106 protein-coding genes and 4 pseudogenes (2 of these 110 cut by a window edge) are annotated in these 115,343 nt (G+C 44.1%); 66 read left to right on the top strand and 44 right to left on the bottom strand.

The annotated features are described in order from the left end of the window. A protein-coding gene (locus M4S28_RS24780) for a PepSY-associated TM helix domain-containing protein (RefSeq protein WP_249633150.1) crosses the window boundary here: on the top strand, positions 1–935 show its 3' portion. The gene continues 601 nt to the left of window position 1, outside the view; the window shows 935 of its 1,536 coding nt (coding positions 602–1,536); its start codon lies off the left edge, out of view; it ends in the stop codon at positions 933–935. 113 nt (positions 936–1,048) lie between these two features. Here the strand turns inward: M4S28_RS24780 and gloA2 are convergent, their stop codons facing one another. Both gloA2 and M4S28_RS24770 read right to left on the bottom strand, forming a co-directional pair. Then, on the bottom strand, positions 1,049–1,432 hold the full coding sequence (gene gloA2, locus M4S28_RS24775; protein WP_012600386.1) for an SMU1112c/YaeR family gloxylase I-like metalloprotein: 384 nt from the start codon (positions 1,430–1,432) through the stop codon (positions 1,049–1,051). Further along, a complete protein-coding gene (locus tag M4S28_RS24770; RefSeq protein WP_249633149.1) occupies positions 1,432–2,364 on the bottom strand; it encodes a LysR family transcriptional regulator in 933 nt (310 codons plus the stop codon). The genes gloA2 and M4S28_RS24770 overlap by 1 nt, the downstream gene beginning before the upstream one ends. A gap of 372 nt (positions 2,365–2,736) precedes the next feature. Between M4S28_RS24770 and M4S28_RS24765 the strand changes: the two genes are divergently transcribed. The 7 genes from M4S28_RS24765 to M4S28_RS24735 all read left to right on the top strand — a co-directional run bounded on the left by M4S28_RS24765 (position 2,737) and on the right by M4S28_RS24735 (position 10,155). Beyond that, the gene (locus M4S28_RS24765; RefSeq protein ID WP_151407806.1) at positions 2,737–3,330 is read left to right on the top strand and encodes a cysteine dioxygenase; all 594 of its coding nucleotides are present in this window, start codon (positions 2,737–2,739) and stop codon (positions 3,328–3,330) included. A gap of 186 nt (positions 3,331–3,516) precedes the next feature. Beyond that, complete coding sequence (locus M4S28_RS24760) at positions 3,517–4,650, top strand: efflux RND transporter periplasmic adaptor subunit (RefSeq protein WP_249633148.1); 1,134 nt, start codon at positions 3,517–3,519, stop codon at positions 4,648–4,650. Beyond that, complete coding sequence (locus tag M4S28_RS24755) at positions 4,643–5,971, top strand: TolC family protein (protein ID WP_249633147.1); 1,329 nt, start codon at positions 4,643–4,645, stop codon at positions 5,969–5,971. The genes M4S28_RS24760 and M4S28_RS24755 overlap by 8 nt, the downstream gene beginning before the upstream one ends. Next, positions 5,964–7,178 (top strand): ABC transporter permease, encoded by a 1,215-nt coding sequence (locus M4S28_RS24750; protein ID WP_249633146.1) that lies wholly within the window; start codon positions 5,964–5,966, stop codon positions 7,176–7,178. Before M4S28_RS24755 ends, M4S28_RS24750 begins: the two co-directional genes overlap by 8 nt. Positions 7,179–7,180: 2 nt before the next feature. Beyond that, a complete protein-coding gene (locus tag M4S28_RS24745) occupies positions 7,181–8,464 on the top strand; it encodes an ABC transporter permease (RefSeq protein WP_249633145.1) in 1,284 nt (427 codons plus the stop codon). A 25-nt stretch (positions 8,465–8,489) separates the two neighbouring features. Further along, entirely contained in the window at positions 8,490–9,194 is a 705-nt protein-coding gene (locus M4S28_RS24740) for an ABC transporter ATP-binding protein (RefSeq protein WP_102312109.1), read from the top strand. Positions 9,195–9,333: 139 nt separating this feature from the next. Then, complete coding sequence (locus M4S28_RS24735; protein ID WP_249633144.1) at positions 9,334–10,155, top strand: helix-turn-helix transcriptional regulator; 822 nt, start codon at positions 9,334–9,336, stop codon at positions 10,153–10,155. Positions 10,156–10,162: 7 nt separating this feature from the next. On the opposite strand, the gene M4S28_RS24730 is transcribed toward M4S28_RS24735, so the two are convergent. After that, complete coding sequence (locus tag M4S28_RS24730; RefSeq protein ID WP_249633143.1) at positions 10,163–10,915, bottom strand: EAL domain-containing protein; 753 nt, start codon at positions 10,913–10,915, stop codon at positions 10,163–10,165. 369 nt (positions 10,916–11,284) lie between these two features. On the opposite strand from M4S28_RS24730, the gene M4S28_RS24725 reads away from it, so the two are divergent. The 6 genes and pseudogenes from M4S28_RS24725 to M4S28_RS24700 all read left to right on the top strand — a co-directional run bounded on the left by M4S28_RS24725 (position 11,285) and on the right by M4S28_RS24700 (position 17,207). Next, positions 11,285–12,478 carry a glycine C-acetyltransferase gene (locus M4S28_RS24725; RefSeq protein ID WP_017094962.1) on the top strand — a complete coding sequence of 398 codons (1,194 nt, stop codon included), beginning with the start codon at positions 11,285–11,287 and terminating at the stop codon, positions 12,476–12,478. Between the two features lie 109 nt (positions 12,479–12,587). Further along, positions 12,588–13,619, top strand: coding sequence for an L-threonine 3-dehydrogenase (gene tdh / locus M4S28_RS24720; RefSeq protein WP_065105419.1), 1,032 nt, complete (start codon positions 12,588–12,590; stop codon positions 13,617–13,619). Between the two features lie 364 nt (positions 13,620–13,983). Beyond that, positions 13,984–14,421, top strand: coding sequence for a BspA family leucine-rich repeat surface protein (locus tag M4S28_RS24715; protein WP_102560557.1), 438 nt, complete (start codon positions 13,984–13,986; stop codon positions 14,419–14,421). Positions 14,422–14,447: 26 nt separating this feature from the next. After that, positions 14,448–15,863: a BspA family leucine-rich repeat surface protein gene (locus M4S28_RS24710; RefSeq protein WP_249633141.1), complete on the top strand. Its 1,416-nt coding sequence runs from the start codon at positions 14,448–14,450 to the stop codon at positions 15,861–15,863. A 190-nt stretch (positions 15,864–16,053) separates the two neighbouring features. Then, a pseudogene (tdh, locus tag M4S28_RS24705) lies at positions 16,054–16,188 on the top strand (L-threonine 3-dehydrogenase); the annotation flags it as partial. Between the two features lie 173 nt (positions 16,189–16,361). Next, positions 16,362–17,207 carry a transporter gene (locus M4S28_RS24700; protein WP_249633140.1) on the top strand — a complete coding sequence of 282 codons (846 nt, stop codon included), beginning with the start codon at positions 16,362–16,364 and terminating at the stop codon, positions 17,205–17,207. 73 nt (positions 17,208–17,280) lie between these two features. On the opposite strand, the gene M4S28_RS24695 is transcribed toward M4S28_RS24700, so the two are convergent. The 3 genes from M4S28_RS24695 to M4S28_RS24685 form a co-directional block, all read right to left on the bottom strand. Next, complete coding sequence (locus tag M4S28_RS24695) at positions 17,281–18,504, bottom strand: DUF819 family protein (RefSeq protein WP_249633139.1); 1,224 nt, start codon at positions 18,502–18,504, stop codon at positions 17,281–17,283. Between the two features lie 542 nt (positions 18,505–19,046). Next, a complete protein-coding gene (locus M4S28_RS24690; RefSeq protein WP_017092770.1) occupies positions 19,047–20,972 on the bottom strand; it encodes a monovalent cation:proton antiporter-2 (CPA2) family protein in 1,926 nt (641 codons plus the stop codon). A 3-nt stretch (positions 20,973–20,975) separates the two neighbouring features. After that, positions 20,976–21,590, bottom strand: coding sequence for an NAD(P)H-dependent oxidoreductase (locus M4S28_RS24685; protein ID WP_017060908.1), 615 nt, complete (start codon positions 21,588–21,590; stop codon positions 20,976–20,978). Positions 21,591–21,893: 303 nt separating this feature from the next. Here M4S28_RS24685 and M4S28_RS24680 point away from each other — a divergent pair, with 303 nt between their 5' ends. Next, positions 21,894–22,970: a threonine aldolase family protein gene (locus tag M4S28_RS24680; protein WP_249633138.1), complete on the top strand. Its 1,077-nt coding sequence runs from the start codon at positions 21,894–21,896 to the stop codon at positions 22,968–22,970. Positions 22,971–23,092: 122 nt separating this feature from the next. On the opposite strand, the gene M4S28_RS26485 is transcribed toward M4S28_RS24680, so the two are convergent. Next, positions 23,093–23,218, bottom strand: coding sequence for a hypothetical protein (locus M4S28_RS26485; RefSeq protein ID WP_017060906.1), 126 nt, complete (start codon positions 23,216–23,218; stop codon positions 23,093–23,095). A 247-nt stretch (positions 23,219–23,465) separates the two neighbouring features. On the opposite strand from M4S28_RS26485, the gene M4S28_RS24675 reads away from it, so the two are divergent. Further along, the gene (locus M4S28_RS24675) at positions 23,466–23,900 is read left to right on the top strand and encodes a YccF domain-containing protein (protein ID WP_004730224.1); all 435 of its coding nucleotides are present in this window, start codon (positions 23,466–23,468) and stop codon (positions 23,898–23,900) included. A gap of 157 nt (positions 23,901–24,057) precedes the next feature. On the opposite strand, the gene M4S28_RS24670 is transcribed toward M4S28_RS24675, so the two are convergent. From M4S28_RS24670 to M4S28_RS24660, 3 genes are all read right to left on the bottom strand, one after another. Continuing rightward, entirely contained in the window at positions 24,058–24,981 is a 924-nt protein-coding gene (locus M4S28_RS24670; protein WP_249633137.1) for a hypothetical protein, read from the bottom strand. A gap of 234 nt (positions 24,982–25,215) precedes the next feature. Next, positions 25,216–26,364 (bottom strand): L-threonine dehydrogenase, encoded by a 1,149-nt coding sequence (gene yiaY, locus M4S28_RS24665; protein ID WP_004730228.1) that lies wholly within the window; start codon positions 26,362–26,364, stop codon positions 25,216–25,218. Between the two features lie 260 nt (positions 26,365–26,624). Then, complete coding sequence (locus M4S28_RS24660; protein WP_249633136.1) at positions 26,625–26,777, bottom strand: hypothetical protein; 153 nt, start codon at positions 26,775–26,777, stop codon at positions 26,625–26,627. A gap of 225 nt (positions 26,778–27,002) precedes the next feature. Between M4S28_RS24660 and yjjG the strand changes: the two genes are divergently transcribed. Together yjjG and yddG are read left to right on the top strand one after the other, a co-directional pair. Beyond that, complete coding sequence (yjjG, locus tag M4S28_RS24655) at positions 27,003–27,677, top strand: pyrimidine 5'-nucleotidase (RefSeq protein WP_017085476.1); 675 nt, start codon at positions 27,003–27,005, stop codon at positions 27,675–27,677. Between the two features lie 121 nt (positions 27,678–27,798). Next, positions 27,799–28,728, top strand: coding sequence for an aromatic amino acid DMT transporter YddG (gene yddG / locus M4S28_RS24650; RefSeq protein ID WP_017079752.1), 930 nt, complete (start codon positions 27,799–27,801; stop codon positions 28,726–28,728). Between the two features lie 50 nt (positions 28,729–28,778). Here yddG and M4S28_RS24645 read toward each other — a convergent pair whose 3' ends face one another. Further along, positions 28,779–29,675 carry a cation diffusion facilitator family transporter gene (locus tag M4S28_RS24645; protein WP_249633135.1) on the bottom strand — a complete coding sequence of 299 codons (897 nt, stop codon included), beginning with the start codon at positions 29,673–29,675 and terminating at the stop codon, positions 28,779–28,781. A gap of 321 nt (positions 29,676–29,996) precedes the next feature. Here M4S28_RS24645 and M4S28_RS24640 point away from each other — a divergent pair, with 321 nt between their 5' ends. Then, positions 29,997–30,347 (top strand): hypothetical protein, encoded by a 351-nt coding sequence (locus M4S28_RS24640; RefSeq protein ID WP_004730237.1) that lies wholly within the window; start codon positions 29,997–29,999, stop codon positions 30,345–30,347. A gap of 61 nt (positions 30,348–30,408) precedes the next feature. Here the strand turns inward: M4S28_RS24640 and M4S28_RS24635 are convergent, their stop codons facing one another. After that, complete coding sequence (locus M4S28_RS24635; protein ID WP_004730238.1) at positions 30,409–31,287, bottom strand: LysR family transcriptional regulator; 879 nt, start codon at positions 31,285–31,287, stop codon at positions 30,409–30,411. 161 nt (positions 31,288–31,448) lie between these two features. Here M4S28_RS24635 and M4S28_RS24630 point away from each other — a divergent pair, with 161 nt between their 5' ends. The 3 genes from M4S28_RS24630 (at position 31,449) to M4S28_RS24620 (ending at position 34,909) form a co-directional block, all read left to right on the top strand. After that, complete coding sequence (locus M4S28_RS24630; protein ID WP_004730240.1) at positions 31,449–32,048, top strand: class I SAM-dependent DNA methyltransferase; 600 nt, start codon at positions 31,449–31,451, stop codon at positions 32,046–32,048. A 337-nt stretch (positions 32,049–32,385) separates the two neighbouring features. Further along, positions 32,386–33,942, top strand: coding sequence for a YjjI family glycine radical enzyme (locus M4S28_RS24625; RefSeq protein ID WP_017085477.1), 1,557 nt, complete (start codon positions 32,386–32,388; stop codon positions 33,940–33,942). Positions 33,943–33,994: 52 nt separating this feature from the next. Next, complete coding sequence (locus M4S28_RS24620) at positions 33,995–34,909, top strand: YjjW family glycine radical enzyme activase (RefSeq protein ID WP_249633134.1); 915 nt, start codon at positions 33,995–33,997, stop codon at positions 34,907–34,909. A gap of 75 nt (positions 34,910–34,984) precedes the next feature. Here the strand turns inward: M4S28_RS24620 and M4S28_RS24615 are convergent, their stop codons facing one another. The 5 genes from M4S28_RS24615 to yccS all read right to left on the bottom strand — a co-directional run bounded on the left by M4S28_RS24615 (position 34,985) and on the right by yccS (position 40,549). After that, positions 34,985–35,896 carry a LysR family transcriptional regulator gene (locus tag M4S28_RS24615; RefSeq protein WP_249633133.1) on the bottom strand — a complete coding sequence of 304 codons (912 nt, stop codon included), beginning with the start codon at positions 35,894–35,896 and terminating at the stop codon, positions 34,985–34,987. A gap of 78 nt (positions 35,897–35,974) precedes the next feature. After that, positions 35,975–37,234 carry a hydroxymethylglutaryl-CoA reductase gene (locus tag M4S28_RS24610; protein WP_102456754.1) on the bottom strand — a complete coding sequence of 420 codons (1,260 nt, stop codon included), beginning with the start codon at positions 37,232–37,234 and terminating at the stop codon, positions 35,975–35,977. A gap of 170 nt (positions 37,235–37,404) precedes the next feature. Further along, positions 37,405–37,725 carry a hypothetical protein gene (locus M4S28_RS24605; protein ID WP_004730251.1) on the bottom strand — a complete coding sequence of 107 codons (321 nt, stop codon included), beginning with the start codon at positions 37,723–37,725 and terminating at the stop codon, positions 37,405–37,407. A gap of 121 nt (positions 37,726–37,846) precedes the next feature. Continuing rightward, on the bottom strand, positions 37,847–38,032 hold the full coding sequence (locus M4S28_RS24600; protein WP_249633132.1) for a hypothetical protein: 186 nt from the start codon (positions 38,030–38,032) through the stop codon (positions 37,847–37,849). A 333-nt stretch (positions 38,033–38,365) separates the two neighbouring features. Next, positions 38,366–40,549: a YccS family putative transporter gene (yccS, locus tag M4S28_RS24595; RefSeq protein WP_004730255.1), complete on the bottom strand. Its 2,184-nt coding sequence runs from the start codon at positions 40,547–40,549 to the stop codon at positions 38,366–38,368. A 177-nt stretch (positions 40,550–40,726) separates the two neighbouring features. Between yccS and helD the strand changes: the two genes are divergently transcribed. Both helD and M4S28_RS24585 read left to right on the top strand, forming a co-directional pair. Next, positions 40,727–42,802, top strand: a complete 2,076-nt coding sequence (helD, locus tag M4S28_RS24590) for a DNA helicase IV (protein WP_249633131.1) — start codon at positions 40,727–40,729, stop codon at positions 42,800–42,802. Between the two features lie 110 nt (positions 42,803–42,912). Beyond that, complete coding sequence (locus M4S28_RS24585; protein WP_061023392.1) at positions 42,913–43,263, top strand: VOC family protein; 351 nt, start codon at positions 42,913–42,915, stop codon at positions 43,261–43,263. Positions 43,264–43,348: 85 nt separating this feature from the next. On the opposite strand, the gene M4S28_RS24580 is transcribed toward M4S28_RS24585, so the two are convergent. Both M4S28_RS24580 and torT read right to left on the bottom strand, forming a co-directional pair. After that, positions 43,349–43,804, bottom strand: coding sequence for a methylglyoxal synthase (locus tag M4S28_RS24580; RefSeq protein ID WP_004730260.1), 456 nt, complete (start codon positions 43,802–43,804; stop codon positions 43,349–43,351). Positions 43,805–43,864: 60 nt separating this feature from the next. Beyond that, positions 43,865–44,812 carry a TMAO reductase system periplasmic protein TorT gene (gene torT / locus M4S28_RS24575; protein WP_240513410.1) on the bottom strand — a complete coding sequence of 316 codons (948 nt, stop codon included), beginning with the start codon at positions 44,810–44,812 and terminating at the stop codon, positions 43,865–43,867. Between torT and M4S28_RS24570 the strand changes: the two genes are divergently transcribed. Continuing rightward, positions 44,757–44,921: a hypothetical protein gene (locus M4S28_RS24570; protein WP_249633130.1), complete on the top strand. Its 165-nt coding sequence runs from the start codon at positions 44,757–44,759 to the stop codon at positions 44,919–44,921. The two genes, torT and M4S28_RS24570, sit on opposite strands and share 56 nt — an antisense overlap. Before the next feature lie 64 nt (positions 44,922–44,985). Beyond that, positions 44,986–48,003, top strand: a complete 3,018-nt coding sequence (torS, locus tag M4S28_RS24565) for a TMAO reductase system sensor histidine kinase/response regulator TorS (RefSeq protein WP_249633129.1) — start codon at positions 44,986–44,988, stop codon at positions 48,001–48,003. Between the two features lie 185 nt (positions 48,004–48,188). On the opposite strand, the gene M4S28_RS24560 is transcribed toward torS, so the two are convergent. The 3 genes from M4S28_RS24560 to M4S28_RS24550 form a co-directional block, all read right to left on the bottom strand. Next, on the bottom strand, positions 48,189–50,543 hold the full coding sequence (locus M4S28_RS24560) for a fatty acid cis/trans isomerase (protein ID WP_249633128.1): 2,355 nt from the start codon (positions 50,541–50,543) through the stop codon (positions 48,189–48,191). Between the two features lie 157 nt (positions 50,544–50,700). Further along, positions 50,701–52,383, bottom strand: a complete 1,683-nt coding sequence (locus M4S28_RS24555) for a VRR-NUC domain-containing protein (RefSeq protein WP_249633127.1) — start codon at positions 52,381–52,383, stop codon at positions 50,701–50,703. A gap of 57 nt (positions 52,384–52,440) precedes the next feature. Beyond that, positions 52,441–53,679, bottom strand: a complete 1,239-nt coding sequence (locus M4S28_RS24550; RefSeq protein ID WP_017079765.1) for an L-lactate MFS transporter — start codon at positions 53,677–53,679, stop codon at positions 52,441–52,443. Between the two features lie 594 nt (positions 53,680–54,273). Between M4S28_RS24550 and M4S28_RS24545 the strand changes: the two genes are divergently transcribed. Next, the gene (locus M4S28_RS24545; RefSeq protein ID WP_017079766.1) at positions 54,274–54,654 is read left to right on the top strand and encodes a hypothetical protein; all 381 of its coding nucleotides are present in this window, start codon (positions 54,274–54,276) and stop codon (positions 54,652–54,654) included. A 189-nt stretch (positions 54,655–54,843) separates the two neighbouring features. On the opposite strand, the gene M4S28_RS24540 is transcribed toward M4S28_RS24545, so the two are convergent. Continuing rightward, on the bottom strand, positions 54,844–55,188 hold the full coding sequence (locus tag M4S28_RS24540) for a YajD family HNH nuclease (RefSeq protein ID WP_004730279.1): 345 nt from the start codon (positions 55,186–55,188) through the stop codon (positions 54,844–54,846). 275 nt (positions 55,189–55,463) lie between these two features. Between M4S28_RS24540 and yghU the strand changes: the two genes are divergently transcribed. After that, positions 55,464–56,321, top strand: a complete 858-nt coding sequence (gene yghU, locus M4S28_RS24535; RefSeq protein ID WP_249633126.1) for a glutathione-dependent disulfide-bond oxidoreductase — start codon at positions 55,464–55,466, stop codon at positions 56,319–56,321. Between the two features lie 182 nt (positions 56,322–56,503). Beyond that, positions 56,504–56,827 (top strand): DOPA 4,5-dioxygenase family protein, encoded by a 324-nt coding sequence (locus M4S28_RS24530; RefSeq protein WP_012600903.1) that lies wholly within the window; start codon positions 56,504–56,506, stop codon positions 56,825–56,827. Between the two features lie 110 nt (positions 56,828–56,937). On the opposite strand, the gene M4S28_RS24525 is transcribed toward M4S28_RS24530, so the two are convergent. From M4S28_RS24525 to M4S28_RS24505, 5 genes are all read right to left on the bottom strand, one after another. Next, on the bottom strand, positions 56,938–57,090 hold the full coding sequence (locus M4S28_RS24525) for a hypothetical protein (RefSeq protein ID WP_017089600.1): 153 nt from the start codon (positions 57,088–57,090) through the stop codon (positions 56,938–56,940). Between the two features lie 88 nt (positions 57,091–57,178). After that, positions 57,179–58,471, bottom strand: a complete 1,293-nt coding sequence (locus M4S28_RS24520; protein ID WP_249633125.1) for a sensor histidine kinase — start codon at positions 58,469–58,471, stop codon at positions 57,179–57,181. Then, a complete protein-coding gene (locus tag M4S28_RS24515) occupies positions 58,471–59,142 on the bottom strand; it encodes a response regulator transcription factor (RefSeq protein ID WP_249633124.1) in 672 nt (223 codons plus the stop codon). Before M4S28_RS24515 ends, M4S28_RS24520 begins: the two co-directional genes overlap by 1 nt. Before the next feature lie 8 nt (positions 59,143–59,150). Further along, positions 59,151–60,062, bottom strand: a complete 912-nt coding sequence (locus M4S28_RS24510) for a sterol desaturase family protein (RefSeq protein ID WP_249633123.1) — start codon at positions 60,060–60,062, stop codon at positions 59,151–59,153. Positions 60,063–60,073: 11 nt separating this feature from the next. Next, positions 60,074–60,736, bottom strand: a complete 663-nt coding sequence (locus M4S28_RS24505) for a hypothetical protein (RefSeq protein WP_249633122.1) — start codon at positions 60,734–60,736, stop codon at positions 60,074–60,076. Between the two features lie 194 nt (positions 60,737–60,930). Here M4S28_RS24505 and M4S28_RS24500 point away from each other — a divergent pair, with 194 nt between their 5' ends. From M4S28_RS24500 to M4S28_RS24485, 4 genes and pseudogenes are all read left to right on the top strand, one after another. Further along, positions 60,931–61,818, top strand: a complete 888-nt coding sequence (locus tag M4S28_RS24500; RefSeq protein WP_249633121.1) for an ABC transporter six-transmembrane domain-containing protein — start codon at positions 60,931–60,933, stop codon at positions 61,816–61,818. Further along, positions 61,808–62,986, top strand: coding sequence for an efflux RND transporter periplasmic adaptor subunit (locus tag M4S28_RS24495; protein WP_249633120.1), 1,179 nt, complete (start codon positions 61,808–61,810; stop codon positions 62,984–62,986). Before M4S28_RS24500 ends, M4S28_RS24495 begins: the two co-directional genes overlap by 11 nt. Beyond that, positions 62,983–66,186, top strand: a complete 3,204-nt coding sequence (locus M4S28_RS24490; RefSeq protein WP_249633119.1) for an efflux RND transporter permease subunit — start codon at positions 62,983–62,985, stop codon at positions 66,184–66,186. The genes M4S28_RS24495 and M4S28_RS24490 overlap by 4 nt, the downstream gene beginning before the upstream one ends. Beyond that, positions 66,183–67,219: pseudogene (locus M4S28_RS24485) on the top strand (helix-turn-helix domain-containing protein). Before M4S28_RS24490 ends, M4S28_RS24485 begins: the two are co-directional and overlap by 4 nt. A gap of 153 nt (positions 67,220–67,372) precedes the next feature. On the opposite strand, the gene fruA reads toward M4S28_RS24485, so the two are convergent. Genes fruA through fruB form a run of 3 tightly spaced genes read right to left on the bottom strand, consistent with a single transcriptional unit; the run spans position 67,373 to position 71,251 of the window. After that, positions 67,373–69,115, bottom strand: coding sequence for a PTS fructose transporter subunit IIBC (fruA, locus tag M4S28_RS24480; protein ID WP_249633117.1), 1,743 nt, complete (start codon positions 69,113–69,115; stop codon positions 67,373–67,375). 15 nt (positions 69,116–69,130) lie between these two features. After that, on the bottom strand, positions 69,131–70,108 hold the full coding sequence (pfkB, locus tag M4S28_RS24475; RefSeq protein ID WP_017090852.1) for a 1-phosphofructokinase: 978 nt from the start codon (positions 70,106–70,108) through the stop codon (positions 69,131–69,133). A gap of 9 nt (positions 70,109–70,117) precedes the next feature. Beyond that, complete coding sequence (gene fruB / locus M4S28_RS24470) at positions 70,118–71,251, bottom strand: fused PTS fructose transporter subunit IIA/HPr protein (RefSeq protein ID WP_249633116.1); 1,134 nt, start codon at positions 71,249–71,251, stop codon at positions 70,118–70,120. A gap of 385 nt (positions 71,252–71,636) precedes the next feature. Here fruB and cra point away from each other — a divergent pair, with 385 nt between their 5' ends. Continuing rightward, the gene (gene cra, locus M4S28_RS24465) at positions 71,637–72,641 is read left to right on the top strand and encodes a catabolite repressor/activator (protein ID WP_249633115.1); all 1,005 of its coding nucleotides are present in this window, start codon (positions 71,637–71,639) and stop codon (positions 72,639–72,641) included. Between the two features lie 33 nt (positions 72,642–72,674). Here the strand turns inward: cra and M4S28_RS24460 are convergent, their stop codons facing one another. The 4 genes from M4S28_RS24460 to nirB all read right to left on the bottom strand — a co-directional run bounded on the left by M4S28_RS24460 (position 72,675) and on the right by nirB (position 79,311). Then, entirely contained in the window at positions 72,675–74,465 is a 1,791-nt protein-coding gene (locus M4S28_RS24460) for a bifunctional protein-serine/threonine kinase/phosphatase (protein WP_249633114.1), read from the bottom strand. A 167-nt stretch (positions 74,466–74,632) separates the two neighbouring features. After that, complete coding sequence (locus M4S28_RS24455) at positions 74,633–76,102, bottom strand: NarK family nitrate/nitrite MFS transporter (RefSeq protein WP_017094925.1); 1,470 nt, start codon at positions 76,100–76,102, stop codon at positions 74,633–74,635. A gap of 142 nt (positions 76,103–76,244) precedes the next feature. Further along, positions 76,245–76,589 (bottom strand): nitrite reductase small subunit NirD, encoded by a 345-nt coding sequence (nirD, locus tag M4S28_RS24450; protein ID WP_004730303.1) that lies wholly within the window; start codon positions 76,587–76,589, stop codon positions 76,245–76,247. Positions 76,590–76,728: 139 nt separating this feature from the next. After that, on the bottom strand, positions 76,729–79,311 hold the full coding sequence (gene nirB / locus M4S28_RS24445) for a nitrite reductase large subunit NirB (RefSeq protein WP_249633113.1): 2,583 nt from the start codon (positions 79,309–79,311) through the stop codon (positions 76,729–76,731). Positions 79,312–79,783: 472 nt separating this feature from the next. Between nirB and M4S28_RS24440 the strand changes: the two genes are divergently transcribed. From M4S28_RS24440 to M4S28_RS24385, 11 genes are all read left to right on the top strand, one after another. Further along, positions 79,784–82,381 carry a molybdopterin oxidoreductase family protein gene (locus M4S28_RS24440; RefSeq protein WP_249633112.1) on the top strand — a complete coding sequence of 866 codons (2,598 nt, stop codon included), beginning with the start codon at positions 79,784–79,786 and terminating at the stop codon, positions 82,379–82,381. A 112-nt stretch (positions 82,382–82,493) separates the two neighbouring features. Continuing rightward, a protein-coding gene (locus M4S28_RS24435; RefSeq protein WP_445329536.1) for an IS3 family transposase occupies positions 82,494–83,734 on the top strand; the annotation gives its coding sequence in 2 pieces (ribosomal slippage) (positions 82,494–82,866 and positions 82,866–83,734; 1,242 coding nt in all). Positions 83,735–84,329: 595 nt separating this feature from the next. Further along, positions 84,330–85,187, top strand: a complete 858-nt coding sequence (locus M4S28_RS24430; protein ID WP_249631671.1) for a tyrosine-type recombinase/integrase — start codon at positions 84,330–84,332, stop codon at positions 85,185–85,187. After that, the gene (locus tag M4S28_RS24425) at positions 85,184–86,275 is read left to right on the top strand and encodes an IS91 family transposase (protein WP_249631672.1); all 1,092 of its coding nucleotides are present in this window, start codon (positions 85,184–85,186) and stop codon (positions 86,273–86,275) included. The genes M4S28_RS24430 and M4S28_RS24425 overlap by 4 nt, the downstream gene beginning before the upstream one ends. Positions 86,276–86,626: 351 nt before the next feature. After that, positions 86,627–87,484: a tyrosine-type recombinase/integrase gene (locus tag M4S28_RS24420; RefSeq protein ID WP_249633111.1), complete on the top strand. Its 858-nt coding sequence runs from the start codon at positions 86,627–86,629 to the stop codon at positions 87,482–87,484. Continuing rightward, positions 87,481–88,572 carry an IS91 family transposase gene (locus M4S28_RS24415; RefSeq protein WP_249633110.1) on the top strand — a complete coding sequence of 364 codons (1,092 nt, stop codon included), beginning with the start codon at positions 87,481–87,483 and terminating at the stop codon, positions 88,570–88,572. Before M4S28_RS24420 ends, M4S28_RS24415 begins: the two co-directional genes overlap by 4 nt. A gap of 285 nt (positions 88,573–88,857) precedes the next feature. Continuing rightward, entirely contained in the window at positions 88,858–89,217 is a 360-nt protein-coding gene (locus M4S28_RS24410) for a Ypar14, super integron cassette (protein ID WP_249633109.1), read from the top strand. 144 nt (positions 89,218–89,361) lie between these two features. After that, entirely contained in the window at positions 89,362–89,637 is a 276-nt protein-coding gene (locus M4S28_RS24405; protein WP_249633108.1) for an ECs_2282 family putative zinc-binding protein, read from the top strand. A 14-nt stretch (positions 89,638–89,651) separates the two neighbouring features. Continuing rightward, complete coding sequence (locus M4S28_RS24400) at positions 89,652–90,113, top strand: hypothetical protein (RefSeq protein WP_249633107.1); 462 nt, start codon at positions 89,652–89,654, stop codon at positions 90,111–90,113. Positions 90,114–90,195: 82 nt separating this feature from the next. Then, positions 90,196–91,376, top strand: a protein-coding gene (locus M4S28_RS24395) for an IS3 family transposase (RefSeq protein WP_249633106.1) whose coding sequence is annotated in 2 segments (ribosomal slippage) — positions 90,196–90,481 and positions 90,481–91,376 — 1,182 coding nt in all. Because the reading frame shifts where the segments join, the coding sequence is not laid out codon by codon here. A 598-nt stretch (positions 91,377–91,974) separates the two neighbouring features. Beyond that, positions 91,975–92,376 (top strand): YunG family protein, encoded by a 402-nt coding sequence (locus M4S28_RS24385; RefSeq protein ID WP_061025733.1) that lies wholly within the window; start codon positions 91,975–91,977, stop codon positions 92,374–92,376. An 18-nt stretch (positions 92,377–92,394) separates the two neighbouring features. Here M4S28_RS24385 and M4S28_RS24380 read toward each other — a convergent pair whose 3' ends face one another. Further along, positions 92,395–92,685: a type II toxin-antitoxin system RelE family toxin gene (locus M4S28_RS24380; RefSeq protein ID WP_005377002.1), complete on the bottom strand. Its 291-nt coding sequence runs from the start codon at positions 92,683–92,685 to the stop codon at positions 92,395–92,397. Next, positions 92,675–92,923 (bottom strand): type II toxin-antitoxin system Phd/YefM family antitoxin, encoded by a 249-nt coding sequence (locus tag M4S28_RS24375; RefSeq protein ID WP_004730320.1) that lies wholly within the window; start codon positions 92,921–92,923, stop codon positions 92,675–92,677. Before M4S28_RS24375 ends, M4S28_RS24380 begins: the two co-directional genes overlap by 11 nt. 194 nt (positions 92,924–93,117) lie before the next feature. On the opposite strand from M4S28_RS24375, the gene M4S28_RS24365 reads away from it, so the two are divergent. Next, on the top strand, positions 93,118–93,888 hold the full coding sequence (locus M4S28_RS24365) for a chromosome partitioning protein ParA (RefSeq protein WP_249633105.1): 771 nt from the start codon (positions 93,118–93,120) through the stop codon (positions 93,886–93,888). Between the two features lie 57 nt (positions 93,889–93,945). Here M4S28_RS24365 and M4S28_RS24360 read toward each other — a convergent pair whose 3' ends face one another. Continuing rightward, positions 93,946–94,344 (bottom strand): hypothetical protein, encoded by a 399-nt coding sequence (locus M4S28_RS24360; protein WP_249633104.1) that lies wholly within the window; start codon positions 94,342–94,344, stop codon positions 93,946–93,948. Between the two features lie 196 nt (positions 94,345–94,540). Here M4S28_RS24360 and M4S28_RS24355 point away from each other — a divergent pair, with 196 nt between their 5' ends. Further along, positions 94,541–95,005: an Sbal_3080 family lipoprotein gene (locus tag M4S28_RS24355; RefSeq protein WP_249633103.1), complete on the top strand. Its 465-nt coding sequence runs from the start codon at positions 94,541–94,543 to the stop codon at positions 95,003–95,005. 240 nt (positions 95,006–95,245) lie between these two features. On the opposite strand, the gene M4S28_RS24350 is transcribed toward M4S28_RS24355, so the two are convergent. Then, complete coding sequence (locus tag M4S28_RS24350; protein ID WP_249633102.1) at positions 95,246–96,094, bottom strand: DMT family transporter; 849 nt, start codon at positions 96,092–96,094, stop codon at positions 95,246–95,248. Positions 96,095–96,233: 139 nt separating this feature from the next. Between M4S28_RS24350 and M4S28_RS24345 the strand changes: the two genes are divergently transcribed. Continuing rightward, entirely contained in the window at positions 96,234–97,133 is a 900-nt protein-coding gene (locus M4S28_RS24345) for a LysR family transcriptional regulator (protein WP_249633101.1), read from the top strand. A 175-nt stretch (positions 97,134–97,308) separates the two neighbouring features. On the opposite strand, the pseudogene M4S28_RS24340 reads toward M4S28_RS24345, so the two are convergent. Further along, a pseudogene (locus M4S28_RS24340) lies at positions 97,309–98,226 on the bottom strand (EAL domain-containing protein); the annotation flags it as partial. Positions 98,227–98,457: 231 nt separating this feature from the next. After that, the gene (locus M4S28_RS24335) at positions 98,458–98,979 is read right to left on the bottom strand and encodes a helix-turn-helix transcriptional regulator (RefSeq protein ID WP_249633100.1); all 522 of its coding nucleotides are present in this window, start codon (positions 98,977–98,979) and stop codon (positions 98,458–98,460) included. 123 nt (positions 98,980–99,102) lie between these two features. Between M4S28_RS24335 and M4S28_RS24330 the strand changes: the two genes are divergently transcribed. From M4S28_RS24330 to M4S28_RS24260, 15 genes are all read left to right on the top strand, one after another. After that, complete coding sequence (locus M4S28_RS24330; protein ID WP_249633099.1) at positions 99,103–99,330, top strand: hypothetical protein; 228 nt, start codon at positions 99,103–99,105, stop codon at positions 99,328–99,330. A gap of 18 nt (positions 99,331–99,348) precedes the next feature. Continuing rightward, positions 99,349–99,693: a primosomal protein gene (locus M4S28_RS24325; protein WP_249633098.1), complete on the top strand. Its 345-nt coding sequence runs from the start codon at positions 99,349–99,351 to the stop codon at positions 99,691–99,693. After that, positions 99,683–100,018 (top strand): helix-turn-helix domain-containing protein, encoded by a 336-nt coding sequence (locus M4S28_RS24320; protein ID WP_249633097.1) that lies wholly within the window; start codon positions 99,683–99,685, stop codon positions 100,016–100,018. The genes M4S28_RS24325 and M4S28_RS24320 overlap by 11 nt, the downstream gene beginning before the upstream one ends. After that, positions 100,019–100,990 carry a hypothetical protein gene (locus M4S28_RS24315; protein WP_017096339.1) on the top strand — a complete coding sequence of 324 codons (972 nt, stop codon included), beginning with the start codon at positions 100,019–100,021 and terminating at the stop codon, positions 100,988–100,990. A 6-nt stretch (positions 100,991–100,996) separates the two neighbouring features. Further along, complete coding sequence (locus tag M4S28_RS24310; RefSeq protein WP_249633096.1) at positions 100,997–102,754, top strand: transposase; 1,758 nt, start codon at positions 100,997–100,999, stop codon at positions 102,752–102,754. Further along, on the top strand, positions 102,726–103,838 hold the full coding sequence (locus tag M4S28_RS24305) for an ExeA family protein (protein WP_249633095.1): 1,113 nt from the start codon (positions 102,726–102,728) through the stop codon (positions 103,836–103,838). The genes M4S28_RS24310 and M4S28_RS24305 overlap by 29 nt, the downstream gene beginning before the upstream one ends. 2 nt (positions 103,839–103,840) lie before the next feature. Beyond that, positions 103,841–104,056 carry a hypothetical protein gene (locus M4S28_RS24300; protein WP_249633094.1) on the top strand — a complete coding sequence of 72 codons (216 nt, stop codon included), beginning with the start codon at positions 103,841–103,843 and terminating at the stop codon, positions 104,054–104,056. A 2-nt stretch (positions 104,057–104,058) separates the two neighbouring features. Continuing rightward, positions 104,059–104,340 carry a hypothetical protein gene (locus M4S28_RS24295; RefSeq protein WP_249633093.1) on the top strand — a complete coding sequence of 94 codons (282 nt, stop codon included), beginning with the start codon at positions 104,059–104,061 and terminating at the stop codon, positions 104,338–104,340. 1 nt (position 104,341) lies between these two features. Continuing rightward, positions 104,342–104,494 carry a hypothetical protein gene (locus M4S28_RS24290; protein WP_249633092.1) on the top strand — a complete coding sequence of 51 codons (153 nt, stop codon included), beginning with the start codon at positions 104,342–104,344 and terminating at the stop codon, positions 104,492–104,494. A gap of 19 nt (positions 104,495–104,513) precedes the next feature. Next, entirely contained in the window at positions 104,514–104,945 is a 432-nt protein-coding gene (locus tag M4S28_RS24285; protein ID WP_249633091.1) for a hypothetical protein, read from the top strand. Between the two features lie 418 nt (positions 104,946–105,363). Next, positions 105,364–105,741 (top strand): Mor transcription activator family protein, encoded by a 378-nt coding sequence (locus tag M4S28_RS24280; protein ID WP_249633090.1) that lies wholly within the window; start codon positions 105,364–105,366, stop codon positions 105,739–105,741. Continuing rightward, on the top strand, positions 105,725–106,051 hold the full coding sequence (locus tag M4S28_RS24275) for a Mor transcription activator family protein (RefSeq protein ID WP_249633089.1): 327 nt from the start codon (positions 105,725–105,727) through the stop codon (positions 106,049–106,051). The genes M4S28_RS24280 and M4S28_RS24275 overlap by 17 nt, the downstream gene beginning before the upstream one ends. A 6-nt stretch (positions 106,052–106,057) precedes the next feature. Then, positions 106,058–106,621, top strand: a complete 564-nt coding sequence (locus tag M4S28_RS24270) for a coiled-coil domain-containing protein (RefSeq protein ID WP_249633768.1) — start codon at positions 106,058–106,060, stop codon at positions 106,619–106,621. A gap of 126 nt (positions 106,622–106,747) precedes the next feature. Further along, positions 106,748–107,125 carry a 6-phospho-beta-glucosidase gene (locus M4S28_RS24265; protein WP_249633088.1) on the top strand — a complete coding sequence of 126 codons (378 nt, stop codon included), beginning with the start codon at positions 106,748–106,750 and terminating at the stop codon, positions 107,123–107,125. A 77-nt stretch (positions 107,126–107,202) separates the two neighbouring features. Further along, complete coding sequence (locus M4S28_RS24260; RefSeq protein WP_249633087.1) at positions 107,203–108,885, top strand: tape measure protein; 1,683 nt, start codon at positions 107,203–107,205, stop codon at positions 108,883–108,885. Positions 108,886–108,987: 102 nt separating this feature from the next. Here the strand turns inward: M4S28_RS24260 and M4S28_RS24255 are convergent. After that, positions 108,988–109,656, bottom strand: a pseudogene (locus tag M4S28_RS24255) (CSS-motif domain-containing protein); the annotation flags it as partial. Between the two features lie 309 nt (positions 109,657–109,965). Here M4S28_RS24255 and M4S28_RS24250 point away from each other — a divergent pair. The 3 genes from M4S28_RS24250 (at position 109,966) to M4S28_RS24240 (ending at position 112,017) form a co-directional block, all read left to right on the top strand. Further along, complete coding sequence (locus tag M4S28_RS24250; RefSeq protein WP_249633767.1) at positions 109,966–110,616, top strand: hypothetical protein; 651 nt, start codon at positions 109,966–109,968, stop codon at positions 110,614–110,616. Between the two features lie 35 nt (positions 110,617–110,651). Continuing rightward, positions 110,652–111,092: a lysozyme inhibitor LprI family protein gene (locus M4S28_RS24245; protein WP_249633085.1), complete on the top strand. Its 441-nt coding sequence runs from the start codon at positions 110,652–110,654 to the stop codon at positions 111,090–111,092. A gap of 133 nt (positions 111,093–111,225) precedes the next feature. Then, positions 111,226–112,017 carry a carbon-nitrogen hydrolase family protein gene (locus tag M4S28_RS24240; RefSeq protein WP_249633084.1) on the top strand — a complete coding sequence of 264 codons (792 nt, stop codon included), beginning with the start codon at positions 111,226–111,228 and terminating at the stop codon, positions 112,015–112,017. Positions 112,018–112,126: 109 nt separating this feature from the next. On the opposite strand, the gene M4S28_RS24235 is transcribed toward M4S28_RS24240, so the two are convergent. Next, on the bottom strand, positions 112,127–114,586 hold the full coding sequence (locus M4S28_RS24235) for a CHASE3 domain-containing protein (protein ID WP_249633083.1): 2,460 nt from the start codon (positions 114,584–114,586) through the stop codon (positions 112,127–112,129). A 224-nt stretch (positions 114,587–114,810) separates the two neighbouring features. Next, a protein-coding gene (locus tag M4S28_RS24230; RefSeq protein WP_048663431.1) for a substrate-binding domain-containing protein crosses the window boundary here: on the bottom strand, positions 114,811–115,343 show its 3' portion. It continues 469 nt past the right edge of the window; 533 of the gene's 1,002 nt are visible here — the last part of the coding sequence; the start codon falls outside the window, past its right edge; it ends in the stop codon at positions 114,811–114,813.

Raw genomic sequence — 115,343 nt, 5'->3', positions numbered from 1 at the left:
CGAGCCGCGCTGGTTTTCTTAAGCTTCGATTTGGTTCAGGAACGCGTATTTTAATGCGTGATCTGCATGCGAATATCGGTGGAACACTGTCATTCATTCTTCTGTTATTTATTCTATCGGGATTATCATGGACAGGTTTTTGGGGCGGTAAGCTAGTGCAAGCATGGAGTACTTTTCCTGCTCAAATGTGGGACGACATTCCTCTGTCTAACGAAACGCATGCTTCTTTAAATCACGGGTCTGAAGAAGAAATGCCTTGGAACCTAGAGCAAACTCCACTGCCTTTGTCTCAAGATAAGCCAGCCGAACACGTCCACCAAGTAGAAGAAGCGTCTGAAGCTCATGATCATTCTAAGATGGGTGAGGATCATTCTCAGCATGTATTATCTACGAGTGATTTCTCGATTGATGATGTGATAGCAAAAGCTCAATCTCTTGGTTTTACGCAATATAAAGTCAATTTCCCGCGTTCAGAAACGGGTGTTTATACCGTGGCCGCCAATACTATGGGAGGCGATATCATCGACCCAACCCAAGATCGCACAACTCACCTCGACCAATATTCAGGGCGCATTCTAGGAGAGGTGACGTGGCAAGATTACAATTTATTCGCCAAAACCTTAGCCGTCGGTATTTCTCTGCACCAAGGTGACATCAGCATCATCAACAAGCTTCTAAACGCGTTGTTCTGCATTGCGTTTGTCGTTGTGTCGGTGACTGGTGGAGTCATGTGGTGGATGCGCAGACCTTCAGGCCAAAGGAAGTTGGGAACGCCACCGAAGTTTGGTGATGCAGGCTTATGGAAAGAAGGCTTGGTGACTGTGGTTGTTATTTCGGTACTGTTTCCACTCGCGGGTGCAACGATTGTGACTGCAATGCTAATGGATTGGTTACTGTTTTCACGCGTTGAGAAATTCAAGACGGCCTTGAGTTAATTGACACGTAAACGGGCTTTCTCGACTTGAGAAAGTCCGTTTTATTAATCAGATGAGCACTTCTTCTATGAGGAAGACTTTAGACTAGATACTGCTCTAGATTTGATAAAGCTTTAGATCTGATAAAGTTCTAGCGGTAGGCCGTCTGGGTCTGCGAAAAACGTAAATGATTTCCCCGTAAACTCATCAACTCGAATCGGTTCGACTTCAATACCTTGTTCTTCCAAGTAGCTTTTGGCATGTTGAACGTCATCAACACAAAAAGCCAAATGTCTCAGCCCTTGAGCTTCCGGAAAGCTTGGTCTTTCAGGTGCGTCAGGGAAGCTGAATAATTCTATTTGAGCGCCATTAGGCAGTGCTAAGTCAAGTTTGTACGACTGGCGCGCTTCACGATAATTCTCAGCAATCACTTCAAGCTTTAAAACTTCCGTATAAAAGCGTTTAGAAACTTCGTAGTCTGAGCAAATAATGGCGGCGTGGTGTATTCCTTTCAGCATCAGTTTATTTCTCCTGCCAGTTTGTCACCCAAGTGTTCCATCGCATAATCAATGAACACACGCAATCGGGCAGGCATGTACTTGGTTTGAGCAAACTGCATCGCGATAGCGCCATGGTAATTACTCTTGATGGTCCAATCTTCCAGTACTTGCACTACAGAACCTTCAGCCAATGCATCTTGAATTACGAAGTCATGGAAAATACCCACACCAAGCCCTTCTTTAACACCTTTCAATCGCATCTGAGAGTGGTTCACAGCGTAACGTCCGCTGACGGGGACTGTGTAAAACTCATCATCTTTAAGGAAGTCCCAAACGTGGTCTTTATCTGTTTCTGCAAGGTATAAGCAGTCGTGCTCAGACAGCTCGGTAGGGTGGTGAGGAGTTCCTTTGGCATCTAAATAGTCGGGGCTCGCACATAACACGAGGTTTGTTTTTCCGAGCTCTTTCAATACCAAACTCTCGTCAGGTTTGTCGGTAAGGCGAAAGGCAATGTCGATGCCTTGGCGCAATATGTCGATGTCGCCATCAGCTGCCCTTAGCTTGAGTTGAATCTCAGGGTACTGATTTAAAAATGGCACAACGAAAGGCTGCAATACCGAGTTCAAGAAGGCTTCAGGCGCCGCTACCGTTATCGAGCCTGCAGGCTCAGTATGGTCAGAGGTAGACAGTTCAACGGCTTGTTGAGCCGCGTTGATCATCACCACGCTTTGGTCGTATACCAACTGGCCTGCTTGAGTGATGATCAATGTACGAGTGGTTCGCTCGAACAGCTTTACTGAAAGTGCTTTTTCTAGACGTGTGATCAATTTACTCAACGCTGATGGTGTCACACCTAACTGTTTTGCTGCAGCCGTAAAACTACCTTCGTTAACCACTAAAATGAACGAAGCGAGATCCGGAAGCAGGGCGATGAGTTTTGGGTTAATCATAAGTATCCAGTTAGACTAATTTCAACAGTGACCATAACCTTGATTGTGATTGATCTCTTCTGATTTGTGAATCAATTTCATTAATTGATACGCGCAATAGTAGTCGTGATGGAAGCCGTTCTTTTGTTGTTCCTATTTCATATTACTCAGTTATTCAGATCTCAAGTCAATATGGCGATTCCGTTGCTTCAAATTGGTTGTTAGATGCTTTTGTTATATTAATGTAAATACTTGTGATTGCTTGTTAAATTTAATTTAAACAGTGTTAGTATCCTCCCAACTTGTGCTGAATCGAATCAGCCATATTTCATCGTTCGAGAGAGCTTTTAACTTCGAGTTCGGAAGAGCAAAACATAGTCAGAGGTAAGTATTTTGCAACGTACTGATACCACCCCAACGCAATCTCCCGCGTTAGCCGCGTTAATTAATAACGATTATGAGCTTAATTTCCAAGAGTTTATGGACCAAATACAACTGGCGAATAAACCTATGTCTCTGGCGTCCATTCGGTTCATATTGGATAACATCGAGCTGAGTAAAGAAGAGATCAAGTCGTTGGCGAGTTTTGATAAAGAAACATACTGTCGACAAAGGCTTTTCAAAAATGACCACTGTGAAGTTTTAATTTTGAGCTGGCTTAACGGGCAAAGAAGTAAAATACACGATCATTTGAATACGTCTTGTGGCGTAAAGGTTCTACATGGGCAAGCAACGGAAACCCTGTTTGAAACGGCGGCTAATGGTCATATTTTTGCTTCTCAGTCGACTCATTTCCAAGAGGGCAGTGTGACCGTTAGTAAAGATAATGATATCCATCAGATATCGAATCTACAGGCTGGAGATGAACCGCTCATTACGTTACATGTGTATTCGCCCCCTTTAAGCCAGTTCCACCTCTATCAGCTAGAGAGCGGTAAGTCGGAGCTGCTCGACATACAACAAGAGTGCTGGGCCTACGAGATTTAAAGTGCGTTAAACGGAGATAACTTTCTACTTAAATGGTCATGATAAGGCTAAAAGGAGGCGTAGAAAGTCTGTCGTCTAATTTTTGCTTTAACGCTATGCATTATAAAATTTTATACTATTTATGAACTTCGCATATCCACGGTAGTCATAGGGCTCACAAATATAAAATAATGAGCTGGATAAATTATGACTAAACGTGGGTTAGTGTCTGTGGCATGTGCCACGCTGCTAGGTGGAGGTGCGTATTTCTATTTTCAAACTTCAACGCCTCCCGAAGCCTTTCCAACCCTTACTGTTGATACGGGGACGATCGAAAAGCAGGCGGTTGCGGTGGGGTATATCGTTCCCGCTCACTCTGTGTCTATCAAATCTCAAATCGACGGGATCGTAGGTGAAATCTATGCCGGTGTTGGTGAGTACGTAACGCAAGGTCAGCCGCTTATTAAGGTTCGTCCTAACCCTACCCCGAAAGCGTTGACCGATGCCTCGACCGAATTGATGCGAAGTGAGGCGAACATTGAGTCAGCAAAACAACAACTCGCTAATCTGCAGAGTTTGGTCGAACAAGAAATCATTCCTAAGAACTACGACGAATATGTGACTGCACGTTCCAATGTGAAATCAGCACAGGCTGACGTTATGCAAAAACGTCAGAACCTCGAATTGATTCAAAGCGGGGAGTCGACAATTGGTAACTCTCGCCTAACCTCAACCATTTACGCTCCGATAGACGGTACGGTGTTGAATCGAAAAGTCGAGGTAGGAGAACCGATTATTTCTACTGAATCGAGCCAAGCGGCAACAGAAATGATGTCATTGGCCGATATGAACAGCCTGATTTTTAAGGGCAGTGTTAGTGAGCATGATGCAGCCCAACTTACTCCGGGGATGCCAGTAACACTGACCGTTGCACCTTACCCAAGTATCGAAATAGAAGGGGTACTGACTAAGATTGCGATTCAGTCTGAAAGTCTTAACGCAACAGCTGATAGTAGTTCGGGCAAAAGTTTTGATAACGGTTTTGAAGTCGAAGTTGGCGAGCTCAAAATACCTCAAGACGTCCGATTACGTTCAGGGTTCTCATCATCTGCTCAGATAATTCTAGTTAAATCAGAAAATGTACTCACTCTACCAGAGCGCGCACTTCAATTTGAAGGCGATAGCCCTAACGTATTAATCCCTGACAGCTCAGAACAAGGCTTCCACAAACAAGCGGTAAAACTGGGCCTATCCGATGGCATCAATGTCGAAGTCATCGAAGGTGTGGAGTTAGACGAAACCGTCATCGATAACAGTATGATGGGGGCAGCTCATGGTTAAGCCTGCGCTGTTTAGTTGTTCACAGCGATTAGACAAACCTCTGTTACCTCGTAAATCGCCCCTGTTGAGTGTAGGCAGCTTGCTATTAGCAACTGTGCTTAGTTGCCCTTCATATGCCATTTCCATTGAACAAGCATGGCAGCAAGCCAAACAGACTGATCCTGATTACGAGAAAGCCCGAATTGGTGTTCAACTCGGTGAGAGTTCGGTGGATTTAAGTCGCAGCTCTTTATTACCCGCTTTAAGCGCGAGCGCTTCAGCAGACTGGAGCGAAGACCGCAGTAGTTCAAATCGGTATAGTGCAGAGCTGTCTCAGGTTATTTGGGACAGTAGCCTTTGGTCTGAATTAGATAAAGCACAATCAGATTATCTGAAATCCCAGCTGGAACTGGCTCAAGCACATAATGATTTGGCGGCTAAGTTACTTCTGGTTTATCTCGATATAGGCAGCGCTCAAGGTAACTTACAGCTCACCAACAGTAAGTTAGAGGAAGGCAGCAAACTGCTAAAAATCTTCGAAAAACGCTATCTAGCAGGCAAAGTGAAATCGATTGATGTGGAAGAGATGCGTGCTAATCAGTTGTCTGACAAAGCCAATATTCTGCGAGCAAAGGCAGAGTTAGAAAGTAAAAAGTCAGAGCTGGAAGCGCTGATAAACCAAGCTCCTGATTCGGTAGATCAAATTCGTACCGAGAACTTGGTTGAGCCTCCAATGCTGGTGGCTTCTCAGCAGCAGTGGCTTGAGCTAGCGAGAAATAATAGCCCTGGATTACTGGTTGCCATAAAAGGCGTTGAAGCGCGCGAGCTAGACAAAAAGTCTGCCCAAGGAGGTTATTATCCAACAGTTAAAGGGCAAGTGGGCTATAACGACAATGATCGGTTGGACAACGGTGAGTTTAACGCGGGTTTAACTCTTAGTGTTCCTATTGATTTAAATGGTTCAACACGCGCCAAAGTGGATCAAACTTCGCTTAACTTGTTGACGGCTAAGCAGGATTTACGAAAGGTTGAAATAGACATCAAGAAGCGAATTGATCAGAACTTTACTCAAGTGAAACTCAACTGGGAACGAGTGTTAATGGCGCATGATGTTGTAGCGTCTCGCGCAGAGGTGCTGAGTAGCAAAGAAAAGTTATACGACGCGGGTTTCCTGGAAGCCTCAGATGTTATCAATGCACATAACAGCTTATTTGATTCAAGGTTCCTTCTACAGACCAACTTATATGATTATTGGCGTCAGAGAATAGGCCTGCTTCAGACAACCGGTAAATTAGATGATGAAGCGATGGCGCTGATCTCTCAGGCGCTGCACCATGGTTAATCTTTTCCTTCAGACTTGGCAAACGTTATTGGCGCATCGGATGAAAAGTGCCTTGGCTATTATCGCAATTTCATGGGGCGTGCTGTCTGTTGTTGTTTTAATGGCGTTAGGAGAAGGCTTCTATCGTTATCAAACGAAGTCTTTCTCATTTTTGGTCAATGACACTCAGGTTGTGTTTCCCTCTAGTACGAGTAAACCTTGGCAGGGCATGCCTTCAAGGCGCGAAATAAACCTTGAACAAGATAAAATTGAGCTGATCCAGCAGGCTGGTTTTGTTAAAGAGGCGTCTGCTGTTTACCTTAAAAGGGATACCAGCGTGACGAACACTCAAGGGCATAATATTGGCAGTATGGTGAGTGGTGTTGCTCCCTCTTATTTTCCTATCTCACAAAATAAGTTGCAGCCTGGTTCACGAAGTATTTCGGTGACGGATATGGAAAACCACACACGGGTGGTTGTATTGGGTGATCGAATTGCTCAAATGGGCGGAGTCGACATTGGCGATCATATTAAGATCAACGGTATTCCATTCTACGTAATAGGCGTGATGGTTGATAATGAAGGAGGAATCTCTTTTGGTGAGAGTCGACGAGTTTTTGTGCCCCAAGCTACTTATCTTGACCTCTGGAAAGATAAGCCATGGCAACTGCTATTAAAGCCTGTAGAAGCCATGGATTCCGCATCGTTTAGACGTAACATTGTCAATTTTTTTGCTAAACAGATGCACTTTGATCCTACTGATAAAGATGCGGTCTATTTGCCCGACTTTAGTGAGGGTGGAGACGTGATTACCGGTATCTTTCGTGGTATTCAAATATTCCTGACGGCCAGTGGCGCAATGACTATGGCGGTTGGCGCTTTGGGTGTGGCTAATATCATGTTTCTCTCTGTTACGGAAAGAACTCGAGAAATTGGCGTTCGGCTGGCGATTGGTGCAACACAGGGTTCCATCATGTCTCAGTTTATTATTGAGGGGCTTATCTTAGTTACCTTAGGATCCATCGTGGGATTAATGGCGTCCTTTGGTACGGTTTATTTGCTTGGCTCGATGGCGTTACCTGAATGGATTGGATCACCTGTTATCACGTTAAGCTCGATTGGAATGGCGTTAACGGTGACACTGATTCTGGCGTTCTTAGCCTCTTACTTTCCTGCAAAACGGGCGTCTCGCCTAACTCCTGTTGACGCACTCAGTGCGAGGGCTTAATCATGCTATTACCGATGAGACAAATCTTTCAGGAAATGTCTGCAGAAAAGCTACGACTTGGGCTCACGATTCTGGCTGTTGCGTGGGCAACCTTGTGTATTTCAGCGATGCTATCGGTGGGAGAAGGCATTAGGCAAGGCGTGCTTAAAACGGCACAAAATGGCAATGGTAATTTGATTTATCTATCAGGGGGGATGGCTACGGTTGATTATGGATCTTTTCATCAGGGCAAGCCGCTGACTCTAACAGTAGAAGATACGAAAGTTGTAGAGGCTCTGCCTAACATCAAAGCTGCGGTGCCGACAGCTGTGTGGGATGAATCACTTACTGTTGGGGAGCGAGGGTCTTGGAAAAAAGCGTTAGCGGTAACGACTGAATTTCAGTCGGTGACGAATCTCAAGACACGTCCAGGAGGGCGTTGGTTTAATCCTCTAGACCAAAAACAACAACGCAAAGTCATCGTGTTGGGTTACCTTTTAGCGGCAGATTTGTTTAACCCTAATGAAAGCTTTAGCTGGTTTGCTACTGTCAAATTAGAGGTCAATCCCGTGGGGAAAACAGTCAAAATTGGCAGCCAAGAGTTTACGGTGATTGGTGTACTAGAGAAAAACAGTGCCAAGGTTGAACAGGGAGATAGCATCAATTATTCAAGCTTTGTTCCTTTCTCTACATGGCAGCGTTTTAATATTAACGGTGACATTAGTGGTATCAACGTTCAACCTCATGATGGTGTCGACAGAGTCAAACTTGCCGATACGATTCGTCAGGTTATTGCGCGCAAACATGGTGCCAGTGTCAGTGATGAGCAGGTCGTTCAGGTTGAGGATATGTTTCTCAAACAAAAAACGATGCAACAATTCTTAGTTGGTCTGCAGGGGTTCCTTGGTGTGATTGGTTTTATCACTTTGGCAGTGGCGGGTATAGGTATTGCTAACGTGATGTATGCAACGGTGAAACGCTCCACAAGAGATATTGGCGTGAGAATGGCGGTCGGTGCTACTTCAGGGATGATTCGCATGCATTATCTGGTTCAGTCATTGATGACCATGATGATGGGTGGTTTATTGGGCTTAGTGATTACTTATACACTGATTGCTGTGATTCGCTCGTTAGAGCTTGAAGGCAATATGTTTTATGAGCGTCTTGGTAAACCTGTTCCTGAACTTTCATGGTTGGTTGTCACCATTGTTGTTTTGACGCTGGTGGTTATTGGTGTCGCTGCGGCTTGGCTCCCGGCTAATCGTGCGGCGAAAGTGACTCCGATGGAGGCACTACAAAGTGAATGATGAGATCAAAGACAGCGGAGAAACCATGTCTAATAAATTCTTAGTGGAACTCTCAAATATCGGTAAACACTACTCAAACGGTGATACTGAAATACGTGCATTAGACGGTGTCGATCTCTCGATTGAGAAGGGAGAGTTTTTGTCTATTTTAGGCCCGTCAGGATCCGGTAAATCAACGCTGATGAATATGCTTGGTTGCCTTGATAAGCCGACGGAAGGGGAGTATCAGCTAGATGGAAAAAATGTTGCTGCGTTGAGTGCTAATGATCTTGCAGGTATTCGGAATCAAAAAATTGGTTTTGTATTCCAGAGTTTTAATTTACTTGAGTATGCATCTGCATTGGACAATGTTGCTCTGCCTCTCGTGTACTCAGGGATCAAAGCCAAAGAGCGTCGTAAGCGTGCGGCGGCATTACTTGAACAAGTAGGGTTGGGCGATCGACTTGACCATAAGCCGAATCAACTGTCTGGTGGTCAGAAACAGCGTGTCGCTATTGCTAGAGCTTTGGTTAATGACCCTCAGATTATATTAGCTGATGAGCCAACAGGGGCTCTGGATTCCAAGTCTGGCGCTGAGATAGAGGCTTTGTTTAATCAGCTTCATGCTGAGGGCCGAACATTGATTATCGTTACGCACGATAACTCGCTTGCTGAACGAACTAAGCGCATAGTGACGATCAAAGACGGTAAAGTATTGTCTGATCGCCAAGGGTTACATTGCTCAACCTAGAACCTAGAACCTAGAACCTAGAATCTTTCGCTTAGAGCCACTTCCTCACGAAGTGGCTTTTTTCTTAAGTGTTTAACACTGATCTTGTACGGACGATATTGAGTGAACTACACTGATAAAAAAGCTAGGTAAGTAACAGATGGATAAAGAAAATTTCCCTATAGAGTTAAAACGACTTCGTGAATCACTCTCTATTTCACAGGAAGAATTTGCAGAGTTGCTTTCCAATTCTCATAGAGCGTTTTTTGGTGTCAATCAGGTGATGGTCAGCCAGTGGGAAAGGGCAAAGACGTTGCCTAGTTTTGTTCGTCGTCTTGGTATCGCGAGTTTCTTTCAGGTCGATTACGATTTTTCCGTTGAAGAAATGGTACAGGTGAAAGCGGCAACCAAGAACGTGGAACGCCCATTCAGTATTGATATTGGTTATGACTATGAGGTGACGAGTGTTGAGTCATATAACATGGGAGCACTTCCAGCGAAAAGGCTTAAGTCGATTCAAGGAATGCATCTAAAAACCTATGGCAGAGATTTTATCGAGGTTTCTCAGCATCTGGGTGTGAAAAAAGAAGATATGCAGGTGCTTTGTTTTCTTTTCGAGGGGGTCATTATTGGTCATGTGGTGTATGACGGCTTAAGTAAGATGCTTTGCAGTGTTGGCGCGGTTAGTATTGTGATTCGTCGTAAGATCTTCGATTACATGGCGGATAATTTGTCTGATACTGAGTTTCGCTTTCCGACCCTTGACCCTGCTATGTGCCAGTTCTTGTATGACCTGTATTTAGAACCTTATATGAGCAAGCTCGGCATGCCGTTTTTCAAGGCAGACATCAAGAAAGTGGTGAAAAATCCTTTTTCTCAGAACATCCAAAATAAACACGATATCTACTTTAAGTACATCCGTTACCACGACCTTAAGCAGAAGAAGAAAAGTGTCGAGTTTGTTTTAAGCTCTAGTCTGTAAAAGTGCTCTACATGACTAATCTTAGGTCGGTTAAAGGCAGAGGTTTTGAGTACAAGAAGCCTTGATAGCGATCAAACCCTAGCTGGTGGATCATTTGACGTGTATCTGCGTCTTCAACGCCTTCCGCCACGGTTTCAATGCCAGACTCTTTGCAGTATGCCAAAGTACGCTTAACTAAATCGGAGCTTGCTGGCTCAATACTATTCACAATCGATTTATCGAACTTCACTTCATCGACATTAAGGCTAATCACCTTATTCATGTCTGAATAACCGATACCAAAATCGTCGATAGAGATTCTGACGCCCAGAGACTTAAAGCGCTTTATCTGCTCACAAAGCTGCTCATCTAACTGATCATTTTCACTTAGCTCAAAGGTAAGCTGTTCTGCTTTGAAAGATGCATTCCAAAGCAATTCACGAACCTTTTCGACATTATCAGGGTTTGCTAGCACTTTCTTGTTGATGTTTACCGCCAAGCTTAGATGAACGGAAAGCGATTTGACCTCCGTTAGAGATTGCTCAAGCACACTAAAGAAGATTTCTTCTTCATAACCCAATGCAAACGCACGTTCGATAAACACGCCCGGAGAGAAAATCCCTTCTTCTGGAATATCTAAACGAAACAGCGCTTCAACCCCAGTCACCTTCTCGACACTAGGCTGAACCCTTGGCTGATAAAAGCAGGTGTGCCAGTCGTTTTCGAAGGCTTCTTGTATGGTGTTGTCAGATAGGGTCATGTGCTTGGTTTCTCTTCTCATCGTGTTTCATTTGTATAGCGGCGTTGCTGGTGCGCATTTTGAGAGAATTGGAGAATCATCACTATATCGTTCTGAGATGAAAAATTGAGATTTGATATGAAAGCGAAATTAGACGGAAATTAAAGGTGATTTGGCGTTTAAAATAGCAGGTGAAGGGCGTTAATGTGCCCTGTGTCACTGGGATGAACTATTATTCATGCCTGTGATTCATTAATGTTTTTCCAAGTAGAGGGATAATCGAAAGGGGGATGTTCAACTAGAATAGAGATATAAGTTTTACAGTGTAAATGATCGAATTAAAATCGTTTACATCCCCTACATAATGCGGCGCGCGATGCTGCTGAATAATAACTATGAAGGAATGAGACAATGTCTTCTGCATTTTACCAACAGATTCAAACTCAAATCGAAGAAGTTAAAGAAGAAGGTCTTTACAAGTCTGAGCGCATTATCACTTCTGCTCAAAAAGCAGCGGTTTCTATCTCGACTGGTGAAGAAGTACTAAACTTCTGTGCAAACAACTACTTAGGCCTTGCTAACCACCCTGACCTTATCGAAGCTGCTAAAGACGGTATGGATCAACACGGTTTTGGTATGGCTTCTGTTCGTTTCATCTGTGGTACTCAAGACTCTCACAAAGAACTAGAGCAAAAGCTATCTACGTTCCTTGGTAAAGAAGACACTATCCTTTACACATCTTGTTTTGATGCAAACGCTGGCCTATTCGAAACGATCCTAGGCAAAGAAGACGCAATCATTTCTGATGCTCTAAACCACGCATCTATCATTGATGGTGTTCGTCTATGTAAAGCAATGCGCTTCCGTTACTCGAACAACAACATGGAAGAGCTAGAGCAACAACTTATCGCAGCTAAAGAAGCGGGCGCTCGTCACACGCTTATCGTAACTGACGGTGTGTTCTCAATGGACGGCGTAGTCGCTAACCTTCCTGCTATCTGTGACCTTGCTGACAAGTATGGCGCACTAGTGATGGTTGATGACTCTCACGCAGTTGGCTTCATGGGCGAAAACGGCGCAGGTACTCACGAGTTCCACAATGTTGTAGACCGTATCGACATCATCACAGGTACGCTTGGTAAAGCAATGGGTGGCGCTTCAGGCGGTTACACTTCTGGTAAGAAAGAAGTGATCGACTGGTTACGTCAGCGTTCTCGTCCATACCTATTCTCTAACTCTGTTGCACCAGCAATCGTATCTGCGTCTATTCGCGTTCTAGATCTTCTAGCGGAATCTGGCGACCTACGTACTCAACTATGGGAAAACTCTGCTCACTTCCGTACTCGCATGGAAGCAGCTGGTTTCACTATGGGCGGTGCTGATCACGCAATCATCCCAATCATGCTAGGTGATGCAAAAGTAGCGGCTGAATTCGCAGAGCGAGCACTAGAGAAAGGCATCTACGTGGTAGGTTTCTCATTCCCTGTTGTACCAAAAGGCCAAGCTCGTATCCGTACGCAAATGTCTGCTGCACACTCTCGTGAGCAACTAGACCGTGCAATTGATGCGTTCATCCAAGTTGGTAAAGACATGGCTATTATCTAATTTTAAAGGGGTGCCTTATGCATCCTTTAATTAGATAGAACAACACCCAATAGAACAATAGATTTTTGATTCTCGCCTTACAGTTAGGCGAGATGAACTGGATAACATTATGAAAATTAAAGCACTTTCTAAGCTTAAGCCTGAAGAAGGCATCTGGATGACCGAGGTTGAAAAACCTGAAATGGGTCATAATGATCTTCTTATTCGTATTAAGAAAACCGCAATTTGTGGTACTGACGTACATATCTACAACTGGGATGAATGGTCACAAAACACAATTCCAGTACCTATGGTAGTAGGTCACGAATACGTAGGTGAAGTTGTTGGCATCGGCCAAGAAGTTCGTGGTTTTGAAATCGGCGACCGTGTATCTGGCGAAGGTCACATCACATGTGGTCACTGTCGTAACTGTCGTGGCGGCCGTACTCACCTTTGTCGTAACACAACAGGTGTTGGTGTTAACCGCACTGGTGCGTTCTCTGAGTTCCTTGTGATCCCTGCGTTCAACGCATTTAAGATCCCTGCAGAAATCTCTGACGATCTAGCATCAATCTTTGACCCGTTTGGTAATGCAGTACACACAGCGCTTTCTTTCGACCTAGTAGGCGAAGACGTGCTAATTACTGGTGCTGGTCCAATCGGTATCATGGCTGCTGCTGTTGCTAAGCACGTTGGTGCTCGTCACGTTGTAATCACTGACGTAAATGAATACCGCCTAGACCTTGCTCGTCAAATGGGTGTAACTCGCGCAGTAAACGTAATGGAAGAGAAGCTTGAAGACGTAATGGCTGATCTTGGCATGACTGAGGGCTTCGATGTAGGTCTAGAAATGTCTGGTAACCCATCTGCGTTCAACAGCATGCTGACTAACATGAACCACGGCGGTAAGATCTCTCTGCTAGGTATTCCACCATCAGACATGGCAGTAGACTGGAACCAAGTAATCTTCAAAGGCTTAGTTATCAAAGGTATCTACGGTCGTGAGATGTTTGAAACTTGGTACAAGATGGCTTCACTAATCCAGTCTGGCCTAGATCTAACACCAATCATTACTCACCACTACAAAGTGGACGACTTCCAGCAAGGCTTCGACATGATGCGTTCTGGTATGTCAGGTAAAGTAATCCTAGATTGGGAATAATTTTGAGTTAGGAAGCTAACTTAGAAAAGCTTAATAGAAAGGCGACAGTTATTACTGTCGCCTTTTTTGTTTTTAAATGAGTAGATAAAACGTTATTTAAGGCTAAAAAAAAAAGAGCTGAATGCTTAAGGCAGAGTGCGAAGTGGTGAACGAGGGTAAACATGTGCTAGATGATTAACTAATTATTGTGGCACTCCGACACAAAGGATTATTTATAACGCGTTCTGTCATTAATAATGTTATTTATTGGGATGGTGAATGCAATTCCACTTTTTTAGTGAAATTGCAGACCCAAATAGTGAAATAGATAGGTGTGCTTTCTGTATGATTCCTAACTAATTTTAATTAAATCATGGTTTTAACTATGAAGTTACGTTCAATTATTTCCACCTGCGCGCTATTAAGTTGTAGTCAAGCTTTAGCTAATGAGCCTAAAACAGTCACCTGCGAGTCAAACAAACCGGGAACAGTAATGGTTCAAGAAGATGAGTTGTTTGTGGTCGTCAATGACGCACTCATCCGCAATTCAGACTACTGGCAAAACTTTCTGGATGGCAACATTCAACTCTGTACCACTCACGTAACAGACATGAGTGACCTGTTTTCTAAAAACAAATACTTCAATCAGGACATCAGCCGTTGGGACACCTCTCGTGTGACTAATATGGACCGCATGTTTTCTGGTGCCAAGCGCTTTAACCAAGATTTAACTTATTGGGACGTCAAGCGCGTCTCTCGTCATACCGACTTCGCTAAAGCCAGTGGCCTGTCTGAAGATAGCCTTCCAACTTTTACGCAATAACGTCTATTCAACCCTAGGACAATATAATGAAAAGAACCATAACCTCACTTCTTGTGGGCGCCGCCGCGCTTGCTAGCCAAACTGCTTTTGCTGCTGATATCTCAGTAAAGTGCCCTGACCAAGCCGTTAACTCAGTGATGTTTGAGAATGGCAAAGTTTATGTCGTGGTGGATAACGCTCTAATTAAAAATAAGACTTTGTTAGATAATTTAGAGCAAGGTCATATCCGCTTGTGCACCACACAGGTGACGAGAATGAGCAATTTATTTTCTAATCGCGAATCATTTAATGCAGACATCAGCGATTGGGATACTTCGAATGTAACTGATATGAGTAAGATGTTTTGGGCTGCACGTGCATTTAACCAAGACATCGGTTCTTGGAATACTTCGAATGTGACCAATATGAGAATCACTTTTGCTAGTGCAATAGCATTTAACCAAGACATCGGTTCTTGGGATACTTCGAACGTGACCAATATGGGTAACATGTTTTCTTCTGCAAAAGCATTTAACCAAGACATAGGTTTTTGGGATACTTCGAATGTAAAGTTTATGCAATCTATGTTTAACGGAGCAGAAGTATTTAACCAAGATATAAGTCATTGGGACACATCAAAAGTGGTGACTATGTTAAGAATGTTTGGTGAAGCATATGCATTTGACCAAGATATAGGTTATTGGGATACATCAAATGTGGTGGAGATGTTTGAAATGTTCTGGCGCGCATATGCATTTAACCAAGATATAGGTCATTGGGATACATCGAATGTGCAGCTTATGGATGGTATGTTCAAGAAAGCTAGTGCCTTCAACCAGGAAATAGGGCGCTGGAATACATCAAATGTTACTTCTATGGACTCAATGTTCGAGGAGGCTAATGCCTTCAACCAAGACATCGGTCTCTGGGATACATCGAGTGTAATGAATATGAAGAGGATGTTCTGGGGAGCAGAAGTATTTAACCAAGATATAGGTCATTGGGATACGTCCAATGTAACCAATATGGATTTTATGTTCTATTATGCAAAAGAATTTAATCAAGATATAGGTCATTGGAATACAGTTAATGTAACGAGTATGGAAAGCCTGTTTGAGGGAGCTCGAGTATTCAATCAAGATATAGGAAACTGGGATACATCTAATGTGACGGATATGGGGACCATGTTCGATCGCGCAGAGGCATTTAACCAAGATATAGAAAATTGGGACACAGTTAACGTAACTGACATGAATGGTATGTTTAGTTCAGCAAGCGCATTTAACTCACCGTTAGGGCTGTGGAACACAGCGAACGTCACTGATATGGGCTACATGTTTACTAATGCAAGTTCATTTAACCAAGACTTAACCAACTGGAACGTGAGTAAGGTGATTAAGCATAGCTATTTTGCGTTACGCAGTGATCTGACTGAAGAGCAACTGCCGTATTTTGTAGATTAGTTCTCTAATCGGTTTAACTAAGAAAAAGCTAGCCTTGGTTAATGCAACGCTAGCTTTTTGTTAAATTCAGTCTTTAAATAGTACCAATAATATCAACCCAGAACGCGAGAAACCTAATGAAAAGTGTCGCCATCATTGGTTTTCTATATAAGTAATTATTTTTAAATGACGTTATCTCTATTTTCATATAATTGCTTCGCGAAACCAGTCAGGGCTAGATCTAACACCAATCATCACTCACCACTACAAAGTGGACGACTTCCAGAAAGGCTTCGACATGATGCGATCTGGTATGTCTGGTAAAGTAATCCTAGATTGGGAATAAGCGAATAGGGGAGACCCTTAGCTAGTTCTACAGTGAAAATGCCCCAAAGAAATTTGGGGCATTTTTGTTTTTGGAGGGCGAACAGATCCCCATGTCGCCTAATGGCTATTTTGAATATCGGCAATCTTTAAAATACGCGTAAATACATAGCGTTTATATTTAGAGAGGGCTTAATGGCTTGTAAATCAATTGCTGTAATAATGAGTGGATTATTATTAACGTCTACTGTCGCGATTGCTAATGAAGAAAGTAATCAAACAGCAGAGCAGGCAGCAAAGGAACTTGCAAACCCCAACACGGCTTACGCGAGCCTTAACTTAAAGCTCCAATACTCCGGTGGTTATGACGGAGGAGGAGACAGCTTCGCTACAGTGTTACAACCGACTCTTCCTTTCCCTATGGATAATGGCGACAAAGTCATCTTCCGCCCGGCTATCTCTTATGTTCAGAATGATTTCAATATGGATACGCCAACAAGTTCCCAACATATGGATCAATCAGGCGTTACTGACATCTCATTTGATTTAGCTTATGCACCTAAAATGGAGGGCGGTACTATTGTCGCTTTCGGTCTCTTTGCTTCTTTGCCTACAGGTAGTAATGACTTAACGGCTGATCAATTTGCTGTCGGGCCAGAGTTTATGGTCGGAAAGGCGAGTGGTGAACGAGTTATAGGTATGTTCCCAAACCACTTATATGGTGTTTCTGGAGACGGAGCCGACCATTCTGATACTCGAATCAACAAGACATCGACACAAGTTTTTTGGGTAGAGATCTTAGGTGGAGGTTGGACGGTAGGTTCTGCGCCGACATTCTCGTATGACTGGAATAAGGATCAGGCAGAAGTTCCACTAAATATAAGTGTCACTAAAACAACGGTGTTGAATGGACGTCCTTGGAAGTTCGGCATTGAAGCGAACTATTATATTGAGAAAGATGAAAAGACACGTCCGGATTTTATGTTGAGCTTTAATATCAGTCCTGTAGTGGAAAATAAGCTGGCGTCTTTGTTTGATTAATCTAAGAGTAGAAATGAAAAAGGCTGAACGATCATCGTTCAGCCTTTTGTGTTACTGCATTGAAGCGCTTCTATCAACCCGCAGCAGCCTGCATGATGAGGCCACAGATGTAGGCACCGTATGTACCTAGAGCGTAGCCCAATACAGCCATTAGGATACCAACTGGCGCTAATGCTGGGTGGAACGCTGCAGCTACGATAGGAGCCGATGCTGCGCCGCCGACGTTAGCTTGGCTACCGACAGCCATGAAGAACAGTGGTGCACGGATAAGCTTCGCCATCACAATCATTAGAATGGCATGGATAGTTAGCCATGTGATACCAATGAAGAAGTAACCTGGGTTGTCTAAGATAGCTGTCACGTCCATTTGCATACCGATGGTTGCAACTAGGATGTAGATGAATGCCGAGCCAACTTTAGACGCGCCACTGTGCTCAAGGCTGCGTGTTGATTTGAAGCATGAAGCGATGAGCGCGAACGTCGTTACCATTACGATTAACCAGAAGAAACCTGATGTAAGGCTGTATTTCGCGAGTTCTGGAGCGTTGGTCGAGATCCAAGGTGCGATTAGGTCACTGAATAAGTGAGCTAGGCCGGTAAGACCAAATGCAATTCCCGTGATCTTCATGAGATCAGTCGTCGTCGTCGGGCGAGCGTTTTCTTCTTGGTACTTAGAAACGGTTTCTTTTAGGTCTTCGATAGATGAAGTATCGGCTTTTAACCACGCATCAATCTTCTTCTGACGGCCAGCCATAATAAGTAATATTGCCATCCAAATGTTGGCACAGATTACGTCTACAGTAATCATCGCAGAGAACAGTTGGTCGTCTACTTCAAACACTTCTTTCATTGCGGCTTGGTTTGCACCACCGCCAATCCAAGAACCTGCAACCGTTGTTAGGCCACGCCATACATCACCAGATACAAGGTCAGGGTTAATTTGGTCGATGATCAAGATAGCCAATGGGCCACCAATGATAATACCGACAGTACCTGTCAGGAACATGATGACGGCTTTTGAACCTAGCCCAAAGATTTTACGTAGGTCTGCTGAGATGATCAGTAGAACGAGTGCGCTCGGTAAGAGGTAGCGACTTGCAACGAAGTATAACTTAGAGTTTGATGCGTCGATGATGCCTAAACTGTTCAGTAGAGAAGGAACAAAGTAACAGAGCAATAGACCCGGAACGAACGAGTAGAATTTTTTCAGTGCGCTATTTTGGCTACTTTCCGTGATAAAAACACCGCCAAGAATAACAGCTAACATGCCCATAATTACAGCATCATTAGTAATCATTATTATATCTCCTTTAAGGTGAGCGCAAAGGTCTCACTTTTTGAATTGCAGGACTATACCGATAACCGCTATTCGTTACAAATTGTAACGATAGACATATTTTGAAATGTTTATGTTAATTTTAACGGGGTGAATTTGTGAATGTAGCGCGCTACTTATTTGCGTGGTGAATGGTTTGATTGGGGCTTGTGCAGCGTATTTAGATATATGCAATGTAACTCAAGCCTTGGAGGGTGGTCGCTATGAATTGGGGCGATGATTGAATGACCTAAATGAGTGCATATATAGCCATGTTTATGGTGTGGTTTATGCGAGGTTGGAATGTTTCAATAATGTAAAAAGTGAATTCACTTTTGCCATGTGGTCAGAAATTAAAAATTTTAGCTAGATCACATAAATCTTTTGGATTACGAGTTTTAGCACCCGCTACTCATGCTCATTTGACGTTTTGTAGGGGGGTCAATGAAAGAAAAAGCGGCTTAAATAGCCGCTTTTGATGGTTGCCTAGTATGGTTATCTAGCGCCGTTATTTAGAGTTCTGCTCAGGACTCTTCTTCCTCAAAACCATCTGCATAGCCTTTCGGTGGCGGTGTCCAACCTCGTTCAGATCGAGAGTGCTTGTCTGAACGGTCTTTTTTCATATCTTCTTTCATTGCTTCTTCAAGGTGAATGAAGATTTGTCGGTAGTTGTTGTCGTAGCGCGGGTTCTCTTCCGCTTCAGACCAAGCTTGGTAGAGCTTTTCAGACTTACGGCTTTCAACACGTTGATACGTCGATTTCTGTTGTTCAACGAAGAATGGGTGATGGCCCAAAGAGCGCAAGGCTTCTGCACCCATTTCAAGAGCTGAATGGTAGGTCTCTGATTCCACAAAGTCTGCACCCGCTTCTCTTAAGCGGTAGCTATGACCACGGTCGAATGCACGCGCTAAGACTTTCACTTTAGGGTAGTTGTGTTTAACGTATTTGACCAATTCAACACTTGAGTCTTGGTTGTCGATAGCCACAACCAACATCGCGGCTTCTTCGATACCAGCGGTATGCAATAAGTCATGACGAGTCGCATCACCAAAGTAAGATTTGATGTTGATTGAACGTAGCAAGTCGACTTGATTAGCTTGATGATCCAAAACCACAGTATTGACGTCATTTGATACCAATAAGCGGTTAACAATCTGACCGAATCGGCCAATACCAGCAATGATCACCGTACCTTTCTCTTCGATGGTATCTTCTTCGCGATCGTTAGACTTTTGCTCGTAACGAGGAAGTATCACTTTATCAAATAGAATGAATAACCCTGGCGTTAGGAACATTGAAAGTGCAACAACCAGCGACAGTGTTTGAACAATATCGGCTGGCAGTACATGGTTTTGGGATGAGAAGCTCAGTAGGACAAAACCGAATTCACCGGCTTGCGCCAAGCTCAATGTAAACAGCCAACGGTCACTGTTTTTGATTTTGAAGATTAACGCCAACGTAAATAACACCAAGGCTTTGAGTAGCATAACGCCAAGAGTGAGGCCAATGATCAAACCAAAGTCGTTGAATAGGACATCAAAGTTGATGCCTGCACCTACGGTAATAAAGAACAAGCCAAGTAGTAGCCCTTTAAACGGGTCGATATTAGACTCAAGTTCGTGGCGGAATTCACTGTTCGCCAATACCACACCCGCAAGGAAGGTACCCAAAGCCGGTGATAGGCCGACTAGGCTCATTAGTGCAGCAATACCAATTACCAACATCAGTGCGGTTGCAGTAAAGATTTCACGCAGACCTGAGCTTGCAACAAAGCGGAACAGTGGACGACTCAAGAAGTGCCCGCCGACAACAACAATCGCAATAGATGCCGTGATCACAAGGCCATAAGCCCAACCGGGTAGGCCCGCAACGAGACTTAACTCTTCATGGTGATCAGAAGCTGAAGCGACCGCGCTTTGTGCAGCTTCAATTAATTCTGGCAACGCTAATAGAGGAATGAACGCCAACATAGGGATGACGGCAATATCTTGGAATAGCAGAACAGAGAAAGCGTTCTTGCCCCCTTCAGTTTTGGACAACCCTTTTTCATTGAATGTTTGTAGAACAATCGCGGTTGATGACAGTGCGAAGATCAAACCGATGGTGAGTGCTATCGTCCAAGGCTGCCCGAAGAATAGGGCAATACCCATAACAATCGCGGTAGTGCCGCCAACTTGCAGGCCACCCAGTCCCATAAGACGGTTTCTCATTGCCCAAAGCATCTTAGGCTCAAGTTCAAGCCCGACTAAGAACAGCATCATCACTACGCCGAATTCGGCAAAGTGTTGAATGGTTGTCGTCTCTTCGCCAACCAAACCGATAATTGGGCCAATCACAACACCTGCAATGAGGTAACCAAGCACAGATCCGAGACCAAGCCTTTTGGCGATAGGAACCGCGATGACTGCGGCAAGCAAATAGATAAATGCTTGTAGAAAATATCCTGTCATGATTTAACCTCTGCTCATCAGTTCATCAACGTAATGGTTTAGCTTTTCAGCCTTGCTTGCCTTTTTAAGGTCGACTTCGCCCGCAACAAAAGCCTCTAAAAGTGTTTTATAGCTGTTTACGTGATCTTGAATTCGGCCTTCTTCCAACGCAGTACGTGAACCAAATAAAGCCAATGGGGCCAAGTAGTTCATGCCGCACAAAGATGCTGTTTGTTCGATTGGGTGAAGCAGTTCACGTATGGTGAAGTGGTTATAACCGTCTGTCTGATAAGCATCTTTCTTGCCACCAGCGGTGATACTGCATAACAAGCTTTTACCTTGCAGTTCATTACCGTCGGTGCCATAAGCAAAGCCATATTCGAGAACAAGGTCTTGCCATTCTTTAAGAATCGCGGGTGTTGAGTACCAATATAGTGGGAACTGAAAAATGATGATGTCATGGTCCAACAGGCGCTTCTGTTCACGGTCGATATTGATCTTGAAGGTTGGGTACTCAGCATAGAGGTCGACACACGTAACCCCGTTAATGCGTTTGGCTTGTTCAAATAAGGGTTTGTTAGCTTCAGAGCGATGCTGAGAAGGGTGGGCGAATAGCACCAAGACTCGATTTTTCGACATATAGCCCTCTTTGTCCATTAACGAATAATATTTATTGGAATTATAGATATACAATAATAGAAGAATGGTTGAACAACAACGAATTAGCCCATACTTATCTATTTAGATGCGTGTGTTTTTAGGTACTTAATTATATAAAACATCCGTCAATTTGAGTATTTCCGGCACAAGCCGCCGATGACTGAGTAAAACTAATTATTCACGAATAGTAAAAGCGAATATGGGCATTTTATGTCACCGTTGGTGGGTAACGTAAATAATCCAATAACCCTACATAGAACGATAATGAATAAAGGAAAAACTATGAGCATGGACTTGCGTCAACAATGTGATTTGTTGCTTTCCGGTCACCTAGAACCGACTCCAGCACAAACATTCGCTCAGATGGCTGAATGGTGTGAGGCACATAATGTGAGCCATGATAGCTACGGCGATGGTGAGTTTATCGAGAGCTTCGAAAACAAAGTCGCGGAACTGCTAGGTTATGAAGCGGCTGTATTTGTGATTACCGGCACCATGAATCAACCCACAGCATTAGAAATTGCGTGCCAAGAGAAAAGAAACCCTGTAGTGGCGATGCATGAATCGAGTCATATTATGCGTCATGAACGCCAAGGGTATCAGCTCCAAAACCGCTTCAACGTACTTCCAGTCGGCAACGTATTTCGCACTTGGAATGTTGATGATTTAAAGGCGTGGCCTGATGAGATTGCAGCCGCTCTATATGAATTACCCATGCGTGAAATCGGCGGCCAATTACCAGAATGGGATGAGCTTGAAGCGATCAAGCAGTACTGCAAAGAACAATCAATTCACCTTCATATGGATGGTGCGCGTTTGTGGGAATGCGGCGCGTATTACCAAAAACCATACAGCGAAATTGCCAAGGGTTTTGATAGTGCCTATGTTTCGCTTTATAAGGGGCTGAACGGCCTCGGTGGTTCATTGTTACTGGGTGATAAAGCCTTTGTGGCGAAAGCATCGGCGTGGATGAAGCGTCAGGGCGGCAATGTTTATCACCGAACGCCTTATGTGGTTTCAGCTGCAATGCAGTTTGATGAGCGATTAGAGTTGATGCCATCACTGTTTGAGCGAACAAAACAGATCTACCAAATCTTATTAGATTATCCTCAGTTCACGGTTAACCCGCAGCAACCGCAGGTCAACATGCTTCATCTTTATTTACCTGTGAGTTACGAAGACGGCATTATTGTGAGAGATAACATAGCGAAGAAACACAAGATTTGGATAGGAAACCCAGCGATCAGTGAGTTGCCAAACCAATGTAAGATTGAATGGTATGTAGGGGATAACTTACTAAATTTGCCTGATCATGAGCTGATAGACATTCTAGATTTGATTAACGAAGAGCTGATTTAATCACGGAAGAGTTGAGTTGATTACAGAAGAGCTGACTGAAGAAGAACTGATCTAATTGGAACTGAAATGGATACAGGAAAGGGTTCTTATATCCATTTATATAGCTAGTATGTCCGGCTCTGTTACATATACTGGTTGATGTACACGTCGACTAAGAACATGAACACTGGGACTGTGCTGAGAAGTCCGAAGAAGACGATTGGCACCCAGTTTTTCATTTTCTTTTTAGGTTGCTCAGTGTTGTTCATAAATTCGGCCTTCAATTAGTTGTTGTAGCTGTTTAGCTTTGTGGTACTAAAAATCTAAGAGCATGGTATCAAATAAAATCGATGAGCCCTATGTGGATTTGGCGTTTCGTGGCGTGTATCAATCACATAAAATGTAAGTGATTCATAAACGGTTCATAAAGGTTCAACAATAATGAACCTATTAGAACAAGTATTGCCTTACTCGGCATATGAAATAAACAGTATTACAAGATTTGGAGAATACAGAATGAAAACAATAGGAAACATCATTTGGTTTCTGTTCGGTGGCGTATTTATGGGACTAGCTTGGTGGTTCTTCGGACTGCTCGCATTCCTTACCATCGTTGGTATTCCATGGGGTAGAGCGTGTTTTGTTATGGGTAACTTTTCATTCTTCCCATTTGGTCAGGAAGCCATATCTCGTGATGAGCTGACCAATGAAATGGACATAGGTACGAGCCCGCTAGGCGTGATTGGTAACGTGATTTGGTTCTTATTTGCGGGTATCTGGCTAGCAATCGGTCACATCATGTCAGCTGTGGCGTGTTTCATTACCATCATTGGTATTCCGTTCGCGATTCAACATCTTAAGCTCGCGGTTATCTCGCTGGCGCCAATCGGTAAGACAGTTGTCGATAAACGTGAAGCAGAAGCGGCGCGAGTAAGAAATTACAAAGGTTAAGATTATACTCTCAGCCTGATTAAACTGAAAAAGCACATCGCATGATGTGCTTTTTTATTGGTGCTATATCAATCTTATAAACGTTAGTTAGCTGTTCGTGATAGCCAAGTGTTTAAACATGGTTTATCTACATATTGTTGAGCTACATGTTATTGAGCTATACATTGTTGAACAGGACTTCAAGCCGAAGGGTGATGTTGGCTTCTTCGGTATGTTTCTCATGGGGTTCTCGTTCCCATTGATAGCGAGGGATGAGTTCGTAGAACAGCCACTCTTTCCATACGTTTTGTCGGTAAGTAACCGAAACCTGAGCGTATTCGTAATGATTATGAGGCTCATCCGTTGCATTAATTGTAGCGCTATATTGAAGTGCTTGGTCTTGGGCAAGGTAGTGATACAAGGTTAATCCCGTACCATAGTTCCAACCTTTGAGATCGTCGTTGTACCCTGCAAAGCTTGACCATCGAGCCAAGAAATCATCACTTAAAGAAAGATCAAAATCGACGTCAGTGATCTCGCCAGTTTCTTGTTTTTCTTGATATACCCGCTGGGTAAGTCTGAATACCACATCGTTTGTGAGAGGGTAGGTAAAACGATAGCGAGCTTCAATGCGTGGTCGTAATGTTACCTTAATATTGAAGCTGCTATATCCCTTGGCATAGGCGTCGTAGCGCAGGCCTAACGCACTTTCCAATTCATCTGAATCATTCGGAAAAAAATCCAAGAACTCTTCATCGCTGACAGACTCGTAGATCAACTTTAGGCGTTTACTCACAAAGGGAAGATGCAGACGCGCCTTGAGTTTTGTTGAGTAGTCGACCTCGCCACCTTCCGAGTAAATAAAATCATTATACCAACGGACGGACGTGCCAGCTCTGGCATCTTCGGTAATGCGGTCATCAACAAAAAAGCTGTCAAACCACAGAGCGGGTTGGCAAAATTTACTGTTTAGGAAATGGTAAGCTTTTTCGACAGGGACGTCTTCTAACGGCTGACTGTGGCACTCATTTTGCTCCTCTGCTTGAGCGGAGTAAGCAAGAAGTGATGCTAATAATGAGGTGCTAGCTATCTTACGACTCAATGGAACCTGTTTGTCATTCTATATATCAATAGTTTAACTATAACTAAGCGATTGCAACAATGCGACTTTTTAGTGGTGAGTAGCTAGTGATTCGTCGCTCTTGGTTTGTGTGAAGGCAAAGAATTGAAAGGGGCAGGCAGATAAAAAACGGGCTCAGAAGGTGAGCCCGTTTGTGTTAGCTATTTGTTTTTAGCAAGAGCCGCGTGTTTCTAGCTCGAATAACTTGTCGCTAGATTACATTGCCGCTTCGAAGATCGCTGAGATTTCTTCGTGAGTCGCTTGTTTAGGGTTAGTGAAACCACAAGCGTCTTTTAGTGCGTTGTCAGACAGAGTTGGGATATCTTCTAGCTTCGCACCAAGTTGCGCGATACCAGTTGGAATGTTCACGTCGTTTGCAAGTTGAACAATCGCGTTGATTGCTGCTTCTGCGCCTTGCTCTGCTGTCATACCTTCAACATTTACACCCATTGCTTTTGCCACATCACGTAGACGCTCAGGGCAAACTTGTGCGTTGTAGCGTTGAACGTGGGGAAGCAAGATAGCGTTACATACACCGTGAGGAAGGTCGTAGAAACCACCCAGTTGGTGCGCCATTGCGTGAACGTAACCTAGTGAAGCGTTGTTGAAAGCCATACCCGCCATGAACTGCGCGTAAGCCATTTGCTCACGAGCTTCAATGTCTTCGCCGTGCGCTACCGCTGTTCTTAGGTGTGCTTGCACAAGCTCGATTGCTTTAATTGCTACAGCGTCTGTAATTGGCGTTGCTGCGATAGAAACATAAGCTTCGATTGCGTGCGTTAACGCGTCCATGCCTGTTGCAGCCGTTAGTGATGCAGGTTTAGCAAGCATCAACTCAGGATCGTTTACTGAGATTAGTGGTGTTGTGTGCTTATCCACAATAGCCATCTTGATGTGGCGAGCTTCATCAGTAATGATGCAGAAGCGCGTCATTTCAGATGCAGTACCAGCCGTGGTGTTAATAGCAATCAGTGGCATCATTGGCTTTTCAGATTGGTCTACGCCTTCGTAATCAGCAATCTTGCCGCCGTTAGAAGCAACCAGAGCGATACCTTTTGCACAGTCATGTGGAGAACCGCCACCTAAAGAAACGACAAAATCACAATTGTTGTCAGTTAGCAATTCAAGGCCATCATTCACGTTAGTAATGGTTGGGTTTGGTTGAGTACCGTCGAATATAACTGCGTCTACGCCACGCTGGCTAAGAAGATCTTGTACCTGCTTAACTACGCCAATTTGATTCAGGATCTTATCCGTAACGATCAGACCTTTTTTGAATCCTTGAGACTGAATGCTATCAGCAGCATCCTTCAGACAGCCAGTACCCATGAAGTTGATTGTAGGGATGTAAAATGCAGTAGACATTGGAAAACTCCGTTAATTATGATTTTTAATTTCCTACATGTTGTCGGCATTCAAGTGGTCGACCATTGATCTGGAACAACTTTGATTCCGAACTACCACTTTGTGGCTAGTCGTTGTGATAGGGCTCATATAGCAATCGTTTTCATGGATTTTGGCTGTGTTCTTTGTCAGTAATGGATAGTGATAAATTGATTCAACTAAGAGCAGAATGGTGCTCTATAACAATGAAAAATAAGGTTTTTCATTGAAAGCTGCTCTAGTCAGTCTTGTGTCGACTTTTTATCTGAGTCGTCACTGCATTCAATTTGAGGTTCTTGTGACTCTTCAGAATCAAGCGTGTCTTCTAGCTCCTCGTCATAGTATTTGACAAGAAAAGGGGTGAGCATGACAGATGACGGTAAAAAGTGCTTCATAGTACCTCCCGGTACCTAAGTGTATTTCTTGTATGGTATTGGTTTAATATGTGGCAAAATTTGCGATACATCATGACTTGTGGCTTGTTTTCTATAAATTATTAGATTTATATACATGCTCACAAAATTGAGGGTAAAGTGATGCTCCGCCCTTTGAGGCAACGATAAAAACAACGACAAAAACAGTGCATGCACTGCTCAACAGCGCGAATAATAGGAAATAAAATGAAGTACGATTGGATATTCTTTGATGCAGATGAAACCTTGTTCCATTTTGATGCTTATCAAGGAATGAAGCTGATGTTTTCTCGCTTTGGTGTGGATTTCAGCGAGCAAGATTATTCGGCTTATCAAAAGGTTAACTTACCACTTTGGGTCGATTACCAAGATGGTCGCATTACCGCAGACCAACTGAAACATACGCGCTTCGAAAGTTGGGCTGAAAAGCTTGAAACAACAACCGCTGCTTTAAACAGTGCATTTTTAACGGCGATGGCGGATATCTGTTCTTTGTTACCGGGTGCGCAAGAGTTGATGGAGTCTTTAAAAGGCAAAGTGAACATGGGCATCATTACTAACGGTTTTACAGAGCTTCAGTCTATCCGTTTAGAGCGTACAGGAATGACGGATTACTTTGAGCACGTGATTATTTCTGAAGAGGTTGGGGTAGCTAAACCGGATGCCGAGATTTTTGAATATGCGCATAAGCTGGTTGGATTGCCATCGAAACAAAGAATATTGATGGTCGGGGATAATCCACATTCAGATATTCTAGGCGGGCTCGATTTTGGCATTGAAACTTGCTGGTTAAACAGTCAAGAAAAGGCAACACCAGCCGGCATCAACCCTCACTATCAAGTGAAGTCTTTGGCTGACTTACAAGCTTTGCTGTTGGCTTAGTTAATTGATAGATGCTTTGTAAACAAAGTGTTGATGGCCGAGTACGAAAATGTACTCGGCCAATTATTTTGAACTTGGTTTAACCATAGAGTGACCATCAAAAATAGATAAAGGAAAAGGCGTGCTGAAATCTCATCGTTATAGCTGCTACGGTATTATCGCCATTTTACTATGGAGCTGTTTGATTGCTCTGTCTCGTAGTGTCTCAGAACAGCTAGGTCCAATTGGTGGTGCAGCCAGTCTTTATACGGTAAGTGCGCTGTTGTTGGTCTGTGTTATGGGTTTACCAAAGCTGTCACGTTTCTCTAAGTCTTACCTACTGATTGGCGGTGCCTTGTTCGTTTGTTATGAGATTTTCCTGGCTCTGGCTTTGGGAATGGCGAACAGCCGACATCAAGCCATAGAGATGGCAGTAATCAACTACCTGTGGCCGGCACTGACGGTGTTGTTTGCGGTGTTGCTGAGCGACAAGAAGATTAATTGGTTGGTTTATCCAAGTATCTTTTTGGCATTCTTCGGTGTGGCTTGGAGCATCAGTGGTGATCAAGGTCTATCTGTTGATCAAATTGCTGCCAACATTGCGACTAATCCTAAAACCTATTCTATGGCGTTTTTTGGTGCGATTATTTGGGCTGTTTACTGCAACTACACCCAGCGCGTTGCTAAAGGACAGAATGCGATTGTGCTTTTCTTTATCGCTACGGCGATCACTCTGTGGATCAAATACGCATTGAGTGATGAAACAGGCATGGTGATGACAACGAGTGCGGCGATTGATTTAGCGTTAGCTGGCGCTTGTATGGGCGCAGGTTATGCACTTTGGAATACGGCAATTCTGGGTGGCAATATGGTATTTCTTGCGACCATGTCGTATTTTACGCCAATCTTCGCAACCGTACTCTCTTCGTTGATTTTAGGCTTGTCGTTGACCATGACATTTTGGCAGGGCGTTTGTATGGTAACCGTTGGTTCACTGGCTTGCTGGTGGGTAACAAGAGAAAAGCCGACGGCAAAGGCGTCGGCTTCTAAAAAGGTTCAATCTCACTCTTAATCTGAGTTTATGTTCTCGGGTGAGGAGTGTCCTCGTTTGCTATGGAAAATTTAACTCGCAACATTGAGATTCAATTGAAGCTCATAAGGCATCTTAGATAGGCGTCGCTTAAGTTGGCGGCGCGTGCGTTCAATATCATCGACCGCAATCGCTTGTTGGTCGTTGGTATGAATATCAACATTGATTCTTAATTCAGGACCAACTTTAGTCACACCCATTAGCTCCAAATCTTGGTCCGCATCTTTGTCCACAGCGACAACATTCTTATCTACCGCGTCACAAATATCTTTGGTTGCCGACATCATTAGCAGTTCACGCATTGCTTCACGTAACATGTCGAACGGCACTTTGATGAAGTAGAAAGACATCAGCAACATCATCATTGGGTCGGCATATATCGCGTATTCAGCAAACGGAGAGTAAGCCACCAACCAAGCAACAACGAAACCTGCCGTAACTGCCACACTCAAAAGCGTATCCATTTGCCACTGTTTAGACTCAGCTTGAATCAAACCTGAAGAAATACGTTTGCTCTTGTTAGCGATGTACCACCAAGCGTAACCACAACCCAATACGTTGAAAATACCAAACAGAGTTGCGATAGAAGCATCGACTTCACGACCACCTGTCATCAGAGCACCAATCGCAGAGTAAAGCGAATAACCGACCACAAGCAGAATCACAATCGCTTTAATCGCGATTACGATTGGCTCAATGATGGCTCGACCGAACGGGAACTCCCTGTCTGATGGGCGATTAATGTATTTAGAGGCAGCTAGTGACAATAAAGTTAACAGTAAACTGATAAGAGAGTAGACACCGTCAAATACTATGACTAGAGAGCCAACGAGAAGACCCAACACCAATCCGCCAATTGCGAAGCCTGATGCTAAAAGGGCTGAGAACAATAGTACTCGATTTTCGTTTTGGCTTTTCCTGTCACACATAATATTTTCCAGATGTTTTTGATAACTTCATTGTTCTAATATTGAGCTAGCTTTACAAACTTTATCTGATGACGTTTATATGTCGGTAACTCGTTTTATATTCAAGTTGTTATTATTCAATCACTTATTGGTAACTTGCGGTGTCAGTAAAATTGACGTTGAGTGTTTCTTGGAGATGGCGTGCAACTGAAATAGGATCGTTTATGATTAATAAAACACATTAGTCGCTAGGGTCTCATTGATTTCCTAGACTCTACTGAGACTGAGACTGAGACTGAGACTGAGACTGCACGGATTGGAATGGACAAGGAATGGATCAATATGAAGTTTGACGATATCAGTGATAACGAATTGTGGGTGATTGCTAACCCGATCATGGATAACTTGATGGACGGTTCAACTAAGGTTGATCATGCTCAGCACTGTCGAGACTTTACCCAAAGGATGAAAGACATTGTTACGCCGGAATATTTAGAAAAGGTATGTCACCATTATCAACACAGCAATGGCTTTTTTGCTGAACGAAAGCAGGTCGCACTATTTAGACGCTCAGATTCTATCGCCTTTGTGTGGAAGCAAGCGTATACCATTGCGAAAGGCGAGTTTGTGGCTGAAATGGTGTTGGTTGAAGAAGACGGACGCTATTTAGTTGATCATGTGATGGTCTTTTAAAGAGAGGGCTTTCTATTTGTTAGATGATTTTAAGTGTCGAGATAGAACATTATCTGACACTTTAAAAATCAAACAAGTAATCGCTGATCTGATCCGCTAACCAATTCATACCAGGGTGTTCTGCCATACCTGCCGCGGTAAACATACAGTAGTCTTCTTGTGTTAAGCCGTACGTGTGTTTGATCACTGCTAGCTCTTGTTCACGCAATAAATGGCGAATCAATGGCTCTGGCATTACGCCCCACGCCTCTTCACGCAAAATTGTATCCAACATGAAGTCGAAGCTAGAGAAGCCAATATAACGGCGAGAGAAGGGCTCAAGCTCAGGATTATCCTTCTCATTGAGATAAACCATGGTCGCTTGCATCGAATTTCTCAATACTTCATCCGACACTCGTCGCATCGCACTCAGATCATGTCCTTTCTTACACACAGACATCATTCGAATCTTACCAAGTGGATTGTAGATAATTCTTGGGTCATCGACACGTTCGTAATCGACGCCAAATGCGAAGTCGACTTGCTGAGTTTCAACCAAGTTAGCTAAGTCGCCACTCGACGCGAGAACGAAGTTGAATGAGGTAGAAGGGTACTTGTTATTTAAGGCGTGAGATAAATCCTGCCACATTCCATCGGGTAGGGAGTCATCTCGTGCAATCCAAATTTCCGCGTTAAATTCACCTGAAACATGCAAGCAGGTCTGTTTAATACGCGCTGCTGTCACCAACAAGCCTTCGCAATCTTTGTAAATGGCTTTGCCCGCTTCAGAAAGTTCAACGTGGTTTCCGCTGCGTACGAACAGCTCGACATCTAACTCTTTTTCCAAGGCTTTAATCGACATGCTGAGTTTGGTTCGGTTGCATTCTAGCTGGCGTGCAGCTTCAGACACTGATCCTAAATCAGCAACGGAACAAAAGGCTTGGACTTGAGAAAGGTTCATTTCATTTCCATATTGAGCGAGGGTCGGTGCATATTATCTGAATATTGTGCTGACTATCTTAGAAATAGTCCATCTTTGCATGATAACTCTATGACGAATTGACTAATTTGGTTTATTCTGGGGAAGTTCCGAACCTACAAGAAGTAAAGATGGAGGCCATGATGGCGAAACAATGGGACGAGTACGCCGTTGATTGGGATAAAGATCCCGCGACCGCAGTATTCGCACAGTCCGTATTTGACCAGTTAACACCGCTCGTTGATTTAAACGGAACCCGTGTCCTTGATTTTGGTTGTGGTACAGGACTACTCAGCCAGAAAATATCTCCTTTAGCAAAAGAGATCATCGCACTTGATATCTCTGAAGGGATGATTGAAGAGTTAGATAAGAAAGAGTTACCCAACGTTGAACCTGTTGTTGATCTTTTATCGCGCGGGCTTGCGGCGCAGCATCCAGCATTCAGAAACCAGTTTGACCTAGTGGTAGCCTCTTCGGTGTGTGGTTTTATCCCGAACCTACAAGACACAGTCAGTCTGATTTACACGCTGCTTGAAAACGACGGCACGTTTGTACACTGGGATTGGTACTTAGAGAACGACAGCGAAGACTACGGTGTAAGCCAACAGCGCTCAGAGAATGTATTGAGTGCAGCTGGCTTTGCAGTGGTTGAAGTATCAACGCCGTTCTCGATCAACACTCCACAAGGAGAGTTAAAGGTATTGATGGGTGTTGGACGCAAACAAGTGCTTCCTCATCTGTAATCCTGTGTATGCCTAGAGCTAGCCTCGGTAATGCTCATCTAAAATAACGAAACCCACATCAACGATCTTAAGGTCAGTTATGTGGGTTTTCTATTTTTAGTCGTTTGTGTTTCAAACAGGCGAGCCAGTGAGTGCTTTTCAATATCTTCACTATCACTATCACTATCAACGCCAACACTGGCTTCTTTCTTCCCATTTCGTTTATAGATAAGCTAATTTCCGGTAATTAATAAATTACTCATTTCCATTTTGGAAATATAGTCTTGCATACATTTCATTAGTGGCAATGTAACAGTGAGATATAAAATAAGCCCATAATAATATTAAGGGTTTCATCATGAGCCACCAATCTGCTTCTCCACAACTTTCAGAGCAACAACAACGCTTTAGCAATATCATTTCAGATGCACACCTGTCTCCAAAGCAGAAGTCGAGTTATCTTGCCTTAGAAGCTGAAGCAAGCTTGCCGTACATGCCGGTAAGCAACGAAGTAGAGCAAGCCCTACAACAAGGTGTGCTATGTGACATGTTTGAAGGGCATGCACCATTTAAGCCGCGCTATGTACTTCCAGACTATTCTAAATACTTACATCAAGGCTCAAAGTATTTAGAGCTTAGCGCGGCAACTAATTTCGATGAAGCATTGAACATGCTTACCATCCTTTACCACCATGTTCCGTCTGTAACTTCAATTCCGGTATACCTAGGTCAGTTGGATGATGTACTGATGCCATTTGTTGGCGACTTGACGGATGAGCAGGTATATCAAAAGCTTAAGCTGTTCTGGATTATGCTGGACCGCACATTGCCAGATGCCTTTATGCATGTGAATATCGGCCCGACCGACAACATTGTGTGCCGTACGATTTTGCGCGTAGACGCTGAACTGAAGCAGATCGCACCAAACCTAACTTTTATGTACGACCCTGCTGTGACACCTGATGATCTACTTCGTCATGCGGCAAGCAATATCTGCGAGTGCAGTAAACCTCATATCGCAAACTATCCAGCGCATGCCGAGGCTTACGGCGACAAGCGTTTTGGTATTGTGAGCTGCTATAACTCTTTGCCTTTAGCGGGTGGTTCAAACACCTTGGTGCGTATGAACCTAAAGCAAGTGGCGTTGAAGTCTGAGGACAGTGCTGATTTCTTACAACAAGTATTGCCGAATTACAGTGGCATCATGGTTGAATTGATGAACGCACGTAGCCGCTTCTTGCATGAAGAGTCTAACTTTTTTGACGGCTTCTTGACCAAAGAAGGCCTTATCGAAGAAGATCGCTTTGCGCCAATGTTTGGTATTTATGGCATGGCGGAAGCAGTCAACATCTTGATGGATAAAGAGGGCCAAGCAGGGCGCTATGGTCACGATGAACAGGCGAATCAACTCGGTCACAGTATCTCTGAAAAGCTGGCTGAGATCGTCGAAAGCTCTGAAGTGAAGTATGGGCTCGAAGGTAAGGCTCTGTTGCACGCTCAAGGCGGTATTAGTTTAGATGAAGATGTGACTCCGGGTGTCCGTATTCCTTATGGCACCGAACCGGATCCAGTCTCTTACGTTCGTGCTACCGCGGGTCACCATAAGTTCTACACCTCGGGTATCAGTGACATTCTAACCATCGACGAAACAGTGAAATCAAATCCTGAAGCGATGTTTAACCTGTGTAAAGGCGCTATTCAAGCGGGTTACCGTGAGTTCACAGCTAACGTAGCATCGAACGATTTGGTTCGTGTAACGGGTTACATGATCAAGCTGTCTGATATTGCGAAATACGATGAGCAAGGCTCACGCACCAATACCACCTTCTTAGGTGCTGAAGCCGCGAAGAATACGGGCATATTAGAGCGTAAACCACGCGTGGCGAGCTTAGAGATGTCGCCGACATACGAATAGCTTTAACGTGCGTTATGTGTGTGATGCGTTTCGACTACGAACAATGTGAATTATGAAAATTTCTGATCTAACAACTCAAATGGCTAGGGTTAAAAATAATAAGACAGAAAAACAAGCGAAGGTCAGCCGTGTGCTGACCTTTTCTTGTGTTGATGGCCCGGGAAACCGCTTGGTGCTGTTTCTTCAGGGCTGCAATTTTGACTGCATTACTTGCCATAACCCTCATACAATCAATCACTGTAACCATTGTGGAGACTGCGTTAGTGGCTGTCCAAGCAGTGCTTTAAGCATGATTGATGGCAAAGTGAAATGGGACCCGGCAGCCTGTACCAATTGCGATCAGTGCATTGATGTCTGCGATCATAAGTCGAGCCCGAAAATCACCACAATGGCAGTCTCTGAGGTGCTTGAACTCGCCAGGCATAACCAATTTTTCTTAAGCGGAATCACTATCTCAGGTGGCGAGGCGACCATGCAGTTGCCGTTTATCATTGAGCTATTTCAAGCGATTAAAAGTGATCCGCAGCTAGCGCACCTTACGTGCTTTATTGATAGTAATGGTTCGCTGTCACTGCAAGGTTGGGACAAGGTGTTGCCTTATCTTGATGGCGCGATGATTGACCTAAAATCATGGCAATCGGAAACACATCAATGGTTAGTGGGCAGAGGAAATCATCGGGTGTTTGAAACCATCAATTATCTTGCAGGCAAAGGAAAGCTGCATGAAGTTAGGTTGCTGCATATTCCGAATAAAAGCGATCTTGAAGATGAAGTTGAACAAGTGGGGCGTTACTTGAAGACGCTACCAAATGATGTTCGAATTCGACTGAATGCGTTTCAACATCATGGTGTGATTGGTGAAGCGTTAGATTGGCCTAAATGCACCGAACAACAGATGCAGAGCTTTCACGATAAGCTCTACACGATCGTTAAAAGGCCAATGCAAACCCCTGAAGTTTATATTTAGTTTTTAAGTTTCTTAGGCGGTTAATCAGGCTTCTAAGAACGTTAAGTTTCTAAAGATATTAAGCTTCTAAAAATATTAAGCCTCTAGAAACAGGTCACACAACCATTTAATCGCTTGATCATTCATGTTGGGCTTGTTCCACACCAAGCTATACGCCACCTTACCGTAATCAAAAGGCAAGGGTTTGCTCACTAAACCCTGAGCTTGTTTAGCATGTTCAGCCCACTGTTTAGAGCAAGTGAACAGGAAAGGCGTGTGGTGACACAGTACAGCCGCTGCACCGAAGTCCGCGACCGATATTGCCATCTCTCTTGGCTGGTGGCATTGAACTAAGTTTTGCTCAAAGTAAGGCTGAGACAGTTCGTTATCTAAAATCCCAATGTGCTTGTAATCTAAGTAGCCTTCAATCGTCAGCTCTTGCTGAGCAAGAGGGTGGTCTGCGCCCATCAAACAAACCATTTCGTCTGGAAGAATCGTTTCCCAAACCAGCTCCTTATTATCGGTCGGTGGCTGGGAAATATCATGGGGCAATAAGATCAAGTTGATCTTACCGCTGAGCAAAGCATCAAAACCAAGCTGTTGCTTTGAATAGATGTTGAGTTTGGCTTTTGGTGCGAGTTCAGTGGTAATTTTGCTGAGCTTTGATGCGAATACTTCAAAGGTACTTTCGCGCATCGAAAGTGAAAAGCTGCCTTGGTATTCTTGAGGGGTAAAACTCTTCTGATGAAGCAGTCCGTTCATGCTTGAAAGAATCGCGTGAACAGTCGGAGCTACCTGCAAGGCAAATGGCGTCGGGATCAGCTTGGTGCCATCTCGATAGAACAGTTCGTCATTAAGAATGTCACGCAGTTGAGACAAGGTTTTGCTCACACTCGAAGGGCTTACACAAAGTTGTTCTGAGGTTTGAGTAACGCTGTGGGTGTTCAGCATAATATGAAGCGCAGTGAGGTGCTTAAGGCTCACTCTAGATAAGTGTAAGTAATCCATTTATGACTCACGCATTCAGAGTGGCTTGTGCTCTTGTGCAATCCACAAAATCTCACAAGCCAAATTGGATAAAGGTTATTAACGAGCTAATTTGTGATGAGCTCGCGAAAAGTGACCTGCGCAAAACGCGCCTACAATCGATAGTTCACCTGCTAAACATAATGCAGCACATACCTCTGCTAAGGCTTGCGATTTACCATTGCCGTGAAGGCCTAGCAAATCGAGGCATGCTTTTTGGCTTGGTAGACCAGTGCCGCCGCCTACTGTACCTAGCATTAAATTAGGCAGTGTTACGCTAGCGTATAGGCCACCTTCTTTGTTGAGCTCCATACGAGTCATACCAATCGCCGATTCAGCCACACAGGCTGCATCTTGGCCGCACGCAATGTAGAGCGCAGCAAGTGCATTTGCATAATGAGCATTGATACCAATCGTGCCGCTCAAAGCCCCACCGACTGTGGTCATTTGTCCGAACTGCACCATTTTCTCTGGTGTAGTGTGGAGGTACTTAGCGACAAGCTCGGCAGAGATATTAACCTCGGCTGTGACCTTTTTACCACGAACGCTGCGCAAGGTTTGAGTATTGGCTTTTTTATCGCCTGACAAGTTACCATCTAGGAAAGCATGATCGGGCTTAACCGGCGTATTTTCTATGATGTACTCAAAGACTGCATTGGTGGCGATGGTCACCATGTTTTGACCAGAAGCATCACCAGTTAGAAATTCAAACACCAAATAAACATGGTTACCTTCGATGTTGATATTGATGTCGGTAAGTTTGCCATGTGATGTTGTTGATTCAGCCAAGGTTTTAAATTGGTCATATTGGGTCACAGCCCAAGCCACAAACTGTCCGGCTTCAACTAATCCTTGGAATGCGAAACCAGGAGTACGTGTGACACCTTCATTGAGCAACATTGCACTTGCGCCACCACAGGCCGTAATCAGCTTAGAACCACGATTGTAAGACGCAACAAGCGCTGCTTCTGTGGTTGCGAGTGGGACGAGGTAATCGCCCGTAGCAAATAGGCCATTGACTCTTAAAGGGCCAGATATTCCCACAGGGACTTTAACGGTGCCAATAAAGTGCTCAATGTTTTTCTCATAAGCTTGGATCTGATTTTGTGTATGAGGGTCGAGGAGCTCTTGTTGAGAATCTGAATTGTCGAGAGCTGTCCAACGACGTGCTAGATTTTTTTCTGTCAGATAGGGGCTAGGAGTCAGCTTATTTACTGGCTTTTCAAAATGAGGCTGAAGCTTTTTTTCTAATGCGTCTGCGGAGATGTCGCCTCCTAAAATAGAAACATAGTCACGGCGATGCAGATTTAGTTTTGGCATAAATAGTATGAAGTAAAGTTTGTGCAGCAAATTGGTTTGCGCTGATTCTACCGAGTAATAAACCAGAAACAAGCGCCTGATATAATGAGTTACAGTTTGTATGGGTTTAGCAGCAATTTGTTCGCCTAAGCAAGACAACTTCGTCAAAAAATGCTCACTATGAGATTGAACTAGATATGGATATCGAGAAGGCTGCCGATGGCTTCGTTTTGACGATCAATCACACTCGCACCAACGCGGTTATAACTTGCGCTTTGAGTCAGTTTGATGAGTGCATCCGTTGAGGATGAAGATGGTTCCGGTTCTTTTTCTTTAAACGAAATGGATTGTTCAGGTTCTATTTGGTTAAAGCTGAAATCGCTGGTTTGGAAAGCGTCATCGGATTCTAGAGAGTGTTTGGAGGCTTGGTTGAGCTCGATTGCGGCTTCTTCAGCCATGTTGGTTGACTGCTGAATAATGGCGTAACCAGATTGAATACCAGATATCGACATAACAGAACCTTTTATTGACGTATTGAATGAGTCTAGGCGGACGATATTTTGAGCGCAATGGTGAACAGGTGAAATTTATGGTGAAACGGTGAACTTAAGCTAAAATAGTGACGTCTGTCTATTAATTAAACAGGTCATTCAGTGCGTTTAACTCTTCATCAGTCAGCAGAGAAGGCTGGTCCGTTTCAAGGTTGCCGTCGATTTCACCTTGAATTGCTTTCAATTGCTGTGGGCTAAGGAGCTGTATTTGCTGCTTAAATACTTCAAATTGCTGTGTATTCATAATGTGACCTTTGTTCAAATCCATATGCTCTATAGAGCATAGCCTACTGATTCAGGAAATCAAACAAGATTAAGTGAATATTAAATGAAGTTTGAAGTTTCCTAAAACTAAGACAACTATAAATTTCTGTGGTCGTTTTTTGTCCGAGAAATGTTAGGCAAAGTTATGGTTGGGTCAATCAAAGTCAGAGAATTCCTACAATGTAAAAATCCCCGCATCCCTTGTGGTGCAAGGGTAGGCAAGTAATTGCTCTACCCAATTGGGGGTATAGATAGAGCAATATATAAATCACATTTTATGATCAAAAGGTGAGCGATTGGCGGTATCTTTTTGTTTTTACAGTATTTTGTTTGTTGTTCAAGAAGCTTCTGTTTCAAACGGCTTATCTATCTTTACCTTAACCGCAAACTTGGTCGCTAAGGTATGTAATTCTGGAAGCATTCGATAGATCAAATGCAGCTGTTGTAGGACCATTCTGACAGAACTCTCGTCCTCTTCTCGCCACTCACTCAGACGTTTATCCAGTTCAGGGTCGTAAGCGTTTTTTACTTCACACTGTTCTTGGTGGGAGTAGAGCTGATCATTTAGAGCGTCGAGATGTTCGTGTATTACTCTATGTGCATCTAACACCAGTTTGTGTGTTGCTTCATCATCGATACGTGTTCTGTGAGCACCTAAAGCAGAGATATAACTGAGCAGAGCATGATTAAGTGTTAGGAATCGAAAACTCTCATCTTCAGAGGTGCGGTACTTGCCCGGTTCAACCAGCATGCTACTGATGGCCGCAGTCAGGTTGGCATCGTTATTGTGTGCACTGCGGCGCGCAATACGGTAATTAAGGGTGTCTTTTTTACCTACACGATACTGGCCAATGATCTGAGCGAGATAGTTCTTATTGGAATCGAGCGCATCTGCCATTACTTTGTGCAATCGCTTTGATTGCCAATCAGGCAACACGTAAATGACAGCAAGTACGGCGAGGGCACAACCGATAAAGGTATCCGCTAGTCTTGGCAACACCACCGCGTAGCCTTCCCCTAATTGGTTAAAGCAGAAGAGTACAAGCAGCGTGATAAAGCCGGTCGCGAACCCGTAGTTATTGATTCTGAATGCAAAGAACATCACGCCACTGATCACAATGAAAACTAACTGGCTTTCTTGAGACGGGAAGAAGGTCAGTAGTGGTACGCCAATCAACAAGCCTGCGACGGTGCCAATGACACGAGCCGTCAGCTTTTGTCGTGTTGCACTGTAGTTTGGCTGGCATACAAACAGCGTCGTCAGCAAAATCCAATATCCACGCTCTATGTCAAAACCCTGAATGATCCCGTAGCCGAGCGTCAATGTGATTGCCATACGAATCGCATGACGAAACAGCATCGAGTCGGTATTCAGGTTGGCTTTGATCTTGTGCCACATTGCCGTCAAAGTATGAGGGTTGGTATCGTCCAATACGTCTTCTTCCAACTTTTCCGCATCCGGGTTACTGATATTCGAGAGCTGCTTTTCGACGGTAGCTAGGTTATTGAATAAGTAATCCAATTGGTTGAGCAGTGATTTCCACTCGGGCTTGTTCTGTTGGTTAAGATGGTTAAGCGAAGACATTAACTCATCAAGTGCTAATACCGACTTATCGCCATGTTGGTATTCAGCTCCGACTTTCAATGAGCTCGCCACTTCTTTACAGGCTGTAGCTTGGGCTTCGAGTAGATACTTGAATCGAAACAACACATCAGAGCGTTCAAAGTGCTTTGCCAGCTCTTGATAGCGGTAGTGGGTAGAGCTCACGCGTTCATGAATGTCTTGTGCGATGAAATAGGTGTTTAGGAATCGGTCACTCGGACCATCAATGTGCCCGCGCTTAGATCGGTTAAGCAGTGTTGCTTTACACATATTGAGTGCATTAACGGTACTGGCGTTTAACTTGGCTTCAATAATGCGATGTGGTTGAGGAATAAGGTCAGATACAGGGTAGAAGAGTTCTGCTTTTGAGCCGATGTAATTGCCGATTTGATCGAATACCGTCGCTAGGTTTTGCTGTACGGGCTGCATCGGCCAAACAATCTGCCAAATCATCGACATGAAGTAGTACCAAGCGGCGCCGGTTAAAAGTAGAAGCGGTTGAAACCAAAGGTTGGTGCTCTCATGGGCACCGAGCATGGTATAGATAGCAACAAGCAGCGAACCAAACGCGATACTGGCGTATTTAGGGCCAATTGCACCGAGTATAATAAAAGAGAAGGTTGAAACGAAAAGCCCTATCGCGAACAGCCAAGGCGTGTCGAACAGAATCTCAATAGAGAAGGCTGCAACGGCAAAACAGATAAAGGTTAGCGTGAGTGCTTTCAAACGCCCGGTAAAGCTGTCATCACTTTCAGCAAGAGCCGCAGCAATAACACCTAAGATCAAAGGTGTGATGAGTGTGTTTTGTCCATAATACCAAGCAGGAACCACAACACCGAGTAGAGTGATGAGAATTAATACGCTGTAATTTATGGTTTTATTCGCCCAATAGAGGCGCAATTTGGCTGAGAAGTCCACAGTCGCTCACTTGACACACTAAAACCATAATCCTAACAGAAATCAAGCACAAGAATTTGATACTTATCCATAATTGCCCCTAGATGGTCATGAAAGCATCGATAAGATGTGAGACATTATTAATTCTCACAGCATCATGATATAAATTCAATATTCCCAATTAGAGAGCACACTCCAATGCAGCTAAGCGCTAACAAGACTGCACAGTTTTTTATTCAAAATGAATATCATCAAGTCGAACTTGATGGTCCACGCCTGCTGTTATCTTCAGTAGGCAGTGAAGAACGAATCCCGTTTACTATTTGGAGTGGCAAGATCGCGATAAAACGCGGATTGTTTTGGGGATCGTTACAGTTCTTTGCTAATCAACAAGATGGCAAACAGCGAAGCTGGTTAGTACAAGGTCTACCTTGGGAACAATGCCGTCAATTTGCACGCACATCGGTTGCTGCTTATCAGAAGTGGCATGATACACAATGTGAACAATTGGCTGAACACGTTCCTCAATGGGAAGCTGAATTGACACGTCTTGAGCAACTTCCAGCTTTCCTAGCGCATTCTAAAGTTAAGACTTGGGTCGACATGGTTAACTCAAGTTTAGAAAACATGACGATGACTTTAGAAGAAGCGGCGCAGCGTATGCCAAACCGCATTGCTCGAATGCAGCCATGGTTGTCTGAGACGGAAATTAAGCAAGCCGAAAGAAATCAGCAGTGGTTAGAAACAGAAAGACAAAACTGGGAAGTATTGTTTGCTCAATGTGAATCGTCACCACTCAATTTATCTCAACAATATGCGGTCTTGATGAATGATGATCACAACCTTATTTTAGCGGGCGCTGGCTCGGGTAAAACCAGTGTTCTTACAGCTCGCGTCGCGTATTTACTGCAAAGCCATCAAGCTCAAGCTGAAGAGTTGTTATTGCTCGCATTTGGTCGCGAAGCAGCGGAAGAGATGAAACAGCGCCTTAACAGCAAAATTGGTTTATCAGCAGAGAAGGTGCAAGTGAGTACTTTCCACCAGTTGGGTTTAAAGATCCTTAATCAAGTTGAACCTGAACGTGTGGTTATCTCTCCGTTAGCGCTCGATGACAATCAACGACAAGCATGGTGTATTGATTGGTTGAAAAAGCACTGGATGACGCCGACCAACTTCAAACGTTGGCAAAAGCACCTGTCTAAATGGCCAATCGCTTATTTAACAGGTGATGACGAACTTGGTAGCCATGTTTCAAACCTCAAGTTGATTGGTTGGCTTGAAAAGCAGCTTGAGCAGTTGAATGCATCGGGTTTATCGAAGAAGGAAGTGCAGCAGCAGTTGATTGATCATAGAGACTACACGCGTCTCAACAGCGAGCTTTCACTGTGCTGGCCATGCGTGACAGCATGGCAAAAAGAACTGAAAGAACAGAATCATATCGACTTCTCAATCATGATCAGCCGAGCCACTCAGTATGTCGAAAAGGGCAAGTTTATCTCGCCTTGGAAGTTCATCATGATCGATGAGTATCAAGACATCTCGCCAGATCGTCTTGCCTTGGTTGAGGCGCTGTGCAATCAGTCGAAAGCGCAACACCAAGCTTCTATTTTTGCGGTAGGTGATGATTGGCAGTCGATTTACCAGTTTGCGGGCGCAGATGTTGATTTGACGACGGGCTTTAAGGATCGTTTTGAAAGCTCGACCATTCATCACCTAGATACGACTTACCGCTTTAACAATCAGTTAGGTGCAGTTGCCAATCGTTTTGTGCAGGAAAACCCGATTCAGATTCCGAAAGAACTGAACAGCTTCAAGCAACAGAAACAGAAGGCGGTGTACAGTGCACCAAGCAAAGAAGTTGAGAAAATCCTCGATCAATTAAACCGCCAATCTAAAGGCAAAACCAACAAGTCTGTGCTGCTACTTGGACGTAACCATTACCACAAACCAGAATTGCTAGAAGATTGGAAAAAAATCTTCACCTCCATTGATATCAAATTCATGACTTGCCACGGCAGTAAAGGTAAAGAGGCGGACTTTGTCATTATTCTTTGTGTTGACGAAGGACAGTTCCCGACGAAGAAGAAACAACTGCATATTGATGGCGCATTGACCGAATCATCAGACGCGTTCCCATATGCGGAAGAGCGTCGTTTGTTTTACGTGGCAATGACGCGAGCAAAAGAGAAAGTATGGATTACGCACAGTGGCGACGGATCTGGCTTTGTGCAAGAGCTGCATGGCTCTGATTACCCTGTCGTTCGTAAAAAGTGATGTCACTTGGTGTAATTGTCTAAGATTAGATCTTCAAGCCCGCTCTCTATGCTCATTAGGGCGTAAGCTATTATCATTAGGAAAAAGGCATAAAGCAGAAGGAATCCGCTATGGAACACGGCTCTATTAACTACATTGAATTTGCTGCGAAAGACATCGCCGCAACTAAGGCGTTTTTCAGCCAAGTGTTTGGTTGGAGCTTCGAAGACTATGGCCCTGAGTATTCTGCTTTTGAAGGTAAAGGCTTAATGGGTGGCTTCTATTTAGCGGATCTGGCGTCGAATGCTGAAAGTGGCGCAGCGCTAATGGTGTTCTATAGCGAAGATCTTGAGCAAACCGAGCGTGACGTGCTTGATGCTGGGGGCGAGGTAAATCGTGAGATATTTAGTTTCCCCGGTGGCAGACGTTTCCATTTTAGAGAGCCAAGTGGCAACGAAATGGCGGTATGGAGTGACAAGTAGCGAGTTAAGACTCTGGTAAACAAAAAGCCTGCGATAAAATGCAGGCTTTTTAGTCTGTTCAGTAGAGATCTCATTTAACGTGCGATTACGTGCGCTCTGCTAGATACGCTTCGTAGTCTGGGATCTCAATGATCACTTCTTCTTCAAGCAGTGAAGAGTTAAATAGGAAGTTAGCGGTAGCACGGTTGGTTGCCACTGGAATGTTCCAAACACTTGCGATACGAAGCAGTGCTTTTACATCTGGGTCATGTGGTACGGCATTCAGTGGATCCCAGAAGAAAATCATCATATCGATCTTACCTTCAGAGATAAGCGCACCCAGTTGTTGGTCACCGCCCATTGGGCCGCTGATCATGCTCTTAATTGCTAGGCCCGTTTCTTTACTTAGTAGAGAACCCGTTGTGCCCGTTGCATAAAGGAAGTGCTTTTGTAGTTTTTCTTTGTTCTCTGTGACCCATCTAAGTAGCTCAGGTTTGAAATGGTCATGAGCGACCAAAGCGATATTCTTATGCGTTGGCATAGTACGCGTCGTTTTTTGCATGAATGTTCCCTAAATGATTGTTTCGTTTTTATTGTTTTGAGTTCTTCAGCCAATATAGCACTAAGGATTCACACTGAATACCGGACGAAACTCAGAAGGTGACAATGAGTCGGCGATAATTTGATCTTTGAGTGTTGCCGGTGTCAGTGCTTCAATCATGGGTGCACTGTGTTCTTCATAAGGTTGACCGCGTAAGTAACTGGTGGCTTGTTTTACCGATAAGCGACCTTGCTCAACCATTTTATCTGTTGGTGCAAAAAGCACCTTGTTACGAAGTAAGCCGCGGTAGGTTCCGTGACTTAGGTAACTTGAAATTAATCCAATTTCTTTGGTTTTACCGGCTGCTCTCAGCTCACTTATCGCAGCTTCAATCGCGACTGCGCTTCCGACAATATATTGAATCTCCGGCTGCTCGATGACTTGTTGTACCAAGTTTCTTTGCAGTTCTTTATCGTTGTCTGCCCAATAGCTTATCGCAATTTTGATATCGCTCGATTTGATTGCATCATAAAACCCAAGAGCTACAGGCTTAGTACCGCCACTTGATTGTGGGCCAAGTAACAAGGCGATAGGTGTTTCGCCTGATCCTTTCGGATGTCGTTTCGACAAAAACTCTCCGACTTGAAATCCCATTTGATACCAGTCGACACCGACCGTGCCTTTCAATACCTTCTGTTGTTCTTCATTGACGGTCAACTCATTGACAGTAGCAAACACAGGGGTAGAGCCAACCCAATCCGTAAGATTGTCATGGTAAGCATCGGGTGAAACTGTGCCTAAAATAATGGCATCGGCTCCCCATTGTGTGCAAAGCACCAGCTGTGAGGCTTGCTTACCAATGTTTGGGTATCCGCCGGCTTCTAATACTCTTAGCTCAACTTGCTGCTTTTCTGCTTCAGAGACCATGCCGTAGTTAACAGACAACCAGTAAGAATCCTTAAGGTGCGGATAAATGGCACAAATTTTCTCTTTATGTGATGTGGCTTCGGCAGGTTTTATTGGGCTCAAAGGCTCGCTAGCACTCGCGACAGAGGTTACTGTGGCCAGTAGTGTGAGAATGATTTTTGAAGCTAAAGGTCTAGATAGCATGAATTGCCGTTTTATTGGTTTTAGATAAGAAACACTGCAAAATATAGCGTATTCTGCATGGGTAAAGAAGAACGTTTTAAGGTTTAAAGTTTATGTTGTTAGCCTCAGCGAGTATTGGACGCAAGCTACTAGCCTCATTCTTAGTGATGGCACTGTTGGTTCTATTGTCTGCATTGATCGGTGTTTCTGGTTTTAGCTTTGTAGCAAAAACGGAAAGAAACGTCGTCGATTCAGCGCTTCCTGCCATGATCGAAGCTCGTCAAGTTTCTGAGTTGAGTAACCGTATTATTTCGTCAGTACAAACGCTGTCTAATGCGAGAAACGAGGCCGAACGAAAAGAGGCTGGCACTGTGTTGTTTGGCCAGCTTGAAGCACTTCTTCAGCATATCAAAGAGCTTGGTGTCGACAGTTTTGATTCCCAACTTCTCAATAAACTCGAAAACAATGTTCAAAGCGTTATTAACACACTGGCTGAACTGGGTGTCTCGGTTGAACGTAAGCTTTGGTTAAGCAAGGAATTGACGTCTCGTGTTGAAGAGATGCGCTTACTTGCCGAAGAGTTAGAGCAGCTCACGCGAACCCAAGTGCTGAATACTGCCACCATTGCGGTTGCCAACGTAACGCACATCTACGACCTGCTAGAAACCAAAGAAACCGATAGAGCCTACCAAGCCTTAGACGCACTTGTTGAAGTTGATCTTGATTTGTCTGAGCGTCTGCACGAATTGCATTTGTTGGCGTTCAAGATGCTCAATCAAATTGAAGAAACGCAAACCGTCACCAACGTTGAACGTATTCATCAAATCCAGTCTGAGTTCGAATCCAACCTAAGAATCATGGCGCGCCGCGTTAAAGCGGTGGAAGATCCGACTCGTTCTGCGCAGATGTCTCAGTTGCTTGAAGAGTTGAGAAAACGCCAGGTCGTGTTCGATATCTCGCTAGAACAATATGAGAACACCAAAAAGTCAGAGTTTCTGATGCAAAATACGTTGGAGCTGTTCTCTCAGCTGAATACAACGGTTAACCAACTGGTTGATGATTCAAACCGAAGCACAAAAAAAGCGGTTGATGAGCTGACTAGCACGCTGAATCTGGCTCAATGGTCGCTGTCTGTGATTTCGGTTATTGGTTTGGTTATCGTCGCATTTATCGTTTGGCGAGTGGTTTATATCTCGGTTGTTAAACGTCTTACTGAATACTCATCTGCCTTGATGTCTATCGCACAAGGTCGCCTGAATATTGATATCTCGGTTAAGGGTAATGATGAGTTGGCTCATATGGGCGAGGCAATCATCACCGCCAGAAACACCGCGCAAGCACTACAAGTGGTCGCGGTTGGCGAAGCTAAGGCAAAACGTGAGCTCGAAGAGCACAAAGAGCACTTAGAAGAGTTGGTCACAGATCGAACCTATCAACTGCAAAAGACCAATGAGAAGTTGAATGTCGAGGTGGGTAACCACGCTAAAGCTCGCAATGCGGCAGAACAAGCAAGCCGTGCCAAGTCTGCTTTCCTCGCGACGATGAGCCATGAAATACGAACGCCTATGAATGGTGTGTTAGGTACGGCTCGATTGCTTAAAGATACCGGCTTAGACCCGCTGCAATCAGGCTATGCGGACATCATTAACCGCAGTGGTAAGAATCTACTCGCGATTTTGAATGACGTACTGGACTATTCAAAGATAGAAGCTGGACATCTAGAAATACGCGCGGCTTCTTTTGACCTTTACCAGATGGTTCAAGATACCTATCAGTTAATGGAAGGGCGCGCCGCTGAGAAGAAGCTTAACTTTGATTTTCATATCGAAAGTGATGTTCAACGCTATTGGCGTGGTGATGTCACTCGAATCAGTCAAATATTGAATAACTTGGTCGGTAACGCGATTAAGTTTACTGAAAGTGGCTCAGTCGATATCTTTATCAGCTTAGATATCGAAGATGAAAATAGAGTGATGTTTGAAGTGTCAGATACCGGTGTCGGTATTGATGCAAGTGAACAAGCTTGTCTGTTTGATGCCTTTACCCAAACCGATAGCGGCCGCAACAAAACCGGTGGCACAGGGCTTGGATTAGCGATCAGTAAAAGCATCATGTTGGCAATGAATGGGGATATTGGCGTTCATTCTGAAGAAGGCGAGGGCAGTCAGTTTTGGTTCTCATTGCCACTTGAAGTAGGTGAGAAAATTGAAACGAAAGCAACGGTCATTGAAGCTTGTATCCGAGCGAAGGTACTGCTGATTGAAGACAACCCAGTAAACTGCATCGTTGCAGAAGGCTTTTTGAATAACCTAGGCCACGAGGTTGTGATTGCGACAACCGGACAAGAAGCGAGAGCCATATTCAGTGAGCAAGAGTTTGATATTGCGCTGGTGGATATCAACTTACCGGACTGCGATGGCGTCGAGCTAATTCAACAACTCAAAGACGATGCGCTTCAGCATGAGAGCGAAGAAGACGTAATTCGAAAAGTACCCCCAATGATCGCAGTATCGGCTCACGTGTTTAACGAAGAAGTGGAAAGCTACTTGTCGTCTGGCTTTGATGGCTTCTTGCCTAAGCCGCTAGAGAAGGAAGCACTTTCTCAGCTCATTGTGACACAGCTTGATGGCAAGGCTTTGTTACTGCCACAACCTGATCCTAACGATTCTATATGCAGTCAAAACAACAAACCTCAACGTAATAAAGGCAACGAGTTGTGCTCATCTCAGATGGTGAGCGTCGTCTCTGATCTAGCCATCAAGGCTTTGCAAACTGAAGACGAAGGAGAGATTCCTGTGAAACTGATTGATTCCAAAGTGATAGAGGGTGACCTATCGATTCTTGGATTGGATAAAATGAAACAGATCGTTGTGCTGTTCGAGGAGAGCAGTAACCTTACCTTGAATGAATTAGTCGAGGCAAGCGAAGCCGATAACGGACGAGAAGTGAAGTCTTTGGCGCACAAGCTCAAAGGATCGGCGGGCAGTTTGGGCTTATTAGCGCTGTACAATTTGTGTCAGAGTATTGAAGCTAGCGAACAACCATTATTGCAGTACCGAGATAACGACCACGCTTTATCTGAATTGGTTAAAGACTCGTTAGAGGCGTTACTAACTTATGTTTCTGCCTAATGACGAGAGCTTGCTTTAAACTTGATCTAATCAACAAGTCAAAAAATCCTCTGAACGAATATTCGTCAGAGGATTTTTTATACCGCGCAAGTCAGCGCTCTTTATGAAAGACTAACCATTCCAGCTAACCAAGGCTCAAGAGCTCGAACTAAGGCTCAAGAGCTCGAACTAAGGCTCATCGCTTACTACCTATTCTCAAAGCGATTGTAATCCAACAAGCCAAACTCGATTGGTTGGTCTTGTTGATACCAACGATGAACTCGGTCACTGAACGGCCAGAACTCGTTAGAACTGCGTCGTACCGCAAACTTATCCAGCAGCGCCACGTAATCTTCTTCTGTGTTTAAATTTTGCAGAGTTTTCACCAGAGTCGGTATCTCGCTTTCGGTTAAAGACAGGTAGGCTGCAGGGTAGCTACCGACAACGCCTCGTACGAGCGTTAAGTCATCATTGGCGTAATCTCTGTTACCTTCTTCATTAAACAAGCTTGAAATGTTGCTGTGAGCGTTATTGTGAATCATGGTGAACAGCTGCTCTTCGCCATTTTCGCCTTCAATCATGATCATCACTAACTGAGGAACATGACGCAGGCCGACTCCCTTTATCAGATTCACTTGGTTAAGCAGTGCTTCGTTCTTTCGACCAAAACCTGTTTCGACAATATCAAAACGACTATCGAGGACAGGCGCGAGCTTATCTTTGATCATATTGAGCAGTTCACGCTTAGGATCGGCCGTTTTGTAAACCACACTTGTTGGTTGGTCGAAAGGGGCGATATTGCGTTGCAAGTAATCGCTCAGTTGTGCACTTTGGTTTTTGTACCAGCTTGAGTGTTCAATATGGCGAACATCTTTAGGAAGAAGGGTTAAGAAGTTACTCTCGCCCTCAAGGCGCAAGAAGTCCATAAACATACGCGTAATCAGCTGGTGGCCGAAGTTTCCATACACATCGAAGCCTGCTACAAGAAGGTAATGAATGCGCTCTAGTAAGGCGTAATCAAGGATCCATGCTGTCTTAGGTTGAGTGCCAACTAAACCCTGAACAACCGAAGCGCTATCGAAGTGTCTAAAGATGGTGAGAGCAGCATTTTGGTTGATGCCATCGCCATCCCAAATTATACCGGTGTCTAGGTTCACGCCACTATCGAACCATTGGTTGGTGAAGTCTGATTTCGCATTTAGGTATCGAGCCTGTTGCTTAGAGTAGCGCACCCAGTTAGTCGCTGGTACGGTGTTACTTTTCAGTTCACTGGGGAGTTTTAAGTTTTTCTTCTGGCTGGCGTAGAAAGCGTTTATTTCTGGTAAATCGGCTTTCTCTGGATCAATGAAGAAAATCCAAAAACGGTCGTTAATCACATTCAAGGCAAGTTGACCACGACACACTGGCCCTTTGATAAAAGCCATGATGGTGTTTTGCGCATTGTCCAACATGAAATGGAAGCGCGAGTTCACTGGCAGCGCTTCAAACGAAGTCATAGGGTTAGCTGCGACATCAATGTTGTAGCTAGGGGGTTGTTTCACAGAGTAATTAGCATCGACAAACCAAGTGTTCCACTTTTGTAGTCGCTCTTTATTGAGTGCGAAAGGCATGTGCGTTTTGTCGACGATGGAGCCTTGTTCTGGAATCAGGCGGTAGTAAACACGTTCTACTTTTGGATCGTCGTAAGGGCGACGAGTCGTGATGCGCTGCACCGCTTCACCTGGAGGCGTTGCAGAGCGGACAAGTGTGAAGAAACGCGTTGGCTGCGCCAAATCAGAGAAGTAGACATGCGATAGAAACAGGTGCTCATAGATGTAACGTGCTGAAAGTTGGCTTTTATTGTCACTCTTATTGAGAAAGCTTTCGTAGACATTAACGAGCTCTTGCTCCGCATCATTCAGTGGAATGTGGTCGTTCATTAACGCGCCATTTTCCAACCAACTCATTAAAGTCGCGTATTCTGTTTTATCTAAGTTCGGCATCCCATAAGGCATCCCCCAAGTTGGGTAATCTCTCTCGTACTGGGCGTACTCTTCAATCGTTGGGCACTGTTGGTCGCGATCGGTTGAAAAGTCGAAACCTTCAAGCTGGGTTTGATCTGGAAGTGGGTGGTTCTCTTTCTGGGTCAACATACGAGAAACAAGACCTGCATCGAGGTTAGCCGTTGAGTTTTGCATACGTTCGTTGAGAACTGGGTGAAAATCCGCATCGCGCCACTCTTGTGTGGTTAAAGCATCTTCAAACAAGCGAGTAGGGGCTGAAGCGGTTAAACGGGTGCCTTGATAAACGAGTGCCTTGCTTGCACCTCGGTCGATACCTTCTACCGAAGACATTTTGAGCTGGCAAGGTGCGTCATAGCAAGCGTGACAAACCACACATCGGTTATCAATGATGGGCTTCACTTCATCAATGAAGTGCTGTGCTTGAGCCGACAGAATAGGCGCTTGGCGATCGCGAACTTGTTGTTTACCAAACAGCTCGTCGAAGTTTAAACCCGCGTAGACGGCACAACCTGAGAAGACGCTAACAAAAGCTAAAATGAAGAGTTTTTTCAAATTCATACGTATTTATATATTAAGCATTTTCTCTAATTATATCGAAAATGATTGAAAATGCTCATGTTCTAACAATCTTATAGATAAGATCTTGATGGGACTGAGCAACTTATCGAGGTGACTCACTCACCCGAGGTTGGAATTTAGAGTGTCGACTTAAGGCTTACTGATTGACGTAACAAACAGAGAAAGGGACAGACAATCTCTCAAACTCTTTGATCCAGCGCCATTGGTTGTCTTGCAGTTTATCGCCAGGGCCTTTGACTTCAATCCAATGAAACTCTTTGTTCTTGAATGCAATCAAATCCGGCATCCCAGTTCTAAATAGCTTTAAATCACTCAATATCACTTTGAAAAGATCAACAATCAAGGCGTTGGGAATAGCTTCCATACTGTGCTCGACGAGTGATCTGGGGAAGTAGTTCCAATGAACAAATGGGTTGGCGATACCGCGCTTCTGGTCATAAATATTGAGTAAGTGGTTCGGCCCATGCTTGAATATAGTCTGAAACACCGCTTCGACCTGTTCGGCTCGTTTGTCTACGAAATCGGAATGGTACAGATCCAGAGGTCGATGTTGGTATCGATTGATAAAGGCGCCTTCAACATCTGCAAAAATGACCTCCCAGAAAGCCAAGCCGAACAAGCCACATAAAAAACTGTTCTCAGAGAAGTAGACATTCCATCCTTGGCTTTCAAAGTGCTGCTTTACCGCAAGCTCGACTCGCGTTTGGTTTAGGTCTAACTCCAGTTTTATCTCTTTGCAGTTCGGTTTTATGGTTCGTGAAACTTTGTGCCCCTTCTTTGTAGATAACATTTGCTTGCGTAATAACCTTTGCTCAAGCTTAGCCGCGACTTCCAACTCTGACACATCCGATGGAGTAGCTTTCATTTGCGTGACAATGTCACACATCAAGTCTAACTCGTCTTGCTTGTCATAGATGCGCGCAAGTCGTTCTCTGCTCGGAGGAAGTGCAGATTGCCTGAACCAAAAGACAGCTTGGTCGTTTAGGTTAAGCCTTTCAAGATCGCGAGCAATATCATTGATCAAACGCGATCGTTTTCTGGCAATGCTTCTGTGTTCTGATTCCGCAGGTATCGACTGTAAAAGCAGCTCAAGAAACTCACTGTCTTTGCGGTCACCTTCTGAATACAAGCGTTGAATATCGCGCATCTGGAGTAATTGATTGAGTTGATCTCTAGAAGTGAAGAAGCGGCGTTGCTTGCTTAATGGGTAGTTCTCAAAGGTATTGAGCCCAAGATCGCTTAAGACGAACTGGCTTAAGTCTTGATAGGTGTTAGCAAAGAAGAGTAACAGCAAAACATCAATAACTTGAGATTCGACAACGTAAATACAATCGAACGACAAGTTTTGGAACTGATCAAAAGGTTGGTGATCAAGTAACGCCAAGAGTTCGTCTTTCTTCGCTGTCTTATTGTTTTTAAGAGATGGAAATGCGCTCAACAGCTCTGGTTTAGTGAGTAAATGCAATCCTAGTTCGACATTGCTAATGACAAGGTCATGTTGTTCGGTGGGATGACTTAACGCAATAAAGCCTGAGGTGCTTAGCTCTTGTAGTGCGGTATTCAAATCAGAAATCTCAACATAGTTGAGTTTATCGCTGCGAAACCAACGGCCTTTACGAGAAAGCAAACGAACCATTAAGCATTGGCTTGAAACGGAAAGACGTTTGTATGCGGACAACCAACGACATTCATCGTCACTCAGGAGATCGGGGTAGAGCGTTTGAGCGTGTTCAACCAACCGATTGAAGTTGTCGAGATAATAAGTAGGGGGGAGCTGAAGAGTGGTTTCTATCGTCAATGGGTTCGTCGCTTGATACAAAAAGAGCCTAACCCTAAGGTTAAGCTCTTCAGTAACAAATTCAATCTTTTCTGATGATTAAGCTTGAGATGCTTTTAGTTCAGAAACTTTAGCTTCAGAGATTGGCTTGGTGACGATTGCAAGAACAATACACACTGCCATCATAGCTGCAGAGATTGTGTAAGCTAGGCCGTAACCTTCGCCGTTTGTCATTGAGTAACCAACAACCGCTGCACCGATAGCGCCGCCAATACCCCATGCCGTGTAAAGCACGCCGTAGTTAGTACCGTAGTTTTTCAGGCCGTAGAACTCAGCAGTCAATGTTGGGAATACTGCTAGAAGCGTACCGTAACCAACAGCTGCGATAGCCGTACCAATGATTAGCGTGAATTCAGAGTTGAACGTAGCGAATAGAGCCATGTTCGCGCCTTGAAGGATGAACGCTAGAAGTAGAGTACGTACGCCACCGATTTTATCTGCAAGCATACCCGCAGCAACACGGCCGCCTGAGTTGAACACAGCAAGGATAGACGCTAGGTAAACTGCGTTTGGTAGGTTCGCTTGAACGCTAGCAATCGTAGTGATGTTACCGATGATCATAAGACCAACAGAAGCAGCAAATGCGTACATGATCCATAGAGAGTAGAACTGAGGAGTCTTCAGCATTACTTTCCACGTTAGGTCTTCAGTCTTCTTAACTGCTTTAGGTGCTTGGCCTGCTTTTACTTTAGGCTCAGCTGGCGTGTAATCCGCTGGTGGGTTGTTGATTGTTGCTGCTAGAGGTACTGCAATCGCAAGTACGCCGGCACCAAGAATCATAAAGCTTGTTTGAATACCCATGCTGTCGATTAGCGCAGAAGTGAGTGGTGCTAGGTAAATAGCAGCCAGACCAAAACCTGCAGCGATTAGACCGTTAACCATACCTTTCTTAGAAGAATGGAACCATTTCATTGCTGATGGCGAAAGACATGCGTAACCGAAGCCGATACCAGCACCTGTCATCACGCCAAACGTTAGGTTTAGCATCATAGGAGTCGTAGCGAAACCAGAAGCAATCATACCGAGGCCAGTAAGCGCTGTACCTAAGATAAGGATCTTACGTGGACCCATACGGTCTTGTAGGATGCCTGCAACAAGAAGACAAACAGAGAATGTGATAGTTGCAATAGCGTAAGGTGCAGATGCTTCAGCAGCACTCCAACCAGCTTCGGTGACTAGCGCCTTGTTAAATACACTCCAAGCATACAGGATGCCAAGACAAAGGTTGATACAGAAGCCTGCTAGCAGGATACGTGATGCTTTATCAATCTTGCTCATTTTTATTCTCAGTTTTGTCGTTGGTTAGTGGTGAGCCACTTAACTAAAGACGGGTTATTGTGATTGTTTCTTCAAAATTAGTTTGCGTTTATCAACAGACAGCGCAAAAGAGCGCGGATTATAACCAATAAAAATGTGATTGGAATCTCTTTTTCCATTTTTGGTAAATAAACTCAAACTTGTTAAAAAGTTGTTTTTTATTGGTTTTGCAATTGTATTTAATACCTTTCCGTTTTGTTCTTTTTAGCGTGGCGAGCCTATTTTTTAAGGTGTTCTTCGATAAGTATTTCTGAATTGCCACGTATTCCGTGCGGATATCACAGAGTTACGAATTATTTTAATTATTTTCTAAGGTTAATTTTGTGTAACAAAATAAATCGAAGTGGAGCTTTGTCCATATGAGACAAGGAGTAACGGTGTTTTATTAAAAACAAAATGTTAACCAGTTGTTGCAGGTGGTTTTTGGCGGTACCTTTGCTTACATTTTGTTCGATTGGAGGGGTTGTGTTGTTGAAAAAAAGTGGGAAAATAGTACGCAAACTGAGATTCCAAATTTGAAAGGATGCGTTTCCAACTTATGGCGAGGCGAGTATTATGAAACTGTTTTTAATTCTATTGATGTCAATTTCTGGTGGTGTAGCGGCAGCTGACCATATCCACTCTTTCTTGTTTGGCTTCTATATTGCTGCATTGGCAGTGGGTAGTTGCTATTGGTTAGCTTTCCGTAGCACGCGTTTCCCACAGTTAGCTCTAATGTTATTGATGTGTGGCTTTTTCGCGAAAATTGCAGTGACAGTTGTCGGTGTTTCTTGGGGTATCTCGAACGATATCATTCAATCGCCGTTCATTTTCTCATTGTCATACCTGTTCTTCTTAGTGGTTGTGTCTTACGTTTGGTTTGCATACCGCGATAAGTTGACGCTAAAAAAACGCGCTAAGCAGGTAGAAGAGTCTCGCAAGGAAGCAGCAGCTTAATTGCAGACCTAATACAGAATTCTAAAAAGAGCTTTCTTCGGAAGGCTCTTTTTGATCTGGCCTTAACTTGAGTGAACTCTAGCTATAAGGCAGATAAAAGAAACCCCAGTATGGTGACATACTGGGGTTTCTTGTTATTTATCTAGCATCTAGCCGCTATCATCTAGCAAATACAGTTCTTAACGCGTGTTACTTCTTCATCAACTTCGCTAGATCGGCAAAGGGATTGTGCGTTGCTGATTGATGGTCGTCTAAACGGGCTTTTGCATCAACACCGTAACGGTCATGATCCGTGTATTTTGAGTGCTCATGATCGTGACAGTACAAGCATAGTAGTTCCCAGTTGCTGCCATCTTCAGGGTTGTTTGTATGGTCGTGATCCACGTGGTGAACGGTCAGCTCTCTTAAATTTGAGTAAACAAATTCACGTGCACATTTACCACAAACCCAAGGGTACAGTTTCAGTGCTTTTTCGCGGTAGCCTTTCTCTTGGCGAGCGTACGCTGCACTCGAGCCTGTGTAATCTGAAGACATTGCCAAATCCTTATCAATTGTAATCTGCCGATTTTATCACAGCTTTCTGGAAGCTGTAGGAATGTCGTGACTAAATCACGTGTCGTACTAACCGATATGGGGCTTAGGTTTGATTGAGCACTTATCTTTTACGTGTGCTATCTCATAAAGTAGGTTATGTCTTTCTGGAATAAGCCATGCTTAACAGTTTGAAAAGAAATTGTATTTAGGGGTTTTAACCAAGGGAGCGTGACCTAATATCAGTTAAAGCTACCCTATATTAATAAGGAAATATCATGTCAGAACAATACACTCCGCCAAAAGTTTGGGTTAACGATGCTGATGGTGGTAACAAGTGGGCAAATATCAATAGTCCTGAATCTGGTGCTCGCTTTGATAAAGAGCTTCCTGTTGGTGACCATGCTTTTCAATTGTATTCCCTTGGCACACCTAACGGTCAAAAAGTCACCATCTTGCTGGAAGAGTTGTTGGCGGCGGGTGTTAAAGAAGCTGAATATGATGCGTACCTGATCAACATCGGTGAGGCTGATCAGTTCTCTTCTGGCTTTGTTGGTGTAAACCCAAACTCGAAGATTCCAGCGCTTGTTGATAAGTCTGGCGATGAAGATGTCAATGTTTTTGAATCTGCGTCTATCTTGATGCACTTAGCTGAAAAATTTGGTCACTTCTTACCTAAAGAGGGGGCGACTAGAACACAAACTATCAACTGGTTGTTTTGGGCGCAAGGTTCAGCACCATTCCTTGGCGGTGGCTTCGGTCATTTTTATTCCTACGCTGATGAGAAGCAAGAGTACCCAATAAACCGTTTTGCGATGGAAGCGAAGCGTCAACTAGACGTGTTAGACAAACAGTTAGCGAATAACACTTTTGTTGCGGGAGAAGAGCTGACTATTGCAGATATCGCAATTTGGCCTTGGTACGGTAACTTAGTACTTGGCAAAATTTACGACGCAGCAGAGTTCTTACAAGTTGAGTCTTACACCAATGTTGTTCGTTGGGCGAAGCTATTAGAAGCGCGTGAAGGTTTTCAGCGCGGTCGAGTAGTGAACCGTTCATTTGGCGAAGAGTGGGAGCAAGTACCAGAGCGCCATTCCGCAGAAGACATTGACCGAGTTTTAAAGCTACGCCCGTAGTGATTTTAAAACGATAGTCGACACCAGTATCTCTAGAGTTTGTTTTAGCGGCCAACGTTAACTCAAACTCTAGTTTTTTGTTCCTACGGATTTTTTCCATAGTAAGTCCACTTATTTAGATTTAGCTATTAAAGGCGGTTTAGGTATAAAATCGCAACATCATAATTCTAAAGGATGGTGCCATGTACCACGGTCATATCTATTTCCCTCTGCGCTTTGCAGAGCAAGCAGAAACACTGCGTCAGAAGATCCTATCAGAACGCAAAGATGTGTTAGAGACTTTCCCATTAATACAGCGTTTGGTTGGCCCGCATAAGATGCCAATGTTTGAGATTCATTTTGCTAACAAAGAGTCGGGTATTGTTGAGTGGCTTGAGCAAGAACGCGGTGATATGTCGGTGCTTATCCACCCGGTAACTGGCGGTGAAGAAACTTTGGATCACACAGTAAGAGCGACATGGCTTGGTCGTGAACTGGGTGTCTTTGAAGAAACGCTGACTAGCTAATTTAATTCGCGCCCGACAGTACGTACCTAATCAACGTACTTAGTAAATATCGCTGCTGTCGGGTGTGCCAATACTCACTTATGTTTTGAACTATGTTCTTCCTTAAATAACTAGCTTCTCCAGCTATTGCCCAGTAACAGTGATACTGCTATCGACACACCTAATGCGATTAATATATTAGGTAAGTACAGTCCCCAAATCGCGACACAAACCGCCACGGTTACTACAGCCCACAACAGTGTTTCTAAAATCCAAGTGCCCATAATATTACTCCTAACTAGATTGTGCGACTAGCATAACCAAGCTAGGGTAAACTTTTGGTCACCATCCAATAACCATTTGGTTAAATCGCTACAGCATGACTTTAACGATGAACTCATTGTTGTGAGTTTCATGAGTAAACTGCCAACCTTGGTTCCGACAAACGCGATCAATAAGCTCTAGGCCGATACCAAAAGAGGTTTGCTGTTTAGAGTCGTTTGCCATGTTTTCATCTTCCAAACGGTTGATTACCTCAAATTGATGTTCTGTCAGTGTGATGCTGATATCTCCGCTACCACCATGTTGGAATGCATTTCGGATTAAGTTGGTGATCACAACCTCAGTTAATTCGCGGGGCAGGGTATGTGCTTTTTGCTCAACCTTGGTTTGAATGTCTACTTCTTTGTTTTTTAAAAGATAACGTTGGCTTTCGATAATGTTATTGAGCAGGGGCTCTAGCTTGATTTGTTCGTAGTTGGTTTCCATTTCGCTATTACGACTCATCCACAACAGAGTTGTTACCAAGGCTTTCATGCTGGTGGCTGAACGTTGGATTCGCGCTACGGCACGTTGACCGCTGTTGGGAATGCTTTCAGACAACCGGACTAACATATCGCCACTGGCTGAAATGGTGGCAATCGGTGTTCTTAACTCGTGGCTGGCTGCTCTTAAGAAAAAGCTCTCACGCTCATTGGCCTGTCGTTCGCCTTGTACGCTTTTAACAAGTCGCGATGCTAATTGGTCGATTTCTTTATATCGAAACTGAGTTAGCCCTTCAGTCTTGTCCACATTCAGAGATTCAGACCATTTTGATAGCGTAATAATCGGTTTGGTGACTCTGTGTATTAGCAAACGAATAATCAAGAATACCAAGAGCAAGAGTGCGCCAATGGCAATGAAAGCATTGTTAATTTGGTTCACGGAATCGGGTGGGCTCTGCTCGAATAAGTTCAAGTAAATCGCTTCATCGTATTCAGAAATGATGTACAAAACTTCTTCTCCACCTGAAATCTTATGCTTGGCGGCGTAGAGATATTGCCCTGACTCACTGTTCGATGAAGGTGCGTAGCGTTCATAAATAGCGTCATTCTGAAATGCTTTCCAGTCAAAGGCCTGTTGAAACTTAGTTGGCACATCTGAGTTGTTTAGAAATGCTTGAAACGTTGGGTTTTGATAGTGCGGTAATTGCCCTGTTTCGAGGTAATGTTGTTCTGCGACTTCTAATTCATACAGGAATCCATACTTTGCCGATTCATTGAGGCCAATTTGGTAGCTTTGAGACACCATCAAACTGTAGATGGCGGTGAGCAACACAACGATGCCAAATAAGTAGAGGTAGATATCACGTTTAATGCTGACCCGATTCATCGTCGCCTGTTTCATTATGGCTCCTCGTGCAATACGACACCGATGCCGTGTACGGTATGAATTAGCTTTGAATTAAAGGGCGCATCAACTACTTGGCGAAGCTTAAACAAATGCGCTTTCATACTATCCGAACTTGGCATTTCATCTTCCCATGCTTCTTCAAGCTTGGCTTTGCTCACCACGTTAGGGCTGTTTCGCACTAGCATCACGAGCATTCGCCAACAGACCGGAGAGAGCTTCAATAGCTTGCCGTCTCTAACCGCTTGGTGCTTGTCTAAGTCCAGTTTGAGATCTGCGACAGACAATGAAGTCACGGAGCCTTGAGCGCGACGTACTAACGCCATCAACCGTACTTTCAGCTCTTCCATCGCAAAAGGCTTCACTAGATAGTCATCCGAACCTACTTCGAACCCAGCGATCTTGTCTTGTAGCGTGTCTCTTGCGGTCAACATGAGAATTGGAGTGGTCACGCCTTGCTGTCGAAGAGATTGACAGACATCGAGCCCATCCATTTTAGGCATATTGATGTCCGTTAAGATGATGTCATAACGCCCCTCTAACGCAAGGTTCAGCCCAGCACTGCCATTGTAAGCAAAATCGAATTCGAAACCGTCGAGTTCCATATAGTCTGCAATGGCTTCTGCCAAGTCGCTGTCGTCTTCAATCAACAGGGCGTTAATACTCATAAGTGTCCTTATTTTGTTTCTCGTTCTCTTTTCCAAGCCCATATAGGCGGCTGAATAAGAAGTTGTAATCGATAGTTCCAATTTGGCGCATGCCATAACTGTTGGCACAGTTTAACGTAGCCGTGGAAATATACCTTAAATGGGTTCACAGAGTTGATTCTAGGAATGACGCCATAGGTGACTTCTTGCTCTTCTTTGGCAAAAGTACCGAACATGCGATCCCAAATGATCAGTATTCCCGCATAGTTTTTATCAAGATACTGTTTGTTGGTCGCATGATGGACTCTGTGGTGTGAAGGCGTATTAAACACCGCTTCGACAGGGCGAGGCAGTCGTCTAACGGTTTCAGTGTGCAATAGCGTTTGGAACAGTTGAACAAATGTTTCACACATCAGGACAACAAATGGGTTAAAGCCAAGCAAAATGAGTGGCAGATAAAAGAAGAATGGGAATAACCAATCTAACGGCCCAAAGCGATAGGCGACCGAAATGTTAAAGTAAGGCGAGCTATGGTGAACTGAGTGGGTTCCCCATGCGAAACCGTTGCTGTGTAGGAAGCGATGCTCCCAATAGTATGCTAAATCAGCCAAGATCAAACAACCAAGAATAGTCCAACCTGTTATCGGCAGTTGAGTTAGGCTAAAGTTCTCGAAAGCGTAAACAAAAGCGCCGATATAGGCTAACCCGACAAAGAAAACAGTCACCAATAAGAAAAATAGTGTGGCTAAGTTCGTCGCACTATCACCCAACATGTTCCAGCTGAGCTTTTTCTTAAAGGCATAGCGGATAAGCTCAAAGATAAACAGAGCCAGAGCAAGCAGTAGAAAGTTGTCATCGACCCAAGTCTCGGTAAGGATGATGCTTGTTTCTGTGAATGTTTGAGAGAGAAAGCTCCCAATGCTATCCAAAGTGAAATCCATAACTAAATCCTTTACTGGTTGTTCTTATAATAGACGTATAACTCGCTAGAATCTGGCAACCCATGCTGATTGAGTTGGTGGTGCTCTATAATCATGTCCACTTCTTTTAAAATCGCGATACCTTCCCAAGCTTGTGCTAGTTCCTGTTCAGTATGTTCACCTTTACTGAGTAGCAGAGTGCCTTTTGTTTTACTTGGGATCTCAATTAAAGATTTGTTTTTATTTAATTTCTTTAGCTTGGTAGGAAAGCCAATAGTGACCGTCGCTTCGCTGAAATCGGAGTTGATGTCTTGATAGATCACAACGACTTGCTGTTGCTGACCTTGTTGCTTTGCGACGTCTTCGTTATTTGCTGCGTTCGTTTCAAGGTTCTGATAGAAAGTCCCCCATAACTCTGGCACGTCATCTAATGAAATAGTCTTGCTTAAGCCTTGCAAAAAAGTCGTGTTTGCAGTGACTTGTGGTTTTTTAGCTACGGGCTTAGTTGCTTCTGACTGAGCTATTGCTGATTGAGTTACTGCCGTTTCAGCTGTTGATGCCTTTTTAATTGGCTGTGCTGTTGAATTAATTGGCTGCTCTGTCGATGCATCCGCAATCGCAGGTTGAATATGTAATACCCCCCAGACAAGACCAGTAATACCGACTGTCGTGAGTAATGAAGCGAATAATTTCATGCTCTTTCCTTGTTGTTCATTTTTCTTATCAAGGACAGTAAAGGAGGCGAGGTAAACAAAAGGTAACCGAGCTCGCTTTTTAGTGGTCAACAGCGAATCCGTCGATTGCCTAAATTGATAATACAGCAATCTGGGACACTTTTTTCCATGTCGGATTGGTAATACTGGCGGCATATTCATTTATGGGCTCAATAATGCTATTCAAATATCCCATCTCACTGCTGACGATTATTCGGCTTAATCCATTAAAGATCGCCGCGACTTGGTTAATGGTATTGGCTGAAAACGTGATGCTTATTCTGCTGCCACTGTTTATTGGTTACGCCATAGACGGCGTGCTAAACCAAAGCTTTCAGCCTTTGATGATGTTGGCACTGATTCTTTTTGTACTGGTGAGCATCAGTGTCGTTCGCCGTTTTTACGATACCCGTGTGTATGGTGCTATTCGCGTAAAACTAGCAAACCTTGTTGAGCGTAACCTGCGCGGTTTATCTATTTCGACCAAAGATGCGCGGCTAACCATGTCTCGTGAGCTGGTTGATTTTTTAGAAGATGATTTACCTACTTTGATGACGGCGGTAGTTCAGTTGGTCGCGACGGTGGTTATCCTCTCAACGTTTCACTTCTCATTGGCGTTTTGCATGTTGTTTGCAGGGCTGTCGATGCTGGTTATCTATGGTGTGTTCCACCGAACCTTTACTCGGCTTAACGGCCAATTTAACGATCAAGTAGAGCAGCAGGTGAAATTGCTGAGCGGCGTTCGTTTATCTGCACTTCGTTGGCACTTTGAGCGCCTAAAGCAGTGTGAAATCAAGCTGTCTGATACCGAAGCTGTTGTCTATGGGCTGATTTTTATCGTGTTGTTTGGCGCGGTCATCGGCAACTTATGGATGGTGGGTCAGCTGACAGAGCCGACCGCAGGGCAGGTCTTTTCTATCGTTACCTATTCACTGGAGTTTGTTGAAACCGCAGTAATGTTACCAATCACATTACAAACCCTTTCTCGTCTCACTGAAATCAGTCAGCGCCTTAATCACACCTCCATTCAACAGGTTACCAAGGAGATACCTCATGAAATTTAAAAAGCCACTTTCTGTATTAGTCGGCTGCGCAGCCATCTTTATCGCGTTGGTTGTCGTTGATGAATTGGAACCTGAAGTTACCCAGCCAGTTAAGAAAGAAGCCGTCCTTGCCCCAGTTTCAGTGTTAGAGGTGACACCATCACAGCATCAATCGACGCTAACGATATTAGGTGTAACTGCTGCGCGTTGGCCTGTGCAGTTGAAAGCGTCCAGCAGCGCACAATTAAAATGGCTAGATGAAAGCGTTGAACCGGGGAATTTGGTTAACAAAGGCGATGTGTTGGCAAGGTTAGATACTAGCGCAGTTGATGCGAACTTGGCTCAGGCGTTGAGCTTATTGAAACAAGCAGAATTGGAATTGAAGCAAGCTAAGCATGAGCAAACGGTCGCGTTAAAAATGCTGAACCCGAAAACGAGTTCGTCTTTTGCTCGTAGAGAGCCTCAATTACTTGCAGCGAAAGCTAATCTCACACAAGCAAAACAGGCTTACCTGAGCGCACAGAAGTTGTTGGAAGAATCAGTGATTACTGCGCCCTTTGATGCAGTGATCATGAAGCGCCATATCAGCCCGAGAGAGTGGATAGAGGCGGGGCAAGTGACTTTTGAATTGGCTGCCAGTGATTCGATTGATATCGAGTTGCCTATTTCTGAAATGCATTGGCAACAAGTTCAAGCCGCACTGACTGAGCCGAGTATCACAGTAGTGAGTCGTTCTGGGAATCAGTGGCCTGCCAAAGTGCGCTATGTGTCGCCGCAAGTTGACTCGGTCACCCGTCAAAGACAAGTCGTGCTTTCGGTTGAGGCGCCTTATCAAAGCAAGGCAAGGTTGTTTCCAAATCAACAGGTTCAGGCTGTGGTTAATCTGGGGCTGAAAGACAACGTAGTCAGCGTACCTTTAAGTGCGATGACACGAGACGGGTATGTGTGGACGTTAGACAACAATGATCGTCTACGTAAAGAGTCGGTATCCCTGATTGGGCAAGGTAATCAGGTGCTCGATATTCGGTTTAATCAGCAAAGTGAACAGGTTCGCAGAGTGGTGCAATATCCGCTTTCTTCAATGTTAATTGGTAAGCAAGTCGAGCCTAACTTTTATCAAGATGATAGTTCAGAATCCATGATCGCGAGCCAATCTGATGATGAACAGATTGAGGAGGTAAACCAATGAGTTGGATGACCAAATGGTTTATCAATAACCCTGTTGCTGCCAATTTGTTGATGATGGCGATTGTTATCAGTGGTGTGCTTGCGTTCGGACAATTGCGTGTCGAGTCGTTCCCACAAATCGCTCCTTCTTCCATCAGTATCAGCGTTACTTACCCTGGCGGTACGGCGCAACAGATCGATGAGAGTGTGACGCAGCGAATCGAAGAGTCAATCAGTGGTGTTGCAGGCATCAAACAGATCACTAGTCAGTCGAGTGCTGGGATGTCTCAGGTCATGGTCCGTAAAACCAGTAGCACAGATTTAGACAAGCTTCTGGACGATATTCGTAATCAAGTCAACGCGATTAATGGTTTTCCCGTACAAGCGGACAGGCCACAAGTTGTGCGTAACGAATTTACCAATTTAGCGGCGTTTGTGGTGGTCTCGGGGCCAAGAACCGATGACGAACTGCAACCTATCGCTAAGCAACTTGAACAAGCACTGAAGAAGAATCCACGTATCTCGAAAGTATCAAATTGGGGAACTCGCACATCTCAACTGGTTATCGAGCCCGATCCTAACCAACTGAAAGCGTTAGGGTTGAGCTTAGAAGATCTCGCAGAGCTCGTTGAGCAGCGTTCGCTTGAGACTCGTAGCGGTGAACTGATCAGTGACAAAGGTCGAATGGGGATTCGTGGTGACGGTTACGCCGATGATTTACAGAAGTTGAATCAGCTTGTCGTGATTTCAGGAAGCAACGGGAAAATACTGCTGGGTGATATCGCCAAGTTAAGCCGAGGTTACCAATACAGTGGTTCTATCGTGCGTAACAACGGCTCTAACGCTATCGCATTATTGGTCAGTACGAGCCAAACCGACAACCTACTTAAAGTCAGCGAAGCGATAAGTGAAACGCTTGATGCCCAACGCGCGATTTTGCCGTCGGATATTGAGCTGAATACCATCGCCGACATGGCACCTTACATTGAAGAACAGCTATTTCGTTTGAGTGAGAATGCATGGCAAGGGTTATTGATCGTTGTCGTTCTACTTGGGATCTTTCTTGAAATCAGGCTCGCCTTTTGGGTCGCGATGGGCATTCCAATTGCGCTGACTGGAACGTTGGCAGCAATGCAGTTGTTCAACTACAGCATCAACGACATCACTCTGTTTGGGTTTATCTTGGTACTCGGTGTGCTGGTGGATGATGCGGTTGTTGTAGGTGAAGCGATACATGAAAAACGGACGGGTAACTGCATCAGCTCTGGGAATTTAAGCATAAATGGTTTCTCAAAGGTAAACGGCCCCTCTGATATAAACGGAAAGATAGCCGCTTGGCAGGGTGTTCATTCTGTATCAGTGGCAACCGTGTTTGGTGTGCTGACAACCATCGCAGCGTTTTCTCCAATGTTATGGATTAATAACGAGCTAGCCAAAGTATTGGCTGGGTTTTCAGCTGTGGTGATCTTTGCGCTGATATTCTCGCTTATCGAAAGCAAGTTTATTTTGCCGTCACACTTGGCTCAGCTTTCTGTGAAAAAACCATCAACGGGTTTGTTCGCCAAGGTTCAGAATGCTGCTCAAGGCGGACTGCAGTGGTTTAACCTCAACATCTACAAGCCAGTATTGGAGTTTGCACTTGGCTACAAAGTTGCGTCCTTACTTGGGTTTGTTGCGGTTATCTCACTGGCTTATAGCATGTGGTCTAACGGTGCGATTCGCAGTGCATTGTTCCCTGAAATTCCGGGGCGTTACATCACCGCGGTTATTGAACTGGAAGATGGCGCGCCGTTGCCTTTACAGCGCGAAGCCTTGTTGCAAGTAGAGCAAGCAATGACACAAGTTGAAAAAGGTTTGATGGACGATTACCCATTACAAGAAAAGCCTGTTGTTAACCTACTTGCCTGGTCTGATGGCTATGGCGAAATTGAAGTCACAGCTGAGCTCACCAACGAATCCTTAAGCTCATTGCCGGGTAATTTATTATTGAAGCGATGGAGAGAAAACACAGGCCAAATAGAAGGCGCTTATTCGGTTAAGTTCAGCGCGGCAGAAGAGCCAGCAGGTGGAACATTCTTAACGATCTCTTCCAATGATCGTGAGCTTGCTTCTAGTGTCAGTGAACAGCTAGCAGATGCTTTAGCGTCGTTGAAAGGTGTTTCAGATGTCTACGACGACGGTCAGGATGGTTTGCCGCAAGTTCGCTTGGTATTGAATCAATATGGTCAGCAACTTGGGTTAACGCAAGCGAAACTGGCTCAGCTAGCAGGTGAAGCGTTTGGCGAAAGAGAAGTTCATCGCCTGTTAGAAAATGGGCAAGAGACCAAGGTGCTTCTGCAATACCCGAGAGAGGAACGCAGAACCTTAGCTCAGCTACAACAGGCAATTATCATGTTACCTAATGGCGGAAGCGTGATGATGGGTGATATTGCCGAGTTTCGTCATGAGCAAGAACCGCAAGTGGTTTACCGCCGCGACCGAGAGCAAGTGATTAACCTGTATTGGAAGCAGAACCGAGACCTGCAATCACCAGAGAAAACACGTGAGCAACTCGAAGATACGATTGAATCTCTGCACTTACAGTTTCCGAGTGTGACGATAAAAGCGGGCGGCGAATTTGAAGAAATCGGTGAGGTGTCGAACGGCTTCAAATCAGCGATGATACTGACGCTCATCATGATCTACATTTTGTTGGCGGTGCCTTTGAAGTCTTACTGGCAGCCGATGATCATCATGGCCGTGATACCGTTTGGCTTTGCAGGTGCGATTTTTGGTCACTACTTGATGGACTTACCCATCAGCATTCTTTCGATGTTCGGTATGATGGCCATGACAGGCATCGTGATTAACGATTCGTTGGTGCTGATCACACGTTTTAATGCTGAATATCGCCAAGGCGTGCCGTTACAGCAAGCGTTAGTCATTGCGGGTACTAGCCGCTTGAGAGCGATTTTCTTGACCACCATTACAACGGTGTGTGGATTGTTGCCATTGCTAAGCGAAACTGCTGAACAGGCGCAATACTTGAAACCTGCTGCGGTCTCACTGGTGTTTGGTGAACTGTTTGCCACTGCGGTAACTCTGATTTTGATTCCCGTGTTGCTTGGCCTGTTTTGCCGCAAGCCTCCGTTGGTTGAAAAAGAACTAGATGAAAAAGATTTAATCGAACAAGAAGCACATAAACAAGATTCATTAGAAGAACTCACTTTGGATCGCTCGTGATTGATTTTATAAAGGACAAAGACGATAGTGAAGCCGAGCTATCCAGTTCGGCGAAGCTAACCGACAGTACGACTAAAACCAATGTACCTGAGACCAAGACTGTATGACGCAAGAGAACAAACCTGCTTTGCATTCAGAGCCTGCCTTTAAACTGGTTCCAGAGCTTGCATTGATTGAATCTTTGCCAGAGCACCTTCAAAAACGCTTTACGCATGCATTGACCTTGATGCATGAAGAGTGGGGTGAACGTCGTACGTGGGAAGAAATCGCAACAGAGAGCGCGATTTCGCCATACCACTTTCATCGTCAGTTTACTGAGTTGTTTAACGAAACTCCGGGTCAGTATCTAAGCCGAGTTCGGTTACAAATCGCGGTGGGTTTGTTGATCAACGATGAGCCGTGGAGCGTGATTGAAATTGCTCAGTATTGTGGCTACTCATCGTCACAGTCATTAGGTAAGGCGCTTAAGCGCGAGCTTGGTGTTACTGCAAAACATATTCGAGAAATGGGCTACAACGCGACGCCTAAGGAAACGGCAGACTTCATCCAGAAGTTGGCACATCCAGGTGTGCAGTCTTCGATGGAGAAAGAGCTAGTTAAATCTATGCCGACCGAGCTGGTTTGGTATCCAGAACGCGGCATGCAAAAGCTTAAACTGGAAGATCCTGATTGGGACACGGTATTTGAAATCTATGGTCAGAAATCGACGCATTTGATGGGCACCACGCCGATCAAGCAAATGAATAATAAGTGGGACGACATCGACGCTGAAATCGGAAATTGGCAAGTCGCGAAAGATCGTTACGATATGACCATTCCTGAAGGCTACTACTTATGCAGCGACGTTTATCTGGTTTCGGATGTGGCGTACAGCACAGCGTTAGAAGCTCTGTTTAAGGCGGTTGAACAACAAGGTTTGAAGTTAGATGTGCAAGGTTATTTGGTAGAGATGATTCGCCAGATCGACACGGATGATGTCGAAGGCGTGACGTTTTCATTCCAGTTGCCCGTTTTAGCGACATTAGAAAAGTAACACCAGACCGAGCGTTTCAGTTTGCTAGCTAATTCCAATAAAAAGGCTCCTCAAATGAGGAGCCTTTGTTTTATTTCAAGGAACCGTTTACCAAGAAACCGGTTATCAAGAGCCCCTGTTCGACGGGTTTAACCGTTAAACAGAGTAGGGGGATTAAGCTTCTGCTGTTACTTTATCGCTGCTCATCTTTTTAAGAGCTGCGTAACCAAAGCCTGTTACTGCCGTACCTGCTGCAATCGCCACTAGGTACATAAGCACTGGAGAGATAGCACCAGGAATTAGTAGTACGAACAAGCCGCCGTGTGGAGCCATTAGCTGTGCGCCAAACATCATTGATAGAGCACCAGTTAGTGCACCACCTGCCATACAAGCTGGGATAACACGCATTGGATCTTTCGCTGCGAATGGGATTGCACCTTCAGAGATGAAACATAGGCCAAGAACGAATGATGCTTTACCCGCTTCACGCTCGCCTGCTTCAAACTTGTCTTTCACTAGGAAAGTCGCAAGGCCCATACCTAGAGCTGGAACCATACCTGCTGCCATGATTGCTGCCATTGGTGCGTAAGTTTGCGAAGCCAGTAGACCAACACCGAATGTGTAAGCCGCTTTGTTTACCGGACCACCAAGGTCGAAACACATCATAGCGCCTAGAATCACACCCAGAAGAATCGCATTAGACGTTCCCATGTTGTTTAGGAAAGTCGTCATTGCGCTCATCACGCCAGATACAGGGCCACCCACGATGTAAACCATCACAAGACCAGTGAACAAACTCGCAATAAACGGAATGATCAGAATCGGCTTGAGGGCTTCCATGGATTGTGGAAGTTGAACCTTGTCGGCAATGAATTTCGCTGCGTAACCGGCAATGAAACCTGCTGCGATACCTCCTAGGAAACCTGCGCCCGTTGAGCTAGCCAACATACCGCCGATTAGACCTGGAGCCAGACCCGGACGGTCAGCAATTGAGAATGCAATGAAACCAGCAAGAACAGGAATCATCAGTGCGAATGCAGAACCACCACCGATAGTCATCAGTGCTGCTGCTAAAGTGCCTTCTTCTTTAAACGCTTCGATACCGAATACGAAAGATAGTGCAATGATCAAACCACCGGCAACAACTACTGGAAGCATGTGAGAAACACCCGTCATTAGATGTTTGTACACGCCTTTCTTCTCGTCAGCAGGCGCTGAATTAGAAGATGCTGTGTGTTGGTATGGTTTAGCTTCTGCGAACGCCTTTTCCATCTCTTGCTTTGTTTTCTTCAAAGCAGGACTTGTCGTTGTCTTGTATAGCGCTTTGCCGTTAAAACGATCCAGTGGAACGTCGATGTCTGCTGCGATGATAACAAGATCAGCGTCTGCGATTTCTTGGTCAGTCAGTTGGTTCTTCGCGCCTACAGAGCCGCGAGTTTCCACTTTAATTTGGTGACCTAGGCGTTTGCCTTCTGCTTCAAGCGCTTCAGCTGCCATAAAGGTGTGTGCAACACCAGTTGGGCAAGCGGTAATCGCTACGATCTTTTTGCTGCCCGTCGCTGGTGAATTGCCAGTGACCGCAACTGTTTTTTCAACTTGAGAAGCGTCTAATACTGTTGCTTCTGCTGCCGCTTTCTCAAGAAATGCTTTTGCATCTGCTGTGCATTCAGAGATAGCCGCTTGGTATACTTTCTTGCCGACAAAGCGCGCTTTATCAACGTTGGTGTTGGCTGCGATAACCACAACGTCGCTGCTATCGATAGTGTCTTGCGATACGGTTGAGTCTGGTAGCACGCTTGATTGACATTCAATAGCGGCGTTCCAACCCAGTGCTTTTGTCGCTTGCTCTAATAAGCCTGCGGCGATGATGCTGTTTGCTACGCCACTAGGGCAAGCTGTGATAATGGTAATATTCATAATAAACCTTTTGTCCTATTTGCTTGTGTCTAACTGGCTAGTTGGAGCACTAAGCGACTGTAATTGGATATTTTGTAGTACTGAATCCAGCTCTTGTTGGCTGGTGATGCCCACGCCTACCTGTGAAACTGCTAGAGCAGATAGGGCGGTTGCGAATTTAATAAGTTCTGGTTTTGGCATCTGTTGCATGTGACCCCAACATAGACCAGCAACCAATGTGTCACCTGCGCCTACCGTGCTTACCACTTGCATACGCGGCGGTTGAGCATGTAACCATTCACCTTGGTTTAGCCACATCACGCCTTCTGCGCCAAGTGACACCACGATGTTTTCAATACCTTTTTCACTTAGGGCTTGGCCTGCGTGTTGGCATTGGTCACGTGTTGTCAGTTCTGCGTTGAACAGCTGAGACAGCTCTTCGTCGTTTGGCTTAATCAGCCAAGGTTGTGCATTGATACCGGCTTTAAGTGCGTCACGGCTGCTATCAAATAGCACCTTCTTACCTAAATCGTGTAAGCGTTGAACCCAAGAAGCGCAAAGCTCAGGAGAGATACCTTGTGGCAAGCTGCCTGCAATTACGAAGTAATCGTGCGTTTCAGCAAGTTCTAATAGGGTTTCTTCGAACGCTTTAATCGCGTCAGCATCGACAGGAACACCTGGGAAGTTGATGTCGCTTACTTGGCCTGAATTTTCTACCAGTTTTACGTTGATGCGAGTTGCACCGTCGACACGGATAAAGCGGTCCGTTGCGCCCATCTGTTCAAACAGTTGGCAGAACGCTTCTTCGTTATTGCGACCAAGGAAACCCGTTACGGTCACTTTAGCGCCAAGCTCTGAAAGTACTTTTGCTACGTTTACGCCTTTACCTGCCGCGTGTAGAGAGCCTTTGTTTACTAGGCTCACTGAACCCACATTAAGTGCGTCGATAGCACCTGTCAGGTCGAGAGCAGGGTTTAGCGTAACGGTAACGGCTTTGATTTGTTTATCAGACATGTCGATTCCTTAACCTTCGCCAAGGCCTGAAGCGATAGCTTTGCCAATCGATTCAAGTGCTTGTGCTGCATCTTCACCTTCAGCAACAAACTGAAGCTGGTGGCCGTGTTTAACGCCAAGTGCGATTACTTTCATCAAGCTCTTCGCGTTCACTTCTTTTCCGTCGCCATCTAGGTTTGAAACGCGGATTGTTGATTCGAATTTCTTCGCTTCAGCAACCAACATTGCACCCGGACGAGCGTGTAGGCCGTGTGCGTTTTTGATTTTGAATACCGCGCAGTTGTCATCGTCTTGAGATGCTGTAGAAACCGCTTCACCTTTTAGAAGGCCAATCACTTGTGCAATATCAGCAGTTAACAGTTGTTGCTGTTTACCTTCGAAAACCACTTTGCTTAGGTTTGCCAGAATAGATTGGTGTGCGCTGTTACAAGCGGCGAATGCCACCAATGCTTTAACTGGTGTACCTTCGTACTCACAATGGTTTGCCGTTGATACAAACGATACACCAGTGCGAGTTACGCCTTTATCGCTGCCCAACAACCACAGGCCTTGGCCTAGGTGAGTCGGTGTTTTTGTTACTAGGTCAGCAACGAATGCGTTGTCAGTACAACCTGTGTTTTTCAGTAGGCCGCCCGCAACTGCCGACATTTGAACCATGTCGCTTGCAGGGAACAAGAGTTGAACTAGAGAAGCGTCTAGGTCGGCTTCTAGCTGAACTTCGCCGTTAAGTAGGGCGATGATTTCGTCTTCTGACTTCGCTTGCTTTAATTTCTCTTCAACACCGTCTGCCGCTAGCACTTTCGTTAGCTGCTTAAGAATGCCTAAGTGCTCGTCAGATTTCGCTGCAATACCAATTGCTACGTAAACACGGTTGCCGTCTGCCCAATCAATACCTTCAGGGAAGTGGTGTACCGCAACGCCTGTCTCTTTTACTAGGCCACGAGTATCAGTGGTGCCATGAGGAATCGCGATGCCGTTACCTAGGAACGTAGAGTTCTGGTTTTCACGGTTCAGCATTCCTTCAACGTAGCCAGAGTCAACTAAGCCTTTCGCGGTTAGGTCGCCAGCAATGTTCTGGATAGCTTTGAATTTGTCATCGGCCGTTTGACCAAGAGTGATGTCAGATTTTGATAATTTAAGCATGGTGCCTCTTTAGCGTATCGCTTGAGAATTTGTGTATCGCTACGATTCAGTCTAGAGCAAGTATTAGTGAACTTTACTCGTTGCTTTGCTCTATGTTTTACTTTAGCTGAATCGGTTCAGCATTCAGTGTAAAAAAATTCAGCAAAGCCGATTTTGGTTTTCAAAATAGTTTTGCTGCGTGTCGTAATTTCAGTTTCGTTAACAATGAGAAGTTGAATCACAACAAATGACGCTCAATCCATACAAAAGGATGATTGAAGTCACTTTTCAGATTTTGCTGAATCCTTTCAGCTTTTATACTGAATCGATTCAGCATATAATTCAACTAATCCGAGGATCAGATCATTGGTTATATGATCCTACGCACAAAATACAGGTCACCCATATGACACTTGATGAAATTGCTAAATTGGCTGGAGTATCGAAAACTACAGCCAGTTATGTCATCAACGGCAAGGCGCAGAAATACAGAATCAGTGAAAAGACTCAGCAGAAAGTCATGGCGGTTGTGGAAGAGTATAACTACCGACCAGACCATGCTGCGTCGTCATTGCGCGCTGGTAATAGCCGTTCATTTGGTTTGATTATTCCTGATCTGGAAAACAGCAGTTACGCGCGTTTAGCAAAATTGATAGAACAGAACTCACGTAAAGTGGGTTATCAAATCCTGATTGGCTGTTCTGATGATGATGCTGAAACTGAACGAAAGGTGGCTGAAGCTTTGGTGAGTCGTCGTATCGATGCCTTGCTTGTCGCGAGCTCAATGCCAGACGCCAATGAGTTTTACTTGAAGCTGCAAAATTCCGGTACACCCGTAATTGCGATTGACCGTCCGTTAGATGACGAGCATTTTGCTTGTGTGATCAGTGAAGATTTCGAAGCCGCATTTGAACTGACGCATTCAATCCTTGATGACAGCATTCACAGTGTTGGTTTAATCGGCGCGTTACCTGACCTAAACATTTCACGTGAACGCCAACTGGGTTTTGAAGCGGCAAATAAAGCGCATACTCAGCAAACAAGGCTAGCAGAAAACAAGCCGATGGTTGTGGGTTATGGAGAGCACTTTGATAGAGAGTCTGGACGTGAGGTTTTTGAAGAGTGGATTGCAAAGGGCACGGTTCCCGATGCGATTGTCACCATGTCTTACACTTTGCTAGAAGGTGTACTGGATGTGATGGTCGAAAAGCCAGAGCTGATCAATCAAGTAAAACTGGCAACCTTTGGTGATAACCGTTTATTGGATTTCTTACCTTTTAAAGTCCATTCACTGCCGCAACAATTTGAAGTGATTGCGGATAGTGCCTTTGCTCTTGCTTTGAATGCTTCCGCTAAGCGTTACCAAGCGGGTATTGAATTAGTGCCAAGAAGCTTAGTGAAACGAGGCTAAACGCGGTTATATTAGGCTAATTCGTAAACGTATCTAGCTTGGGTTTAACAATAAACCCAGTTCTACGACCGCAACAATGCCGAGCAACAAAGCTAACACCTTCCAAAACTGGATTGGGTTTCGGTTTATCAAAGGTTGCTTGGCTTTGCTTTTCACCAAACTTTGGTTTGGTGTGTAAAGGTCTGCTACAAAATCCCCCAACACTTGATGGCGTTCGCTTGGCGATTCGGCACACGCTTTCTGTAAAACCAAATCCACCCAGCTTGGTAAGTCCGCTCGTTTCTGAGTGATGGGTTGGTATTCCCATTGATGGTGGCGAGATTGCTTAAGCGATTGCGCGGTCATTTCAGAGTAGGGCAATTCACCGGTTAGCATCTCATAGCCGATCACGGCGATAGAGAACAGATCTGAGCTTGTGGTCGCGCTGTTATGTTTGATGGTCTCGGGTGCAATGTAATTGACCGCACCTAATGGAGTGTCGTCTTTGTCTGCGAGCTCTCCCTCTTCAAGTCCTCTGACTAATACAGCGCCAAGGTCGATGATTTTTATCTCACCATCATGTTGAAGCATAATGTTCTCGGGCTTTAAGTCTCGGTGCACCATATCTGCACGTTGTAATACTCGAATACCTTGTGTGATTTTTTCTAGTATGTCGCGTACTTCATTGAGTGACGGTTTTGGATTGTCGTACATCCATTGTCTTAGCGTGATGCCTTCTACCCATTCGCAGATTTGATATAAAAATTGCGAGTTCTCTGGTGTCGGGTAGACCTTCATTACTTTCTTATTGTTTAGCAAGATCCCCGCCCATTGTTCATTAAAGAAAGCTCTCAGTTGCGAAGGGCTATCATGATATTGGACGGAAGGGACTTTCAGCACGAACTCGGTTTGTGTCTCTTTCTGCATCACACGATACACATGGCTTCTAGAGCCTGCATACAACACCTCAAGCACCATAAAGTTGTCGATACTTTGCCCGAGCTTTAACGCGGGTGGGATGGCACGTTTAGCCAGCTTTTCATGGAACTCAATGAGCGAAGGTTTAGGTAGATGGCTGACTTGCACAATCAAACAGCTCACGTTGTCTGAGCTATTGTGGCTTAAAGCGGTGTTACAGATGGTTTGTGCTGCGTATTCGAAATCCGCTCCAGGCTTATCGATGTGTTCATTGAAGGTGTTGGGCGAGACAAATTCATGCACACCATCCGAAGTGAGGATAAAGCAGTCGTTTTTCTTGATAGGCAGGGTTTGATAGTCAACGTTGAGTTGGTTGTCTATGCCTAAGGCGCGTGTTAAGTAATGCTTCTGCCCCATATTTTTACGGGTGTGGTCGCGTGTCAGTTGGCGTAATTCGCCATCTCTTAGTAAGTAAATGCGACTGTCGCCAACGTGGAATATATGCGCGGTGTTCGATTTCAATATCACGCTGCTGAACGTCGAAACGAGCGCATTGTGGTTAACTTGTTGTGCAGGATGGATATTAGAAACAGACGTGTTGAAGAGCCAAGAATTGAGTGAGGTTAAGACTTTCTGTGCTGAGCGCTGAATACTCCAGCTATTTGGAGTGGCGTAATAGTCGTCGATAAACTGCATCACGCTAGTGTGACTGGCTTTCTGGCCGTGTTCACTGCAACTAGCCCCGTCTGCTATGCAGGCGACACTGCCTTTCAACTCTTGCTCAGTACGAGTTTTAGGGTGCTTTACAATGATGGCGTCTTGGTTTTCATCACGTATGCCTTTATTCGAATAACCACCAAACTTCAAAGTCAGTTGGTTATGGGATTCTGGCGTGACGACTTGCCCTTGGCTGAATGAAATTGTCATAACTGGTCTTCTTTTTACTGTTCTTCTTCCCGCTTCCTTGACAGAACATCCTAGGAAGAACAAAAGCTCTAGTGAACTTAGAGCCTTTGAACGAAGCACCTAGCGTTGATGTATCCGCTAAGGTGCCTCTCCCGATTCAATAATATCAATGCTTCTTAGTACAGAGACTAATTTGAAACATTAATCAGCGTGACACTGCCGTCGTCGTTTACTTCGGCGATTTGACCGTTAGGCTCTTCCATGAACAGTAGAGTTACAAAGCCAAGTACCGCTGTTGCAGCAATCACTAAGAAGAACGTTTGGTAGCTCACGAATGACAACACAGTTAGGTAAACTACCGCACCCACGTTACCGTAAGCCCCGGTCATACCTGCAATCTGACCTGTCATACGACGCTTGATGAGAGGAACTGTTGCGAATACTGCACCTTCACCCGCTTGCACGAAGAAAGAACACGCCATCGCTGCGACAACCGCTAGCCATACAGGCCATGTACTGTCGACTTGACCCATTGCGAAGTAACCCACAGCAAGACCAATCGTTAGAATAAGCAGTGTTGGTTTACGACCGAATTTGTCTGAAATCCAACCACCACCTGGACGAGACATTAGGTTCATAAAGGCATAAGCCGATGCAACCATACCTGCAAGAACCGGTGTTAATTCAAAGGTATCAGAGAAGAACAGTGGCAGCATAGAAACAACAGCCAGTTCAGAACCAAATGTCGCGAAGTACAATACGTTAAGTACCGCAACTTGCTTGAATTTGTACTGGTGAATCTCTGGTACTTCTTCTTTAAATACGTTCTTGTTTACTTTCCAAACTTGCGACACTTCGTACACGTAAAGCGCAGCCAAACCTGCATACACAGAGTAAACCGCCATGTCAGACAGCATGTTGATGTTGGTTGGTGATAGCTTCCATGTCAGTAGCGCTAAAGCGGCATACATTGGGATCTTCATAATAAGTAGGAAGAAAAAGTCACCCTTTGATGTCACTTCCATCGCTGTTACTTGAGCTGGTTTGAAGTAAGTAGAACCTTTTGGTGTATCCGTTACGTTTTTGTAGAACACAAACGAGAACGCTAAGCTCATTACGCCAGTAATACCAACCGCATAACGCCAGCCGTCTTCACCACCAAACGCTAGAGCGAGAGTTGGAAGGGTAAACGCTGCTGCTGCTGAACCGAAGTTACCCCAACCGCCGTAAATACCTTCTGCGGTACCTAATTCATTGTGTGGGAACCATTCAGACACAAGGCGAATACCAACCACGAAGCCAGCGCCAATGAAGCCAAGTAGGAAACGAGCAATCGCCGCTTGAATGAAAGAGTCTGCCATGGCAAACATGAAACAAGGGATTGAACAGACAGCGAGTAGCGAAGAGTAGACCAATCTTGGGCCGTATCTGTCGGTTAACATACCAATCGCGACACGCGCCGGAATGGTCAATGCGACGTTGAGGATCAGCAGTGTTTTGATCTCTTCAGTAGAAAGACCAAGCGAAGTTTTTACCATTTGCAGTAGTGGGGCAAAGTTGAACCACACAACAAAGGTGATAAAAAAGGCCATCCAACTTAGGTGTAAGGTTTTCATCTTACCCGTAAATGAAAGCAGCGAAAATTTTGTGTTATCCATGGTTTAAATCCTTTAAATCTGGAAAATTACCCGGCTTTAGCTCGTGCGTTACTTCCGAAATTCGAACGCATTCATGTGGCTAAACCCTGTGCCGAAATTGCTCACGCTGATAAAGCGTTTACATGTTGATGTCGGCGTTTAGTTAACTGGCGATAGCAAGCGGTGCGAGAACCTGAACCTGTTCTCCTTGCTTGCGAACTTCAAATTTCACGAGCTTGAGATCGGGTTGTTCAAGGCACGCGCCAGTTTCTAAGTGGTAATGCTGCTTGTATAAGGGTGAGGCTACGTAAGGCTCACCGCTTAATGAACCAATGATACCACGTGACATCACATTCGCCTTGCCAACAGGATCGTAATTAGAGAGCCCATAAAGCGTGTCACTGCGCTTGCAGTAAAAAATAGCCACTTGGTTATCGTCTACTTTGGCGCAAATACCGCCGTTTGGGGTTAAGTCCCGGGTGTTGCATACGGTTGTCCAATTTTCCATGACTTTCTCCTAGTCAAAACATAAAACTAATAATCAATTTAATTAGGGTGATAGCCGACAGCAGTTTTCTTGGGCTGAGCCACTGTCGACTATCGATATTGGGTTTAGTTGTTACTGATTCACAGACCGTCCATTCGGCTTACGAAACTTCCGTGACTTCGATTTGGTCAGCCTTGGTTAGCATTTCATCGCGTTGTGAATCTGAAGAAGAGCTCAAGCTCGGCTTAGGAAAACGCTGCTCTCGTTCTTTGATGAATGACAGGCTAGTGTCCATTTCTTCGCTGTTGATGTAGTGCTGGAAACGCTTCATTTTTTCAGGGTTTTCGATGGTGGTTTTCCACTCACATTGGTATTTTTCGATGTTAAGGGCGATATCGGCTTCAAGCTCTTCAGCAACGTTGAGCTTGTCTTCAATCACGACTTGCTTGAGGTATTCAATGCCGCCTTCAAGGTTTTCCATCCATACCGATGTACGCTGTAGGCGATCCGCGGTACGTGTGTAGAACATCAAAATGCGGTCGATGTATTGCAGCAGGGTGGTTTCATCAAGGTCGGTAGCGAAAAGGTCACCATGGCGAGGGCGCATACCGCCGTTACCACAGATATAGAGGTTCCAACCTTTGTCGGTGGCGATAATGCCAAAGTCTTTTGATTGGGCTTCTGCACATTCACGAGTACAGCCAGAAACCGCAAACTTGATCTTGTGGGGTGAACGCAAGCCTTTGTAGCGGTTCTCAAGTCGAATCGCTAAGCCAACACTGTCGTCGACGCCGTATCGACACCAAGTGCTACCGACACACGATTTCACGGTACGTACCGATTTACCGTAGGCATGGCCCGTTTCAAAACCAGCATCGATTAGCTTTTTCCAGATGATAGGCAGTTCGTTAAGCTGTGCGCCAAACAAGTCGACACGTTGACCACCGGTGATCTTGGTGTAAAGGTCGAACTCTTTAGCGACTTCGCCAAGCACGATCAATTTATCAGGGGTGATTTCACCGCCAGCAATACGCGGAACCACCGAGTAAGTGCCGTCTTTTTGCATGTTGCCAAGGTAGATGTCGTTGGTGTCTTGCAGTTCGATATGTTGATCTTCGAGGATGTAATCGTTCCAGTAGGAAGCCAGAATCGAACCGACAGCCGGTTTACACACGGTACAGCCCAATCCGTTTCCGTGAGAATCTAACAGCTCATCGAAGGTCTTGATTTTGTTGACGCGGATGATGTCAGTTAGCTCTTGGCGAGAATAAGCAAAGTGCTCACAGATATCGTTAGAGACTTCCACACCTAGGTTACTTAGCTCGCTATCGAGAACCTGTTTAGCAAGGGCAGAACAACCGCCACAACCTGTCGAAGCATTGGTGGTTTCTTTTAATGCAGCCATCGTGGTACAGCCAGCAGAAACCGCGTCTTTAATATCACCTTTGGTCACATCAAAACACGAACAAATCACTGCGCTATCGGGCAGAGCTTCAACACCCATTGCCGAACCTGAATCATCGGCGACGTTAGGTAAAATCAATACCGATGGGTTTTCAGGAAGGGGCATATCGTTTTGTTTGATTTGCAGTAGCGAACCGTAAGCCTCTGCATCACCCACTAATACTGCACCGACAATCTTTGTGCCGTCTGCCGAGATGATCAGGCGCTTATAAATTTGTTCGATTTCATCGTTATAGGTATATGACTGAGCGCCTTCCGTCTTGCCGTGTACTTCACCAATACTGGCCACATCGACGCCAAGTAGTTTGAGCTTGGTGCTCATGTCCGCGCCAGTAAATGCGGCATCGTCAGTACCGCCGGAGACAATATGCGAAGCCGCGACTTTCGCCATGGAGTAACCGGGTGCGACTAAGCCGAAGATCTTGTTGTCCCAAAGCGCACATTCACCAATCGCATAGACGTTGTTGATGTTGGTTTGGCAGTGATCGTTAATCACGATGCCGCCACGTTCACCAATGGCAATATCAGAGCTGCGAGCTAGGGCATCTTGAGAGCGAATACCTGCAGAGAACACGATCATATCGGTTTCAAGGTGGGTGCCGTCTGCAAAGTTCATTCTGTAGCGAGCGCTTTCACCCGCGACTATCTCAGAGGTTGCTTTCTCGGTATGAACTTGTACGCCAAGGTCTTCAATTTTTCTGCGCAGTAGGGCACCGCCACCGTCATCTAACTGTACGGCCATCAGGCGAGGTGCAAATTCCACTACATGGGTTTCCAAGCCAAGGTTTTTGACTGCGTTTGCGGCTTCTAAGCCAAGCAGACCACCACCAATAACGACGCCAGATTTGCTGCCTTTGCTAGATAGTTCAATGGCGTCTAGATCTTCAATGGTGCGATAAACGTGGCAGTGTTCTTGGTCGTTACCGGGAATAGGGGGAACAAAAGGGAATGAACCGGTCGCCAGAATTAAGGTGTCATAACTCTCGGTATGTCCCGATTCAGTCACAACGCACTTATTTTCAGTATCCAGTTGAGTGACTCTCGCGTTGAGAAGGTAATTGACGCCATTGCTTTGGTAATACTCTTCGCTGGTTAATGCCAAATCATCAGCATTTCCGCGCTTGAAGTAAGCCGTCAACTGAACTCGGTCGTATGCCAGCCTTGGCTCTTCACTAAAAGTAATTACATCAAACTCATCACTGTCTGATTGCAGGATGTTGTCGATAAATTTGTGTCCAACCATGCCGTTACCAACAACGACGATTTTCTTCTTGCTCATAATCCATTCCTTATTCTCGGCGTCACCATCACTAGCATCTAATTTCTAGTCGTTAGCAGATGAATACCGGGTTGAGATTCCACTCAATTCATAATCATTAAGAAAAACAAAAATGTTTTTTCTAAGTCTTGGTTTCTAGTGGAGCAAGGAGGGTGCCAGATTGCGAGTTGTTCATTTAAATAAAATTTAATCTATATATTTCAGATGGTTAAAAATTGAAGGTGGCACGTAATTACCCCTAAAGTGGTATGTAAAATTTTTGTTAGATTTATATAAATGAGCGTTTGTGGTGCAACTTTCCGCAAGATGGTGCAAAAATTAAGTTTCTATCTTGGTTAAGTTGAAATCTATTCAGTATTGATATTTTGCTTTTAATTAAGTTGTTGTTTTTAATGTGAAATATTTCATTTTTGTCGGATAGTGTTAAGTGGCGTGCTATTTGCTTGGTTTCAGTTATTACAATTATGGATAATTGAGCGAGAAACGGATGACCGATTCAAACAGCGGCTGGATAAAATCAACCTGTGCTTATTGTGGTGTAGGGTGTGGAATAGAAGCGAGACCGACATCGTTAGGAAAACTAGAAGTGCGTGGTGATAAAGATCATCCATCAAACTATGGAAAGCTATGCACTAAAGGGATTGCGCTTGGTGATACCGTCACGCCTTTAGGACGCCTAACACAGCCTGCTCATATTCAGAATGAGCAAAAACAAGAGCTGGACTGGAACCGTGCCACTCAGTTGGTCGCAGACAAATTCAATCAAACCATCGAAGAATTTGGGGCCGATTCGGTTGCGTTCTATGTGTCTGGCCAGCTGCTTACCGAAGACTATTATGTTGCCAATAAACTGATGAAAGGTTTTATCGGCAGCGGCAACATCGACAGTAATTCTAGGCTGTGTATGGCTTCAACCGTGGTCGGGCATAAGCGTGCATTTGGTGCAGACACAGTGCCGGTTTGCTATGAAGATCTCGAGCAAGCCGATCTGGTCGTGATTACAGGCTCGAACCTAGCATGGTGTCACCCGGTACTTTTCCAAAGGTTAAGAGCCGCGAAACAAGCCAACCCTGCATTGAAAGTTATCGTCATCGACCCGCGTTATACCGACACCTGTGAAATTGCAGATATTCACTTGGCATTGGAATCAGGCTCAGACGTGGCGTTGTGCAATGGTTTATTGGGCTATCTCGACGATAACGACAAGCTAGATGCAGACTACATCGAAAACCACACCCAAGGCTTTACTGAATCGATTCGAGCTGCGACTCAATATAGCTATACCGAATCGGGCTGGGGCGACAAAAGCGTTCCTGAGCTCACAGGGTTAACAGAGCAGCAGCTAAAACAGTTCTACAGTTTGTTTGCATCGAATGAGAAGGTGCTGACCATTTACTCTCAAGGCGTGAACCAATCCACACAAGGGTGCGATAAGGTAAACGCCATTATTAACTGCCATTTAGCGACCGGGAAAATCGGTAAGCCGGGCATGGGGCCATTCTCTGTAACGGGCCAGCCAAACGCGATGGGCGGGCGTGAGGTGGGCGGTTTAGCCAATACTTTAGCAGCGCACTTTGAATTTGGTGATCCGCAATCACACCAAACCGTCAGGGAGTTTTGGCAAACCGACAGCTTAGCCACACATGCGGGTTTAAAAGCGATTGACCTGTTTGATGCCATGAATGAAGGCAAAATCAAAGCGGTGTGGATCATGGCAACTAACCCAGTCGTGAGCCTACCTGACAGTGAAAAGATCAAAGCCGCACTAGAGAAGTGCCCATTTGTGGTGGTGTCTGATTGTATTGCCGATACGGAAACTACTCGCTTGGCTGATGTAGTGCTGCCCGCACAAGGGTGGAGCGAGAAGTCGGGCACAGTGACTAACTCTGAGCGTCGAATCTCACGCCAACGCCGTATATTACCAAGCCCAGGGGAAGCCAAACCGGATTGGTGGATTTTAAAAGAAGTGGCACAGAAAATGGGATTCAAAGAGCAGTTTGATTATCGCCACGAAGGTGAGATCTTCAAAGAGTATTGCGAGATGACTGCGCTTGGCAATGAGACAGGCAAAGCACGTGACTTATGCTTAATTGGACTCACGCAACTGGACGAAAAAGGCTATGGCGAGCTGACTCCACAGCAGTGGCCGGTACTTGAGTACCAACCAGAGATCATTGAGCAGCGTATGTTTACCAATGGCGAGTTCTTTACCGAATCTGGCAAGGCGCAGTTTATTGCAGTTGAGCACGATAAACCGATTGCCGATACCAGCCTTGAATTCCCGCTAATCATGAACACAGGGCGAATCCGAGATCAATGGCACACCATGAGCCGAACTGGCTTGGCTGCTGGCTTAGGTGAACATACTCCCGAACCTTTTGTTGCCATGCACCCAGATACGGTCGCTGCACTTGGTTTAGAAGAGTTCGGCTTAGATGAATTTGGCTTAGATGCTTTCAACCACGCGACTATAAACCCAGTGGTGAAAGTGCGCAGCGCACAAGGCGAATGCCAAGCGCGCTTAGTGGTGACCAAAGAGATGCGCCGAGAACAAGTCTTCATGCCCATTCACTGGAATGCTCCGACCGCCAAAGATAGCAAGCCGTGTGACTTGATCTTGCCTCATACGGATGCTGCCTCTGGTCAGCCAGAATTCAAGCACACACCTGTTGTAGTAGAGCCGTGTGGTTATCGCAGTGAAGCCGCACTGGTCAGTGACAAAGTGATGGATTGCAGCGGTTTTGATTACTGGGTGCGCCAAAGAGTGGAGGGCGGTTTTCTGTATCGCATTTCATCATCTAAGAACCCAATGGAACTGGTGATTCAGCTCGCCAACACACTCGATGCCTTACCAGAGCCCAACGCAGAGGCGATTAAATCACTCCATTACCACGGTAATAAATCATTCAAGAACTACGGCTCAGCCAAGCTGGGCCAGTCTGGTGTAAAGCAAGCCTTTGTGGTGAACAGCAAGCTAGACCATCACAGCATCGACTGGCTGGTGGAATGCCTAACCCGAGAAGCCGATGAAGAATTCGAAGCCGAGTTTTTGAGCACCATGGCGAAGTAGCTGATTACCGCTAAACTATTAATACCTAAAGCTAAGCGCCGACAATAACGTCGGCGTTTTTGTTTTTAAGTATGTCCCGTCCTGAAATGTGTTTACACATTGAGGATTAATGATGACCATTCCAAATAAACACTACGTTAAGCGCACTCAGCGTGATTACACACTAGGCTTTAAATTGCAGGTTGTAGACGCCATCGAAAAAGGCGACATGACCTATAAACAAGCCCAATCAATTTACGGCATACAAGGTCGTTCGACTGTTCTTACTTGGTTAAGAAAGCATGGCAAAATGGATTGGACTACCAATCCAAGGAAGAGCACGATGCCTAAATCACCGAGAGCGAATGAAACGCCTGCCCAAAAAATAAAACGACTTGAACAAGAGCTCGAAGATGAACGTCTCAGATGCCTTCTTCTTAATAGGGTTGTTGATATTCTTGATGCTGAGCACGGGATGTCGCTAAGAAAAAAGTATATAGCGAAGGAGCAAGAAGCCTTCAAAAAGAGAAAAAAGTAAGCTTAAATAAAGCTTGCTCATTGCTCAATATATCTCGTCAGTGTGTCTATCAGAGAGAAAAGCGTGAGACCACTCGTCAGGCTGAGCTTGCTCCTGTGAAAGAGATGGTGCTTGAACTAAGACGGTTCATGCCTCGGCTGGGAGCTCGTAAGCTCTATTTCTTACTGAAGCCGAAGTTGATAGCTAAGGGAATAAAACTTGGCCGTGATGCTTTGTTTAATTACCTCAGAGAAGAGCGCTTACTCGTTAAGCCGAGACGAAGTTACACCAAAACAACGAACAGTAGGCACTGGATGAAAAAACATCCGAACTTGCTAAAAGAAGTCGTTCCGTCCAAACCAGAAGAAGTTCTGGTGAGCGACATCACTTATGTTCAATCGAACGAGGGCGTTCATTACTTGTCATTGGTTACCGATGCCTTCAGTCGTAAAATCATGGGTTATGAAGTCAGCAATGAAATGAAAGCGAGCGATGTTGTGAAGGCCCTAGATATGACGGTAAAAACTCGATGTTATCGTCATGCGACAATCCATCACTCAGATAGAGGGCTTCAGTATTGTTCTAGTCTTTATCAAGAGAAGCTTAAAAAGCATGGCATAACACCGTCAATGACGGATGGTTATGACTGTTATCAAAACGCGTTAGCTGAGCGTGTCAATGGTATCCTCAAGCAAGAATTCTTGCTTACTCAGTGCAAAGATCTTCGTGAGTTGAAAACGCTTGTTGAGGAGTCGATATATACGTACAACGAAATGAGGCCGCATCTCAGCTTAGGTATGAATACGCCAAATAAGATGCATGAAAAAAGCCAGCAACTTGCGTTACTGGCTTACTAAAATCGTCAACGTATTTTAGGACGAGACAGTATGTAATACCGATTGATTGAACGACAAGTTTCACATATCATCTCACGCACTTGTATATCGTTCTGTAATCTTGTAGATAGAGGTAAATTGATGTCTAAGTTAGCTAAAGCAAGAAAACCGGCCTTATCTCATACACTGGCGAATTCAGCGCTGCTTAGGAGTGACTATGTATAACCAAGGCGACCTGTGCCCACACTGCGGCTTAATCATCATGTTACCGACCGACATAGAACCCAAATGCCTAGGCTGCGGCGAAGAAATCAACGAACAAGATGACGACTAACTCACACATTGAGCTACTTTCTACATTTTGCAGAGACTATATGGAATTTTTCTGCTTTTCGTCATGTTTGATAAAGAAGCAAGCTGGTAAGGTGCTGTTATTAAATGGGTTATTAGACAGAGCCTGAACGGTTTAGCTTACTAGACAGAATTGTTCCAGGGATAAAATGCAGAATTATTCTATCTAATATAGCTGTTGAACTAAGCCGCTTCGCGGAGGACTTTCCTCTCACTTATCCGATAGACCAAACTTATGATGTATCCATAGATTAAGGAATACATCATGACCCCATTAAGACAACAACTTATCGATGAAATGGCGGTTCGCCGTTTTTCTCCGAAAACCCATGCAAGCTATTTACGTTGGGTTAAAGATCTATCTACTACTTACGATCTGTCCCCCAATTTACTCACCGATCAACAGATTAGTGCGTATTTACGTACGCTCACCACAGAGCGGAGCTTAAGTAGTAGTACTTGTGCTCAAGCTTTGAATGCCATCTTGTTCTTTTATCGTGCCGTTTTGAATAGAGAATTTGAAGAGCGACTGGTTCCCCCGATTAAACGCGCCAGTAAAATACCGGAGCTGCTTAATCGCGAGGAAGTAAGAAGTATCATTAGTCATTGTCGAAGTCTTAAGTATCAGACCGCACTTGAAATGTGTTATGGATGTGGCCTACGTGTCAGTGAGGTCGTAGGCTTGTACGTGAAAGACATTGATGGTACGGCGAAACGACTGCACATTCATTGTGGTAAAGGTAAAAAAGATCGCTTTGTTCCACTGGGTGATAGCCAACTGAATCATCTTCGAAATTACTGGCGTCATTATCACCCAACCGTAGTGCTGTTTCCCAGCCTAGAGCCCGAAAAGCCATTGGGTATTAGCTCTTTGCAGAAGTGCTTCAAAGCAGCGAAAGTTGAGGCAAACGTCAGAAAATTAGGAGGAATACACGCCTTGAGGCACGCTTATGCGACACATCAGCTTGAATCGGGCATGCCTTTGAATGTTCTGCAGCGTTACCTCGGACATTCGAATATCAAAACGACATTGAGGTACACCCATTGGATAGGTCATCACAACGAAAGCTCGGACGGAAGTAAGTTCGACTTAGTTGCTCAACTATGGGAGGAGAGCGAATGAACGCATTATCTCCTTACCAAGCCATATTAACACAAGGCTTAGAAGAGCTTGATAAAAGCAAAGTCACACCGAGACAGTGGCAAGTGCTTAACCATTTAAGAGACTGCCGAACGGAGCGTATGGGCAGTTACGACTGGCGTTGTCAGCAATGTGGTCATGAAACTCGTTGGTACTGCTCTTGTCGAGACCGCCATTGCCCCAATTGCCAAGAGCAGATGAGGCAGCAATGGTTAACAAAGCGAAGCCAAGATATTTTACCTGTGGCCTATCATCATATGGTTTTTACCTTACCGCACGAGTTCAATGCTCTGGTTAAAGCGCATCCTAAGGTGGTTTATCAATGCTTGTTTCATTCCGTGTGGGCAACATTATGCGCGTTTGCTAATGAGCGGCATCATCTTGTCGGTCAACTTGGAGCATTAATGGTTCTTCACACTTGGGGAAGAAACCTGAGTCAACATACTCATATTCATTGCTTACTACCGAGTGGGGTGCTTACAAAAGATCGGCAATGGCAACCGACAAGAAAAGAGAGTTACCTGCTTCCGGTTAAAGCCTTATCCGTTCGCTTTAAGAAAGAGATGTTATGTCGAGTAAGCGAGTTGATAGCGACGCACAGTAATTTATTAGAGGAAGCCGCTAGTAAGAGATGGGTTGTGTACAGTAAACCTGTACTCCACGAGCCCACAGCGGTAGTGGGTTATCTATCTCGGTATTGCAATCGTATCGGGTTAAATCCCAACCAATTAAGTTATAACGTGGATGGCCGTATCACGATGAGTTACAAAGATTATCGAACCAACGGGACTCAAAGAATGTGTTGTAATGCGGGCGAGTTGCTTCGACGCTTACTTTTACATGTGTTGCCTAAAGGGCTAATGCGAATACGCTACTATGGCTTTTTAGCTAATGCTGTACGGGTAAAAGCGATAGCGGAAATTAGGCATAGCTTACGAGAGCGACCCGCAGATAAATCGGAAGTGCTGAAAGAGAAACCTTGTTGTCCGAACTGCCATAGCAACAGCATGGTACTCGTGTGCATCAATATTAGACCTAGGATAGTCGTTTCAGAGCACCGACTGACCTAGTTGTCTGATTATAATGAATAAAATTATCGTTGTGTTATGGCGAGAGAGGGGCATTGTTCGCTTTTAAAAATATTATGCAACGGGTATAGTCGCTGTAGATAAATTGGCGGCTAGAAGTGGAAAATGGACGGCTGACGGGGTACCGGTCTTAATGATAAGAGTAGAACGCAAGTCAGTCCTAAAAAGCAAATTCCATAGATAGAAGCGGCCAAGTCCAACAGGTATTTATCCATTGTGCTACGACAACGGATAAATACTTAAGCGTTGAACTAAGCCGCTTCGCGGAGGACTTTCCTCTCACTTATCCGATAGACCAAACTTATGATGTATCCATAGATTAAGGAATACATCATGACCCCATTAAGACAACAACTTATCGATGAAATGGCGGTTCGCCGTTTTTCTCCGAAAACCCATGCAAGCTATTTACGTTGGGTTAAAGATCTATCTACTACTTACGATCTGTCCCCCAATTTACTCACCGATGAACAGATTAGTGCGTATTTACGTACGCTCACCATAGAGCGGAGCTTAAGTAGTAGTACTTGTGCTCAAGCTTTGAATGCCATCTTGTTCTTTTATCGTGCCGTTTTGAATAGAGAATTTGAAGAGCGACTGGTTCCCCCGATTAAACGCGCCAGTAAAATACCGGAGCTGCTTAATCGCGAGGAAGTAAGAAGTATCATTAGTCATTGTCGAAGTCTTAAGTATCAGACCGCACTTGAAATGTGTTATGGATGTGGCCTACGTGTCAGTGAGGTCGTAGGTTTGTACGTGAAAGACATTGATGGTACGGCGAAACGACTGCACATTCATTGTGGTAAAGGTAAAAAAGATCGCTTTGTTCCACTGGGTGATAGCCAACTGAATCATCTTCGAAATTACTGGCGTCATTATCACCCAACCGTAGTGCTGTTTCCCAGCCTAGAGCCCGAAAAGCCATTGGGTATTAGCTCTTTGCAGAAGTGCTTCAAAGCAGCAAAAGTTGAGGCTAACGTCAGAAAATTAGGGGGAATACACGCCCTGAGACACGCCTATGCAACTCATCAGCTTGAATCGGGCATGCCTTTGAATGTTCTGCAGCGTTACCTTGGGCATTCGAATATCAAAACGACATTGAGGTACACCCATTGGATAGGTCATCACAACGAAAGCTCGGACGGAAGTAAGTTCGACTTAGTTGCTCAACTATGGGAGGAGAGCGAATGAACGCATTATCTCCTTGCCAAGCCGTATTAACCCAAGGCTTAGAAGAGCTTGATAAAAGCAAAGTCACACCGAGGCAGTGGCAAGTACTCCATCATTTAAGAGACTGCCGAACGGAGCGTATGGGCAGTTACGACTGGCGTTGTCAGCAATGTGGTCATGAAACTCGTTGGTACTGCTCTTGTCGAGATCGTCATTGCCCCAATTGCCAAGAGCAGATGAGACAGCAATGGCTAACAAAGCGAAGCCAAGATATTTTACCTGTGGCCTACCATCATATGGTTTTTACCTTACCTCACGAGTTCAATGCTCTGGTTAAAGCGCATCCTAAGGTGGTTTATCAATGCTTGTTTCATTCAGTGTGGGCAACATTATGCGCGTTTGCTAATGAGCGGCATCACCTTGTCGGTCAACTTGGAGCATTAATGGTTCTTCACACTTGGGGAAGAAATCTGAGTCAACATACTCATATTCATTGCCTACTACCGAGTGGGGTGCTTACAAAAGATCGGCAATGGCAACCGACAAGAAAAGAGAGTTACCTGCTTCCGGTTAAAGCCTTATCCGTTCGCTTTAAGAAAGAGATGTTATGTCGAGTAAGCGAGTTGATAGCGACGCACAGTAATTTATTAGAGGAAGCCGCTAGTAAGAGATGGGTTGTGTACAGTAAACCTGTACTCCACGAGCCTACAGCGGTAGTGGGTTATCTATCTCGGTATTGCAATCGTATCGGGTTAAATCCCAACCAATTAAGTTATAACGTGGATGGCCGTATCACGATGAGTTACAAAGACTACCGAACCAATGGGACGCAAAGAATGTGTTGTAATGCGGGCGAGTTACTTCGACGCTTACTTTTACATGTGTTGCCTAAAGGGCTAATGCGAATACGCTACTATGGCTTTTTAGCTAATGCTGTACGGGTAAAAGCGATAGCGGAAATTAGGCAAAGCTTACAAAAGCGACCCGCAGAGAAATCGGAAGTGCTGAAAGAGAAACCTTGTTGTCCGAACTGCCATAGCAACAGCATGGTACTCGTGTGCATCAATATTAGACCTAGGATAGTCGTTTCAGAGCACCGACTGACCTAGTTGTCTGATTGTACTCAATAAAATTATCGCTGTGTTATGGCGAGAGAAGGGTATTGTTCGCTTTTAAAAACATTATGCAACGGGTATAGTCGCTATAGATAAATTGGCGGCTAGAAGTGGAAAATGGAAGGCTGACGGGGTACCGGTCTTAATGATAATAGTGGAACGTAAGTCAGTCCTAAAAAGCAAACTCCATAGATAGAAGCGGCCAAGTCCAACAGGTATTTATCCATTGTGCTACGACAACGGATAAATACTTAAGCGTTATGTATATCAGGAGTTTAGATGTTAGTTTGGGATGAAATAGATGTATTGGCAGTCCTAGAGGTTGTTCCTGAGCAAGAGATAGATGGGATCTGGTATAAATATACTGTCGAAAAAGCTGGTATACAGCTTTCTATTACAGTGTATCAATATGATGGCGATGTACGATTTGAACTTATCAATTGTCATAATCAATCCACTCTTTTTTCAATGCAACTGATAGATTGTAAGGGCGTAATCAGGAAGTTGGACTCAACGGGTGAGTATCTAGAGTTTGCTCCGGCAAAATGTTTTGGCAGCAGGTACGATGGAATATCATCAATTCCTTATGGAGTAAGGGTATCAGTGAATCCAAATATTAATATCTCGTTATACGGTTGATATACATAACAAAGCGTTCAAGTCAGATTCGCAACGCTTGGCATTTTAAGTTTAAATCAAGTTTAGTATTTACAGCACAGTAGCTTAGGTTCAGTGGTTGTGTTGCTCACTACTTAACGCGGCGTTAGGTGCTTAGGAGGTAAAATGAAACTCAATAATCTTGATAGACAAATTAGTATGTTGTGTCCAACTTGTGGTTGTAAAGACTTCTCTTTTGATGAAAATGACGAGAACGAGCTTGTTACTTGCACTCAGTGTGAGCGCCAGTTGACTCGCGCAGATCTTGTAGCTGAAAATTCTGAATTAATCGCAGAAAATCAAAATGAGATAGCTAAAGAAGCACAAAAGCAAATTGAAGCTGAAATGAAAAAAATGCTTAAAAATGCATTCAAAGGAAACAAGAATATAAAAATTAGATAGGGGGTATTACCTGTATGGACTTTGGTGATGGTATAGCATTTTTGGCTTTGGGGCTGTCTGGGTACGCTACATGGCGAACGATTCAATTTAACAAGAGACAAGACTCTCTAGTTGAAACTCAGAATAAGCTTAATGAATTGCTCTTAGCTAAGGAAACCGAAGAAGTTATCGATGATCGTAAAGCCGATTTAGGTGCATCGATCATTAAGTTGGGGAATCATAAGTATCGGTTGAAAATTTGGAATAAAGGAAATGCCGAAGCAAAAAATGTAACGGTTGAATTCCCAGACGGCAATGAACTAGTTCCAGAATCGGAGCTACAGAGTAAGCTTCCTTATGAGTCGCTCGAAAAGCATGCATCTATTGAGTTATTGGCAGTCGTACATATGCAAACACCAAGTAAGCACAAGTTGAAACTTTGCTGGTCTGACGAACACAGAAATAAAAACGGAAAAATCGTATATCCAACACTTTAGAACGCACCTAACAAAGCGTTCAAGACGGACTCTGTAGTTGACCCGATCTAGTGGACACCTTCAATAGCAATTGGAGGTGTTTATGCCAGCTTATAAATCAGGTAAAAAAACTCAACAATATCTTACGGAATTTAAGGTAACTGCTGTCCGACTTTCGCTTCGAGAAGGAGCTACAGTTAAAGGCGTGGCGCTATCATTAGATATCCACCCTTATATGCTTTCTAAATGGCGAAAGGACTATAGAGAAGGGGTTATTATGGAAGATAAACGTAAGAAAAGGACTCAGATCCCGAGCCAGAAAACTGAGTCTAGTCGGATTGCAGAGCTCGAACGTCAGAATGAACAACTTAAGCTCGAGAATGATTTGCTAAAAAAGTGGCAACGATTCGTTGCCCAAGAAAATCGACAAAATTCCGATTCATAGCCTATTACAAAACGCGTTATTCCATTGTATTGATGTGCCGTTTTCTATCTGTTTCTAAGTCGGGTTACTACGCATGGCTTGATAGAGAGCCAAGCCGCTACGTTCAAGAAGAGCAGGCTTTGAAGAAGCGTATAATTAAAGTGTTTACCCAGAGTCGAGAGACTTACGACAGCCCACGAGTTCATGCAGAACTGAGGCGCCAAGGAGTTTTGGTTAGCCGTAAGCGTGTGGCTCGGATCATGAGAGAGCAAGCGCTGAGAGCACGAAGTTATCGCATTTACATGAAAATGGCCAAGCTACATCGGTTCTATCAATCGATTAAGAATATTAAAAAAGACACACCAAAACCAACGGCAGTTAATCAACAATGGTCTGGAGATCTAACGTATATAAAGCAAGGTAAACGTTGGATGTATCTAGCCGTCGTTATCGACCTTTACTCACGTAAAATCGTCGGTTGGTCGCTTGGTAGTAAGAAGAGTACACAGCTAACGATGAGTTCGTTGAGAATGGCCATTAGAAATCGAAAGCCACAAGAGCGCTTATTGTTTCATACCGACAGAGGCTCTGAATATCGCGCCCATGAAGTTCAAGCTTTATTATCAAAAAATGGAATTGTCCCAAGTATGAATCGTCCAGGTCATTGCACTGATAATGCGGAGGTGGAGTCGTTCTTCCATACGCTCAAAGGCGACATAATTAGGAAAAATAGTTTTAAAAGTGAGAAGCAGCTTAGAGATAAACTTGCCGGTTATATCCAGCATTTTTATAACCGTTATAGACTGCACTCAAGTCTTGGATATCGAACCCCGCATGAATATGAAGTAACGACGGGTTAAAGATAATAGGGTGTCCATTTTATCGGGTGAAGATCATTCACAACGCTCGGCGCTTTCACTTCTAGCTAGTTTCGTGTTTATGGCACAATGCTTTAGGTAAGTTGTTGGCGTTGTTCACACCTTAATTTGGCGTTATGTTTTCGGAGGGAATATGAGTAGTTATAAGAAGCTATTCGAGTGTGTGAGACCTGACTTTATTTGTAATCTCACAGCGACTCGGACCGAAGAACAAGGAGTTCTGAAGCTTACTCTCAGAAGTGAACACGAAAATGTTGAACTCTATGGGTTTGAAGATTTGGCTGATTCAGTTAGTGATTTATTATCCTCTGAACGTATAACAATCTCAGAAGAACTAGGTACTTATAAAGAATTTGGCACAATACGAATTGAGTGTTGGGTAAACGAAAGTTACTCAGAGTATTGGTGTGATCGCGCGCATGTAGAACAAACATAACAAATTGCTTAAGAGTGATTCGCAACGCGTGCCATTTTTACCATGCGTCGTTTTTTGTGTTTAAGGTGGTCTGCAGAGGCTTGGGCATTGCGTGCTCACACCTTAGCAAGGCGTTAGGTAGCTAAGGAGTTTTAAGTAGAGCATATGAAACCAAGTATAAGTGATGTATTAAAAGCTCTTCAGGATAGCTGGTCTTTAGAAAGCACTGAGGAACCAGAAAACTGGACTCAATCTAATCCAAGTCGTGGGCAATGTGGAATATCTGCGCTAATAATTAACGACTATTTTGGCGGAAAGCTAGTTCTATGGAAGGTATTTTTGGGTGAAGATCAAGTTGGCTTTCATTACTCAAACGAGTTACCCGATGGCACGCTATTTGATTCAACTGGCGATCAATTCTGGGAAAGTGAAGAGCTAAAAGAACCTTCTTCGTTTGAAAGACCAGATAAACTACCTAAAAATGGAGCTGACCGGTATTTGGACTTATCAAATTTGGTTCGTAGTAAATTGGAAAGTTATCGGGTAGGAGCGGAAGTCTCTACCTAACGCGGCGTTATACCGCAATCAATCATCTAACCTTTTCATAGCTTTACGGTAAACATCGCTACGTTCGCGTTTTCCGACTGCTAAGACGGTTACAATGATGACATCGTCTTCAACTTTGTAGACGAGACGGTAGCCCGATTGACGCAGCTTAATCTTATACATGTTGTCAGCTCCAGAGAGTTTTGAAGCCGGAACATGCGGGTTATCTAAACGCTCGATTAGCTTTTTCTTAAATTGTTGTTGAAGCGTTGAGCCAAGCTTTTTCCACTCTTTGAGTGCACTCTTTTTAAAGTCGAGTTTATAGGTCATCAATATTTACCGAAATACTCTCTTCAGATTCACGCTCTTTCGCAATAGTTAGTAGTTCAAGATCTTCGAGTCTGTCCATCATCATTTCGTACGCTTCGGCTGGTACGCAATAAAATGCTGGCTCATTTCGGTTCAGTACAGCAACAGGTTCACCGTAAGCACTAGTTGCAACTTTCATAGGGTTAGCTTTCAACTCAGTAATGCTTGCAGCAACATCGGCTAAAATTCTAGTGGTCATGTAATAGGTCTCTTAAGTGGTCTTTATTTCGGTCATTTTAGCCTCAACCAAGCGGTATAACAAGTTGCTTAAGAGTGATTCGCAACGCGTGGCATTTTTACTATGCGTTGGTTTATGTGTTTAAGGTATTATGCGGAGGCTAAGGTATTGCTTTGATCACACCTTAGCAAGGCGTTATATTTCAGGAGGGCAAAGTGCAATTAAATCGAAGTTTTATTCTAAAAATTAAAAACTCCCTAGAAAAGTCAGCTTTCAGCGCTGATGACTTTGAATTTGAGTTTCCAGCTAATGATGAGTTAATTATCATTACATTTTCTCATCATCCTCAATTTCAGTTCTCAATTCGTGAAATTCAGTACTCGAATGAAATTAAGAAGTCAAAGCCGATTCAACATGACATCTTCAGCAGCGCGCTGCGTGGGCAGCCTAAAGGTGATGAGACTGAATTTATCACGGAGCAAATCCGAGAGTTTGAAGTTACAATGTCCCCTGGTGAACTCAAGTCTGTAAATCAATTTAGAGAATCTAACTTGGGGCGAGTTACGTATGATATCGAAAGTTGGTGCAGTAATATCGAATCTGAACTAATAGTTTTATATGCGGAAACTCCATCTTGTGATGATCAGTTGGCTAACCAAATTGATGAAATGTTTCCTAATGAAATGCTTGATTCTGAAGAGCGTTTTACTGAATTGGAACTCGAAGCCTTAAAAGAAAATTTAGAAAGCCTCTTTGACCGAATTAACAAAATTCGGGAAGAATGCAACCTATCGGAAGAAAGGCTCAAGACTTTGCAAGCTGCGCTCAATAAGGCACAAAATAATGCCAAGTTCTATCCAAAAGGAGCGTGGTTACGCTTCAACAAAGCAAAAATTACCGGCACATTGAAAAAACTGTTAGCAGCCCCAGAAGTAAGGCAGCTAGGTTATGAAGTCATAAAGAAGATTGTGTTGAAAGAAATATAACAAACGTTTAAGAATCAAGCTAATCAAACAGGGCGCCATTTACAGGCGCCCTTTGTGTTAGTTGGAAACGCTGTAAGTGTCGTAGTCACGAAGTAAGAAGAGTGCGATACAGGCTGCGAGCATTGGCCAAGAAGTGAAGAACAGTAGGTTGTTGAACGGGTCCATGTATTTTCCAAAAGAGGCGAAGGTTGAACCTGCGTGTAGGACCAAAATGGCACCGTAGGTGTACTTCTTCCACATACCTACAACGAATGCGCCTAAAAAGCCGAGCTGAGCGACACCCATAGCCATCATCGCGTTATCCGAGATGTCGATGCCGTAAAAACCAGATAGCACCTTTGTAGCGTGCTCTGGTACCAGAATCTTATCTAAGCCCCAGAACAAGAAGACGATAAAAATGCCGACTCTCAGTAGTAGTAGGCTAGTCGCCAGTTTGGTTTGAAGTGTCTTTTCCATGATATTCCTTTTAATGCACTCAACGATGCGATGAAATTAAATTTCCCTCCAAGGAGACCCATCGCCTTCGCATTTTCTTTCGTTGTTTTTTAGTGCCTTATGTAACAAGGAATGTCTGATTAACCTTTGCTTATATAATATGTCATTTTTTTGATGTGGTATCATTTACGCAGTTAATTGTTAATGGATATATAACGTGAAAAAATACCTACTATTATCGCTTTCGGTTTTAATTTTGGCTGGTTGTGGAGCCCCTCGTTACACAGGGAGCGCGATTCCAGAACCTACGACTGAAGTGGATGTTGTTATTGTTAAAGACGCTGAAACACGTGAAGGGTTTTTAAATACCATGGAAACGTGGCTGCAAGATAACGATTATACCTACACCGTCGTACCAGATAAGTCTAAGCACGATCTTGATAAGCTAACATTGGAGTATGAAGGCCATTGGAGCTGGGACTTAGCGTTGTTCTTAAAGCAAGCGGAGATCAATGCTTATCAGAACGGGCAAAGAGTCGGTGAAGTAGAGTTTAAAGTTCCATATACGGCTAACCCGAACAAGTTCGGTGATGCATCTAAGCGTATTGGTTTTATGATGGATACGGTATTTGGTAAGAAAACCGCTGAAGAAGCGACGAAAGAGGCCAATTCATCCGATTAAAAAGCGACGAACTAGTCTAATTAGCTGACTAACTCATCCCTTTGTTCGCTTTCTATTTCTCTTTAAGCTCAGCTCGAAGAGACGAAGAGACGAAGAGACGAAGAGACGAAGAGACGAAGATGTGAAGCCGTGGCTTTTACCGTTACGGCTTAACATTGTTCATATTAACTAAAGCTCTTGTCTGAAGTGATTTTTTACTCATTTCGCTTGGTATTCAGGGCCTGGTATCAATACGTTTCGCTATCTTTGCTTCTTTTCATTTCGAGCCAGCCAGATGAGCGGCAATATGATCATTGCAGTGCCAATCGCCATTGCAATATCAGGCATTTCACCAAACCAGACCAACCCAACTCCCACCGCACCGAGTAAGCCGCTGTATTCAGCGCTGGCGATTTTATTGCTTTCTGCCGATCGGTAAGTGACGACACATATCGCCGCGTAGATGAGGATAAAGCCGCTTGAACCTGCGGCAGTGATGAGTGGTGACCAATCCCATTCACGGCCTTCCCAAATGGCGAGTCCAAGTGATGCTGGAACGCCTGCTAAATTGGTTAACAACAAGGTTTGTGCCACGGTTTGATGCTTCGGGAGTTTGCGGATCAATAAGTTATTACTGGCAATGGTTAACGCTACGATAAGCGCTGCAATGGCCGCCCAATCGATCTCTGTCGGGCGAATGATGACCAGAACGCCCATAAAGCCAAATATTCCAGCAGCAATAGAGTAGCGGCTGAGTTGTTCTTTGAAAAATACCAAGGCTAACGGCAGCATCATCAAAGGTGCGGCGTAGAAAATCGCGTTGGCGGTGGCCAATGGCATAGCATTGATGGCAAACACCATAAAGATTGCACCCAGTAACCATATGTGCGCGCGCAGGACATGCCATTTCAGCCCGTCGGTGAAGCTCTTTTTACTCACGCCAAAACAAAAAGGCAGAAGGATTAACACGGCCGTTAGCTGTCTGAAGAAGACAAATTGAAACACAGCAATGTCTTCGTCCAAGGTTTTAATTAAGGCATCAGAGAAAACCGCAATTAGATTACCGACAATGAGTAAACTCATTGCCATTCCAACAGACATTGAAGGCATGATGAAGCTCCTATCATTGACTGACGCGTGTTCAGTGTGAGTTAAAGATAAAATGAAGAAATGTGATGGCGTAATCTTAATGCATAAAATCGTTTCATATATAATGATAAAAATTCACTTAGTATGAGCTGAGCTAATAATGAAATTACCACCTTTAAGAGCAATACAATGTTTCGAGTCGGTCGCTCGTTTTAATAGCTTTTCTCAGGCGGCTATAGCGCTTCATGTTACTCAAAGTGCGGTGAGTCATCAGGTTCGCTTGCTAGAGGAATACTTAGGTGAAACCTTGTTTGTGCGTCAGGGAAGGCGTTTATCGCTCACCCCGATAGGAGAGCGTTATTACGAAGATGTGTCTCACTCATTGCAGAATATCGCGCAAGCCAGCTATCAAATCCGTGAAGGTGACAGTGGCAAAATTCGGATTGCAATGTACAGTTCACTGGCCGTGAAATGGTTGGTACCTAGGCTCGAAAACTTACGCCAACAGCATCCAGAAATCGACTTAACGTTAAGTATGGTGGCCGATGAGCCTGAGTTCTCGGATCAAGTTGCCGACTGCTTTATTACTGCCTACCCGCCAAAGAAAAACTACGTTAGTGACTTCCTATACAAAGAGCAGCTCTATCCGTTCTGTAGCCAAAAGGTGTGGCAGAGAATCGAAGATAAACCTTTGCCAGAGGCACTGTGGGATCAGCAGTTACTTTCAGTAAGTTCAATCTTCAAGGATGGCGGTGAAGCGAAAGACTGGGCTAAGTGGTGTGAACTCGGTGGTTTCAGCCTGCCAAAGGATGTGAAAATTAGCCAATTCAGCCACATGGTCCTGGCCGCTGAGGCTGTGAAATACCATCAAGGTATCGCGTTCCTGAACGACTACTTTCTTAATGACCAAGATCTTCAACAAAACTTAGTTCGTATCCCAATGCACGATTTACCGACTGGCGACAATATGTACTTTGTCTACAAAAATTCGAGAGCCAAGCAGTTTGAAATCAGAACGTTAGGCCATTGGCTCAAACAGCAATGTTTTGATTATGAGTAAACAGTGAAGCGTAACATTGAAAGAAACCGCTCACTCTCAGATACATGCGTGGTATCTAGATAACACGCATATATTTTAGGGGCGTGAACTACGCTCTTATGTTCGTTGGAAACGCTCCAAGTGTCTTAACTCGAAGTAAAAAGATTGTGAGGCAGGCTGCCATCAATGAGTCTGCTTAGACTTGTTCCCATTCTGGCGTTGAGGTGGATGAGAGTTTGTCTTCATTATCTGCAGCCATATGTTGCTGTCTGAGCAAACTTATCGTCAGGCTTATTGGCATCGGCTTATAAAAATAGAAGCCTTGGATATAGTCGACACCTAGCTTAGACAAGATTTTTACTTGTGATTCATACTCAACGCCTTCGACAATAACTTGCATGCCTAAGGTTTGAGATAGCTGAAGCATGGACTCTAGCAGAGGGATACCAAAGCTTGATTCGTCGGATATGTTTTGCACGAATACACGATCGATTTTTAGAATACTAAATGGGAATTGTCTTACAAAGTCTAAGCCTGCATAGCCCGTCCCAAAATCATCAATTGCGACTCTTACGCCCATGTTCGATAGCTTGGTCAGGTTGTCTTTAATCTTGAGCATATCGGCATCAGAACATTCACCATCCTCGGTTACTTCAAAGACCACCTGCTTGAGAATGTCTGGGTTCTTCTTATATATATGACTCACCTTGCTCGCAAAGTTGCTATTTGAGAGCACATTCCGGCTTATGTTGACGCTGACATATCTTGATTGAAATAGGTGCTGGTTGTTGGTGAGCATGGCTAATACTTCACGTAAGACGAAGTACGTGAGGTCTTCTATTAATCCTAAGCTTTCTGCAAGAGGGATGAATATAGCGGGAGAGACGTTACCTTCAACTGGGTCATGCCACCTTAATAGTGACTCACAGCCGACTATTTCATGAGTATTATGGTTAACGATTGGCTGCAAGTGGACATGTAAGTGATCGTTTCTTAGTGCGTCAGATAATGAAGACTCTAAGCTTCTGTGGTTTTGTTTATTGTGCCTGATCGACACGGCGATAATTGTCGCGATTCCTGCAAATAGAAAACCGAACCAAGAGTAACGTAAGAGTGTATAGAACCAAGATAATACTAGGCTCCCGTCAGGATAATACGACCATAGGTTAGGGATCACATTGACCTTTGAGGATGTCAAACGAATGAGTTTTAGGATGGTTGTCTCATGTGAGATAAGGGAAGAAAGTTTATAGGTTTATAAATATCAGTCAGCTCATGTGTACTTGAAATGACAAAATGAACTGACTGACTTCGAGTTAATGATTTTCAAAATGCATACAAGGTTCTACTTACTTTTTCCGCCCAGAACCATATTGTTGGCAGTTATGTACATCATTTCATGGTAGTGAGCAACAAACCTCATCACACCAGTATCCAGTTCTCCACGATGTCTCTCTTCATCAAATATAACGTCTTCGCCAAGCATATCCTTTACGAAGTTCATAGCAGATAAAATTGTCGAAAGTGTTTCACCGTTCAAGCCTTGCTCAGTAAGTAATAACTCTTCATCAAGCTTTTCATAGACTAGTTTTGCTAAATTTATATCAGCGATACGCTTTGTCCAATGCTTAAAGTCAGGCCTCTTTGTTAATACAGCCTTATGCTCTCCAAATAATAAAAAATCGATACTCAACTTATGTCCAACAGCGACCTCAACAATGTTGTCTAATGGAACCTTATCTCTTTTTTTCCAAGTAGCGATAGTCTGTTTGGCAACTCCTAATTTTAAAGCTAGCTCTTGATCTGATGTTGTTCCTAGGCTTGAAGTAAGCCTACTAAGAACATCATTTGCTGCAATATGAATCATAGTACCCTCCCGAAAATTTCATACTGAACTTGACATTTCATTTTGAACCATTAAAGTACTCATTATGCGAACCGAAAGTGCAAAACGAAAATTTAAGTTATTACTATAGCAGAGAGGCTCAAAATGAAAAGTCAAATTAACCTAAACAATTCGAACAATGATCTATACACCAAAGTAAAAGCTGGTTTTCTCCTAAAGGGAACGTCTTTGCATCGCTGGTGCATAGACAATGAAGTAAAAAGGCAGGCCGCAGCACAAGCTTTAAAAGGTATCTGGAACGGCCCAAAATCCAACGAACTCAAGCAAAGACTGACTGAGGCCGCAGGCCTAGTGTCAATGGAAGATGAATGATCTAATGAGGGGGTTACTATGAAAACCACGAAAGAAAAATACGCACAAGAGAAAATTATGGACATTCTGCTGATGCTAAATGTCGTTGAAGCAAGAAATGTGCTTGATGCCATATGCCAATCTCTAGGTCAGAAAACTCCAGCATTCAAGAAGAGAGCAGGCCAGAAGAGCAAAATAGAGTTAGACCGAGAACTCTATGAATTTATCTTGTCTTTAGACTTAGAGTTTATGACCCAAGGCGATGTTCTAGTTGCCTGTATAGATAAGTTTGGAAAGGAACGCTCACCTTCAAGAACATCACTTAATAGAGCATTCAACAATGGTGTGCTCTTAGCCAGAAAGGACATAAATCATGAAGAGTAAATTTCAGAGTTCTATAACAGGGTATAACCTGAAGCCGACACGATTTGCACTCGATCTTCTTGAGTTTATGGTTTCTCAAGGAGTTGAAGGGACAAGCTTAAAGCAGCTAGGCGATCATACTGGCATCCCTAGAGCAAGTCTTCATCGTTACTTACAAGTTCTTGTCGATAGCGGATGGGTCGATACCGTTGGAGGGCAGAAATCGATGTTATGGAAACCTTCTAACCATTTCATCAAGTTAGCGTTCAACTACAGAAATGCTGTACGTAAGCAAGTAGAGGCCATTGGGTCTGAATTTAAAGATTTGACGGGTGAGGAGCTATAGATGTCAGATGAAATGAAAAAATTAGCATCAGCGCAGCAAGCATTAAGTGATGCAAAAGAAATCAATGCAGCGGAAGCTCTTTCAATATCTCAATCTGAGGGTGAAAGACTGGGTGAAGCGGTGGATTTTGGTGCGCTACTTGGTCGCGCTCAAATGGCAGAGAGACTGTCAAAAATTACCGACGCTGTGAGTTTAAGTGCGCTTAAGGAAATCAAAGAATCCAAGCAATACAAGGCTTTGAAAGGAATTACCTTTGCAAAAAGCTCGACAGTCGGCAGTAATTTAGTCGTTCTAAGAGGGACATGGGAAGAGTTCTGTGAAATCTATGGTAGCTCAAAATCGACAATAGACGAACGCTTAAAGAATCTGGATGTCTTTGGTGAGCAAGCTTTAGAGTCAATGCACGCAATCGGTATGACGACAAGAGACTTACGCCGCTTGCGTAAACTCCCACAAGAAGATTTGACCACCATTATTGAAGGTGAAGAAGTCAAAGTTCAAGACCGTGATGAAGCCTTAGAAATCATTGAAGAGTTGTCTGCGAAACATCGTCAAGAGAAGCAGTCACTTCAAAATGAGGTCAATAGCTTGGCGCAAGAAAAGCAGTCTAATGAACGCTTACTTATTGATAAAGATAAGAAAATAAACAGTTTATCTAAAAAGTTAGATAAGCCTCTGTCACCTGCGCAGACTCGCCAGAAAGAAGAAGAGCTGAACAGTCAATTGTTAGAGCAATTGAATATTGCGGCACTTGCGGTAGATAGCGGTTTAGCGCGTCTTTTTGATGCAATTCAAACCATTCAAGACAATGACCACCCTATCGATATTGATCAAGCGTGTGAAGATACACTCTTTCGAGTGTTAGAACGTTTTCTAAGCCTTTCTGGGGATATGGGTATCGCTGCTCATGTCATGACGCATTTAGAGCAATGGCATGAAGAGAGTGCTTTGCTGATGGATAGCGAGGGTTAATCCACTATGAATGCACTTGAGCTAGAGCGAGCACAATACCTCACGCGCTTAATGGCTGAGTTAGACAGTGCAGGACGTGGTGATAAAGGGACAATTGTTCAGCGTGCCACGGAGCATCTGTGTATCTCGAAAAACAAGCTGTATCAAGAGCTTGCTGAGTTAGGTTGGGTATCGGGTCGCAAGAAACGCACTGACAGTGGTGAATTAGCACTAACACGCTCTGAAACTGAATTGCTCGCTAACTTGATGCGTCAAAGCGAACGAGACAGTGGTAAGCGACTAATGACCATTCGTGATGCAATTGATATTGCACTGGCAAATAAGCACCTTACTAGGGATGTCTCTGAATCCACGGTCTTACGCGCCTTCAGTCGTTTTCGAGTTCACCCTAACCAGTTGAATGTAATGGAAACCACAACAAGTCAACGTTCATTACACCCGAATCATGCGTGGCAATTCGATGTGTCTATTTGTGTGCTGTATTACCTCAAAGGTGGGAAAGGCTTGCGAGTCATGGCAGAAGACGAGTTCTACAAGAACAAGCCTAAAAACCTTGATCGTATTGTGAATGAACGTGTGCTGCGCTATCTCGCTACTGACCATTACAGCGGTGCTTTCTTCTTGCGCTACTACGTGGCACCAGGTGAAAACACAGAGACCATCACCAAGTTTTTATTTGAAGCTTTTTGTGAGCGTAGTACGAATGAATTGATGTATGGCGTGCCTAAGTTGCTTATCTGGGATGCAGGCTCTGCCAACATCGCGCACCAAACACGCCATATGCTGGACATGCTTGAGGTCAAACACATCGCGCATACGCCTGGTCGCCCTTGGGCAAAAGGTCAGGTGGAATCAACCCACAACCTTGTCGAGTGTCGCTTTGAGAGTCGCCTTGCTTTTATCACGATCAACTCGATTGAAGAGTTAAATCAATACGCTATCAAGTGGTCTATTGGCTTCCAATCGTTGAAAGCACATAGCCGACACAAAAGCAGTCGCTTTGGATTGTGGCAGACCATACGGACGGAACACTTACGTTTAATCAATAACATAGAGTTGGTGAAAAGCATGATGCAGCAAACCAAACCAGAGGTAAGAAAGGTACGTCCTAACGAGTTGAGTATCAGCTTTGCACCGAAAGGCTATGCGTCATTGGATTATTCGTTAACACATATCCCCCACATTATCGCAGGGGATGAAGTCAAAGTGTTTGTGAACCCATATAAAGCCCCTGCCATTCGAGTGATTAGCATGGACGAACAAGGGCGAGAGCACACGCATGAAGCATTGCCCATTGAACGTGATGCCGCTGGGTTTAACTTACAAGCCCCGATTATCGGTGAGCAGCACAAAGCCGTTCGAGAAACGCAATCAGACATTAACCGTAAGCGACTTGATACCGCTGCATGGGGCACGGACAACCCACGAGCGATTAAGAAAGTTCGTAAAGGGCGTACGCCCGCCTTCGATGGTGCCATTAATCCAATGGCTGACATTGAGCAACAATCAACGCCGTCGTTCTTATTAAGAAAAGGCACCACCATGGATATTGAAGGACAAGCGTTAACGGAGCATAAAACAACGTTTATAGGGGCTTTAAACCGCCTTAAAAAAGCCCTCAACCCATCGAGAGAAGAATTGACAACCCTTAGGGCTGTATTGAAGCAAAAACACCCTCAGGGAGCCTCTGAGCGCGAATTACAGATATTTATTGAATTGTGGGAGCAAGAAGCCAATGAGCACACTCAGAACGCGGCTAGATGAGGCAGGGTTAACCATCCGCTCGTTAGCTGACTATTTAGTGATGAATTACAGCACGGTTTACAAGGCCGTTCGTCAAAATGAACCGCCAAAGCGACAAGCAGAAGAATTTAAACAGAAAGTGAATGCGTTTTTCGTATCACAAGGGCTAGAGGGTATAAGCGGTTGGTCATTGGCTGCAACCAATGACCAACCTAAACCCCAGCAAGAAGAAATCAATCAGGACATCGAACTGGAGAACCAAATGCTAACACAAGAAGCCATGAAACACTTCAAGCTATTCAGAAACCCGTTTATCAACGACATTCGCGCGGTTCGTGACATCTTCATGAACGAAGATACCCGTTACGTACTGGCAGCAATGAAAGACGTGTCGCGTAATCAGGGCATTCTAGCGGTTGTGGGCGACTCAGGCGCTGGGAAAAGTGTTCTACGCCGCCTATTGCTGGATGAATTGCACAATGACGGAGATATCTCTGTTATTCAGCCCAAAATCATTGATAAAACGCGTGCCACGGCAGCGGGTATCTGTGATGCCATCATTAACGATATCAGCAGCGAGACACCGAAACGCAGCATGGAAGCCAAAGCACGACAGGTTGAACGCCTCTTAATGACGGCCTCGAAAGGTGGTCAACGACATGTACTGATTATTGAAGAAGCGCACGATTTGACTATCCCTGTGATGAAGTACCTTAAGCGTTTCTGGGAGTTAGAGGACGGATTTTCTAAACTCCTTGGGATTTTACTTGTGGGTCAAACAGAGCTGTTTCACCGCCTTGACGAACGCCGCCATTATGAGCTTCGAGAGTTTATCCGCCGTTGTATGGTGGTCGAAGTCCCACCACTGGAACATGATATTGAAGCCTACCTAAGACATAAGTTTGAACGTGCTGGCTGCGACTATAACAAGATCATGGACAGCAGCTCAGCCCCTGCCTTAAAAGAGCGCTTAAAGACTCGACGCACCAACTCAGGGAGCCTTGTGTACCCTCAGATTATCAACAACCTCATCACCAAGGCGATGAACCTTTGTGCTTCTTTAGGTGAAGACAAAGTGACTGACGATATCATTAAGGAGCTATAAGCATGAACATTCAAAATCAAGAAGGTGTAAGAGCAGTCTTGCTCACTGAGTGGAACGCTGTAGACATTGAAGAGTATGCGTTCGGTAACATTGAACTCGTGACTCAACTCATCAATAAATGCGAAGACCTGCATGAAATTGATGCAAAAGACTTAGGCCACGCTTTGTCTGCGAGCCTAGAAATCATCAACGCAGTACGTCTGACTAAGGAGCAATAAGTATGGATACGCAATCAAACAAAACAAACGTTGATATAGACCTCAGTTGGACGCAGCTTCACCAATATTCAGACGAGCTGCTATTGGGAAGTCCTACATCGATGATTGAGGATGGAACGGCAATACTGACTTTGTTACAGGATTACTTATTGCACGTTCATGCTGCAAATCAACTCCAACACACCCCTATCGAAGGGCTGACAGGCTGCTTGCAAGTCGCTGAAGGTTTGATTCGTATGGGGAATGAAATTCGATGCTATCAAGACCGCACGGGAGAGGTTTAAAATGAAAAAGCCACTTCTTAGCGCCGCTGAAAGTCACGAACTTGCTTGTCGTGTGTCCGCTCTGGGAGCTAAGCAAGTGCTTGAGCTTTTGCGCGAACTACAAAATCAAGCATTCGACCATGAAAATAAGACAAAGCAATCATTGACACATTAAATTAGCTCAAGGAGATATGATGAGTAATCCAAATGCTAAGCTCCACTCTTTAGGTACGGCTGAATATTCATTTAACGAAGCGGATTTAATTGAAGCAAAAGCTAGCTTTGATAGAGCTAAGTTGGCTTTTACTCGCGCACGGAGTGCATTTAAGAATGCTTCAATCGCTCTTGAGCGTTCATCTGCAACTCTGGCTCTAGTTGGCTCAGAAGGAACAAAAGCTATGCGAGAGCAACAAGCCGCCGCTAAAGTTGAACTTGTAAAAGAATTGCTCGTTAGTGACCGAGCGATATCAGTACCAATCGATTTGCTTAAAGAGCTTGAACGATTTCTCAGGGAGAAAGTCGCCCTGAAATATCGTCACCCCAAAAAAACTCAGCAACCAAGTACTTGTGATTTTGAGATCCTGTATGCCAAATTTGAATCGATGTATGGTGAAGATTTAACTTAGTGCTAAATCTTCACTGATTACACCATCATGCCCTTTTCTCAAAAGGGCATTTCTCCCTCTACCGCGTTCTAAGCGTTTTTAAGCAACAATAAGAACATTCCCTCATCTAGAGTCACTTAAGCTAACAGTAGGCCATTTGAGCTGTGTTAAAATGCTATTCCTCGTCATTCGTTGGCTTTGATTATCTCCCTTTCGCCTTGAATTCAATATTCCCTACTTAGCCAATATAAAAAACCCGCGTTATTTTCACTCATTCACCAAAGCGCATTATTGTGAATGTGTTGGTACATGAGGAGACAGAGTCTCCTTTGGTAACTGAGGGTGGATTCCTCTTATCTCTTCCCTCAGTTACCCATTATTAACGTAATAAGACAGCGGCAAACCACTGTATTCAATGCCGTATTTTAGAGAGGTAATCATGATATCTGTTGAGAAAGCAATGCCGCACATTGCAAAAGCTTTAACTGAAAACCCTGATCTATTTAGCTTTGATGAACTCGACGGGGGTGATGTGTCTTATCCCGAGTTGCTTGAAGGGCTTCATGATGTTTTTGAACATGTTCTACAAAAACACGGCATCGATAACTCTGGGCTTACTTTTCAACTTGTTTTTGAGTTGATGCAATACGGTGGTGGTGTCCAGCTGTATATCCCAAAACCAGATTCCATTGTGAAGACCATCCTGAATAAGCTGATCGCAAAGGAGTTCGATGGGAGTAACTTTAGTGCACTTGCTCGACGCTATTCATGCTCAACAAACCAAGTAAGGAGAATCGTCAATGCAACTAACCAATGAACAACACCAACATGCCGTGTCTTTATTATCACCAAGTTCTAGAGTGATGCTTCAGTGTTTGGAAGAAGCTATCAACAACAAGAAAAATAAGCCTGATGCACTGAGCATCTTAATAGATATAACCGAAAAAGTAGGTGGTTCAATTGATTACGTGGCTAGAGGTAGGAAGTTACAAGCTTACTTAAGAAATATCGCTTTAGTTAACGACTACCAATCAGGTATGACCGTCAATCAACTTTCGAAGAAATACAATCTAGCCTACAACACCGTGTACACAGCAATTCGAAAGTCTAATATCAAAAAAGGATAATAAGTGATGTCATTACAAGAACTGAAAACCGCTTTGCAAGAAGCCAAAAATGCATACACAGCGAAAGAGTCTGAAATTAAAGGTCACATCGATGAAAAGCGAACTCAAGAGTCACGCCTCAAAACACTAGGTTCTCAACTTCATTCAAAACAAACAGAGCTGCGTAACGCACTCTCTCAATCGAGTGCAGAAACGCTGACCACAGAACTCAATGCACTCGAATCACAAAAGCAAGCTTGTGAAACGTTGATCAACAACATTTCTAACTACCTAAAAGGTCAGGCTAATAATGAGAAAACTCAAGCGTCCGAGCGTATCGAAAGCGCAGAGAAGGCTTTATTACTTTTTGTCTACAAAGACATTAAAAGCCAATTAAATATCCTATCTGATGAGCAAAAAGAGCTACTGAAAGACTTTGTCGTGATAAGCACAACGCTTTCAAGCTCTCTTCCTGGCAGTCCTCGCCCATCCTACTACTTAGGTTCAGCTTTTGATGCTCTATATGGTCAATTAAAAGGCCCTGAATTTAGAGCGCATCAAGCCAAGATGTTAGCGAAATACGCGCTATAACTCGCCTCATTGTATGTTCACTTTGCTCTAAACCAAGGAGCGTACCATGAGAACCGAGTCAACAATAGAAAGCTTAAGTTACCACCATCAAGTCGGTAACCTATACACAATCAATAAGGCCGCAACATGAAGCATGAATTTCAACTTATAGATGGCATTATGTGGAACGAGAATAACTGTAAGCAAGTAACCTTACGCCCACTCGATGAGAACACACACAAGCAGATTCTTGACTTGGTAGATAACCAGCTCAGCCACTTAGAAACACAACCTGATTTTCACTTGGTTAATGATAGCCATCGCCAAGGTTTAAAAGGTTACATGACGTTAAATGAGTGCGCCGCCACTTCTATCTCGCATATTGGTAATGATGCGGTACAGATGACGTTTGGCGAGTTATGCCAACTCAACATCAGTGCGCAAGATTGGAATCGTATTTTGACTGCTAACCTTGCATTGGCTGAATTTTATGGTGAGGACGAAATCGACACCATGATGGCATAAGGGTTGAAGCTCAATGCGAGATTCAACCATTGACCATGACGTCCGTTTTAACTAGCTATTACTAGTTCGAGGCTTTTATGACCCAGAAACTGAAAACCGAAATTACGATAGACCTTGCAGGTAACTTATCGGATAAAGCAAAGCGATATGGTAACTCTATGTCCGACTTTGCAAAAAAAAGCGACAAGGCCATGGCTATGATGAATCAATCTGTTAGGGCTGCGAGTAAAGGTATAGATTCATTAGGTAATAGAACGATTATCGGCCTTGGTGCTGCGGGTTTTGCATTTGAGCGTACATTCATTAAGACAGCCGCTAATTTTGAAACCCTAGCCGCTTCAATGCAAAGCATTATGGGTTCAGAAAGTGGTGCTGCTAGTGCTCTAGATTGGATTGAAGACTTTACACAATCAACCCCCTACGCATTAGATGAAGTTACCCAATCTTTTATTCGACTAAAAGCGTACGGACTTGACCCAATGGACGGGACAATGCAGGCGATCGCTGACCAAGCCTCTAAAATGGGGGGAAGTGCTGAACAGGTCGAGGGTATCGCAACGGCATTAGGTCAAGCGTGGACAAAGGGGAAACTCCAAGCTGAAGAAATGAACCAGATGCTTGAGCGAGGTGTACCCGTTTATGAGTATTTGCAAAAAGCGAGCAAAGACCTAGGTAAAAATTTTGGGAAAGGCTTTAGTACCGCCCAAATTCAAGAGATGGCTAGCAAAGGCCAATTAACAAGGTCTGCAATTCAAGACTTGATACATGTCATGGGAGAAGAGACAAAAGGTTCAGCAGAACTACAAATGAAAACATGGAGCGGCATGATTTCAAACATGGGTGATCATTGGTCTCTATTTCAAAAAGATGTCATGAATAGCGGTACATTTGACTTGCTCAAAGATGAACTTGGGGAGTTCTTAGGTATGCTTGATCAAATGAAATCTACAGGGGAATATGACAAGCTTGTAGAAACAGTTGGTCAAAACCTAGTTGACTCGTTTAGAACTGCCGCAGAGGCCGCTAAGGGGTTAAAAGACGTAGGTGATGGTTTGTTACCAATATTAAAAGCCGTAGGGACAGGCGCACAAGCAATAAGTGATGCTGTAGGTGGTTACGGGAATTTAGCGAAAATCTTAGCGTCAGTATACGCGTTGAATAAGGCTATCTCGATAAGTGCACCAATCATCAAAGGTGGAGCTGCCGCAGGAGGTTGGATCTATGATAAAGCATCAGGTAAGAAAAAAGGCCAAGGGGTTTTAGCTAGTGGATTATCTAGTTTGAGTGCTACGCCAGTATTCGTTACAAATTGGCCTGGTGGTGGCGGCTATGGTACGCCTCTGATTCCAGATTTAAGTCCTGATTCTAATGACACTAAAAATACCAAAACAAATAAGTTTGGTAAGTTAATCGATGTGGCTGGTAAGGTTTTTATCACGGGCTATGTAATGGAAGAACTTTTCGGTGACACCGAAGTTGCCCAGAAAATGAAGAAAACCACTCTTGCTGATGTTTTTCCCAGTGTGTTCGATTCCAATACAAAAGAGCGAGAAACAACAGGTGATAAGGTAAGGAAGCAAATTGAGCAACAGTTACCTTCTTATGTAACGGGTAATTATAATCAATTCCAGCCTCAATCTAACTATCCAATGGGAGGAGATCTAAGAGTTAAAGTTGATGTGAGTGATGACCGTGTTAATACATCAATAGAATCTAGTTCTCCGTCAATTAAGATTGACCCTGATACTGGTACTAACTAAAGATACTAACGTCTTACATGGTGGGATTTACGTTTCACGCGGTAGGATTGTGGAAAATTCATTTATCTTGAAATTTTACGAGTATTATCTCGGCTCCGCACATAAGAGGTAATCAAAGTAATATTGATATCCGATATATGAGGTAACGGTTAGTGGGTATTTATCAGAATCAATGACTATTTTCTTTAAATATACCCTTTCATTTGGTAAGGATATATTTTTATCAATTACTTTCACTTCTGATTCGATACCAAAATTGGAAAGGTTTCGATTTACTATGTCGTACAAGAAATGAGGAGGGATCATTAAGCTAATTCCTGCATTATCTTCGTTAGAAGAAATGAGCATGATGGAATTGACTTTAGTGATCGCAGCATTGGTATAAGACAACGTGGTCATGTTTGGGTCGGAATTCAAGCGCTCTCTGATGGATTTAAAGACGCGGAACGACACGTTACCTTTTGTTGTTGAACAATAAAATCGGTCATTTTTATTAAACAACGCTGCTTCTTTAATCCAGTCGGTATCAAAAACCGTTTGTCTAAGCTGAGTAACCACGGACTCGCATGATTGCCCATGTTCAACTTCAGTCAAAAAGTAATCGAATTGAGATTGAATGTGCCTCAGTTTTTGCTCTAGTTGTTTGGATGAGTCTTCAGTCAGCGTCTGGTAATGAAAAGGCGTAAACGGAATGAGCATTGCCATTGATATACAAAAAGAAACGACGAAGCATAACGATGTTTTAGCAATATTCGGGTAATTGATATCCATAATTGGAAGAAGACTACCGATCTAAGTGAGCATTCGATTTAATTTATAAATTTAACGATAATAACGCAAGCCTATGCATAAATATTGTGAATGAAATCATGAGTTATTTATTGAAACTGAGTGTTTTATGGTCGTACTATAAAAATCATAACGTTACAGATACCTTTAGCGTTAAATATGACGTTTTTTTGTTCAGTATTTTAGGCCTTTGATGGAGCGCATTGCTGTATGTTTTTATCATCAGGTCCTGGTTTGTATTTTTGTAATAACGTGAATCAAGTAGGTTAGATAGTAATGACAATAAAGTTAATATGGATATTATTACGTGTTTTAATTGCGTATCTGATGATTGCTCCTACCTACGCAATTCTGATTTTAACTAATACAGCCGCGCCTCGTTTTTTAGATACCACACCAGAGGTGTTAGCTTGGGTTTCATGTTTTCTTCTTGTGATTGGGTACGTACTGATCAGGTGTTCTAAAACGAGAGACGCGGGGAAATTATTATCCCTTAGTGTGTTGGGGGCGGTAGTATTAATAATGTATATAGACGAGCGTTATTGGATTTTTGAAGTCAGTATCAACGCATGGACTTTGTTTTTGGCCGCTCTGTATTTGATTATGCTTTTGTATTTTATTGTTCCAGTTAAGCAACTTAAGCCGTTACTGAGTTTAGAGCCTGTTGCTAGCATGTCGTGGTTTTTAGTTTGGAGCTTCGTGGAACCAATAAGCTTAACGTATGAGTTGATTAGTAATAAACCCACCATTCCCATTGAGAACTATCAAAAGGTAATCGATTTACTCCCCGAGGTGTACTTGAGTGGTTTTCAGTCAGGTTTGTTTTCAATGTTTCTTCTGATTTGGTTGTATGCTTTTGTTATTCTTTTGCATAACCCTAAACGTACTTATCAGAAATTTGCCACCTACTTAACTAAGATTCGTAATGCGCGGCATTTATAAGTCCATATATGCGTTTTCCGATTTTGGAGAAGAAAATGAAAAAGTTATTATCTATCGGTTTATTAGCCTGTTTGTCATTGAGCGCATCTGTATCTGCATCCGATGATGCTGTTGATGCTGTAGTCGATTGCGAGAATGCGATGAATACCATCGAGATCAATCAGTGTGCGGCAATTGAGTTGGAATCCGCACAAGCGGAACTGGATAAATACCTTGCAGCCAGCTTTGAGCACAATGCTTATGATGCTGAGCTGGTTGCATCAATTAAGAAGGCTCAGGAGAGCTGGCAGGCGTACATGTCGGCTCATTGTAGCTCTGTGTACACCCAATGGCGTGATGGTTCCATTCGAGGGATTATGGCGCTTTCCTGCAAGACGACGTTAACCAAGCAGCGCACGAATGAGGTGTGGGCGAATTTCTTGACCTATATGGATAGCACGCCTCCCGTTTTACCAGAGCCTAAATTAGCGCCGTAGGCAGTTTTGAAATGCGTACAGGACTGTGCGCCTGCTTCAACCTTTGGCGTGTGAATAAGAAAGTGATAGGGAGTTGTCTTACTCTGTCGTTCTTAGTCTCTAGTTTGAAGTATTACCTAGCAAGGATTCGATTTTGAATAATGTCAGCATCACTCTTATTCAGCTTGAGGTTGAATACAAAAACAAACAAAAGAACATTGAGTCGGTTTCTGATCTTTTGGAAGCGGAATCGACAGTCGGGGATATCACTCTGTTGCCTGAATTGTTCACTACTGGGTATATTTTTAACGATGCTGAAGAAATTCATGAACTGGCTGAAGACTTCAACGACAGTACTACTATTGATTCATTAACTCAGATGGCAGCGAAGTATCACACCTTGATTGTTGCTGGTATTGCCGAGAAAGATAGCGGCCAATATTACAATAGCGTTGTGGTTGTAGATGCTTCCGGTTTACGTCATCAATACAGAAAGATCAGCCAAACGAAATTCGACAAAGAATACTTTTCTAGAGGAAGTGAACTTCTTACTTTTGAACACAAAGGTTTGAAGTTCGGCGTCGCGATTTGCTTTGATATCTGGTTCCCAGAGATCATGAGGGCGTATCAGTCGGTCGACGTTATTCTCCATCCCGCGAATTTTGGTGGTCATCATAGCTTTGCCATTGCCCAAGCAAGAGCTTTGGAAGAAGGGTGTCATGTCGTGACGTGTAATCGCGTTGGGCAGGATGTGGTTGATGCGTTTACCGCGACTTATTGTGGTAGTAGTAGAACCTATTCACCAAAGGGAGACTTAATGCTTCAGCTCAACGACAAGCAATCTGTAGAAACTGTGATTATTCAAGATCTCTCGATTGCGCCGCAATACAATGGTATTGATGTCGAAGATGAGATCCAGCACATAACCGCCCTGTTAAACCGTTAAACCGTTAGACCGTTAGACCGTTAAATCGTTAGAACAAAGACTAGAGCGACATAAGATCGAAAAGCGCAAAGTGATTAAACCTTGCGCTTTGGTTTGAGAGTGAATTTTTTTAAGTTTTATCATTCATTTGAGTCTGGCGCTCAATCGAATTAACCGCTTTCATCCGCTGAGCTTGATGTATGTTGACCGTCAGTCGATTGAGCAGCTTTTGCAGCAGTTCAATATCAGGCAGTTGCTGATCTTTTGCCTGCACTTCTAGCTCTAATGCCTGCTTAGAAAGCATGTTGAGACCTAAGTTTAGCGACATACCTTTAATGGAGTGCAGGGTACGACATAGTGGCTCTAACTCCTTCGCTAAATAGTATTCGATGACTCGATCAACAGACTGTTCGAACTCAATAATGGTCGAATCGATAAGTAAGCTGAATCCTTCCGTGTCGTCTTTAAGTATGCGTATCACTTCTGACTGACTTATCTCTTCTTCTGTTAATCTCAGTGTTTCAATTGGCTTGCGATGAAGTTCGATGATGTTTTTGATGTCACTCGAGCCTTCGGTTTTTATTTGCTTAGGTAATCGATTCGAAAATTGTTGCAGGGCATCGATAAAGCTCTCTTGTTGCAGAGGTTTAGTCAGAATATGGTCGACACCGGCTTGAATGAAGTTGTCATGAGCTTCACGGAAAACATCGGCCGTGTAGGCGAATATCAAGGTGTCGAGTTTTAGTTTCTCGCGGATGTACTGAGTGGTCTCGATCCCGTTCATTTCCGGCATGTGATTGTCCATCAAGATCAGGTCGTATTGATTGGTTTTGAGGCGTTCAATTGCCAATTTACCATTCTCCGAAAGATCAACATGATGGCCGAGCTTTTCACAGAAGCCTTGTGCAACGATCGCATTAATACGATTGTCTTCCACCAATAAAATACGCAATGAATCACAAGTCAGGTTTTCTGTATTGATTACTGGTGTGACGATATCCCCTGTTTTTCCTTCTTGCCATGCGATAGGTAGAGAAACTTGGAATTTTGTGCCAAGCCCGACAGCGCTCGTCAGTGTTATTTCACCATTCATTAGGCTGACTAGATTCTTAACGATCGCGAGGCCAAGCCCCGTCCCGCCAAACTTTCTTGTGGTTGAAGTGTCAGCTTGTTCAAACGAATTAAAAATTTGCTCGTGTTTGTCCTTTGGAATGCCAATACCCGTGTCTGTTACCGTGAGAATAAGTTGGTTGTTTGGTCTGTTGAGATCCGCTTGAATGGACACGTGACCTTCTTTGGTAAATTTGGTTGCATTACCGCCCAAGTTGAACATGATCTGACGTAATCTTGCACAGTCTCCGATCAACTGGATGCTTGTTGGTATATTATTTTCGATTAACAGGCGAATGCCTTTTTCATCGGCCAAAGGTTTAAGCGCGCTACGTACAGGTTGTATTACTTGGACAAAATTAAAGGGTGCAAAGTCTAACTCAAGCTTATTTTCTTCCACTTTCGAGAAATCTAATATGTCGTTGAGTATCGTCATTAAATGATGGCCAGAATCGAGAATGAGATCGATGTTCTCTTTTGTTTCCGGCTCTTGAGTTTGGCTGGCAATGATCTGGGAGATACCAAGTACTCCATTCATTGGCGTTCGAATCTCGTGGCTCATGGTCGACAGAAACTCGCTCTTAGCCTTTACCGCCGCTTCTGCTTTGGTTCTTTCTTCGACTAACTCCTGATTTTTCTCTCGCATTTCACTGTCATTTTTTACGAGGTTTGTTGTCATTTTTTGAAAGCTTTGTGTGAGGAGAGCCACTTCGTCTTGGCTGTCGTTCTTTGAACCAAGTTCGAGAGTCGCAGCGCCTTGTTTCAAATGGCCAGCGGCAACTTGGTTCGCTGCTTGAAGTAGAGTGTGTAATCTTCGTTTAATTCGCTTGGACGACCACGTAGCGACAAGGAGTGAGATAAACACCGAAAACAGTGTTCCCAGAATGAGTACATAACTGGTTTGATTGGCTGAGCTTTCGGACTTGGCGACTCTGACACTGATAAGTTGTTGTTCAATTTCAATAAATTGAGCAATCTCTTGACGGACCTCATCAATCAGTTTTTTTCCGGTTTGCTGCTGAGTGAGATAGACAACACTTTGCATTTCAGCTTCACCTCTGTTCACGAGGTTGCGCTGCATGATCTCTTTCTCTCCTGATTTTTCTAGCCATGTGTTGTGGATAGCATCAATTCGATTAAGGCGTTCTACTTGAGGTGGATTGTCACTCACTTGAGTCGCAAGGGTTTGAATTTTTTGAGGCCATACATCAAGTGCTAAGTAGTAGGGTTCTAAAAAAACGAGGTCACCGGAGATCAGATAGCCACGCTGAGCCGTTTCCATGTCTACTGTTAGGCTGAGAAGTTCTTGAGCCCGAGCGATGGCTTTGTGTGTATGAACGACCCAATTATTGTCTTTCACAATATTTCGGGTGTTGTCATGAACAGAAAAAGCAACGATAAGCATCAAAGCGATAGGAATAAAAAAGCTAACCAATAGCTTCTTCTGTAGGGATATGTTGTCAAACCAACCCGCGATCATAAAACAGCGCTCTCCATGTCGATGTCATTTCATTGTTAGTGTAGATGATAATCAGTATCTAATTGCGTAAATAGTTGCTAAGCGCGCAAGTGCATACGTTGGGGGTGTAAGTCCTGCATATAAAGGGTATTTATGGAGCAAGTAAGAGTCGTAATTATGTGCCAAAGACAAAAAAGCTAGCCCGAATAAGCTAGCTTTCAACTGTATCATGGGCAGGTTGAGCCCTAAATCGCTTTTACGCTGCTTCGCTCTACAAGAGTCGGTTCTAGTTCAACAACCTGCGGATACGCATCAGGGGTTTTGAGTCGGTTCAATAGAGTATCTACGGCCGCTTTACCTAAACGGTGTTTTGGCTGGTGGATAGTGCTCAAAGCTGGGGTCATGTACTTCGATAAGTGAATGTCATCGTAGCCAATGATTGAAAGATCATTTGGAATCGATGTGCCATCTTGAGCAGCTGCGTGAATCACACCCATTGCCATCATGTCATTGCTAACAAACAGTGCCGATGGCATCTCGCCACGCGCTTTTAAGGTCTGGTATGAGTCAAAACCACCATCGCATTCGAAGTTTGATTCAACAATCCACTTTGGGTTGATCTCTAGCTTCGCTTCTTCCATCGCTTGCTTGAAGCCTTGATAACGAGAAGAGGCTTGATTGCGGTGTAATGGGCCAGTGATACAACCAATTTGAGAGTGGCCGTTATCGATCAAGTGCTTGGTCGCCATATAGCCGCCTTGATGCGAGTTGTCTTGGA

Source organism: Vibrio sp. J383 (genome assembly GCF_023503985.1).
Lineage (GTDB): Bacteria > Pseudomonadota > Gammaproteobacteria > Enterobacterales > Vibrionaceae > Vibrio > Vibrio splendidus.
Note: the sequence above shows the minus strand (reverse complement) of the source record. Positions and strands in the feature narration are given on the sequence as shown.

Excerpts from the sequence above, each read along its gene's own strand:
- gloA2 (WP_012600386.1), bottom strand. The coding sequence starts at position 1,432 with ATGCTGAAAGGAATACACCACGCCGCCATTATTTGCTCAGACTACGAA.
- M4S28_RS24770 (WP_249633149.1), bottom strand. The coding sequence starts at position 2,364 with ATGATTAACCCAAAACTCATCGCCCTGCTTCCGGATCTCGCTTCGTTC.
- M4S28_RS24760 (WP_249633148.1), top strand. The coding sequence starts at position 3,517 with ATGACTAAACGTGGGTTAGTGTCTGTGGCATGTGCCACGCTGCTAGGT.
- M4S28_RS24755 (WP_249633147.1), top strand. The coding sequence starts at position 4,643 with ATGGTTAAGCCTGCGCTGTTTAGTTGTTCACAGCGATTAGACAAACCT.
- M4S28_RS24750 (WP_249633146.1), top strand. The coding sequence starts at position 5,964 with ATGGTTAATCTTTTCCTTCAGACTTGGCAAACGTTATTGGCGCATCGG.
- M4S28_RS24745 (WP_249633145.1), top strand. The coding sequence starts at position 7,181 with ATGCTATTACCGATGAGACAAATCTTTCAGGAAATGTCTGCAGAAAAG.
- M4S28_RS24740 (WP_102312109.1), top strand. The coding sequence starts at position 8,490 with ATGTCTAATAAATTCTTAGTGGAACTCTCAAATATCGGTAAACACTAC.
- M4S28_RS24735 (WP_249633144.1), top strand. The coding sequence starts at position 9,334 with ATGGATAAAGAAAATTTCCCTATAGAGTTAAAACGACTTCGTGAATCA.
- M4S28_RS24730 (WP_249633143.1), bottom strand. The coding sequence starts at position 10,915 with ATGAGAAGAGAAACCAAGCACATGACCCTATCTGACAACACCATACAA.
- M4S28_RS24725 (WP_017094962.1), top strand. The coding sequence starts at position 11,285 with ATGTCTTCTGCATTTTACCAACAGATTCAAACTCAAATCGAAGAAGTT.
- tdh (WP_065105419.1), top strand. The coding sequence starts at position 12,588 with ATGAAAATTAAAGCACTTTCTAAGCTTAAGCCTGAAGAAGGCATCTGG.
- M4S28_RS24715 (WP_102560557.1), top strand. The coding sequence starts at position 13,984 with ATGAAGTTACGTTCAATTATTTCCACCTGCGCGCTATTAAGTTGTAGT.
- M4S28_RS24710 (WP_249633141.1), top strand. The coding sequence starts at position 14,448 with ATGAAAAGAACCATAACCTCACTTCTTGTGGGCGCCGCCGCGCTTGCT.
- M4S28_RS24700 (WP_249633140.1), top strand. The coding sequence starts at position 16,362 with ATGGCTTGTAAATCAATTGCTGTAATAATGAGTGGATTATTATTAACG.
- M4S28_RS24695 (WP_249633139.1), bottom strand. The coding sequence starts at position 18,504 with ATGATTACTAATGATGCTGTAATTATGGGCATGTTAGCTGTTATTCTT.
- M4S28_RS24690 (WP_017092770.1), bottom strand. The coding sequence starts at position 20,972 with ATGACAGGATATTTTCTACAAGCATTTATCTATTTGCTTGCCGCAGTC.
- M4S28_RS24685 (WP_017060908.1), bottom strand. The coding sequence starts at position 21,590 with ATGTCGAAAAATCGAGTCTTGGTGCTATTCGCCCACCCTTCTCAGCAT.
- M4S28_RS24680 (WP_249633138.1), top strand. The coding sequence starts at position 21,894 with ATGAGCATGGACTTGCGTCAACAATGTGATTTGTTGCTTTCCGGTCAC.
- M4S28_RS26485 (WP_017060906.1), bottom strand. The coding sequence starts at position 23,218 with ATGAACAACACTGAGCAACCTAAAAAGAAAATGAAAAACTGGGTGCCA.
- M4S28_RS24675 (WP_004730224.1), top strand. The coding sequence starts at position 23,466 with ATGAAAACAATAGGAAACATCATTTGGTTTCTGTTCGGTGGCGTATTT.
- yiaY (WP_004730228.1), bottom strand. The coding sequence starts at position 26,364 with ATGTCTACTGCATTTTACATCCCTACAATCAACTTCATGGGTACTGGC.
- M4S28_RS24660 (WP_249633136.1), bottom strand. The coding sequence starts at position 26,777 with ATGAAGCACTTTTTACCGTCATCTGTCATGCTCACCCCTTTTCTTGTC.
- yjjG (WP_017085476.1), top strand. The coding sequence starts at position 27,003 with ATGAAGTACGATTGGATATTCTTTGATGCAGATGAAACCTTGTTCCAT.
- M4S28_RS24645 (WP_249633135.1), bottom strand. The coding sequence starts at position 29,675 with ATGTGTGACAGGAAAAGCCAAAACGAAAATCGAGTACTATTGTTCTCA.
- M4S28_RS24640 (WP_004730237.1), top strand. The coding sequence starts at position 29,997 with ATGAAGTTTGACGATATCAGTGATAACGAATTGTGGGTGATTGCTAAC.
- M4S28_RS24635 (WP_004730238.1), bottom strand. The coding sequence starts at position 31,287 with ATGAACCTTTCTCAAGTCCAAGCCTTTTGTTCCGTTGCTGATTTAGGA.
- M4S28_RS24630 (WP_004730240.1), top strand. The coding sequence starts at position 31,449 with ATGGCGAAACAATGGGACGAGTACGCCGTTGATTGGGATAAAGATCCC.
- M4S28_RS24625 (WP_017085477.1), top strand. The coding sequence starts at position 32,386 with ATGAGCCACCAATCTGCTTCTCCACAACTTTCAGAGCAACAACAACGC.
- M4S28_RS24620 (WP_249633134.1), top strand. The coding sequence starts at position 33,995 with ATGAAAATTTCTGATCTAACAACTCAAATGGCTAGGGTTAAAAATAAT.
- M4S28_RS24615 (WP_249633133.1), bottom strand. The coding sequence starts at position 35,896 with ATGGATTACTTACACTTATCTAGAGTGAGCCTTAAGCACCTCACTGCG.
- M4S28_RS24610 (WP_102456754.1), bottom strand. The coding sequence starts at position 37,234 with ATGCCAAAACTAAATCTGCATCGCCGTGACTATGTTTCTATTTTAGGA.
- M4S28_RS24605 (WP_004730251.1), bottom strand. The coding sequence starts at position 37,725 with ATGTCGATATCTGGTATTCAATCTGGTTACGCCATTATTCAGCAGTCA.
- M4S28_RS24600 (WP_249633132.1), bottom strand. The coding sequence starts at position 38,032 with ATGGATTTGAACAAAGGTCACATTATGAATACACAGCAATTTGAAGTA.
- helD (WP_249633131.1), top strand. The coding sequence starts at position 40,727 with ATGCAGCTAAGCGCTAACAAGACTGCACAGTTTTTTATTCAAAATGAA.
- M4S28_RS24585 (WP_061023392.1), top strand. The coding sequence starts at position 42,913 with ATGGAACACGGCTCTATTAACTACATTGAATTTGCTGCGAAAGACATC.
- M4S28_RS24580 (WP_004730260.1), bottom strand. The coding sequence starts at position 43,804 with ATGCAAAAAACGACGCGTACTATGCCAACGCATAAGAATATCGCTTTG.
- M4S28_RS24570 (WP_249633130.1), top strand. The coding sequence starts at position 44,757 with ATGGCACAAATTTTCTCTTTATGTGATGTGGCTTCGGCAGGTTTTATT.
- torS (WP_249633129.1), top strand. The coding sequence starts at position 44,986 with ATGTTGTTAGCCTCAGCGAGTATTGGACGCAAGCTACTAGCCTCATTC.
- M4S28_RS24560 (WP_249633128.1), bottom strand. The coding sequence starts at position 50,543 with ATGAATTTGAAAAAACTCTTCATTTTAGCTTTTGTTAGCGTCTTCTCA.
- M4S28_RS24550 (WP_017079765.1), bottom strand. The coding sequence starts at position 53,679 with ATGAGCAAGATTGATAAAGCATCACGTATCCTGCTAGCAGGCTTCTGT.
- M4S28_RS24545 (WP_017079766.1), top strand. The coding sequence starts at position 54,274 with ATGAAACTGTTTTTAATTCTATTGATGTCAATTTCTGGTGGTGTAGCG.
- M4S28_RS24540 (WP_004730279.1), bottom strand. The coding sequence starts at position 55,188 with ATGTCTTCAGATTACACAGGCTCGAGTGCAGCGTACGCTCGCCAAGAG.
- yghU (WP_249633126.1), top strand. The coding sequence starts at position 55,464 with ATGTCAGAACAATACACTCCGCCAAAAGTTTGGGTTAACGATGCTGAT.
- M4S28_RS24530 (WP_012600903.1), top strand. The coding sequence starts at position 56,504 with ATGTACCACGGTCATATCTATTTCCCTCTGCGCTTTGCAGAGCAAGCA.
- M4S28_RS24525 (WP_017089600.1), bottom strand. The coding sequence starts at position 57,090 with ATGGGCACTTGGATTTTAGAAACACTGTTGTGGGCTGTAGTAACCGTG.
- M4S28_RS24520 (WP_249633125.1), bottom strand. The coding sequence starts at position 58,471 with ATGAAACAGGCGACGATGAATCGGGTCAGCATTAAACGTGATATCTAC.
- M4S28_RS24515 (WP_249633124.1), bottom strand. The coding sequence starts at position 59,142 with ATGAGTATTAACGCCCTGTTGATTGAAGACGACAGCGACTTGGCAGAA.
- M4S28_RS24510 (WP_249633123.1), bottom strand. The coding sequence starts at position 60,062 with ATGGATTTCACTTTGGATAGCATTGGGAGCTTTCTCTCTCAAACATTC.
- M4S28_RS24505 (WP_249633122.1), bottom strand. The coding sequence starts at position 60,736 with ATGAAATTATTCGCTTCATTACTCACGACAGTCGGTATTACTGGTCTT.
- M4S28_RS24500 (WP_249633121.1), top strand. The coding sequence starts at position 60,931 with ATGCTATTCAAATATCCCATCTCACTGCTGACGATTATTCGGCTTAAT.
- M4S28_RS24495 (WP_249633120.1), top strand. The coding sequence starts at position 61,808 with ATGAAATTTAAAAAGCCACTTTCTGTATTAGTCGGCTGCGCAGCCATC.
- M4S28_RS24490 (WP_249633119.1), top strand. The coding sequence starts at position 62,983 with ATGAGTTGGATGACCAAATGGTTTATCAATAACCCTGTTGCTGCCAAT.
- fruA (WP_249633117.1), bottom strand. The coding sequence starts at position 69,115 with ATGAATATTACCATTATCACAGCTTGCCCTAGTGGCGTAGCAAACAGC.
- pfkB (WP_017090852.1), bottom strand. The coding sequence starts at position 70,108 with ATGTCTGATAAACAAATCAAAGCCGTTACCGTTACGCTAAACCCTGCT.
- fruB (WP_249633116.1), bottom strand. The coding sequence starts at position 71,251 with ATGCTTAAATTATCAAAATCTGACATCACTCTTGGTCAAACGGCCGAT.
- cra (WP_249633115.1), top strand. The coding sequence starts at position 71,637 with ATGACACTTGATGAAATTGCTAAATTGGCTGGAGTATCGAAAACTACA.
- M4S28_RS24460 (WP_249633114.1), bottom strand. The coding sequence starts at position 74,465 with ATGACAATTTCATTCAGCCAAGGGCAAGTCGTCACGCCAGAATCCCAT.
- M4S28_RS24455 (WP_017094925.1), bottom strand. The coding sequence starts at position 76,102 with ATGGATAACACAAAATTTTCGCTGCTTTCATTTACGGGTAAGATGAAA.
- nirD (WP_004730303.1), bottom strand. The coding sequence starts at position 76,589 with ATGGAAAATTGGACAACCGTATGCAACACCCGGGACTTAACCCCAAAC.
- nirB (WP_249633113.1), bottom strand. The coding sequence starts at position 79,311 with ATGAGCAAGAAGAAAATCGTCGTTGTTGGTAACGGCATGGTTGGACAC.
- M4S28_RS24430 (WP_249631671.1), top strand. The coding sequence starts at position 84,330 with ATGACCCCATTAAGACAACAACTTATCGATGAAATGGCGGTTCGCCGT.
- M4S28_RS24425 (WP_249631672.1), top strand. The coding sequence starts at position 85,184 with ATGAACGCATTATCTCCTTACCAAGCCATATTAACACAAGGCTTAGAA.
- M4S28_RS24420 (WP_249633111.1), top strand. The coding sequence starts at position 86,627 with ATGACCCCATTAAGACAACAACTTATCGATGAAATGGCGGTTCGCCGT.
- M4S28_RS24415 (WP_249633110.1), top strand. The coding sequence starts at position 87,481 with ATGAACGCATTATCTCCTTGCCAAGCCGTATTAACCCAAGGCTTAGAA.
- M4S28_RS24410 (WP_249633109.1), top strand. The coding sequence starts at position 88,858 with ATGTTAGTTTGGGATGAAATAGATGTATTGGCAGTCCTAGAGGTTGTT.
- M4S28_RS24405 (WP_249633108.1), top strand. The coding sequence starts at position 89,362 with ATGAAACTCAATAATCTTGATAGACAAATTAGTATGTTGTGTCCAACT.
- M4S28_RS24400 (WP_249633107.1), top strand. The coding sequence starts at position 89,652 with ATGGACTTTGGTGATGGTATAGCATTTTTGGCTTTGGGGCTGTCTGGG.
- M4S28_RS24385 (WP_061025733.1), top strand. The coding sequence starts at position 91,975 with ATGAAACCAAGTATAAGTGATGTATTAAAAGCTCTTCAGGATAGCTGG.
- M4S28_RS24380 (WP_005377002.1), bottom strand. The coding sequence starts at position 92,685 with ATGACCTATAAACTCGACTTTAAAAAGAGTGCACTCAAAGAGTGGAAA.
- M4S28_RS24375 (WP_004730320.1), bottom strand. The coding sequence starts at position 92,923 with ATGACCACTAGAATTTTAGCCGATGTTGCTGCAAGCATTACTGAGTTG.
- M4S28_RS24360 (WP_249633104.1), bottom strand. The coding sequence starts at position 94,344 with ATGGAAAAGACACTTCAAACCAAACTGGCGACTAGCCTACTACTACTG.
- M4S28_RS24350 (WP_249633102.1), bottom strand. The coding sequence starts at position 96,094 with ATGCCTTCAATGTCTGTTGGAATGGCAATGAGTTTACTCATTGTCGGT.
- M4S28_RS24345 (WP_249633101.1), top strand. The coding sequence starts at position 96,234 with ATGAAATTACCACCTTTAAGAGCAATACAATGTTTCGAGTCGGTCGCT.
- M4S28_RS24335 (WP_249633100.1), bottom strand. The coding sequence starts at position 98,979 with ATGATTCATATTGCAGCAAATGATGTTCTTAGTAGGCTTACTTCAAGC.
- M4S28_RS24330 (WP_249633099.1), top strand. The coding sequence starts at position 99,103 with ATGAAAAGTCAAATTAACCTAAACAATTCGAACAATGATCTATACACC.
- M4S28_RS24325 (WP_249633098.1), top strand. The coding sequence starts at position 99,349 with ATGAAAACCACGAAAGAAAAATACGCACAAGAGAAAATTATGGACATT.
- M4S28_RS24320 (WP_249633097.1), top strand. The coding sequence starts at position 99,683 with ATGAAGAGTAAATTTCAGAGTTCTATAACAGGGTATAACCTGAAGCCG.
- M4S28_RS24315 (WP_017096339.1), top strand. The coding sequence starts at position 100,019 with ATGTCAGATGAAATGAAAAAATTAGCATCAGCGCAGCAAGCATTAAGT.
- M4S28_RS24310 (WP_249633096.1), top strand. The coding sequence starts at position 100,997 with ATGAATGCACTTGAGCTAGAGCGAGCACAATACCTCACGCGCTTAATG.
- M4S28_RS24305 (WP_249633095.1), top strand. The coding sequence starts at position 102,726 with ATGAGCACACTCAGAACGCGGCTAGATGAGGCAGGGTTAACCATCCGC.
- M4S28_RS24300 (WP_249633094.1), top strand. The coding sequence starts at position 103,841 with ATGAACATTCAAAATCAAGAAGGTGTAAGAGCAGTCTTGCTCACTGAG.
- M4S28_RS24295 (WP_249633093.1), top strand. The coding sequence starts at position 104,059 with ATGGATACGCAATCAAACAAAACAAACGTTGATATAGACCTCAGTTGG.
- M4S28_RS24290 (WP_249633092.1), top strand. The coding sequence starts at position 104,342 with ATGAAAAAGCCACTTCTTAGCGCCGCTGAAAGTCACGAACTTGCTTGT.
- M4S28_RS24285 (WP_249633091.1), top strand. The coding sequence starts at position 104,514 with ATGAGTAATCCAAATGCTAAGCTCCACTCTTTAGGTACGGCTGAATAT.
- M4S28_RS24280 (WP_249633090.1), top strand. The coding sequence starts at position 105,364 with ATGATATCTGTTGAGAAAGCAATGCCGCACATTGCAAAAGCTTTAACT.
- M4S28_RS24275 (WP_249633089.1), top strand. The coding sequence starts at position 105,725 with ATGCAACTAACCAATGAACAACACCAACATGCCGTGTCTTTATTATCA.
- M4S28_RS24270 (WP_249633768.1), top strand. The coding sequence starts at position 106,058 with ATGTCATTACAAGAACTGAAAACCGCTTTGCAAGAAGCCAAAAATGCA.
- M4S28_RS24265 (WP_249633088.1), top strand. The coding sequence starts at position 106,748 with ATGAAGCATGAATTTCAACTTATAGATGGCATTATGTGGAACGAGAAT.
- M4S28_RS24260 (WP_249633087.1), top strand. The coding sequence starts at position 107,203 with ATGACCCAGAAACTGAAAACCGAAATTACGATAGACCTTGCAGGTAAC.
- M4S28_RS24245 (WP_249633085.1), top strand. The coding sequence starts at position 110,652 with ATGAAAAAGTTATTATCTATCGGTTTATTAGCCTGTTTGTCATTGAGC.
- M4S28_RS24235 (WP_249633083.1), bottom strand. The coding sequence starts at position 114,586 with ATGATCGCGGGTTGGTTTGACAACATATCCCTACAGAAGAAGCTATTG.